The sequence below is a fragment of the Tropicimonas sediminicola genome (genome assembly GCF_900188335.1).
GTDB classification, from domain to species: Bacteria; Pseudomonadota; Alphaproteobacteria; order Rhodobacterales; family Rhodobacteraceae; genus Tropicimonas; species Tropicimonas sediminicola.
In genome coordinates this window covers 449,607-535,975 of the sequence record NZ_FZOY01000003.1, presented here as the reverse complement: position 1 = coordinate 535,975, position 86,369 = coordinate 449,607, and the positions used below count along the sequence as shown (strand labels likewise).

The 86,369-nt window shown below is 67.6% G+C and carries 81 protein-coding genes (1 of these 81 only partly in view); 34 read left to right on the top strand and 47 right to left on the bottom strand.

Translation table 11 applies throughout. The features are described from left to right. The coding region (locus CHB86_RS10990; RefSeq protein ID WP_141134874.1) for a hypothetical protein at positions 1-94 on the bottom strand (94 nt) is incomplete at its 3' end. A 610-nt stretch (positions 95-704) separates the two neighbouring features. Next, positions 705-1,370 carry a helix-turn-helix transcriptional regulator gene (locus CHB86_RS10985; RefSeq protein WP_141134872.1) on the bottom strand — a complete coding sequence of 222 codons (666 nt, stop codon included), beginning with the start codon at positions 1,368-1,370 and terminating at the stop codon, positions 705-707. Positions 1,371-1,670: 300 nt separating this feature from the next. On the opposite strand from CHB86_RS10985, the gene CHB86_RS10980 reads away from it, so the two are divergent. The 8 genes from CHB86_RS10980 to CHB86_RS10945 all read left to right on the top strand — a co-directional run bounded on the left by CHB86_RS10980 (position 1,671) and on the right by CHB86_RS10945 (position 8,357). After that, a complete protein-coding gene (locus CHB86_RS10980) occupies positions 1,671-1,928 on the top strand; it encodes a hypothetical protein (RefSeq protein ID WP_141134871.1) in 258 nt (85 codons plus the stop codon). A 172-nt stretch (positions 1,929-2,100) separates the two neighbouring features. After that, positions 2,101-3,285 (top strand): M24 family metallopeptidase, encoded by a 1,185-nt coding sequence (locus CHB86_RS10975; protein ID WP_176442841.1) that lies wholly within the window; start codon positions 2,101-2,103, stop codon positions 3,283-3,285. Then, entirely contained in the window at positions 3,282-4,445 is a 1,164-nt protein-coding gene (argE, locus tag CHB86_RS10970) for an acetylornithine deacetylase (protein ID WP_089233071.1), read from the top strand. Before CHB86_RS10975 ends, argE begins: the two co-directional genes overlap by 4 nt. 107 nt (positions 4,446-4,552) lie before the next feature. Beyond that, positions 4,553-5,791: an AGE family epimerase/isomerase gene (locus CHB86_RS10965; RefSeq protein ID WP_089233070.1), complete on the top strand. Its 1,239-nt coding sequence runs from the start codon at positions 4,553-4,555 to the stop codon at positions 5,789-5,791. Positions 5,792-6,032: 241 nt separating this feature from the next. Beyond that, positions 6,033-6,467: a DUF2852 domain-containing protein gene (locus tag CHB86_RS10960; RefSeq protein ID WP_089233069.1), complete on the top strand. Its 435-nt coding sequence runs from the start codon at positions 6,033-6,035 to the stop codon at positions 6,465-6,467. Between the two features lie 129 nt (positions 6,468-6,596). Further along, complete coding sequence (locus CHB86_RS10955; RefSeq protein ID WP_089233068.1) at positions 6,597-7,040, top strand: RDD family protein; 444 nt, start codon at positions 6,597-6,599, stop codon at positions 7,038-7,040. An 83-nt stretch (positions 7,041-7,123) separates the two neighbouring features. Next, positions 7,124-7,969, top strand: a complete 846-nt coding sequence (locus tag CHB86_RS10950) for an arginyltransferase (protein ID WP_089233067.1) — start codon at positions 7,124-7,126, stop codon at positions 7,967-7,969. 1 nt (position 7,970) lies between these two features. Next, entirely contained in the window at positions 7,971-8,357 is a 387-nt protein-coding gene (locus tag CHB86_RS10945; RefSeq protein WP_089233066.1) for a VOC family protein, read from the top strand. Between the two features lie 63 nt (positions 8,358-8,420). Here the strand turns inward: CHB86_RS10945 and CHB86_RS10940 are convergent, their stop codons facing one another. From CHB86_RS10940 to CHB86_RS10930, 3 genes are all read right to left on the bottom strand, one after another. Beyond that, positions 8,421-10,775 carry a TRAP transporter large permease gene (locus CHB86_RS10940; RefSeq protein WP_089233065.1) on the bottom strand — a complete coding sequence of 785 codons (2,355 nt, stop codon included), beginning with the start codon at positions 10,773-10,775 and terminating at the stop codon, positions 8,421-8,423. Positions 10,776-10,787: 12 nt separating this feature from the next. Then, positions 10,788-11,702, bottom strand: coding sequence for a TRAP transporter small permease subunit (locus tag CHB86_RS10935; protein WP_089233064.1), 915 nt, complete (start codon positions 11,700-11,702; stop codon positions 10,788-10,790). Between the two features lie 112 nt (positions 11,703-11,814). Continuing rightward, positions 11,815-12,897 (bottom strand): TRAP transporter substrate-binding protein, encoded by a 1,083-nt coding sequence (locus CHB86_RS10930; RefSeq protein WP_089233063.1) that lies wholly within the window; start codon positions 12,895-12,897, stop codon positions 11,815-11,817. Positions 12,898-13,337: 440 nt separating this feature from the next. Between CHB86_RS10930 and CHB86_RS10925 the strand changes: the two genes are divergently transcribed. The 6 genes from CHB86_RS10925 to ilvN all read left to right on the top strand — a co-directional run bounded on the left by CHB86_RS10925 (position 13,338) and on the right by ilvN (position 20,588). Continuing rightward, on the top strand, positions 13,338-14,726 hold the full coding sequence (locus tag CHB86_RS10925) for a cache domain-containing protein (protein WP_245837891.1): 1,389 nt from the start codon (positions 13,338-13,340) through the stop codon (positions 14,724-14,726). Continuing rightward, positions 14,723-15,364 (top strand): response regulator transcription factor, encoded by a 642-nt coding sequence (locus CHB86_RS10920; RefSeq protein WP_089233061.1) that lies wholly within the window; start codon positions 14,723-14,725, stop codon positions 15,362-15,364. The genes CHB86_RS10925 and CHB86_RS10920 overlap by 4 nt, the downstream gene beginning before the upstream one ends. A 170-nt stretch (positions 15,365-15,534) precedes the next feature. Further along, the gene (locus CHB86_RS10915; RefSeq protein ID WP_089233060.1) at positions 15,535-16,539 is read left to right on the top strand and encodes a calcium-binding protein; all 1,005 of its coding nucleotides are present in this window, start codon (positions 15,535-15,537) and stop codon (positions 16,537-16,539) included. Positions 16,540-16,856: 317 nt separating this feature from the next. Next, positions 16,857-18,611, top strand: a complete 1,755-nt coding sequence (locus CHB86_RS10910) for an acetolactate synthase 3 large subunit (RefSeq protein ID WP_089233059.1) — start codon at positions 16,857-16,859, stop codon at positions 18,609-18,611. 19 nt (positions 18,612-18,630) lie between these two features. Then, positions 18,631-19,875, top strand: a complete 1,245-nt coding sequence (locus CHB86_RS10905; RefSeq protein ID WP_089233058.1) for a glycosyltransferase family 87 protein — start codon at positions 18,631-18,633, stop codon at positions 19,873-19,875. A gap of 149 nt (positions 19,876-20,024) precedes the next feature. Continuing rightward, positions 20,025-20,588: an acetolactate synthase small subunit gene (gene ilvN / locus CHB86_RS10900; protein ID WP_089233057.1), complete on the top strand. Its 564-nt coding sequence runs from the start codon at positions 20,025-20,027 to the stop codon at positions 20,586-20,588. A gap of 52 nt (positions 20,589-20,640) precedes the next feature. Here ilvN and CHB86_RS10895 read toward each other — a convergent pair whose 3' ends face one another. From CHB86_RS10895 to yajC, 11 genes are all read right to left on the bottom strand, one after another. Further along, positions 20,641-21,666 (bottom strand): CAP domain-containing protein, encoded by a 1,026-nt coding sequence (locus CHB86_RS10895; protein WP_089233056.1) that lies wholly within the window; start codon positions 21,664-21,666, stop codon positions 20,641-20,643. Between the two features lie 118 nt (positions 21,667-21,784). Beyond that, a complete protein-coding gene (locus tag CHB86_RS10890; protein ID WP_089233055.1) occupies positions 21,785-23,974 on the bottom strand; it encodes a calcium-binding protein in 2,190 nt (729 codons plus the stop codon). A 147-nt stretch (positions 23,975-24,121) separates the two neighbouring features. Further along, positions 24,122-24,667 (bottom strand): DsbE family thiol:disulfide interchange protein, encoded by a 546-nt coding sequence (locus CHB86_RS10885; RefSeq protein WP_089233054.1) that lies wholly within the window; start codon positions 24,665-24,667, stop codon positions 24,122-24,124. Next, on the bottom strand, positions 24,660-24,863 hold the full coding sequence (gene ccmD, locus CHB86_RS10880; protein ID WP_089233053.1) for a heme exporter protein CcmD: 204 nt from the start codon (positions 24,861-24,863) through the stop codon (positions 24,660-24,662). The genes CHB86_RS10885 and ccmD overlap by 8 nt, the downstream gene beginning before the upstream one ends. Then, positions 24,860-25,588: a heme ABC transporter permease gene (locus CHB86_RS10875; protein WP_089233052.1), complete on the bottom strand. Its 729-nt coding sequence runs from the start codon at positions 25,586-25,588 to the stop codon at positions 24,860-24,862. The genes ccmD and CHB86_RS10875 overlap by 4 nt, the downstream gene beginning before the upstream one ends. Before the next feature lie 56 nt (positions 25,589-25,644). Next, complete coding sequence (ccmB, locus tag CHB86_RS10870; RefSeq protein WP_089233051.1) at positions 25,645-26,310, bottom strand: heme exporter protein CcmB; 666 nt, start codon at positions 26,308-26,310, stop codon at positions 25,645-25,647. Further along, complete coding sequence (ccmA, locus tag CHB86_RS10865; protein WP_089233050.1) at positions 26,307-26,927, bottom strand: heme ABC exporter ATP-binding protein CcmA; 621 nt, start codon at positions 26,925-26,927, stop codon at positions 26,307-26,309. Before ccmA ends, ccmB begins: the two co-directional genes overlap by 4 nt. 143 nt (positions 26,928-27,070) lie before the next feature. Further along, a complete protein-coding gene (locus CHB86_RS10860; RefSeq protein WP_089233049.1) occupies positions 27,071-27,424 on the bottom strand; it encodes an Mth938-like domain-containing protein in 354 nt (117 codons plus the stop codon). A gap of 34 nt (positions 27,425-27,458) precedes the next feature. After that, on the bottom strand, positions 27,459-28,427 hold the full coding sequence (gene secF, locus CHB86_RS10855; protein ID WP_089233048.1) for a protein translocase subunit SecF: 969 nt from the start codon (positions 28,425-28,427) through the stop codon (positions 27,459-27,461). 1 nt (position 28,428) lies between these two features. Further along, positions 28,429-30,090, bottom strand: a complete 1,662-nt coding sequence (secD, locus tag CHB86_RS10850) for a protein translocase subunit SecD (protein WP_089233047.1) — start codon at positions 30,088-30,090, stop codon at positions 28,429-28,431. A 28-nt stretch (positions 30,091-30,118) separates the two neighbouring features. After that, positions 30,119-30,448: a preprotein translocase subunit YajC gene (gene yajC / locus CHB86_RS10845; RefSeq protein WP_089233046.1), complete on the bottom strand. Its 330-nt coding sequence runs from the start codon at positions 30,446-30,448 to the stop codon at positions 30,119-30,121. 216 nt (positions 30,449-30,664) lie between these two features. Between yajC and CHB86_RS10840 the strand changes: the two genes are divergently transcribed. The 5 genes from CHB86_RS10840 (at position 30,665) to CHB86_RS10820 (ending at position 35,374) form a co-directional block, all read left to right on the top strand. Next, positions 30,665-31,441, top strand: a complete 777-nt coding sequence (locus CHB86_RS10840; protein ID WP_176442840.1) for a trypsin-like serine peptidase — start codon at positions 30,665-30,667, stop codon at positions 31,439-31,441. 92 nt (positions 31,442-31,533) lie between these two features. Then, positions 31,534-32,226 (top strand): DUF6639 family protein, encoded by a 693-nt coding sequence (locus CHB86_RS10835; protein WP_217898294.1) that lies wholly within the window; start codon positions 31,534-31,536, stop codon positions 32,224-32,226. Positions 32,227-32,329: 103 nt separating this feature from the next. Beyond that, positions 32,330-33,622, top strand: a complete 1,293-nt coding sequence (serS, locus tag CHB86_RS10830) for a serine--tRNA ligase (RefSeq protein ID WP_089233043.1) — start codon at positions 32,330-32,332, stop codon at positions 33,620-33,622. Positions 33,623-33,707: 85 nt separating this feature from the next. Continuing rightward, the gene (locus CHB86_RS10825) at positions 33,708-34,598 is read left to right on the top strand and encodes a sulfotransferase (RefSeq protein ID WP_089233042.1); all 891 of its coding nucleotides are present in this window, start codon (positions 33,708-33,710) and stop codon (positions 34,596-34,598) included. 38 nt (positions 34,599-34,636) lie between these two features. After that, positions 34,637-35,374 (top strand): hypothetical protein, encoded by a 738-nt coding sequence (locus tag CHB86_RS10820; RefSeq protein ID WP_245837889.1) that lies wholly within the window; start codon positions 34,637-34,639, stop codon positions 35,372-35,374. 6 nt (positions 35,375-35,380) lie between these two features. On the opposite strand, the gene der is transcribed toward CHB86_RS10820, so the two are convergent. From der to CHB86_RS10805, 3 genes are all read right to left on the bottom strand, one after another. Then, a complete protein-coding gene (gene der, locus CHB86_RS10815) occupies positions 35,381-36,847 on the bottom strand; it encodes a ribosome biogenesis GTPase Der (RefSeq protein ID WP_089233041.1) in 1,467 nt (488 codons plus the stop codon). Positions 36,848-36,905: 58 nt separating this feature from the next. Beyond that, on the bottom strand, positions 36,906-38,258 hold the full coding sequence (locus CHB86_RS10810) for a PQQ-like beta-propeller repeat protein (protein WP_245837887.1): 1,353 nt from the start codon (positions 38,256-38,258) through the stop codon (positions 36,906-36,908). A gap of 81 nt (positions 38,259-38,339) precedes the next feature. Continuing rightward, the gene (locus tag CHB86_RS10805; RefSeq protein WP_089233040.1) at positions 38,340-38,999 is read right to left on the bottom strand and encodes a hypothetical protein; all 660 of its coding nucleotides are present in this window, start codon (positions 38,997-38,999) and stop codon (positions 38,340-38,342) included. A 290-nt stretch (positions 39,000-39,289) separates the two neighbouring features. Here CHB86_RS10805 and CHB86_RS10800 point away from each other — a divergent pair, with 290 nt between their 5' ends. Continuing rightward, positions 39,290-40,552 carry an efflux RND transporter periplasmic adaptor subunit gene (locus tag CHB86_RS10800; protein ID WP_089233039.1) on the top strand — a complete coding sequence of 421 codons (1,263 nt, stop codon included), beginning with the start codon at positions 39,290-39,292 and terminating at the stop codon, positions 40,550-40,552. A 37-nt stretch (positions 40,553-40,589) separates the two neighbouring features. Continuing rightward, positions 40,590-44,369, top strand: a complete 3,780-nt coding sequence (locus CHB86_RS10795) for an efflux RND transporter permease subunit (protein WP_089233038.1) — start codon at positions 40,590-40,592, stop codon at positions 44,367-44,369. Positions 44,370-44,663: 294 nt separating this feature from the next. Here the strand turns inward: CHB86_RS10795 and CHB86_RS10790 are convergent, their stop codons facing one another. After that, entirely contained in the window at positions 44,664-46,481 is a 1,818-nt protein-coding gene (locus CHB86_RS10790; protein WP_089233037.1) for an ABCB family ABC transporter ATP-binding protein/permease, read from the bottom strand. 206 nt (positions 46,482-46,687) lie between these two features. Between CHB86_RS10790 and CHB86_RS10785 the strand changes: the two genes are divergently transcribed. From CHB86_RS10785 to CHB86_RS10765, 5 genes are all read left to right on the top strand, one after another. Then, a complete protein-coding gene (locus tag CHB86_RS10785; protein WP_089233036.1) occupies positions 46,688-47,764 on the top strand; it encodes an ABC transporter ATP-binding protein in 1,077 nt (358 codons plus the stop codon). Between the two features lie 338 nt (positions 47,765-48,102). Then, positions 48,103-48,327 carry a twin-arginine translocase TatA/TatE family subunit gene (locus CHB86_RS10780; RefSeq protein WP_089233035.1) on the top strand — a complete coding sequence of 75 codons (225 nt, stop codon included), beginning with the start codon at positions 48,103-48,105 and terminating at the stop codon, positions 48,325-48,327. Positions 48,328-48,371: 44 nt separating this feature from the next. Beyond that, positions 48,372-48,872, top strand: coding sequence for a Sec-independent protein translocase protein TatB (gene tatB / locus CHB86_RS10775; RefSeq protein WP_089233034.1), 501 nt, complete (start codon positions 48,372-48,374; stop codon positions 48,870-48,872). Between the two features lie 10 nt (positions 48,873-48,882). Then, positions 48,883-49,782, top strand: a complete 900-nt coding sequence (gene tatC, locus CHB86_RS10770) for a twin-arginine translocase subunit TatC (protein ID WP_089233033.1) — start codon at positions 48,883-48,885, stop codon at positions 49,780-49,782. Continuing rightward, positions 49,782-50,633, top strand: coding sequence for an ATP-binding protein (locus CHB86_RS10765; RefSeq protein ID WP_089233032.1), 852 nt, complete (start codon positions 49,782-49,784; stop codon positions 50,631-50,633). The genes tatC and CHB86_RS10765 overlap by 1 nt, the downstream gene beginning before the upstream one ends. A gap of 100 nt (positions 50,634-50,733) precedes the next feature. Here CHB86_RS10765 and CHB86_RS10760 read toward each other — a convergent pair whose 3' ends face one another. From CHB86_RS10760 to CHB86_RS10740, 5 genes are all read right to left on the bottom strand, one after another. Then, the gene (locus tag CHB86_RS10760; RefSeq protein WP_089233031.1) at positions 50,734-51,915 is read right to left on the bottom strand and encodes a peptidoglycan DD-metalloendopeptidase family protein; all 1,182 of its coding nucleotides are present in this window, start codon (positions 51,913-51,915) and stop codon (positions 50,734-50,736) included. A gap of 98 nt (positions 51,916-52,013) precedes the next feature. Then, positions 52,014-52,655, bottom strand: coding sequence for a protein-L-isoaspartate(D-aspartate) O-methyltransferase (locus CHB86_RS10755; protein ID WP_089233030.1), 642 nt, complete (start codon positions 52,653-52,655; stop codon positions 52,014-52,016). Next, on the bottom strand, positions 52,652-53,440 hold the full coding sequence (gene surE, locus CHB86_RS10750) for a 5'/3'-nucleotidase SurE (RefSeq protein ID WP_089233029.1): 789 nt from the start codon (positions 53,438-53,440) through the stop codon (positions 52,652-52,654). Before surE ends, CHB86_RS10755 begins: the two co-directional genes overlap by 4 nt. Before the next feature lie 319 nt (positions 53,441-53,759). Continuing rightward, positions 53,760-54,419 (bottom strand): SDR family NAD(P)-dependent oxidoreductase, encoded by a 660-nt coding sequence (locus tag CHB86_RS10745; protein ID WP_089233106.1) that lies wholly within the window; start codon positions 54,417-54,419, stop codon positions 53,760-53,762. 47 nt (positions 54,420-54,466) lie between these two features. Then, the gene (locus CHB86_RS10740) at positions 54,467-54,718 is read right to left on the bottom strand and encodes a hypothetical protein (protein WP_089233028.1); all 252 of its coding nucleotides are present in this window, start codon (positions 54,716-54,718) and stop codon (positions 54,467-54,469) included. 370 nt (positions 54,719-55,088) lie between these two features. On the opposite strand from CHB86_RS10740, the gene CHB86_RS10735 reads away from it, so the two are divergent. After that, positions 55,089-56,912: an SLC13 family permease gene (locus tag CHB86_RS10735; RefSeq protein WP_089233027.1), complete on the top strand. Its 1,824-nt coding sequence runs from the start codon at positions 55,089-55,091 to the stop codon at positions 56,910-56,912. A 101-nt stretch (positions 56,913-57,013) separates the two neighbouring features. Here CHB86_RS10735 and CHB86_RS10730 read toward each other — a convergent pair whose 3' ends face one another. The 6 genes from CHB86_RS10730 to CHB86_RS10705 all read right to left on the bottom strand — a co-directional run bounded on the left by CHB86_RS10730 (position 57,014) and on the right by CHB86_RS10705 (position 63,033). After that, the gene (locus CHB86_RS10730) at positions 57,014-57,661 is read right to left on the bottom strand and encodes a DUF1236 domain-containing protein (RefSeq protein ID WP_089233026.1); all 648 of its coding nucleotides are present in this window, start codon (positions 57,659-57,661) and stop codon (positions 57,014-57,016) included. Between the two features lie 358 nt (positions 57,662-58,019). Continuing rightward, positions 58,020-59,507 (bottom strand): amidophosphoribosyltransferase, encoded by a 1,488-nt coding sequence (gene purF, locus CHB86_RS10725; RefSeq protein WP_089233025.1) that lies wholly within the window; start codon positions 59,505-59,507, stop codon positions 58,020-58,022. 192 nt (positions 59,508-59,699) lie between these two features. Then, the gene (locus tag CHB86_RS10720) at positions 59,700-60,302 is read right to left on the bottom strand and encodes a CvpA family protein (RefSeq protein WP_089233024.1); all 603 of its coding nucleotides are present in this window, start codon (positions 60,300-60,302) and stop codon (positions 59,700-59,702) included. A gap of 43 nt (positions 60,303-60,345) precedes the next feature. After that, positions 60,346-61,710: a DNA repair protein RadA gene (radA, locus tag CHB86_RS10715; protein ID WP_089233023.1), complete on the bottom strand. Its 1,365-nt coding sequence runs from the start codon at positions 61,708-61,710 to the stop codon at positions 60,346-60,348. Positions 61,711-61,724: 14 nt separating this feature from the next. Continuing rightward, entirely contained in the window at positions 61,725-62,180 is a 456-nt protein-coding gene (locus tag CHB86_RS10710; RefSeq protein ID WP_089233022.1) for a paraquat-inducible protein A, read from the bottom strand. Between the two features lie 73 nt (positions 62,181-62,253). After that, a complete protein-coding gene (locus tag CHB86_RS10705) occupies positions 62,254-63,033 on the bottom strand; it encodes an SDR family oxidoreductase (protein WP_089233021.1) in 780 nt (259 codons plus the stop codon). A gap of 186 nt (positions 63,034-63,219) precedes the next feature. Between CHB86_RS10705 and CHB86_RS10700 the strand changes: the two genes are divergently transcribed. Beyond that, positions 63,220-64,254 carry a Hint domain-containing protein gene (locus CHB86_RS10700; protein ID WP_089233020.1) on the top strand — a complete coding sequence of 345 codons (1,035 nt, stop codon included), beginning with the start codon at positions 63,220-63,222 and terminating at the stop codon, positions 64,252-64,254. A 46-nt stretch (positions 64,255-64,300) separates the two neighbouring features. On the opposite strand, the gene CHB86_RS10695 is transcribed toward CHB86_RS10700, so the two are convergent. The 5 genes from CHB86_RS10695 to CHB86_RS10680 form a co-directional block, all read right to left on the bottom strand. Next, positions 64,301-64,930, bottom strand: a complete 630-nt coding sequence (locus CHB86_RS10695) for a ParA family protein (RefSeq protein WP_089233019.1) — start codon at positions 64,928-64,930, stop codon at positions 64,301-64,303. A gap of 460 nt (positions 64,931-65,390) precedes the next feature. After that, positions 65,391-65,552, bottom strand: coding sequence for a hypothetical protein (locus CHB86_RS24615; protein ID WP_176442839.1), 162 nt, complete (start codon positions 65,550-65,552; stop codon positions 65,391-65,393). Between the two features lie 278 nt (positions 65,553-65,830). Continuing rightward, the gene (locus tag CHB86_RS10690) at positions 65,831-67,318 is read right to left on the bottom strand and encodes an LVIVD repeat-containing protein (protein ID WP_089233018.1); all 1,488 of its coding nucleotides are present in this window, start codon (positions 67,316-67,318) and stop codon (positions 65,831-65,833) included. 168 nt (positions 67,319-67,486) lie between these two features. Continuing rightward, positions 67,487-68,371 (bottom strand): DMT family transporter, encoded by an 885-nt coding sequence (locus CHB86_RS10685; RefSeq protein ID WP_089233017.1) that lies wholly within the window; start codon positions 68,369-68,371, stop codon positions 67,487-67,489. A 104-nt stretch (positions 68,372-68,475) separates the two neighbouring features. Further along, positions 68,476-68,796 carry a DMT family transporter gene (locus CHB86_RS10680; protein WP_089233016.1) on the bottom strand — a complete coding sequence of 107 codons (321 nt, stop codon included), beginning with the start codon at positions 68,794-68,796 and terminating at the stop codon, positions 68,476-68,478. Between the two features lie 193 nt (positions 68,797-68,989). On the opposite strand from CHB86_RS10680, the gene CHB86_RS10675 reads away from it, so the two are divergent. The 6 genes from CHB86_RS10675 (at position 68,990) to selD (ending at position 75,473) form a co-directional block, all read left to right on the top strand. Beyond that, positions 68,990-70,597 (top strand): peptide chain release factor 3, encoded by a 1,608-nt coding sequence (locus CHB86_RS10675; RefSeq protein WP_089233015.1) that lies wholly within the window; start codon positions 68,990-68,992, stop codon positions 70,595-70,597. Between the two features lie 53 nt (positions 70,598-70,650). Continuing rightward, the gene (locus CHB86_RS10670; RefSeq protein WP_089233014.1) at positions 70,651-71,079 is read left to right on the top strand and encodes a GFA family protein; all 429 of its coding nucleotides are present in this window, start codon (positions 70,651-70,653) and stop codon (positions 71,077-71,079) included. 39 nt (positions 71,080-71,118) lie between these two features. After that, the gene (locus CHB86_RS10665; RefSeq protein ID WP_089233013.1) at positions 71,119-71,739 is read left to right on the top strand and encodes a hypothetical protein; all 621 of its coding nucleotides are present in this window, start codon (positions 71,119-71,121) and stop codon (positions 71,737-71,739) included. 81 nt (positions 71,740-71,820) lie between these two features. Further along, positions 71,821-72,438, top strand: a complete 618-nt coding sequence (locus CHB86_RS10660) for an exopolysaccharide biosynthesis protein (RefSeq protein WP_089233012.1) — start codon at positions 71,821-71,823, stop codon at positions 72,436-72,438. A 215-nt stretch (positions 72,439-72,653) separates the two neighbouring features. Then, a complete protein-coding gene (locus CHB86_RS10655) occupies positions 72,654-74,105 on the top strand; it encodes a DEAD/DEAH box helicase (protein WP_089233011.1) in 1,452 nt (483 codons plus the stop codon). A 309-nt stretch (positions 74,106-74,414) separates the two neighbouring features. Next, entirely contained in the window at positions 74,415-75,473 is a 1,059-nt protein-coding gene (gene selD / locus CHB86_RS10650; RefSeq protein ID WP_176442842.1) for a selenide, water dikinase SelD, read from the top strand. 76 nt (positions 75,474-75,549) lie between these two features. Here selD and CHB86_RS10645 read toward each other — a convergent pair whose 3' ends face one another. The 11 genes from CHB86_RS10645 to nuoI all read right to left on the bottom strand — a co-directional run. Then, the gene (locus CHB86_RS10645) at positions 75,550-76,053 is read right to left on the bottom strand and encodes a hypothetical protein (protein ID WP_089233009.1); all 504 of its coding nucleotides are present in this window, start codon (positions 76,051-76,053) and stop codon (positions 75,550-75,552) included. Positions 76,054-76,153: 100 nt separating this feature from the next. Next, on the bottom strand, positions 76,154-77,824 hold the full coding sequence (locus tag CHB86_RS10640; RefSeq protein ID WP_089233008.1) for a ribonuclease J: 1,671 nt from the start codon (positions 77,822-77,824) through the stop codon (positions 76,154-76,156). Beyond that, on the bottom strand, positions 77,814-78,599 hold the full coding sequence (locus CHB86_RS10635; RefSeq protein WP_089233007.1) for a type III pantothenate kinase: 786 nt from the start codon (positions 78,597-78,599) through the stop codon (positions 77,814-77,816). Before CHB86_RS10635 ends, CHB86_RS10640 begins: the two co-directional genes overlap by 11 nt. Positions 78,600-78,644: 45 nt before the next feature. Beyond that, the gene (locus CHB86_RS10630) at positions 78,645-79,403 is read right to left on the bottom strand and encodes a biotin--[acetyl-CoA-carboxylase] ligase (RefSeq protein ID WP_281251216.1); all 759 of its coding nucleotides are present in this window, start codon (positions 79,401-79,403) and stop codon (positions 78,645-78,647) included. Next, entirely contained in the window at positions 79,390-80,835 is a 1,446-nt protein-coding gene (nuoN, locus tag CHB86_RS10625; RefSeq protein WP_089233006.1) for an NADH-quinone oxidoreductase subunit NuoN, read from the bottom strand. The genes CHB86_RS10630 and nuoN overlap by 14 nt, the downstream gene beginning before the upstream one ends. A 1-nt stretch (position 80,836) precedes the next feature. Beyond that, a complete protein-coding gene (locus CHB86_RS10620; protein WP_089233005.1) occupies positions 80,837-82,387 on the bottom strand; it encodes an NADH-quinone oxidoreductase subunit M in 1,551 nt (516 codons plus the stop codon). Positions 82,388-82,391: 4 nt separating this feature from the next. Continuing rightward, complete coding sequence (nuoL, locus tag CHB86_RS10615; RefSeq protein ID WP_089233004.1) at positions 82,392-84,545, bottom strand: NADH-quinone oxidoreductase subunit L; 2,154 nt, start codon at positions 84,543-84,545, stop codon at positions 82,392-82,394. A 6-nt stretch (positions 84,546-84,551) separates the two neighbouring features. Continuing rightward, a complete protein-coding gene (nuoK, locus tag CHB86_RS10610) occupies positions 84,552-84,857 on the bottom strand; it encodes an NADH-quinone oxidoreductase subunit NuoK (protein WP_089233003.1) in 306 nt (101 codons plus the stop codon). 111 nt (positions 84,858-84,968) lie between these two features. Next, the gene (locus CHB86_RS10605; RefSeq protein ID WP_089233002.1) at positions 84,969-85,592 is read right to left on the bottom strand and encodes an NADH-quinone oxidoreductase subunit J; all 624 of its coding nucleotides are present in this window, start codon (positions 85,590-85,592) and stop codon (positions 84,969-84,971) included. Between the two features lie 4 nt (positions 85,593-85,596). After that, positions 85,597-85,998 (bottom strand): carboxymuconolactone decarboxylase family protein, encoded by a 402-nt coding sequence (locus tag CHB86_RS10600; protein WP_089233001.1) that lies wholly within the window; start codon positions 85,996-85,998, stop codon positions 85,597-85,599. Continuing rightward, on the bottom strand, positions 85,995-86,369 hold the 3' portion of the coding sequence (nuoI, locus tag CHB86_RS10595) for an NADH-quinone oxidoreductase subunit NuoI (RefSeq protein ID WP_089233000.1). 120 nt of this gene lie beyond the right edge of the window; 375 of the gene's 495 nt are visible here — the last part of the coding sequence; its start codon lies beyond the right edge, outside the window — the gene reads right to left on this strand; its stop codon occupies positions 85,995-85,997. Before nuoI ends, CHB86_RS10600 begins: the two co-directional genes overlap by 4 nt.

Here is an 86,369-nt window from a genome sequence, read left to right as displayed (position 1 = left end):
CATCAACCGCAACAACCTCGTGACCGTCCTTCGCAAGACAGGCCGCCGAAACAACCCCGACATACCCAATCCCGAAAATGCTTATCCGTGCCATCTCAAAAGTCCCGATTTCCCGATCCATTGCGCCGCGCCCGCCGGGAACGACCTCGCGCAAAACCTGCGGATATCCGAAGGTTTGAAACAGTCAGAAAAAAAGGAGCCTATCGGGCGTTGATGCACAGGAGAGGAAATGCCGGCGTTTCCCGTTTCATGCAGCGATGTCGTGGTTTCAGGAAGGATCCGCGATCTCACTTGATGAAAGGCGCTGAAGTCGCCCCGAAGGGACCGCCGCTTTAGTCACTGATTTTTAGTATAATTGTTGAAGAACCAGCAGAGTTCCAGCCAGTCACTCCACTTGTGGCGCGGCATGTTCCGGCCCCATGGCAGAACCCGCGGACGTTCATTGCCACATTGCCATCAATGCATTTCAGGAATGCCGTTTCCAAAAGATCGACACGGATTGTGGCATTTCCGCCTCACCACCCGGATTTCCAGGCGTTTCATTTTCAGACGAAAGGATCGAAAGCCATTCGGAAACTCAAAAGACACCCGCAAAGATACGCCCAATTAAATCAGGATGGGCAATCCATGCTGGTGTGGTGTTCTTGAGCAAACACAGGGGCATGACGCCCTTGCGAACAAAGATCGTTCTTTCTGAACGAGCGTCAGATCAGGCCGTTCGCAAGGGCATATTGCACGATCTCGGAGCGGTTGGAGAGGCCGAGTTTACGGGCCGCGCGAGACTTGTAGGTATTGATCGTGCGTTCGCTCAGCCCGAGTTCTTCCGAGATCTGTTTCAAGCCGCGCCCGCGCGCGAAGGCCAACAGGACTGCGCTTTCCCGCGGGCTGAGGCGGTCGTCCATGACCGGGTAGTCCGATTGCGGACGCGCCTCCGGCTGGTCGAGCGTGTCGGCGACGGACAGGCTGAAATAGGTTGCGCCACGGCTGGCGCTGAGGGTCGCGAGGACCAGTTGCTCCGGGTCGTCGGACTTGCAGACGCAGCAGATCCGGCCAAGCTCGATCGCGGACTGGATGTCGCGATGGGAGAAGGCGTCGGAATAGACGACGAAGGCGGCGTCCTCGTGGGCGCTGCGCACCAGGGAAACATAGGCGGCCAGATCGTCTCCGGTCTGGCTCGGGTCGAAGATCACCACATCGCAGGTCGCCAGCTCCGGCGCGCAGGCCCGGCTGTCCCCGCCTACCGGCAGGACGCGCCCCTCGACGACGCCGCTGTCGGCGAGGATCGCCGAAACGCCCCGAGCGAGGATCGGATTGCTCTCGGCGATCCCGGCAACCAGGCTGTGGGGGGTGATGTTCGTGAAAAAGGACATTCGGAAACCTGCCTTCAGCTGCGGTCGCATTCAGATTTCTCAAGACATGGTGAACAAATCCTAAATAACTGTCACCAAGAACAGGTTTTCCGCATCGCCGGCGCATCGAATGCGCGGAATGACGGCATTTTTCGTTCCGGTTCTCGCATCTTTGCGGCAGAAAGCTTGCGTCTCCGGTGCAACCGAGGCCGCTCCGCGGGGTCTAATCGCCACGAATGGGTCACCGTTTAAACATGCCTTTACCCGGCCTGTCGCATAACGCTTCCGGGACGAGTGTGTGGGACACGAGGGATGTGGAATATGAGTGTGACATCGCATTTGGCGGATGAACTGCTTGCGCTTGCGAAGCGTGCCAACGCGCAGGGGCTGACGGAATCCTCGCGCCAGATCACGCTGGCGGCGGGCCTCGTACTGGCGGAGGCCGGAGACCAGTCCGCCACCTTGCCGCAGGAGCAGGATTCCATCGGGCCGGCAACGCCGCGCCACGGAAACGTGGTGCCCTTCCCCCATTCGACCATCGCGTCCGGCGCGCCGCTGCCACGGCATACCAAGCTCTGAACGGAACGGCTTTCCGACGCCACAAGGCACGGAGAGCATTGACACTTCCCTGCCCGACCGCGCAGCCTGCCGCAGTGGCCGCACTCTCCACGTGCGGCCGCGCCACACGCGTCAGGACAGCCCGATGGCGACAGGAGCCACAGGCCCGCGCAACGCTCCGGGAGACAGGATCATGGAACCGTCGCTTCCCCCGTTCAGCCGCGTCGAATACGATCGGCGCCTTGCCCTTGTGCGTGCCGCGATGGCGGCGGCGGGGCTCGACATCCTGTTCGTCGAGGACCCCTCGAACATGGCATGGCTGACCGGCTACGATGGCTGGTCCTTCTACGTGCATCAGGGCGTGCTGGTGTTCCACGACCGCGATCCGCTCTGGTGGGGCCGCAGGATGGATCACGCAGGCGCGCGGCGGACCGTCTGGATGGGCGCCGAGTGCCTGCACGGATACGACGACAGTTTCGTGCAATCCACCGAGCGTCACCCGATGCAGGACCTGGCAACGCTGATCGCCGAGTGCGGGCACGGCGCGGCACGAATCGGGGTGGAGATGGAGAACTATTACTTCACCGCCCGGGCCTTTCTGACCTTGCAGGCGGCCCTGCCCGACGCCGATTTGGTGGACGCCACTGCCTTGGTGAACTGGCAGCGCACGGTGAAGTCCGAGGCCGAGATCGCCTTCATGCGCAAGGCCGCCCGTATCGTGGAAAGGACGGTCGACGGGGTGGCCGAGCGCATCGAACCGGGAATGCGCAAGAATGACCTCGTGGCGGAGATCTATCGCGACCTGATTACCGGCACCGGCGAAGACTGGGGCGACTACCCCGCCATCGTGCCGATGCTGCCGAGCGGGGCCGACGCAGCCGCCGCGCATCTGACCTGGAACGGGGCGCCCTTCCGAAAGGGCGAAGCGACCTTCTTCGAACTGGCCGGCTGCTATCGCCGCTACCATGTCCCGTTCTGCCGCACGGTCTTTCTCGGAGAGCCCCATGCGCAGATCCGGCGGGCCGAGGCGGCGCTGGTCGAGGGGCTCGAGGCCGGACTCGAGGCCGCCCGCGCCGGCAACCGCGCCGCCGATATCGCGAATGCCCTCGCCGCCCCGCTGGAACGCGCCGGGATCGAGCGCGGGGCGCGTTGCGGCTATCCGATCGGCCTCTCCTACCCGCCCGACTGGGGAGAACGGACGATCTCGCTGAGGCCGGAGGACGAGACGATCCTGGAGCCGGGGATGACGTTCCACTTCATGCCCGGCCTCTGGATGGAGGATTGGGGGCTGGAAATCACCGAGAGCATCCTGATCCGCCCCGATGGCCCGGCGGAGTGCTTCTGCGACCGCCCCCGCGCGCTGATCGTGAAGTCATGACCCTGCCGCTCACGGAGGCCGCCATCGGCATTCTCGCCGATCTTGTCGCCTATCCCACCGTCTCGACCGATCCCAACCTCGCGATGATCGCCGACCTGGCGACGCGGCTGGAGGATGCCGGCGCGCGGGTCGAGATACTGGGCGACGAGACCGGGACCAAGGCCAATCTCTTTGCCACGCTCGGCCCGGACGGTCCGGACGGCATCGTTCTTTCCGGGCATACCGACGTCGTGCCGGCGGACCCGGCGGAATGGACAACGGACCCGTTCTGCCTGCACGACAACGCCGGCCGTCTGTACGCCCGCGGCACCTGCGACATGAAAGGCTTCATCGCCGCCACAATTGCCGCCCTGCCCGCCTTCACCGCGGCCCCCCTGCGGCGCCCGCTCCACTTCGCCTTCACCCATGACGAGGAAACCGGCTGCATCGGCGCGCGCCACCTGGTGTCCGACCTTGAACGCCGGAACATCTGTCCCGGCATCGCCATCATCGGCGAGCCGACGGAGATGCGCATCGTCGAGGGTCACAAGGGCTGCCACGAATACACCACACGGTTCACCGGTGCGGAGGGGCATGGCTCGGAGCCCGACAAGGGTGTCAACGCCGCCGAATACGCGGCGCGCTTCGTCGCGAGACTTCTGGAGATCAAGGCGGCACTGAAGGCGCGCGGCCCCGTGGGCAACCGGTTCGACCCGCCGTGGAGCACGCTCAACGTCGGGCGGATTTCCGGCGGCTCGGCCCGGAACGTCATCGCGGGCGCGGCCGAGGTCGAATGGGAGACGCGGCCCGTGACCGCCGAGGACGGCGACTTCGTGACCCGCGAGATGCGCGCCTTCTGCGAGGAGGTCCTGCTGCCGGAAATGCGCCGTGTTGCGCCAACGGCGGAGATCCGTACCGAGGTGATCGGCGAGATCGCCGGGCTGATGCCAATGGACGACAATGCGGCGCGTGATCTCGTGGCCGCGCTGACCGGCGATCCGACCGCGCATCTCGTGGCCTTTGGCACCGAGGCCGGCCTGTTCCAGGCGCTCGGCATGTCGGTCGTGGTCTGCGGGCCCGGCTCCATCGCGCAGGCGCACAAGCCGGACGAGTACCTGGAGACCGCACAGCTCGACGCCTGCATGCGGATGCTGGCGGGGCTGGCGGCCCGTCTGCGCTAGGGCTCCCGATCAATCCGAACACGCCCTTGCCCCGAAGCCGATTGCGCTTGCCGAACTGCCTCTGCCGGGCAATCAATGGCGCCGCAGAGCAAAGGAGGACTCACCCCATGTCGACCCATACGCCCATCGGCACCCCGGACGTGGAGACAACCTGGCTCTCCGATCCGATCCACCGCGCCTTTCTGCTGCAGGACGCGCAGCGGCAGCTCGATTTCTTCCGCCCGAGCCTGCGCGCCGATGGTGCCTTCGACGTGCTCGACTGGGAGGGCCAGCCGATCGCCGGCGCGGCGCAGGAGCTGCACAGCACCACGCGCATGGTGCATTCCTACGTGCTGGGCAAGGCGCTCGGTCGCGCGGATGCCGATGCGATGATCGACGCCGGCATGGCCTTTCTGTGGAACAGGCACCGCGACGCCGAACACGGCGGCTATCTCTGGGCCGTCGACGACGCCGGCATCAAGGACGGCACCAAGCTCGCCTACGGGCAGGTCTTCGTACTGCTCGCGGCATCCAGCGCCAAGCTGGCCGGCCACCCCGACGCCGACCGCCTGCTTGCCGATGTCTCCGAGGTGATCGACCGCCACTACTGGGACGAGGCACCCGGCCTGCTGCGCGACGAATACACCCGCGACTGGCAGCCGTTCTCGACCTATCGCGGCATGAACGCCAACATGCACGGGGTGGAGGCGCACCTGGCGGCCTTCGAGGCAACCGGCGAGCGGCTCTATCTTGACCGGGCCGGGCGGATCCTCGACTTCTTCATCACGCGGATGGCCGCCGGAAACGGCTGGCGCGTTCCCGAGCATTACACAGATGCCTGGGAGGTCGATCCGGACTATGCCGGCAACCCGATGTTCCGCCCCGCCGGTACCACGCCCGGCCATTCGCTGGAACTCGGCCGCCTGACGCTGCAGCACTGGGATCTCGCCGGCCGCCCGGACGACGGCGCGCCCGAACGCGCGCGTCACCTCGTCGAGCGTGCACTGGCCGATGCCTGGACGCCCGAGGGCGGTATCGTCTATACGCTCGACCACGGCGGCGCGGTGGCGATCCCGGACCGCTACTGGTGGCCGGTGTCCGAGGCGATCGGCGCGATCGCGGCGCTTATCAAGGCGCAGCCCGCCCCCGGCGACGAGGCCTGGTATCGCCGCCTCTGGACCTTTGCCGACGCCGCCTTCATCGACCACGCACGCGGCGGCTGGTTCCCCGAGATCGACCCCGCGGGCAAGCCGACGGGCCGCCAGTTCCAGGGCAAGCCCGACATCTACCACTCGCTCCAGGCGGCGCTCTACCCGTCGCTGACCGGCCTGTCTCGCCACGTCGAGGAACTCGCCCAGCAACGCTAACGCGGCCTGAAATTGCCGTTCCGGCCGAGAAAATCGCCCGTCAGCCGACCGCTGGCGGGCGATTTTCTTCGCGCGACCAATACGCATTTATGAATTATTTGAATAGCTTGGGTCAAAATCCGGCCCGCCCGCCGCAAAAAATGTAAAAACTCTTCACATCAACTATTGAACCGGGCCGCGACTCCTCCCATCTTCGTTAATGTGAAAGGTATTCACATCATTTCGAAACGAGGAGCAAGACATGACCACCGCACAAGCCGCCAACCCGTCCTGGTTCGCCCGGACCGAGGCCTGGCTCGACGACCGCGGCAAGGGTGCATGGATCGCAGTCATGGTTCTGGGATTCATTTTCTTCTGGCCCGTCGGCCTCGCCCTTCTCGCCTACATGATCTGGAGCAAACGCATGTTCAGCAAAGGCTGCCGCCATTCGCGGCGCGCGCAATACCACGGCTTTCGGGCCGCCATGAAACCCAGCGGCAACACCGCCTTCGACGCCTACAAGGCCGATACGCTGCGCCGGCTGGAAGAGGAACAGGATGCGTTCGAGGCTTTCCTGCAGCGGCTCCGCGAAGCCAAGGACAAGCAGGAATTCGACGCCTTCATGGAAGACCGTTCCCGCGCCGCCAAGGCGACCAACGGCGACGAGAGCCTGCCGGAAAACGCCACCCCGGCGTGATCCGCCTCCGGTGCCCCGCTTCCCCCAAGGGCGGGGCACCGACAGACCAGCAGCGTGCGGCAGCGATGCCGCGCGCCGCACGTTTCGGAAGCCGTTGAATTTTACGGAGACAGAGTGCACATGAGCCTTATGACCGAACCCTCCTGGGGCCTGCCGGACCCCGAGTACAACGCAGAACTTTACGCCGATGTACCGGTCAAACGGGCCATCGCATGGATCGTCGACGCCCTGGTGATCTTCGGGATCACGCTGCTGGTCCTGCCCTTCACCGCCTTTACGGCGCTCTTCTTCTACCCGCTGCTCTGGCTGTTCGTGAGCTTCCTCTACCGGACGTTCACCATTGCCAACGGCTCGGCCACGCTCGGAATGCGGCTGATGTCGATCGAACTGCGCACTTTCCGCGGCGAACGGTTCAGCTTTCCCGATGCGGCAATGCACACGCTGATGCACATGGTTTGCTTCTCGTTTCTGCTGCCGCAGATCGCCTCCGCGATCCTCATGCTGACCACGGCCCGCGGCCAGGGATTGCCCGATCTCGCACTCGGGTCGACGGCGCTTAACCGAACCCGCTGAAGACACAGAACAAACGGGGGTTGGCGAGTTGGCCAACCCCTGCTACCGTTTTGCCAAGTTTTCAGGAATTCACGTCAGCCGGCATGCGCCACACACTTCCAATTGCTCCGCAGTTCTATGTAACTGCCCCGCAGCCATGCCCGTACCTGAAAGGTCGCATGGAACGGAAGCTGTTCACCGCGCTCCAGGGCGAACATGCCGAACAGCTCAATGACGCCTTGTCCAAGCAGGGCTTCCGCCGCTCGCAGAACGTGCTCTATCGCCCGTCCTGCGCCGATTGCAACGCCTGCCTTTCCGCCCGGATCAGGGTCGCCGATTTCCAGCCCAGCCGCAGCCAGCGCCGCGCCATGCGCAAGAACAGCTCGCTGGAGCGCAACGCCACCTCGCCCTGGGCGACGGAGGCGCAGTACGCCCTGTTCCGCCGCTACCTCGACAGCCGTCACGCCGATGGCGGCATGGCCGACATGGACATCTTCGAATTCGCCGCGATGGTGGAGGAGACGCCCGTGCGGTCGCGGCTCGTGGAATATCGCGAGCCCGGGCTCGACGTGCCGCAAAATCCCGAGGCCGGGGACCTGGCGGCGGTCTGCCTGACCGACGTGCTCGATGACGGGCTGAGCATGGTCTACAGCTTCTACGAGCCCGACCTCGCCCAACGTTCGCTCGGCACCTACCTGATCCTCGATCACATCGAGATCGCCCGCTCCGCCGGCCTGCCCTATGTCTACCTAGGCTACTGGGTGCCCGGCAGTCCCAAGATGGGCTACAAGGCCGGGTTCGATGCGCTGGAGATCTACAAGAACGGCGCCTGGCAGCCCATCGGCGACCCGGAGGAGCACAGCTCCGAGACCCATCCCCTCTCCGTCGATCCGATCGCCGAACAGGTGGCGCGGATCCACCTTCCAGACACCCGCCCGACCCGCGGCTGAGATGCAGTTCGTCTCGGCCGTCTCGCTCGTCGTCCCGGATTACGACGCGGCCATCGCCTTCTACTGCGGTGCGCTAGGCTGGGACCTGCTGGAAGACATCCCCCAGGGCCGCAAGCGTTGGGTCACCGTGGCGCCGCCGGGCGGCCAGTGCCGGCTGGTGCTCGCCCGGGCGGACGGCCCGGAACAGGAGGCCGCCATCGGCAACCAGACCGGCGGGCGCGTTGGGTTCTTCCTCACCACCGACGATTTCGCGCGGGACCATGCCGCGATGCTGGCCGCCGGTGTGACCTTCCGGGAGCCTCCGCGCCACGAGCCCTATGGCAGTGTCGCCGTCTGGGAAGACCCGTTCGGCAACGCCTGGGACCTGATCGAGCCCCGGACCACCTGACCCCTGCCCCGAAACGGCAGCGGGGCCCGAAGGCCCCGCATTTCCGCGCGATCCCCTGTCCCGCTACTGCGGGATCAGGTCCGGCACGATGGTGACGATGGACGGCACCAGCCAGAGCAGCCCGAGCGCCGCGACCTGGATCAGCACGAAGGGCAGCACGCCGCGATAGATGTGGCCCGTCGTGACCTCCTTGGGCGCCACGCCGCGCAGGTAGAACAGCGCGAAGCCGAACGGCGGCGTGAGGAACGAGGTCTGCAGGTTCACCGCGATCATGATCGTCACCCATTTCGGGTCCATCGTACCGCCATAGATCACCGGCCCGACGATCGGGATGACGATGTAGATGATCTCCAGGAAATCGAGCACGAAGCCGAGAATGAAGAGCACCAGCATCACGATCAGGAAGACGGTGATCTCGCTGTCGTACGACCGCAGGAACTGCTGGATGTAATGCTCGCCACCGAAGGAGATCACCACGAGGTTCAGCAGCTGCGAGCCGATCAGGATGGTGAAGACCATCGAGGTGACCTTGGCGGTCTCGCGCACCACCGGCCGCAGCACGCCCTTGGCGAAGAGCACCCAGCACGCGTAGAGGATGCCGAACATCGCGAAGAGATAGGCGCCTTGGGCGACGATGAAAGCGATCCAGTTTTCCGCGGAGACGGAGTCCTGGTTCACCCGCAGGTCGAAGTTCACGCCGACGAGGATCATCACGATGATCGCGAAGGTGGACCAGATGATCACCCCGCCCTTGCCGTCCTCCTCCGCCAGCCGCCGATAGGCGGCCAGCATCAGGGCACCACCGGCGCCGAGCGCCGCGGCGGGCGTCGGATTGGTGATGCCGCCGAGGATCGAGCCGAGCACGGCGACGATCAGCACCAGCGGCGGGAAGACGACGCGCAGCAGCTCGCTCTGCCCGAGATAGCCCGCCGCCGTCCGGCAGCCGTAAAGCACCATCGCGAGCGGGATCGCCAGCAGCAGCACCGTCTGGCCCGGCGTCGTCAACGGCCCGATGAAGGCCGCGTCCACCGCCAGCGCCAGCAGGATACCCGCCCCGCCGATCATCAGGTCGCGCGGGTTGCCCGAGGGCGAGACCCCGCGCGCCGTGGTCAGCACCAGCGCGAGCAGCAGGAAGCCGGTCACGATGGAGCTCGACAGGATCGGGGCATTGGCGATCTTCTCGGCGCGGAGCGTCTGGATCTCCTCCTCCGAGAGCTTGACGCTCTCCTGCACCCCGCCGGCAGCGTCGATCTCCGCCTGCTGGGCGACGGCGGCATCCCAGGCTTCCTGCCCATGCAGGTCGATCATCGCCGCCTGGCACTGCTCGCTCACCCCGGTGCGCAGGCTCGCCGTCTGACCGGCATCGGAGAAGCTGTCGACGGTGACGTCCTGCGAGCCGATCACGTTCATCGAGGACAGCAGGAGCGTGCCGCCGATCAGCGCGGCCGGAATGAAGAGGAACCAAGTCAGCGCCTCGCTGCGGGCCACCGGCTCGCCACTGCCCGGTTCCATCGCCACCGGGGGCGCCTTTTCCGGGTTCAGCAGCGCATAGGCCAGCGCATAGGCGGCGTAGAGGACGGCGAGCAGGATGCCGGGCAGCAGCGCCGCCTGGAACAGCGTGCCGACCGAGACGACCGCCGGTTCGCCCAGGTATGTCAGCGCATCCGAACAGCCCACGAGCTGCGCGCGCTCTTCCTGCGCGGCCGAATAGAGGTCGCCCGCGAGCGTTCCCAGCAGCACGATCACGATGGAGGGCGGAATGATCTGCCCCAGGGTTCCGGAGGCCGCGATCACGCCCGTCGCCAGTTCCGGCGCGTAGTTGTTGCGCAGCATGGTCGGCAGGGCGAGCAGGCCCATCGTCACCACGGTCGCGCCGACGATGCCGGTGGAGGCGGCGAGGAAGGCGCCCACGACGACGATGGAGACCGCGAGACCGCCCGGAAGCGGGCCGAAGACGCGCGCCATCGTGGTCAGCAGGTCGTTGGCGATCTTGGAGCGCTCCAGCGTGATGCCCATCATCACGAACATCAGCACCGCCAGCAGCGTCTCGATCGACTGGCCGGCGAGCACGCGCTCGTTCATCCGGTTGACGATGAAGCTGAGGTTGCGGTCCATCGCCTGTTCCCAGCCACCGGGGAACACGGCCTCGGCCACGCGCGGCAGGTCCGGATAGCGGAAGATCGAGACCGCATCCGGCGGCACCCCCTCCCGCAACAGGGCGTTGTAGGCGTCCGAGCCGGTATCGATCGCCTGGTGGATCAGCAGCCCCGCCGAATCCAGCGCCGCGATGATGCCGAAGGAGATCAGCGCCGCGCCGCCGATGGCGAAGGCGACCGGGAAGCCGGAAAGAATTGCGCCGAACAGGCACAGGAACACGATGATCAGGCCGATTTCGACCCCGTCCAGACCGAGAAACATCTGACCAGCCTCTTAGTGAATTTCCGCGACACGCTCGGCGTCCGCGTCGCCCAGCTTGTCCTTGTCGAGATACTTGCCTTCGCTCGCCTCGCCCTCGATCAGTTCGAGATAGGAGCGGTAGAAGAAGGCGATGGCCTGCAGGAACACCATCCCGGCGAAGGCGACGAGCAGCAGCTTGAACAGGAAGTAGGCGTTGAACCCGTTCGGCGAGAAGCCGATCGTCTCCACGTTCCACTTCACGATCCGCGCCTTGCGCACCATCAGGTCGAGCTGGTCGGAGGCCGAGATCTTGGGGGTGATCAGATGCCGCCACATGAAGAACCAGCCGTACATCCAGATCACCACGGCCATCGGCATCATGAAGATCAGGCTGCCGGCCATGTCGATCATCTTGCGGGTGCGGTGGCGGACCACCGAATAGACCAGGTCGACCCGCACGTGGCCGCCCTGCACGAAGGTGTAGGTGGCGCAGAGAGCGACGATCGCGGCGTTGTAGAGCTTGAGTTCCTCAGACCACCAGGAGACGTCGAATGTCGCCGTCATGCCGAAGCCGAGCGAGATCTGGCTGGCGGCGAAGATGCGCTGCATGAAGACGATGACGATCTGCTGCAGCACCATCAGCAGCCCGGCCCATGCGATGACGCGCCCGACCGTGTTGGCAAAGGTCTCGAGCCCGATCACCACGCCCCACATCACCCGGTTCCAGACCATCCCCACCGCGGTCAGCACCAGGAAGGCGGTGAAGACGACGAAGAAGAACTCGACCGACCCGCCGTAATAGGCGAAGCGCATGATCGCTTCCTTGTCCGACCAGTCGAGCCAGAGGCCCGGATGGGCGATGGCGTAGAAGAAGTTGTAGAAGGATTCGATGATGTTGGCGGCAAGCCAACCGAGGGCGGTGCCGCCCCATGCCTCGACCAGTCCCATGTGGCCCGTCCCCCGAAGGTCGTGTACGTGTCACCCTGGCGCGCCGAGGCGCGCCACGGATGGCGAACGGGCAGGCCCCGAAGGCCTGCCCGCCGTGTCGAGAATGTCCCGATCAGCCGAGGACGCGGTCCCGCTGGGCACGGTAGGTGCCCTCGGAAGCCTCGATCCAGCCGGAGGAGGAACGCATCGACGCAAAGGCGCTGTCGTAGATCTTGTCGTAGAGATCGCCGTCGCGGTTGCCTTCGAGCGTTTCCTTGGCGGCGTTGCCCATCGCGTCCCAGACGGAATCGGGGAAGCTCAGGACCTTCACACCGGCCGACTGCAGGCGCTGCAGGGCGGCGCCGTTGTTGGCCAGGAACTGTGCGAGGTTCCACTGGTGGGTTTCGGCACAGGCGATCTCGATGATCTTCTGCTGCGCGGGGGTGAGGCTGTTGAACACCTCGAGGTTGGTCGCGACCGACAGGCCCGCACCCGGCTCGTGGAAGCCGGCGGTGTAGTAGAACTTGGTGATCTCCTGGAAGCCGGCCTTCTCGTCCGCCCAGGGACCGATCCACTCGGTGCCGTCGATGGCGCCGGAGGCCAGGGCCTGATACACCTCGGAGCCCGGCAGGTTCTGCACGGACGCGCCGAGCTTGCCGAGCGCTTCGCCGCCGAGACCCGGCATGCGGAACTTGAGACCGTTGAAGTCTTCCGGCCCGTTGATCTCCTTGCGGTACCAGCCGCCGGCCTGCGCGCCGGTGTTGCCGGCGAGGAACGACTTGATGCCGAACAGCTCGCCCAGCTCATGGTGCAGCTCCATGCCGCCATCCATGTAGTACCAGTTGGCCAGCTCCTGCGCGGTCATGCCGAAGGGCACCGCGGTGAAGAAGGCAAAGGCCGGGTGCTGACCGACGAAGTAGTAGTCGGCGCCGTGGTACATGTCGGCCTGACCAGCGGTCACGGCGTCAAAGACCTCGAAGGCGCCCACGAGCTCGCCCGCAGCCTTGACCTCGACGGTCAGCTGGCCGTCGGTCATGGCGGTCACGCTGTCGGCCACGCGCTGCGCCGCGTCGAAGACGCCGGCAAGGCCGCGGCCCCAGGTGGTCACCATGGTCAGCGTGCGCTTGCCCTGGGCATAAGCCGGCGCGGCCAGTGCGGTCGCGGCAGCGGCCGAACCGCCCAGTGCCGACGTCTTCAGAAATGAACGACGATCCATTCAGAGTCCTCCCAATCGTCTTGGATGCCCACCCTTCGGTGGGCGGATCGTTTTCGAGTGCTGGGCACACTACTCACAAGCTGGCCGTGGTCAAATACCGACAAATACGTATGACGCAGGGGAAACCGCCCTGATGTCGCCGGCAAATCACGTAGATGGGGGACAAACAGCCCACCCGGACGCCCCGTCCGCCCCCCCGAAAGCCCCCGGTTCGAATCGACGGCAAAGACAGCCGCCGCCGATTCGCGCCGTTTGCCGAATCGCCCCCGCCGCCTTGCATCGCTCCCCTGAAGGGGCGTAGATTCGCAGCCGGACAGCCGCTTTCGATGCAACCGGCAGGTTCAGGGAGGACGTGCCTGGCAGAGGCTCATCGCACACCGCGCGCCGCCCCACGTCGGGGCCGCCTGAGTTACGCCCAGAAGCTCTCGCTTCTGGCGACGGTGCCGCTCGTCCTCGCCGTGGCGGCGATCTCGGTGCTGGTGGCGGTGCAGGCGCGCAGCCTCGCCGATCGGGAGATCGCCGAACTGGAACGGCAGATGATTGCCGCCAAGCGCGACGAGCTGGAGAATTACATCTCCCTCGCCCGCACCGCGATCCTCGAGGATTACGGCCGCGCCCTGCCCGATGACGAGGACGCGAAGCGCCGGGTCATGCAGACCCTCGCCGCCATGATCTATGGCCAGGACGGCTATTTCTTCGTCTACGATTACGACGGCACCAACCTCGTCGCCCCCCGCCAGACCGACCTGATCAACCGCAACTGGATCGATCTTGTCGACGCCGAGGGCACGCCGATCGTCAGCGAGCTGATCCGGATCGCCCGGAGCGGCACGGGCTATCACAGCTTCCTGTGGCGCAAACCCTCGACCGGCGAGACGGCGCGGATGGTGGCCTATGTGATCGGGCTGCAGGACTGGCAATGGGCGATCGGGACCGGCATCTTCATCGACGACGTGCTGGACACGGTCGCGGCCGCCCGCGCCGAGACGGAGACGCGCGTGCAGCGGACGTTCCTCTGGATCGCCGCGATTACCCTCAGCGCCCTGCTTCTCGTCTTCCTCTCGGGACTCATCCTCAACATCCGCGAGCGCCGGCTGGCCGATGCCAAGCTCAAGGCCCTTACCCAACGGATCTTCGACACGCAGGAGGAGGAGCGCGGCCGGGTCGCGCGCGAGCTGCACGACTCGATCAGCCAGATCCTCGTCGGCGTGCGTTATGCGCTGGAACTGGCCCGCCGCAGGATGCGTGCAGGCGACACGCGCGCGGAGGCGAACCTCGATGCCGGGATCGATGCGCTCGGCGGCGCGATCCAGGAGGTCCGCCGCATCAGCCGCGACCTGCGTCCCGGCGTGCTCGACGACCTTGGCCTCGGCCCGGCACTTCAGTCCCTGATGGAAGAATTCGGCGCAAGGACCGGAATCGAAACGGATTTCGAAACGGTCGTGTTCCGCAACCGGCTTGACCAGGAGGCCAAGATCGCGCTCTACCGGATCGCGCAGGAGGCCCTCACCAACATCGAGCGTCACGCCGGCGCCAGCCGCGTCAGCCTGCGGGTCTTCGGCCACAAGGCCGGCGCAACCCTGCGGATCGAGGACGACGGGCGCGGCATGGCGGCGTCCGAAGAGACCGACAGCGCCCGGGCCCAGGGGCTCGGCCTGCGCAACATGCAGGAGCGGGTGGAGCGCCTCGACGGCACGCTGCGCATCCTCAGTTCACGCACCGGCACGGTGATCGAGGCGCAGGTGCCGCTCAGCCACATGCTGCCCCCGGAATCCGGCTCCGGCAACGCGCCGCGAAACGGCGAGACGAGAGAAAGGAAACGCGCATGACCCCGACCCGTGTGCTGATCGTCGACGACCACCCGATGGTGGCCGAAGGGATCGAGGCGATCCTGGAGACCTACCCCGACATCGAGGTTGTCGGCACCCTGTCGAACGGCCGCGAGGCAGTGGACCAGGTTGCCGCGCTCAAGCCCGACGTGGTGCTGATGGACCTCAACATGCCCGGCGTGAACGGGCTCTCGGCGACCGAGATGCTGATGGAGGACCACCCCGACCTGCGGGTGCTGATCCTGTCGATGCACGACAGCCCCGAGTACATCTCGACCGCCCTCAGCCACGGCGCCAAGGGCTACGTTCTCAAGGACGTGCCGACCGACGCCATCAAGGACGCGATCGACCGGGTGATGGCGGGCGAGCAATATCTCTGCACCGGCGCCACCACGGCGCTCCGCCCGAGCGACGGCACCGGGCGCGAGCCGCTGACCAGCAGGGAACAGACGATCCTGCTGCAGCTGGCGCAGGGCAAGTCCAACAAGGAGGTGGCGAACGCGCTGGATATCTCGGTCCGCACGGTCGAGACGCACCGCAAGAACATCAAGCGCAAGCTCGGCATCTCCTCGACCGCCGGGCTGACCCGCTACGCCATGGAACACGGGGTCCTTCAGGGCACCGGCGTCGGGCTCTGAGAACCGCAGCAACCCGTGCACCGCCCTGGTCTGTGACCTGCGGTGCACGCCCGGCCAGCCGGAAGAGGGCCGGTGCGAAACATTTGTTGCCAAACGGCTTTCGGGCCTTCTACTGCTTTCCGAGGCGGCGCTGCCGCCCATACTATTGTTAACGTTAAGAAAGCATAAGAATGCCTGTTTCCGTCTTTACCAAGGCCGCGGCCGTTCCGTCCTACAACGCCAGCGTCCTCTACCAGTTCACCAACGCGCGGATCTTTTTCGAACAGGAAAGCTGGGACGCCGCCCTGCCGAAAACCAAGCGGGCCGATGTCATCCGACTGAAGGACGACTTCACCGATTACACGGGCTTCCAGATGAAGGTCGTGGTGTCGTTCGACGGCAATTTCCGGAAGGTCGGCGGCGCCTGGACCGGCGAGATCACCGGCGTCACCTTCAAGGCCGACGGGGTGACCCAGGCCAAGATCGACATCAACTCGGGCGTCGACCTGGCCCGGATCCTCAACGTCGGCAGCTCGACGCTGGTTTGGAACGAACTCACCAGCACCGGCCTGCGCGGCAAGTTGAGCACCGGCACCGATCACATGAACGGCTCGGTGGGCGACGACAACCTCAACGGGCGCGGCGGCGCGGACTTCCTGAACGGCGGTCTCGGCGACGACAAGCTGATCGGCGGCGGCGGCAGTGACTGGCTTGACGGCCACAGCGGCGACGACACCCTGATCGGCGGCAACGGAAACGACTACCTCGACGGCCGCGACGGTACCGACATCGCCAGCGGCGGCAAGGGAAAGGACACGTTCTTCTCCGACTTCAACGGCGACAACGTCTGGACCGGCGGCGGCGGGGCCGACAGGTTTCAGGCGGGCGGCATCCCCGGCGAGATCTACGGCTGGACCAAGGTCACCGACTTCAAGGCCCGCCAGGGCGACAAGCTCGACCTGACCAACGATTCCGCGCTGCTCTTCGAACCGATCGACGAAATCCGCTTCATCGGCAAGAAGGGCTTCAGCGGCGAGGAAGGCGTCTACGAGATCCAGTTGCGGAACGGCTTTGTCCGGATCGACCAGGACGGCGACGGCACCGCCGACTCCGGCATCGAGCTCGAGGATTTCGGCAACCAGCGCGTGAGCAACACCAGCTGGATCCTGCTTCCGGACACGCTCGACTTCGCATGACGCCCGCAGGGCGCCCTGCCCCGCAGGTTCCGGCCGGCGAACACCATCGCCGGCCGCAATCGCCTCCCGCGAAAGAAAATTCCAAACCGCGCCCGCGCTGCGTCATTTTATCCGCAAAAGCCGTTGACGCTCCCGGCGGACACGCCTAAGGTCCCGCGCACGACAGCAAGGGAACCCCGAGAATGGCGATCATTCTTGTACTCGTAGAGGAAAGGCGCATGGGCCGGTAACGGTTGACCATAACGGTTCCCCATGCGCCCTCGTCCACGACGGGGGTTTTTTATTGCCGCAACGCCAGACGTAGATGGAGAAGCAAGATGGCGCAGCAGATGACCGGAGCAAGAATGGTGGTCCAGGCCCTGAAGGATCAGGGTGTGGACGTCGTGTTCGGCTACCCCGGCGGCGCCGTCCTTCCGATCTATGACGAGATTTTCCAGGACCAGGGCATCAAGCACATCCTGGTGCGCCACGAGCAGGGCGCGGCCCATGCCGCCGAAGGCTACGCCCGGTCCACCGGCAAGCCCGGCGTCGTCCTGGTCACCTCCGGTCCCGGCGCGACCAATGCCGTCACCGGCATCACCGACGCGCTGATGGATTCGATCCCGATGGTCGTCCTGTCGGGCCAGGTTCCGACCTTCATGATCGGCTCCGACGCCTTCCAGGAGGCCGACACCGTCGGCATCACCCGCCCCTGCACCAAGCACAACTGGCTGGTGAAGGAGACCGACGACCTGGCCGAGACGATCCACGAGGGTTTCCACGTCGCCACCACCGGCCGCCCCGGCCCGGTGCTGATCGACATCCCCAAGGACGTCCAGTTCGCCACCGGCACCTATGTCGGCCCGCGCGAGGCCAAGGGCGGGCACTACCACCCGAAGGTCAAGGGCGACATCGAGATGATCACCGAGCTGGTCGCCGCGATGGAGACCGCGGAGCGGCCGGTGTTCTACACTGGCGGCGGCGTCATCAACTCGGGCAATGTCGCGAGCCAGCTCCTGCGGGAGTTCGTCGAGGCGACGGGCTTCCCGATCACCTCGACGCTGATGGGTCTCGGCGCCTATCCGGCCAGCGGCAAGCACTGGCTGGGCATGCTGGGGATGCATGGTCTCTACGAGGCCAACCTGGCGATGCACGGCTGCGACCTGCTGATCAACATCGGCGCCCGTTTCGACGACCGCATCACCGGCCGTATCGCGGATTTCAGCCCGCATTCGATCAAGGCGCATATCGATATCGACCCGAGCTCGATCAACAAGGTGATCCGGACCGAGCTGCCGATCATCGGCGACGTCGCCCACGTTCTGGAAGACGCGCTGCGGATCTGGAAGGCACGCGGGCGCAAGGTGAACAAGGAAGGCCTGGCGAAATGGTGGGCGCAGATCGAGGAGTGGAAGGCCGTTCGCTGCCTGACCTACAAGAACTCGGACACGATCATCAAACCGCAATACGCGCTGGAACGGCTGGAAGCGCTGACCCGCGGCTATGACCGCTACATCGCGACCGACGTGGGCCAGCACCAGATGTGGGCGGCACAGTTCCTGACCTTCGACGCGCCGAACCGCTGGATGACCTCCGGCGGGCTGGGCACCATGGGCTACGGCCTGCCGGCTTCGATCGGCGCGCAGGTGGCGCATCCCGACAGCCTGGTCATCAACGTCGCGGGAGATGCCTCCTTCCTGATGAACGTCCAGGAGATGGGCACCGCGCGGCAATACGACCTGCCGGTCAAGCAGTTCATCCTCAACAACGAGCGCCTGGGCATGGTCCGCCAGTGGCAGGAGCTGCTGCACGGCGAGCGCTACTCCCACAGCTGGTCCGAGGCCCTGCCCGATTTCGTGAAGCTGGCCGAGGCCTTCGGCGCCAAGGGCTTCATGGTGTCGGACCCCAAGGATCTGGACGACGCGATCATGGAGATGATCAAGCACGACGGCCCGGTGATCTTCGATTGCCTCGTCGAGAAGCACGAGAACTGCTTCCCGATGATCCCGTCGGGCGAGCCGCACAACAACATGCTGCTCGGCGAAGCGTCGACCAAGGACGCGATCGGCACCTCGGGCGCGGTCCTGGTCTGATCCGAGGCCCGCTCCGATCATGTCCGTCGAACGGGAACAGCCCGGGGACGCAGGCGACCTTCGCCTGCGCCCTTTCGGGACCGACACCGGCCGGTTGGCCGCGAAGATCGCGCTGGTCTTCCTGATCAGCAACCTGGTGGCCACCTTTGCCAAGGCGATCCTCGCGCCCGAGTTCGCCGGCCCGGTTCCCGTGGCGATCGACTTCCATGTCTACTGGGAGGCCGCGCGCCAGGCCGTTCAGGGCATGCCGCTGGACGCCTTCGCGCCCGTGGCCGTGCCGGGGTCGGAGGCAACCGGCCCGGACGGCGCGCCGTCCTATCTGTTCTGGGTCTATCCGCCGATCTTCCTGCTGCTGCTGACGCCGCTCGGGGCCCTGCCCTTCGTGCCGGCCTGGGCGCTGTTCGACGCGATGTCGCTCGCGGCCGTCGCGCTCGCGCTGCGCCCCTTCACCCGCACCGAACCGGCGGCCTGGCGCTTCATGATCGCGGCGCCGGCATTGCTTCCGGCGCTCTGGGTCGGGCAGAACTCGCTGCTGTTCCTGGCCGGGCTGGTCGGTGCGCTCGCCTGCATCCGGGACGGGCGCATGGTGGCTGCCGGAATCCTGATCGGTCTGCTGACCTTCAAGCCGCAGCTCGGCATCCTGATCCCCGTGGCGCTGCTCGCCGCCGGGCTCTGGCGCACGATCCTGGCGGCCTGCGTTTCCGCCGTGGCGGTTGCGCTGCTGCCGACGCTCGTCTTCGGTTTCGGCTACTGGCCGGCGCTGTCCGACACCCTCAGGGAATTCGGATCGGTGCTGCACGCCGGCGCGGCGCAGGAGCCCCTGATCTGCACCACCTTCGGCGTGCTGTCGCAGCTCGGCGTCAACCCGGATGCCGCGATGGCCGCGCAATGGGGCGTCGTGGCCCTCGCCGCCTGGGCGGTCTGGCGCTGCTGGCGCAGCCCGACCGCGAGTTTCGACCTCAAGGCGGCGACGCTCGCGGCCGCCATTCCCGCCGCCTCGCCCCACCTCTGGCATTACGACACCGCCTTTCTTGCCGCCACGGGCCTGTTCCTGCTGCGCGCCGGGGTGCTCGAGTTCCGCCCGGCCGGCCTCACGGTCTTCGGCCTGTGCTGGCTCGGCGCCGGCCCCGCGCTGCTCGTTGTGAACCTGCTCGGCGGCGTCGAACTGCCGGTCGGCTTCCTTCTGGCGCCGCTGGTCCTGACCGCGCTCGGACTGTGCATCGCCGCCGTGCCCCGGCGCGATGCACAGGCCCGGAAGGCCTGACCCATGACAGCCACTCACGCATATCCCCGGCAGATCGCGCTCCGTGCGCCCGCCATGCCATGCGTCGGTATCGACCTTTCCTGCCACGACCTCGCGGTGTATGCACGTCGCTGCACGCGCGAGCTGGCGCAATAGACGAGGAACACCAGATGTCCGCACTCAAGATCGAACAGGGTTCGTCGAAGCATTCCGCCTACGACCTGCGCAACCCCAATGCCGAGGTCATCGAGACGCATACGCTGGCGGTGGTCGTCGACAACGAGGCCGGGGTGCTGGCCCGCGTGATCGGCCTGTTCTCCGGACGCGGCTACAACATCGAGAGCCTGACCGTGGCCGAGGTCGACCACACCGGGCACCGCTCCCGGATCACCGTCGTGACCACCGGCACGCCGGAGGTGATCGAGCAGATCAAGGCCCAGCTTGGCCGGCTGGTTCCCGTGCACAAGGTGCAGGACCTGACCACCGAGGGCCCCTCGGTCGAGCGCGAACTGGCGCTGCTGAAGGTTGCGGGCACCGGCGACAAGCGGGTCGAGGCGCTGCGACTGGCCGACATCTTTCGCGCAAACGCAGTGGATTCCACGCTCGAGAGCTTCGTCTTCTCGATCGCCGGTTCGACGGAAAAGATCGACGCCTTCGCCGAGCTCATGCGCCCGCTCGGCCTCATCGAGATCGCCCGCACCGGCGTCGCCGCCCTGACCCGCGGCGCGGACTGACGCGCGAGGCGCAACCTGGGCCAGCGCCGGGACACCGGCGCCGCCCGCAGCGTCAGACGATGTTCAGATCGTCCCTCAGCAGGGACGCATCATCGATCCCCTCGACGATGAGCACCTCGTCGCCGAAGTCGAAGACCACGTTGCCTTTCTGGACGTCGGCAAACTTGCGGATCACCTCTGCCGCACTGAGCGTGCCCGACCAGAGCGCATCGTCCAGCCGGACAAGGTCCAGATCGTCCTGGAAATCCGTGATCCTGTCGGTGCCGTATCCGTCCCCGAACACGAAGCGGTCCGCGCCGCTGCCGCCGGTCAGGCTGTCATTGGCGAGCCCGCCATCGAGCAGATCCTTCTGGTTGCCGCCAAGCAGCTTGTCCTTCCCGTTGTTGCCGCGCAGGATATCTCCGCCGACCCCGCCCTTCAGGATGTCGTTGCCCTTGCCGCCCTTGAGCAGATCCTGCCCTTTCTGTCCCAGAAGCTCATCAGCGCCGCCGCCGCCCTTGAGTGTATCCGCGCCGCCCCGGCCTTTCAGGATATCCGCGCCGGCCCCGCCCGAGAGCGTGTCGGCTGCGCTCGTTCCGTCAAGCACGAGATTGCCGGACAGGGAAGCGGACGCGCTGCCCGTGTCGAGCGCCACCGTCGCCGCGGTCGAAGCGAAGGTCTGGGTGACCATGACCGCATCCCAGCCCTTGTAATCTCCGGTTTCCACTCCGATGCCGACGTAGTCGAACCCCTTCCCCAGGATGTTGGCCCGGTGGCCGTCGCTGTCCATCAGGGCGTTGAACAGGTTCTCGACATCGTCGGAGATGCCGGAGGCGCCGCGTTCGCTCTGCCAGGCGACGTTCTCGCCCCAGCTCCAGCTGCCGCTGAACTCGAAGCCCGCGGCCTTCATGCGATCGCCGGGAGACGACCCGTCCACGCCGGTGTGCGAGAAGGTGTCCGTCTTCAGCATCCAGTCGCTGTGATCCTCGGCGGCCGCGTTGAGATCGAGTTCAAGTTGCAGCGGATGCAGTCCGACCTCGGCTCGGGCCTTGTTGATCAGTTCGAGCATCTGGCGCTCAACGGTGCTTGCGGTCGACATGCGTTCTTTCTTTCCGGGCCATTGACGGGTCCGATATGGACCTCAAAACTTGGCCGAAAGCGTGTCGCAAAGAAGGCCCTGCCGGCAACCGCCCGGGGCCCGGGTCGGCATCTATCCGCTAGAGCAGCACGTCCGAGGCCTGCAGATCGTCCAGGGTGCAGCCCATCAGGTCCAGCTTGTCGGTCGAGGTCACGAATATCCGCAGGCGGTCCGCCAACTCGACAGCAGCGTCCTGCACGGCGGCGAATTTGGAGAACCCGGCATTGCCGAGATCGAGCAGATCCTCGCCCGGTGTGAAGTCGTGGATGACGTCCTTGCCGTAGCCCTTGGAGAACACGAAGGTGTCGCTGTAGGTGCCGCCGGTCAACTGGTCGTTGCCCTTGCCGCCATCGAGCAGGTCGTTGCTGCCGTCCCCCTGCAGGATGTCCGCCCCGTAGCCGCCCAGCAGGGTGTCGCGCCCCCATCCGCCGATCAGCACGTCGTTCGAGCCGCCGCCGTCCAGCTGATCATGCCCGCTGCCGCCGTCGAGCGTGTCCTTGCCGGCGCCGCCCGTGACCACGTCATCGCCAGTTCCGGCGATCAGCGTGTCCCAGCCATCGCCGCCCTCGATCCAGTCATTGCCGTTGCCGCCTTCGATGTAATCCCCGCCGGTTCCACCGATCAGGGTCTCGGCCCCGTTGCCCCCGATCAGCGTGTCGTCGCCACTGCCGCCGAGGGCCTGATCATCGCCGCCGTTGGTCTCGATCCGGTCGTCGCCCGCGCCGCCGCGAAATTCCTCGTAATCGGCGGTGCCGATCAGCAGGTCGTCGAACTGGGAACCGATGGCTCCCTCGATGGAGGTGATCACGTCGCGGCTCGATCCGCCGGTCTCCTGCGTCGAGGTGCCGGCGCCGATGGTCAGCGTCACCGGCCCGGAGGCGTCGGAATAGTCGAGGATGTCGAAGCCGCCTGCCCCGTCGACAACGTCCTCGCCCAGGCCGGGACGGAACTGGTTCGCCGCATCGTCGCCGGTGAGGTCGTCGGCAAAGGGCGTCCCCTCCACGCCCTCGATCCCTGCGAGCTGGTCTCCGGTCGCGTGACCGCCGGAGGCAAGTCCGGCCGCGAGGTCGATCACGACCGCGTCGTTGGAGCCGGCATAGCTCGCCAGGTCGATCCCCGCGCCGCCGTCGATCGCGTCCGCGCCGTCGCCGCCGATGAGGATATCGTCGCCCGCATCGCCGAACAGGGTATCGTCGCCCACCCCGCCGGAGAGCCTGTCCTTGCCGGCACCGCCCGTGACAAGGTCCGCACCGGCCTCGCCCAGAAGCCAGTCGTCGCCATCGCCGCCCTCGAGCAGGTCGTTCCCGGCCCCGCCGACGAGGTGGTCGGCGCCGACGCCGCCGATCAGGGTGTCATTGCCATCTCCGCCGAGCAGGACGTCATCGCCGGCGCCGCCATCGACCATGTCGTTGCCCGCGCCGGCCAGAACGGTGTCATTGCCGTCGCCGGCCCAGACGGTATCCGCGCCGCCTTCGGCAAGGACCATGTCGTCGCCCTCGAGCGCGTAGAACGTCTCGTCCAGCGAGCTGCCGCCGAGCAGATCGTCGAATTCGTTGCCGTAATGGGTGTCGGGGCGGCTCACACCCGTTCCGTAGTTGAGGATTTGCGCGAGCGTCTCGTCGGGGATCCCCTCCAGCATGCTGCCGGGCAACGGGCCGCCCAGCACCGCGAGCATCGCCTGTGCATCGGACAGATCGTAGCTCTGGACGCCGAAATAGAGGATCGAGGCGCTCTCCCCCGGAGCCAGGGTCACCGTGTATTCGAAGATCACGTCGTCGTTGCTGATCAGCGTGTAATCCGCCGGGCGCGACCCGTCGCCAAAGGCGATGCCGACCATCGGGTCGCCCTGCGCATTGCCGTCGTCGGTGAGGATGCTGCGATCGTCACTGTCGAAAGCCAGGTCGCCCGAGGACGTGGCGAGGATCTCCGTCGCGTAGTTGGAGCCCAGGTCCGTCCGCACCGAGAAGGTGACGGTCTGCGTTGCGGCGCCGATGTTGGTCGCGGTGTCGACGAACCGCGCCCAGCCGCCGGTGGTCGGCACATAGAGGCTGCGCTCGAAGGTGATCTCCGCGCCCGCCTCGTTCGATACCCCCGAGATCGTGAGTTGCCGCCCGGACATCGAGCTCGTCACGTCGCTGACATAGGGCATGTGGAACAGGTCGAACCCGGCGTCGAAGGCGTCGCTGGTTCCGTCGCCGATCCGCCCGTCGTTCCACATGTCCCAGGTGAAACCGGTGCCGTCGATCAGCGTCTGAGGAAAACTCGTCATGACCCGTTCCCGCCACGGAAGCGCAACGGACGGGATCCTCCCCGCACGGCCGCTGCTGCCCGTGGTCTCTTTCGGGACTGGATAGGGTCAAGAGGTTACGACGTGGTTAACGCGGCCGGGAAATCGGTTAACGCGAGGCGTGCCGCCTCAGTTGGTCAGCGCCTCGGCCTCGGCGATCGCCGGCAGGATCTTGTCCCGCATGATCGCGGTGGTGATCGGCCCGGCGAAACGCAGCACGACCGTGCCATCGCCCGCAACCACGAAGGTCTCGGGCACGCCGTAGACGCCCCATTCGATCGCGTTGCGCCCGTTTCTGTCGGCTCCCGACAGGGTGTAGGGGTCGCCGAGGCCCGCAAGGAAATTCAGCGCGTTCGCGCTCTCGTCCTTGTAGTTGATCCCGTGCACCGGGATGCCGTCCTCGGCCATCGCCATGAGTTGCGGATGCTCCACCCGGCAGGGCGCGCACCAGCTTGCCCAGAAGTTCACCAGCTTGACCCCGTCGGACCGCACCGCCGCATCGGTCAGGAGCGGCCGGTCGCCCAGAGGCGTCAGCTCGACCACCGGCGCCGGCTTGCCGGTGAGTTCGCTCGGCAGCGAATCCGGGTTCTCCCGCATCATCCCGGCATAGAACAGCCCGGCCACCGCCAGGAAAATCGCCGGCGGCAGGATCATCAGCGGCGACACCTTAGCCATGAGATGCGGTCTCCTTTCTGGCAGTATCGGCAGGGGGCGCGCGGCGCGCGGCCTGCGCCTCCTCGATGTCGCGCAGCCGGGTGCGCGTGCGAACCGACTGGCGTATCGACACCACGACCAGCACCACGACGAGCCCGAGGGTGACGGCATAGGCCGAGAGCACCTCGACCGCGTATTTCCCGAGATCCGGCATCATGCCATCCGCTCCCGCGCGATCAGCGCCTTGAGCCGGCGGTCCCGGACTTCGGTACGTGTCCGCAGCAGCACCAGCGTGATGAAGAGCCCGACGAAACCGGCGATACAGATCAGCAGCGGCCAGTAGAAGACGTCAGAGACGTTCTCCTCCTTGTCGAGCGACAGCGACGCCCCCTGGTGCAGGCCCTGGTTCCAGAACACCAGCGCGTAGCGGCTCAGCACCGCAAAGACGGAGCCCACGATGCAGAGCACCGAGGTCAGTTCCGCCGCCGTGTCGGGGTTCTCCACCGCCGCCCAGAGCGCCATGTAGCCGAGGTAGAACAGGAACAGGATCAAAAACGAGGTCAGCCGCGGATCCCACGCCCACCAGGTGCCCCACATCGGCTGGCCCCAGATCGCGCCGGTCAGCAGCGCGATCACCGTCATCGTCGCCCCGATCGGCGCCGCGGCCTTGGCGGCCAGGGCGCTGACATGGTGGCGGCGGATCAGCCAGACCAGCGAGGTGATCAGCATCATCAGCCAGCAGTTGATGGCGATCATCGCCGAGGGCACGTGGATATAGATGATCTTCACCGTCGAGCCCTGGCGGTAATCGTCGGGGGTGAAGAAGAAGCCCCAGACCAGCCCGACCACCATCGCAACCGCCGTCCCCACCGCTGCAATGGGCAGAACCGCCCCGGAGAGGGCCATGAATTTTCGCGGATTGGCGTATTCCCAGAGTGACATGCGCGCGAACCTAGTCCTTCGTTCCAGTTGGCTCAAGCAAGCCTAGCGGTTGTAGCTCAACGGAGGTTGATGCGGATTGCCGCAGCCGAGGCAAAGGGCAGCAGCGCGAGCGTTCCGAGCGTGATCCCGGCCAGCAGGGCCAGCGGCGTGGAGAATTCCGAGATCGGCATGCCCTCGGAGGCCCGCCGCGCCACTTCGGCGCCGAAGATCAGCGTCGGGACGTAGAGCGGCAGCACGATCAGCGACAGCAACAGCCCGCCGCGCTTCAGGCCCACCGTCAGCGCCGCGCCGAATGTCCCCACCACGGAGAGCGCCGGCGTGCCGATCGCCAGCGACAGCGTCAGCCACAGGTAGCCCGGCTCCGGCAGGTTCAGCAGCACGCCCAGCACCGGGGCGACCAGCGTCAGCGGCAGGCCCGTCGTCAGCCAGTGGGCGAGCGCCTTGATGCCGGCCACCGCCTCCAGCGGAATGGGCGCCGTGGCCAGCAACTCGAGCGCCCCGTCCTCGTAATCGAGCGCCAGGATGCGGTCGAGCGAGAGCAGGCAGGACAGCAGCGCCCCGAGCCACAGGATCCCCGCCGCGATGATCGAGAGCGTGCCGGCGTTGGGGCCCACCGCAAAGGGCGTCAGTGTCACCACGATCAGGAAGAAGGCCAGCGCCAGCCCGAAGCCGCCCCCGGCCCGAACCGCCAGCGCGAGATCCCGTTTCAGCAGCGCGATCACAGGAAGGCCTCGTGGAAATCGTGGTCATGTTCGGGCGGCGCAGCCTTGAAGGGGCCGAGTTCCAGCACCTCGGCACCGTCGAGCCCGAGGTCGATATGGGTGGCGATCACCGCGCTGCCGCCCGCCTCGAGATGCCGCCGCACTGCCGCGGCGAAGAGCCCGACGCTGGCAAGGTCGAGCGAGACGGTCGGCTCGTCGAGCAGCCATACCGGTCGTCCCGTCACCGCCATCCGCGCCAGCCCCAGGCGCCGCTTCTGCCCGGCCGACAGGCTGCCCGCGGGCCGCGCCTCAAGCGCCTCGAGGTTGAAATCCGCAAGCGCCGCGGCGATCGACTGCACCCCGTGCAGACCGGCCCAGAACGCAAGGTTCTCCGACACGCTCAGCGTCGCCTTGATCCCGTCGGCATGGCTTGCATAGGCCATCACCTCCGGCCCGGGCGCGACCCGCCCGCCATCGGCGGGCTGCAGGCCGGCAAGCGTCCGCAGGAGCGTCGTCTTGCCGATCCCGTTCGGCCCGCGCAGCACCAGCGCCCGCCCGGCCTCCAGCCGGAACCCGACGCCTTCCAGCACCCGCATGCCGCCACGGACGACGGCAAGATCCTCGACGATCACTTCCATGGCACGCGCTTACCCCAAGCCCCTCCGGGACAAAAGCGTCCCCCCATCAACTGTTCGAAAGTATCCTCGCGCGACGCGGGAATTGACACCGCGCCCCATCGTCGCCCCCGCCCCCGACGGGCCCCTGTGACAGGCCAGAGGCGTCAGAGCGCCAGCACTGCCGCCGCCACCCGACGCCCTTCGGATACCAGCACGTTGTAGGTCCGGCAGGCCGTGGCGGTAGCCATCAGCTCGACGCCGATCCCGGCCTCTTCCAGCGCGCGCCGGAACGCGCCCGGAATCGCCGCCATCTCGGCCCCGGTCCCGACAATCACGAAATCGATCTCTCCCGCCAGCGCCAGCACCGCCTCGGCATCGCCATAGCCGCCCCAGCCGCGCAGGCTCCGGGCCGTCACCAGCAGATCGCCCTGCCGCACCTCGCCGCCGATCCGGAAGAAGCCGGGACCGTAGCCCTCGAACGGGACGGCATCGGGAAACTCGACTTCGATGAACTCCATGGCCCGGCCCTCCTCCGCGGCGCGTCCGGTCGCCTCAGGCGTCGATATTGGCGAACTGGGTGCCACCGCCCTGGCTCGGCTTCGACCAGTCACGCTTCACGCCCAGCCACAGCAGGACCGGCGAAGCGACGAAGACGGTGGAATAGGTGCCGACGATGATGCCCCAGATCATCGCGAAGACGAACCCGCGGATGACGTCGCCGCCGAGAATGTAGAGCGCGACCAGCGCGATCAGCGTCGTCAGCGAGGTCATCACCGTCCGGCTCAGGGTCTCGTTGATCGAGAGGTTCAGCACCTCCTGCAGGCTCAGCTTCTTGAACCGGCGCAGGTTCTCCCGCACCCGGTCGAAGATCACCACGGTATCGTTGAGCGAATAGCCCACAATGGTCAGCAGCGCGGCGATGATCGTCAGGTCGAAGCGGATCTGCAGCAGGCAGAAGACGCCGATGGTCACCACCACGTCATGCACCAGCGCCACCACGGCACCGACCGAGAACTGCCATTCGAACCGGAGCCAGATGTAGAACAGCACCGCCACGATGGCGAGCAGCACCGCCTGGATGGCCGTCCAGACCAGTTCGCCCGAGACCTTGGGTCCGACGCTTTCGACCGACGGGAAGGTGATTTCCGGGTCGATCGCCTGCAGGGCCTCCTCCAGCGCCTGGATGAGCTCGGGCGAGACCGCCTCCTCGTCCGCCTGCTGCTGGATGCGGATCTGAGCGACGTGCTTGTCCTCGTCGAAGCTGCTGTCGAACACCTCGGTGATCGTCACGTCGCCAAGGTCGAGCGGCGCGATGGCCTCGCGGTAGCTGCCGACATCGACGGCCGAGGTGCTCTCGGCGCGGATCGTCGTGCCGCCCAGGAAGTCGATGCCGAAGTTCAGGCCGACCGTGAAGAACAGCACCACGGAGGCCAGCATGGCGAGCGCCGAGGCACCGAAGGTGATCTGCCAGCCCCGGAAGAAGTTCCAGTTGGTCTCGGCGGGTACGAGTTTCAGACGCATCTCAGACCTCGATGGTTTTGGGCCGGCGGCGATCGAACCAGACCGCGATCAGCAGGCGCGTCACGAAGATCGCGCAGAAGACCGAGGTCATGATCCCGAGACCGAGCGTGACGGCAAAGCCGCGGACCGGGCCGGAGCCGAGCGCGAACAGGATCACCGCGGTGAGGAAGGTGGTGATGTTGGCATCGATGATCGCCGACAGGGCCTTTTCGTAGCCCAGCTCGATCGCGCGGGCCGGGCCGCGGGCCGTCTTGAGCTCTTCGCGGATCCGTTCGAACACCAGCACGTTGGCGTCGACCGCCATGCCGACGGTCAGCACGATGCCGGCAATGCCGGGCAGCGTGAGCGTGGCGCCGATGATCGACAGCAGCCCGAAGATCAGGCCGACGTTGACGATGAGCGCGATGTTGGCGAAGAGCCCGAACAGCCCGTAGCTCATCCACATGAAGGCGAGCACGGCGACAAAGGCCACGATGGTCGCGATGCGGCCGGCCTCGATGCTGTCGGCGCCCAGTTCGGGGCCGATGGTCCGTTCCTGCAGGAAGGTCATTTCCGCCGGAAGGGCGCCGGCGCGCAGCAGGACGGCGAGCTCGTTGGACTGCTCGATGGAGAACTGCCCGGTGATGATGCCCGAGCCGCCGGGGATGTGGTCCTGGATGACCGGGGCCGAGATCACCTCGTTGTCGAGCACGATGGCGAAGGGCGAGCCGACGTTGTCGCGGGTGTAATCGCCGAACTTGCGCGCGCCGCTCGGGTTGAACTGGAAGCTCACCGCCGGGCGGCCGTTCTGGTCGAAGCTCGGCTGCGCGTTGGTCAGCTCCTCGCCCGTCACCACGGCGGTCTGTTCGATGATGTAATAGACACCCTCGTCGTCCATCGACGGCAACAGCAGGTTGCGGGCGCCGGGGTTGGCGTCGGGGTCCGTGGTGCGGTTGACGACTGGGTTGAAGGTCAGCTTGGCGGTGGTGCCGATCAGGCTCTTGAGCTCGTCGGCAGAGCCGATGCCCGGCACCTGGATGACGATCCGGGTATCGCCCTGGCGCTGGATCGATGGCTCCCGCGTGCCGACCTCGTCGACACGGCGGCGCACGATCTCCACGCTGTGCTGCAGGGTGCGGTCGTCGGTGGCACGCTTCTCGGCCTCGGACAGCTGCAGGGTCAGCACGTCGCCGCTGCCGCTGACCTCGATGTCCTGCGCGCCGGCGCCGGTCAGGGTCAGGATCGGCCGCGACAGCCCGCGCACCACTTCCAGCGCCCGTGCCATCCCGTCGGGATTGCCGATGCGGACCTGCAATTCCCCGACGGGAGCGTCGATCCGGCGGATCGCGCCGACCGTGTCGCGCTCGTCCCGCAGCGCGTCCCGCACCTCCGGCCAGTAATTGTCCATGCGGTCGGCATAGACATCGGCCACCTGGACATCCGCCAGCAGGTAGGCACCGCCGCGCAGGTCGAGACCGAGATTGACGAGGCTCGACGGCAGCCAGCTCGGCCAGCCGGCCACGTCGGCCGCCAGTTCCGGCGTCTCGCCGCTCGTCTCGATGGTCTTCAGCGCGTCGTTGTGCCGTTCGACCCGCGGGTAGAACAGGTTCGGCATCGCCATGAGGAGAATCACGGCGGTCACGCCGGTGATCAGCAGGCGTTTCCAGAGGGGAAATTGCAGCATGGGAGAGGGTGCCTTCCGCGCGGGACGGTCAGCTTTCGCCAGCCGGTTCGGTCTTGCTCAGGACCTGCGAGACGGTGGCGCGCACGATGCGAACCTTCACGCCCTCGGAGATCTCGACCTCGAGTTCGTTGTCGTCCTTGACCTTGGAAACCTTGGCGATGATGCCGCCCTGGGTGACGACCTGGTCGCCCCGGCGCAGTTCGGACACCATCTTCTGGTGCTCTTTCATCTTCTTCTGCTGCGGGCGGATCAGCAGCAGATACATGATCGCGAAGATCAGGATCAGCGGCAGGAACTGCATGATGGCGCCGCCACCGGCGCCTCCGGCGGCCTGGGCGTAGGCGGGCGTTGCGAACATGAGCGTTACCTTTCGTCTTTTATTGCGGCAGGCGCGGGCTTCCGCGATTTGGCGCGCACCCTATGGGGCGCACATGACAAGTGCAAGATGCCCCGGCACGCCCGGCCCGGCGATCGGCAAGGACCGGTCGGGCCCCATGCGTCCCTCGCGGCACTGGACAGACCGGCCCCGCGCGATAGGCTGATGCCGTCAACCCGGAGCCCGCAGGAGCGGCGGATGCGCATCACTTTCCCGTTTCCAGCAGCCGCGCGGCGCGCCGCCCTGGCGCTGCTGCTGGCGCTGGCGCCGCTGCCGGGCGCGTCCGACCCCGACAACGGAGGCCGCGAGCCGGTGCTGCTGCCGGAGGCGGATCAGCCGGCCTGGAACGCCATCGGCCGGGTCAACGTGGCCGGGCTGCGCCGCAGGGGCATGTGCACCGGCACGCTGATCGCACCCGACCTCGTTCTGACCGCGGCGCATTGCCTCTACGGCGCCGATGGCCGCCCTGCCCGGCCCGAGGATGTCCATTTCGTCGCCGGCTGGCGGCAGGGGGATTTCAAGGCGCACCGGATCGGCGACCAGGTCCGTATCGACCCCGATTTCGTCAATGACGAGTCGCCCGTCCCCGAACGGATCGCCTACGACACCGGAATCCTTGTCCTGAGCGAGCCGATCGACGCCGAGGAGATCGCCGCCCTGCCCCCCGCGGTAATGCCGGAGACGCAGGTACCGCTGGCGCTCATCGGCTACCGGCAGGACCGGCCGCATGCGCTGTCGCTCCAGCCGCATTGCGAGATCACCCACCGCAGCGCGGTGGCGGCGGTCGGCGGCGGCTTCGTCGGGCTCGACTGCCCGGTGATCAGCGGCGCGTCGGGCGCGCCGGTGCTGTGGCAATCTCCGGCGGGCTGGCGGGTCGTCGCCGTGGTCTCGGCCTCCGTCAGCGGCAGCGGCGGCGTCCGGACCCTCGCCCCCCTCGCGGATGCGGCCCGGCGCAGTGTCGGTCTGTCGAACTGACGGGCCGGAGGCGCTGACGCGGCCGATGGGACGGAACGCCACATGCCGCAGTCCCCGCCAACGGATCGCCCCGGTTCGTGCTATAATGGGCCATGACCCGAAGCATCGTCAGACCACGCCGGGGGGCCGTGTCTGTCGCAGCGATCGCTCTGGCTCTCGCCCTGCCTGCACATGCCGAACCGGCGCCATGTCCGGACCCGCTGCTGCGCATCGACGCGCCGCCGGGCAGTGACATTTCCCGGCTCTGCGAAGTCGCGACCGCCGCCCGCGATGATGCCCGTGTCTGCGGCATCGATCAGCGCAAACCGTTGGACATCGTGCTCAAGGATGAAGTGGATTTCGCAGCCGGGCACGCGCTCGCCGCGTTCGACTGCCGCAACAATTCCATCAATATCCTGCCACCGGAACTGATGGCCGCGAGCATTTCGGAGAATGATGGCTATGCCGGCCTCTCTACCGAGCGCCTGTTCCGCTCGGTCCTGACCCACGAAATGGCCCACGCCCTACTGCACCAGACGCTGGACGGTTGCCCGGTGGCGAGTGTCGACCACGAATACGTGGCCAATGCGCTGGAGCTTGCCGCGATGCCCCCGCTGGACAGGGAGCGCCTGCTCGAGGCGGTCGACCTGCACTGGGAGGTGACGCCGGAGATGATCAGCCTCTCGGTCTACATGCTCGCCCCGCGCCGTTTCGCCGTGACCGCCTGGCTGCATTACGAAAGCCACGGGTGCGAAGCCATCGAAGGCATCCTCGACGGCTCCTACAGCTTCCGCGCGCCCCGCTGACCGCTCCCTCCCCGTCCCGTTCGGGCCCCTTCCCCCTTTCCCTTCGCGCCGCTTTGCGGCATGACGCGGCTGCACCTGATACGAAGGGCCAAGGAGAAACCCGATGCACGACATTCGCTTCATCCGCGAACACCCCGAAACCTTCGACGCCGGACTGGCGCGTCTGGGCGTTTCGGCGATGTCGTCGGAGATCCTGGCCGTCGATGCCGCGCGCCGCGAGAAGATCGCCGCCGCCGAGGCCGCGCTGGCCGAACGCAACGCCGCCTCCAAGCAGGTGGGCGCGGCCAAGGCCAAGGGCGACGAGGCGGAGTTCGAACGGCTCCGCGCGCTGGTGGCCGAGAAGAAGGACGAGATCGCACGGCTCGAGGAAGAGGCCAAGACCGAGGACGCGCGCCTGCGCGACCTGCTGGTCAGCCTGCCCAACCTGCCGCTCGACGAGGTGCCGACCGGCGCGGACGAGAACGACAACGTCGAGATCCGCCGCTGGGGCGAGCCGCGCCCCTTCGATTTCGAACCCAAGGAGCATTACCAGCTCGCCGCCGTGCAGGACGGCATGGATTTCGAGACCGCGGCCAAGCTCGCCGGCTCCCGTTTCGTGCTGATGTCGGGCGCGGTCGCCCGCGTGCACCGTGCGCTGGCGCAGTTCATGCTCGACACCCACACCACCGAGAACGGGCTGACGGAAGTCAACGGCCCGGTCATGGTGCGCGAGGAGATGATGTTCGGCACCGGACAGCTCCCGAAGTTCGGCGACGACAGCTACCTGCTGCGCGAGGGCTGGTGGCTGATCCCGACCTCCGAGGTCACGCTCACCAACATCGTCAACGACGTGATCGTCGAGGAAGGCTACCTGCCCCGTCGCTACGTCGCCCATTCGCTCTGCTTCCGCTCGGAGGCCGGCAGCGCGGGCAAGGACACCTCGGGCATGCTGCGCCAGCACCAGTTCGAGAAGGTCGAGATGGTCTCCATCACCCATCCCGAGAAGAGCCTCGAAGAGCACGAGCGCATGACCCGCTGCGCCGAGGGCATCCTCGAGGCGCTCGGCCTGCCGTACCGCACCATCGTGCTCTGCACCGGCGACATGGGCTTCGGCTCGCGCAAGACCCACGACATCGAGGTCTGGCTGCCCGGGCAGAACACCTACCGCGAGATCTCCTCGGTCTCGGTCTGCGGCGACTTCCAGGCCCGGCGCATGAACGCCCGGTTCCGCCCCGAGGGCGGCGGCAAGCCGGAATTCGTGCACACGCTGAACGGCTCCGGCCTCGCCGTCGGCCGCTGCCTGATCGCGGTGCTGGAGAACGGCCAGCAGGAAGACGGCTCGGTGCTGCTGCCGCAGGCGCTGCACCAGTGGCTCGGCGGCAAGACCCGGATCACCGCCGAAGGCGTGCTGGCCTGACACAGACGACGCGCGGCCGCCCTCCCCGGGCGGCCGCCGCGCGCTCCCCCGGGGGCGTCCACCAATCGCAGCAGAGGGCTCCGGCATGGCCACCAATGATCCCGTCTTCATCCTCGGCGTCGGCGCGCAGAAATCCGGCACCACCTGGCTCTATTCGTACCTGCGCAAGCATCCCGACTGCGCGATGAGCGCCGAGAAGGAACTCGGCTTCTTCAACGTCCACTTCACCGAAGCCGATTTCCCCAAGGCCCGCGAAGTGCGGCTGCAACGGCTGGTCAACTCCGCCACCCGGCAGATCCGGAACATCCAGCAGGGCAAGCCCAAGGCCGAGTCCAAGGCGCTGGTGGCGCTGATGGATTCGATCGCGATGCAGTTCGAGCCCCGGCGCTACATGCGCCACTTCAAGCAGATGCGCGCCGATCATCCCAACGCGCGGCTCTTTGGCGACATCACGCCCGAATATGCCGGGCTCTCGGCAGACAACTTCCGCACGATCCGCGAGTGGATCACCGGCGCCGGGTTCCGCCCCCGCGTCGTCTACCTGATGCGCGACCCGGTCGAGCGCTGCTATTCCGCCCTGCGCATGGCCGACCGCAACCGCAAGGACGACGGCGGCGCGATCCACCGCCCGGCCCGCGAGCGGCTGGCGACCGAGGCGGTAAGCCACTGGTGCGAGGTCCGCACCCGTTACGAACGCACCATCCCCGCGCTCGAAGCCGCCTTTGGCCCGGACGAGCTCTACCTCGGGATCTACGAGGATTTCTTCCGCACCGAGGTCACGCAGGAGCTCTGCGGCTTCCTTGACATTCCCTATGTCGCTCCCAACTTCGAGCACATGGCCAACAGTTCTCCGCGTGACAGCGAGCCGGCGGCCGAGGACGTGGCAACGGTCCGCGCCTTCTACAGCGACACCTACGACTTCTGCCGGGAGCGTTTCGGCGCGGAACGGATCGACAGGCTCTGGACCGCCGCCTGATCGCCCGCTGCCCGGCGCAAGACCAGCGAGGCAGTGACATGAGCGACCCCCTTCAGGACCCGTCGGGCGACAGCCCCGGGAAGATGAAAGCGATCCTGCTGGTGACGGCGGCCGCCGCCTTTGCCGCGGCGCCCGCCTTCGTTCCCTTCAACGGCTTCGATCCCACCCTTTTCCCGATCCCGCAGGTCGACGCACCGGCGCAGCCGGCCGGCTATGCCTTCGCGATCTGGGGCGTGATCTATCTCTGGCTGGTGATCCACGCGGTCTACGGCCTGGTGGCGCGCGCCGATGATCCGGCCTGGGACGCGCCGCGCTGGCCCCTGATGGTCGCGCTGGTGCCCGGCACGCCCTGGCTCTCGGTGGCGAGCTTCAGCCCGATCTGGGCGACTATCCTGATCTTCGTGATGCTCGGCGGCGCCCTCGCGGCGATGCTGTCAGCCCCGCGCGCACAGGATCCGTGGCTCCTTGGCGCGCCCATCGAGCTCTTCGCGGGCTGGCTGACCGCGGCCTCCTGCGTCTCGCTGGCGCTGCTCGGCGCGGGCTACGGGATCGTCTTCGGCCAGACGATCTGGGCGGTCATCGCGCTGGCGCTGGCCACCGGCATCGCGCTCTGGGTCCAGCAGCGCCGCCCGGGCAGCTGGTTCCATGCCCTTGGCGTGATCTGGGCGCTGATCGCGGTCGCCGTATCGAACTTCGGCGGCCAGTGGCTGCTGGCGCTGCTCGCGCTCGCCGCCGCGGGCCTCATCGCCGCCCGGACCCTCCGCGCGGTGCGCTGAGCAGGTTCAGCCGAGCGGCTTCTTCCCTAGGTGCTTGCGCAGGCGCGAAGGCGTGGACTTCTTGCGATCCTTGTAGGGGTTCTTGTCGGACTGGCTGCGGAAGGTCAGCCGGATCGGCGTGCCAGGCATGTCAAAATCCTCCCGCAAGCCATTGACAAGATAGCGCTTGTAGCTGTCCGGCAGCTTCTCCGGGAAGGACGCCATCACCACGAACGCCGGCGGCCGGGTCTTGACTTGGGTCATGTAGCGCAGCTTGATCCGCTTGCCCTGCGGCGCCGGTGGCGGGTGCGCCTCCATCATGCCCGCGAGCCAGAGGTTCAGCTTGGCCGTCGTCACCCGGCGGTTCCAGGTGTCATGCGCCCGGACGATCGCCTCGTGCAGCCGGTCGAGGCCCCGGCCCGTCTTGGCCGAAACGGTGATCAGCGGCGCGCCCTTGAGCTGCGGCAGCAGCCGCTCGAAGGCCTCCTTGAGACCGGCCAGCTTGGCTTGCTTCTCGTCCTCCAGGTCCCACTTGTTGACCGCGACCACCACCGCGCGCCCTTCGCGCTCCGCGAGGTCGGCAATCCGCAGGTCCTGCTGCTCGAAGGGGATCTCCACGTCGAGCAGGACAACCACGACCTCGGCGAACTTCACCGCGCGCAGACCGTCGGAGACGGAAAGCTTCTCCAGCTTCTCCTGCACCTTGGCCTTCTTGCGCATCCCGGCGGTATCGAAGATCCGCATCGGCGTGCCGTTCCAGTTGATCGGCAGCGAAATCGCATCGCGGGTGATACCTGCCTCGGGGCCGGTCAAAAGGCGATCTTCGCCCAATATCTTGTTGATAAGGGTCGATTTTCCCGCATTTGGGCGGCCGACGACGGCGACCTGCAACGGCTTGGCTGCGGTGATGCGCGCAGCGGCGTCCTCGCCCTCGAACTCATCGCCCTCGGGCAGCTCCACGTCCACCTCCGGCGCCTCCGCCGCCGCGCGCTCCTCGAAGGCGTCGGCGAGCGGCATCAGCGCCGCGTGCAGGTCGCCCATCCCCTCGCCATGCTCGGCCGAGATCCGGATCGGATCGCCCAGGCCCAGCCCGTAGGCCTCGTAGACACCGGCGTCGCTGGCATTGCTCTCGGCCTTGTTCGCCGCGAGCAGCACATGCGCAGACTTGCGGCGCAGGATGTCGGCAAAGACCTCGTCGGCGGGCGTCACCCCCTCGCGGGCGTCGAGGATGAAGAGGCACACATCGGCCATCTCCACCGCCCGCTCGGTCAGGCGGCGCATCCGGCCCTGCAGGCTCTCGTCGGTGGCCTCCTCCAGACCGGCGGTGTCGATCACGGTGAAACGCAGATCCCCCAGCCGCGCCTCGCCTTCGCGCAGGTCGCGGGTCACGCCCGGCTGATCGTCGACCAGCGCAAGACGCTTGCCGACAAGGCGGTTGAACAGGGTCGATTTTCCGACGTTCGGGCGGCCCACAAGGGCCAGGGTGAAACTCATTGCATGCTCGCGGGTCAGGGGACTCGGGTCAGACCGATCCCTTTACACGAGCCTGCCCTCAACGGAAAGCGAGGAGTTGCCCCTTGGTGTTGACCACGTAGAGCGTCCGGTTGACCACGACCGGATTGGTCGTCGCGCCATCGGGGATCGGCACGGCCGAGATCAGCGCGCCGGAGCGCGGGTCGAAGCTGCGCAGGTTGCCGTCGTCGGAGGCCACGATCAGCCGCCCGCCGGCCAGAACCGGCCCGTAATGCGCATAGACCGCCTGGAAGCGCCTCGGCTTCTCGGCCTTGAAGCCGGGAAGGTCTGTGGCCCAGATCAGCTCGCCCGTGCCGGCGTCCAGCCGCACGAGCTGCTGGATGTCGGTCACCGCGAAAACCGATCCGCCCTCGACCGCGACCGGGCTCATCGCGCCCTCGGTCGCCGTCCAGATCCGGTCGCCGCTGTTGATGTCGATCGCCGCGATCCGGCCCGAGGGCGAGCCAGCGTAGAGCGTGTTGCCGACCACGACGGGATCGGAGGAGATGTCGCTGACGCCCGCATAGGCCCGTCCGCGGCGCTGGCCCGCCAGGGTGGAGCTCCAGACCCGGATGCCGCCCTGCCGCAGCGCCGCCACCAGTTCGGCCGAACCGAAGGGGAAGACGGCGAGACGGCTGGTCACCGCGGGCCCTGCCCCGTTGACGGTGACCGAATTGGTCGGCGCGACCGGCAATTCCCACAGGAGCCGCCCGTTCGAGGCACGCACGGCGAAGGCGCGGTTGTCGCGGCTGCTGACGTAGACCAGATCGCCCTGCACGGTCGGCGCACCGGAAACCGGGGCATCGAAGCCTTGCGTCCAGATCACCTGCCCCGTCGCGGGGTCGAGCGCGAACATCTGGCCGAAGCCGGTGGTGACGTAGAGCCGTCCGCCGGAAATCGCCAGGCCGCCGCCGGAGGCCTCCCCGGTCCGCTCGCGCGACGGCGTCAGGTTGCGCGACCACAGCGTCCCGCCGCCGGTCGAGAGCGCCGTCACGGTGCTTTCGGAATCCATCGCGAAGATGCGGCCGTCGGCAACGACCGGATCCGCGGTGATCTTGGCCTTGCGGCTTTCACCGGCGCCGATGTCGGCCGACCAGACCTGGGTCAGGTTGGTGCCGAGCGCGGGGTGGCTGAGCCGGTGCGTGGGCGAGCCGCCGCGATGGGTCCAGGCGGCATGGTTAACCTGGCCGGGCATGGAGAAGGGCACGTCGCGCCGGGTCGCAGAGGCGGGCGTGACGCCCTGGATGGCGGGAGCGCCCTCCGCGCCCACGATCGCCATCGCCTCCGGCGAACGGATCTCGAGCCGCTCGCCCGGGAGCGGCGTTTCACGCTCGCAGCCCGCAAGAGCCATGGCCAGGGCGACAAACCCGATCGTCGATGCCAGTGCCTTCACCGCTCATTCCCTCGTTCTTCGCCCGTCGCAGACCGTGCCGCCGGGCCGGAGCCCGACCGGACAGCCCGTGCCGCCGGCCGTTCAGCCATTCGCGTCGCCGGGCTCCTCGCCGAGCGTCACGATCAATTGATTGACCCGCTGGAAAAGGCTCTGGGTCAGCCCGGGTTCCTCGAGCAGGGCGCGGGCCGCCGCAAGCGCGGCCTCGGTGTCTCCCGCCGCCGCGAGGTCGAGCGCCTTCTGTTCCATCGCGAGGTTGCGATAGGGCGCGCCCGGCTGGGCCAGGCGGTCCAGCACCTGCGCGCGCTCGGTCTCGTCAAAGGCCGCATCCCCGAGCAGCAGCATCTTGTAGGCCGCCAGATCGCCATAGACTGCCGGCAGCGCCGGATCTGCCGCGACCGGGCGCAGAACCTCCGCCGCCGCCTCGGGATCTTCCTGACCGAGAAGCTCGGCCGCTGTCAGAAGGTCGACCAGCGCCTTGAGGTCGCCCTCCGCCTGCACGGTCTCGAGCCCGGCGATACGATCCGCCGCCTCGGGCTTCTGCAACTCGGTCATCAGCGTGTCTCCGAGCGCCTGCGCCTGCGACGCCTTGGAGGCCTTGCTGTATTCGTTCCAGGCCGCGCCGCCGACGATCACCACCACGAGCAGCACGCCGATCCAGCCGTAGCGCCGGAGCGTTCGGTACAGCTTGTCCCGGCGCACCGCCTCGTTGACTTCGTCGATGAAACTGTCTGCCTGGCTCATGCGATACCGTCCTGTTGCGGCGTCGGAATGTCGGTCCGACGGCGCTCTGTGAAACGCCCCCTCATACCCCGAAGCCCGCGCGGATGCCAAGCCCCACGGCAACGGGCGACAGGTGCGGTGCTATGATAACGCGCAAATGGCGGATATGATGACCTGAACGACCGGGTTTTACGGAGCGTCACTCTTGTCGCATCCGGGGCGCTCGGTCTTGAGACTTGCCTTCGGAGCCCCTAGGGCACATCTGAGACCAGAGTTTCGTATATTGCTCGAATAGGAAAAGGCGCGCTCCGATGAGGTGGTTTTCTGTCCTTGTCGCCGCCCTGGTAGCGGCGATCATCTATTTCCTGGTGATGGAACGCGAGTCGGTCCTCCGCTTTGCCGGTATCGACCAGCCGGAGACCGCCACCAGCACCGACGAGGCGCCGCAGCCCGAAGCCGAGCCGGAACCGGCCGAGGCAAACACGCGCGTCTCCGTTGTCGCCATGGCCTCCACCGCCCGCGTGATCGACAATGCAGTCGCCCTGCGCGGGCGCACCGAGGCCGCGCGGCAGGTCGAAGTGCGGGCCGAAACCACCGGGCAGATCGTCTCCGATCCGCTCCGCAAGGGCACCTTCGTCACCGCGGGGCAGCTTCTCTGCCAGATCGACCCCGGCACCCGCGAGGCGCAACTCTCCGAAGCGCGGGCGCGGCTCGCCTCCGCACGCGCCGGCGTGCCCGTCGCCGAGGCCCGCCTGGTCGAGGCGCAGGCACTGCTCGAAGAGGCCGAGATCAACGACCGCGCCGCCAGCCGGCTGATCGAGGGTGGTTTTGCCTCCGAAACCCGCGTCGCCTCGACCAAGGCAGCGGTGTCTTCGGCCCGGGCGGCGCTGGAATTCGCCAATTCGGGGCTGGATTCTGCAACGTCGACGGTCGAGGCCGCGGCCGCCGCGGTGGCGCTGGCCGAGAAAGAGATCGACCGGCTGACCATCGAGGCGCCCTTCGACGGCCTGCTGGAAACCGACACCGCGGAACTGGGCGCGTTGATGCAGGCCGGCTCCTCCTGCGCCACGGTGATCCAGCTCGACCCGATCAAGCTGGTGGGCTTCGTCGCCGAAACCCAGGTCGACAAGATCGCCGTCGGCTCCCCCGCCTCCGCCCGGCTTGTGTCGGGCGCCGAGGTCTCGGGCGAAGTGACCTTCCTGTCGCGCTCCGCCGACAGCCAGACCCGCACCTTCCGGGTCGAGGTTCAGGTTCCCAACCCCAACCTGTCGATCCGCGACGGCCAGACCGCCGACATCGCCATCGCCGCCGCCGGCGAGACCGCGCACCTCGTGCCCGGCTCCGCCCTGACGCTGGACGATTCCGGCGCGCTCGGGCTGCGAACGGTGGCGCAGGCCGAAGACGGCAGCGGCCCGGTCGCGGCCTTTGTGCCGGTCGATTTCCTCCGCGACACGACCGAGGGCATCTGGGTCACCGGCCTCGAGACCAATGTCGACATCATCGTCGTGGGACAGGAATACGTGACCGACGGCGTGCCGATCGACGTGACCTATCGCGAAGACGTCCTGCAATGACCCCTCGCGGATCGGCACAAAGGGAGATCCCGAAGACATGACCGGCATCGTCGATTGGGCCTCGCATCACACCCGCATGATCATCGGGATCATCCTGCTCTCCATCGTGGCGGGGGCGATGACCTACATCAACCTGCCCAAGGAGGGTGAGCCGGACATCGAGATCCCGGCCGTGTTCATCTCGGTCCCCTTCCCCGGCATCTCGGCAGAGGACGCCGAAAAGCTGCTGGTCAAGCCGATGGAGACCGAGATGTCGGATCTCGACGGGCTCGACCGGATGTCCGGCACCGCCGTCGAGGGCTATGCCAACCTCGTGCTGGAGTTCGAATTCGGCTGGGACAAGTCCGCCACCCTCGCCGACGTCCGCGCGGCCATGAACAAGGCCGAGGCGAACTTTCCAGAGGGCGCCGAGAACTACACGGTCGACGAGTTCAACTTCTCCGAGTTCCCGATCATCATCGTGAACCTCTCCGGCCCGCTGCCGGAACGGACCCTGCTGCGCATCGCCAACGACCTGCAGGACAGGCTCGAGCGGCTCGAGCCGGTGCTGGAGGCCGCGCTGACCGGCCACCGCGACGAGATGGTCGAGGTCACCATCGACCCGCTGAAGCTCGAGGCCTACAACGTCACCGCCGGCGAACTGATCAACGCCGTGGTCAACAACAACCAGCTCATCGCCGCCGGCGAGGTCGAGACTGAGGGCAGCGCCTTCTCGGTCAAGATCCCCTCCTCCTTCGAGACCACCGCCGACATCTACGGCATCCCGGTCAAGGTGAACGGCGATTCGGTCATCACGCTGGGCGATCTGGCGACGATCTCGCTCACCTTCGAGGATCGTACCGGCACCGCCCGGTTCGACGGCGAGAAGACGGTCGCGCTGCAGGTGGTCAAGCGCAAGGGCTACAACGTGATCGACATGGCTGCCCTGGTGCGCCAGACGATCCAGGAGGAAAAGGCCAAGTGGCCGCCCGAGCTGCAGGAGGCGATCGTCGTCGGCGCCTCGAACGACCAGTCGGTGCAGGTGGAATCCATGGTCAGCCAGCTCGAGGGCTCGGTGCTGACCGCCATCGGCCTCGTGATGATCGTGGTGCTGGCCGCGCTCGGGCCGCGGCCGTCGCTGCTGGTGGGCTTCGCGATCCCGACCTCCTTCCTGCTCTGCTTCGGCTTCCTCGCGCTGATGGACGTGGCGATCTCCAACATGGTGATGTTCGGCCTGATCCTCGCCGTTGGGATGCTGGTCGACGGCGCCATCGTGGTCGTGGAATACGCCGACAAGCGCATCCAGCAGGGCACAGGTCCGATGCACGCCTATGTCGAGGCGTCCAAGCGGATGTTCTGGCCGATCGTCAGCTCCACCGCCACCACGCTCTGTGCCTTCCTGCCGATGCTGTTCTGGCCGGGGGTCTCGGGCGAATTCATGAAGATGCTGCCGATCACGCTGATCTTCGTGCTCTCGGCCTCGCTGATCGTGGCGCTGGTGTTCCTTCCGGTGATCGGCGGCGTCTCGGGCCGGCTCGCCCGCAGCTTCCACCGCATCGCCGAGGCGCTGCGCCGCTGGCCGTGGATCGTCCGCGCGGCCTTGATCCTGCCCTCGATGTACCTGCTGTTCCTCGGCGCGATGCAGGTTCTGAACCCGGGCTACATCCTGCCCTCGCCCGAAGACGGCGGCTCGGTCGGCACGCCCGGGCACATCCTCGGCGCCGTGCTTCTGGTCCTCGGCGCCTTCGCCACCTCGATCACGATGGACGCCGCCAAGGTGCAGTGGCGCCGACAGCGGGTCCGCGCCGGCTACCAGCGCACCGCCTTCGGCTGGGTGATCCGGCTGCTCACCGGCAACCCGATCATGCCCCTCGTGGTGATCGCCGGCGTCGTCTTCTTCGTGTGGTCGACCTTCCAGTACTTCGGCGCCAACAACAACGGCGTCGAGTTCTTCGTGGAATCGGAGCCCGAGCAGGCCATCGTATATGTCCGCGCCCGCGGCAACCTCAGCCTTGAGGACAAGGACGCGCTGGTCCACGAGGTCGAGCAGATCGTGCGCCAGGAACCCGGCGTCGACAGCGCCTTCGCCTTTGCCGGCGAGGGCGGGCTCAATGCCAACACCGGCGGCGCCAGCAGCCCGCGCGACACCATCGGCCAGATCCAGATCGAGCTGATCCGCTGGGAGGACCGGCGCGACCAGCCGGAGCTCGACGGCGACCTGGTGCTCGAACGGATCCAGTCCAAGCTGGAACAGATCCCCGGCATCTACACCGAGACGCTCAACCTCGCGATGGGCCCCGGCTCCGGCAAGCCGGTCCACCTGCGGCTGACCGGCGACGACTGGTCGAGCCTGCGCGAGGCGGTCGAGATCACCCGCGCCCGTTTCGAGGCGATGCCGGGCCTGATCGACATCGACGACACGCTCCCCCTGCCCGGCATCGACTGGCAGATCGACGTCGACGTCGAGAAGGCCGGCCGCTACGGCGCCGACGTTGCCACCGTGGGCGCGATGGTGCAGCTCGTCACCCGCGGCATCCTGCTCGACACGATGCGGGTCGACACCTCCGACGAGGAGATCGACATCCGCGTCCGCCTGCCCGAGCAGGACCGGCTGCTGTCGACCCTCGATTCTCTCAAGGTCCGGACGATCGACGGGCTGGTGCCGCTGTCGAACTTCATCACCCGCAAGCCGGTGCCCAAGCTCTCCCGCATCGACCGGGTCGACGGGCAGCGCTATTACGACCTGCGCGCCGACGTGACGCCGGGCCTTGTGAAGCTGGTCAACGGCGATGGCGAGACGGTCGACGTGGTCCCCTCCGAAGCCACCACCACCCGCCCGTCGATCCGCGAACAGATCGCGCGCGACGGGCTCTCGGTGGTGCCGATCAACGCCACCGAACGGATCGGCGAGATCACCCGCTGGCTACAGGAGGAAGCCCCTCTGCCGGAAGACATCGGCTGGCAATGGACCGGCGACGAAGAGGAGCAGCAGGAAAGCCAGTCCTTCCTCATGTCGGCCTTTGCCGGCGCGCTCGGGCTGATGTTCGTGATCCTGCTCACCCAGTTCAACAGCCTCTACAACGCCGTGCTCGTACTGCTCGCCGTGGTGCTCTCCACCACAGGCGTTCTGATCGGCATGCTGGTGATGGGTCAGCCCTTCTCGATCATCATGACCGGCACCGGGATCGTCGCGCTGGCCGGGATCGTGGTGAACAACAACATCGTGCTGATCGACACCTACCAGGAGTTCAGCCAGTACATGCCGCGGCTCGAGGCCATCGCGCGCACCGCCGAACAGCGGCTGCGCCCGGTGCTGCTGACCACGATCACCACCATGGCCGGCCTGGCGCCGATGATGTTCGGCCTGTCGCTGGACTTCTTCAACGGCGGCTACTCGATCGACAGCCCGACCGCGCTCTGGTGGAAACAGCTCGCCACCGCCGTCGTCTTCGGCCTCGGCATCGCGACCGTCCTGACGCTGGTCTTCACCCCCGCCATGCTCGCCGCCCGGGTGTGGTTCTGGAAAGGCGCCTATGGCGGGCTGCACCTCGTCGGCGCGGTGGCCGGCGGCCGCAGGAGCCGCGCGGCACAGGACTGGACCCTGACACGCGACGCCAGCCGTGTCTCCGCTCCCGAGATCGTCTGGACCCCGGACCTGGTGCTCGCCGGCGCCAACCCGCAGCAACTGGCCCCGCCGCACGCTGAGGCCGAGAACGCGGACGACATCTCGCCGGAGGACGAAGCCTCGAGCGCCGAAGCCCCGGACCAGACCGCGGACGAGGACGCTGCCGCCCAGCCGGACTCCCCGGACAACGCCCCGCCGCGCGCGGCCGAATAGGCCGCGCAGGAAGCGCAAGGGAAGGCGAAGGGTGTTCGGCAACTGGGCGGTGCGCGAGACCGCTCCGGTCTCCGTGCCTATCGGCCAGGCGTGCCGGGACCTGGCGCTACATAGCGACCGTCCGGCGATAGCGCTGACAACCTGCTGCGGCGGAGGCGGCCTCCCCCAACCGCCAGTTTCGCGATGCCGGTCTGGTTTCGATGCCTTTCCGACAAACCGGCACTCCGCGTCTGCTGCGGTCCCGCCCGGCACCTCTCTGCCGCCGGCATCGTACCGCCCGGCAGCACCAGGCAATCACGCGGCGTCGGCGCCCTCGTCCTCCGCCCGCTGGGTCGCCCAGAGCCCGGCATAGCGGCCGTGCTGCGCCAGCAGGTCCGCGTGGCTGCCTCGCTCGACCACCTCGCCCGCCTCCAGCACCACGATCTCGTCGGCCTCAACGATGGTCGAGAGCCGGTGCGCGATCATGATCACCGTCCGCCCCTGCCCCATCCGCGCCAGCGAGGCCTGGATGCCCTGCTCGGTGCGGGTATCGAGCGCCGAGGTCGCCTCGTCCAGCAGCAGGATCTGCGGGTTCTTGAGGATCGTCCGGGCGATCCCCACCCGCTGCTTTTCGCCGCCCGAGAGCTTCAGGCCGCGCTCGCCGACAAGGGTGTCGTAGCCTTTGGGCAGCGTCATCACAAAGTCATGGATCTCCGCCGCCCGCGCGGCCTCTTCCACCTCTTCGCGGCTGGCCTCCGGGCGGCCGTAGGCGATGTTGTAATAGATCGTGTCGTTGAACAGCACCGTGTCCTGCGGCACCACGCCGATCGCGCAATGCAGGGAATGCTGGGTCACCTCGCGCACGTCCTGCCCGTCGATCCTGAGCGCGCCGCCGTCGACATCGTAGAACCGGAAGAGCAGCCGCCCGATCGTGGACTTTCCCGACCCGGTCGGCCCGACGATCGCCAGAGACCGCCCCGCCGGCACGGTCACCGAGATCCCCTTCAGGATCGGCCGCTCCGGCTCGTAGGAGAAATGCACGTCGTCGAACACCACCTCGCCGCCGGTGATCTCGATGTCCGGCGCCCCCGGCCTGTCGACCACCTCCGCGGGCTGCTCCAGCAGGTCGAACATCTGCCCCATGTCCACAAGGCTCTGACGGATCTCGCGATAGACCGTGCCAAGGAAGTTCAACGGCATGATGATCTGGATCATGTAGGCGTTGACCATCACGAAATCGCCGACGGTGAACGCGCCCGAGGCGACGCCGCGCGCTGCCATCACCATCACGACGACCAGCCCGCCATTGATGATGATCCCCTGCCCGAGGTTGATCAGCGCCAGCGAATAGGCCGTCTTGAGCGCCGCCGTCTCGTAGCCCGCCATCGCCTCGTCGTAGCGCTCCGCCTCGCGGCGGTCGGCGCCGAAGTATTTCACCGTCTCGAAGTTCAGCAGCGAATCGATGGCCCGCTGGTTGGCCTCGTTGTCCTGCTCGTTCATCTCGCGCCGGATCCGCACCCGCCACTCGGTGATGGCGAAGGTGAACCAGACGTAGAGAACGATGGTCACCACCAGCACGGCCAGGAAGCGCCAGTCGAAGAGCGTCACCAGGACGCCGCAGACCAGGATCAGCTCCAGCAGAAGCGGCCCGATGGAGAACAGCAGGAACCGCAGCAGGAAGGAGACGCCCTTCACCCCGCGCTCCATGATCCGGCTCAGCGCCCCGGTCTTGCGGCTGATGTGATAGCGCAGGCTGAGTGCGTGGATATGCCGGAAGGTGCGCAGGGCCAGCTTGCGCAGCGCGCCCTGGCTCACCCGGGCAAAGACCACATCGCGCAGCTGCTGAAGCGCGATGTTCATCAGCCGCGCCATGCCGTAGGCGACGGTCAGCCCCACCGCGCCCAGCGTCAGCATCGTCACCCCGTCGGGCGTGTCGCCAGCCAGCGCATCGACCGCGCCCTTGTAGAACAGCGGCGTCGTCACAGCGACCAGCTTTGCCAGCAGGAGGATCACCAGCGCGGTCACCACGCGGACCTTCACCCCGGCCTCGCCCTCGGGCCAGAGGTAGGGCGCAACGTCGCGCAGCACCTTCAAGCCGCGCTGCCGTTCCTGGCGCTCGATCTGCTCGTCCATGGGTCGCCCTTTGCTGCCTGCCCCGCAACCTAGGCCGCTGCAGAGCCAAAGACCAGCCGCCTCCCGGCTCGGGCCCGCCCCCGTCCTGGCGCATTTCTCCCGCTCCAGAGGGGCGCCGGCGCGCCCTTGTGCCACCCTTGCCCCCCTTGGCGCACGCTGCTAGGGCTGCTGGAAACCCGACCGAAACAATCGAGCAAACGCCCGACGTGCCCACGCCTCCCCGCCTCGAAGTCCAGGATCTCGCCCGCACCTTCGAAGGGCGCGAGGTGGTTGCCGGCGTCTCGCTGACCGTGGCGCCGGGTCAGGTCACCTGCCTGCTCGGCCCCTCGGGCTGCGGCAAGTCGACCACCCTGCGGATCGTGGCGGGCGTCGACCGCCAGAGCGGCGGGCGGGTGCTGGTCGACGGCACCTGCGTGTCGGACGACGCCATGCACCTGCCGCCCGAACAGCGCGGCATCGGGCTGATGTTCCAGGACTTCGCCCTGTTCCCCCACCTCAGCGTCGGCGACAACGTGGCCTTCGGGCTCGACGGCGGGCTCAGGCGGCACCGGGAGCGGGTTGCGGAACTGCTGGAGCGGGTCGACCTCGGCGGTTTCATCGATGCCTTCCCGCACCAGCTCTCGGGCGGCGAACAGCAGCGGGTCGCGTTGGTCCGTGCGCTGGCGCCGCGCCCCGCGATCATGCTGATGGACGAGCCCTTTTCCGGCCTCGACAACCGCCTGCGCGACGACATCCGCGACCGCACCCTCGCCTTGCTGAAGGAAGAGAACACGGCCGTTCTGCTGGTCACCCACGAGCCGGACGAGGCCATGCGCATGGCCGACGAGATCGCCCTGATGCGCGCCGGCCGGATCGTGCAGCGCGGCGCGCCCTACCATGTCTACAACAACCCGAAGGATCGCGCCGCCGCAGCCTTCTTCAGCGATATCAACATCGTGCACGGGGAAGTTCACGGCGCGCTCACCGACACCCCGTTCGGCCAGTTCCTGACGCCGGGCATGAAGGACGGCACCCGGGTCGAGATCGTCATCCGTCCGCAGCACCTCCGGATCGACTTCGACCGGCAAGGCCGCGGGCCGAACCCCACCGCCAGCGACGGGGTGGCGGCGCGCGGGGTCGTCGAACGGGCGCGCTTCATGGGCCGCGAGAGCCTCGTCGAGTTCCGCATGGACCACGACGCCACGATCCTGAAGGCCACGGTCCCGGCGGTCTTTCTGCCCAAGCCCGGCACGCCCCTGTGGCTGACCCTGCGCCGGGACCGCTGCTTCGTCTTCCCCGCCTGAACCGACCGGCCGCCGTGGGCTCCCGCCCATCGTCCCGGCATCAAAGATGCCGCGCCGCCGGTTGGGCCGGGCCGCGCGCAGGGCGCGCGGAGCGATCTTTCGGAGAAAGATCGTGCCTGCGGCGCGGATATTTCGAGACAGAAGAAGCGGTTAGGGCCGATCCCGCGGCACGCGCGGCGCCGCAACACCGTTGCGGCAGTGCCCCTCCCTCGGCAAGGAAAATTCTACGAAGGGCGTCGTTTGGGGCTTTGATCTGACCGCCGAACCCCATAAATAAGATCGGACTTCAACAAGCAAGGGTCCGGCAAGGTTCGATCGGGCTCGCAAGGGAGAAACAGATGGGTATCGGAAATATCGGCGTTCCCGGCCTGATCCTGATCGCGGTCGTGGTGCTCGTTCTGTTCGGCCGCGGCAAGGTCTCGTCGCTGATGGGCGAGGTCGGCAAGGGCATCACTGCCTTCAAGAAGGGCGTGGCCGAAGGCAAGGAAGAGATCGAGGACAAATCCTCGGAGAGCGCGCGCGACGTGACCCCCGAAGAGACCACCGACAAGGACAAGGTCTGACATCTCCCCCCGGGGCGGATGTACCGATGCAGGGCTGAGACGCGATGCTGGACCTTGGATGGAGCGAATTGCTGGTGATCGGCGTTGTGGCGCTGATCGTCGTGGGTCCGAAAGACCTGCCGGTGATGTTCCGCACTCTCGGCAAGTTCACCGCACGGCTGCGCGCCATGGCGCGGGACTTCACCCGCGCGATGGAAGACGCCGCCGACCAGGCGGGGGTGAAGGACGTCGCGAAGGATCTTCGCAACGTGACCAACCCCAAGGCGATGGGCGTCGATGCGCTGAAGAAGGCCACGAACTTCGACGATTTCGACCCGTTCGGCGAGGATGACGAGGTAGCCGACGAGGCGTCGGCTACCCCGGCGGCCCGCGGCCCGCAGACCGCGAAGATGACCGAGGAGCGCGCCGAGGCCGCCCGCAAGATCCGCGAAAGCGCCGCCGCGCGGGCCACCGCGCGCATGGAAGCGGAGGCAGCCGCCAAGGCGGCGGCGTCCGAGGAGACGGCGGCCCCGGCAGAGCCCCCCGCCGATACCAACAAGGCATGAGCGACCCTACATGAGCGACCGCCCCGACGACGAGATCGAAGACAGCTCCGCGCCGCTGATCGAACACCTGGCCGAGCTGCGCACCCGGCTGATCCGCTCTGTCGTCGCCTTCTTCATCGCGATGGTGGCCTGCTTCTTCGTGGCAGAGCCGATGCTCAACTTCCTCGTGGAACCGATCGCGGACATCCTGCGCGCCCGCGGAGAGAACCCGCAGCTGATCTTCACCGCGCCGCAGGAGAAGTTCTTCGTCCTGATCCGGATCTCGCTGATCTTCGGCCTGGCGCTCTCGTTCCCCTATATCGGCTACCAGATGTGGCGCTTCGTGGCCCCGGGCCTCTACCGCTCGGAAAAGAACGCCTTCCTGCCCTTCCTGGTCGCCTCGCCGCTGCTGTTCCTGGCCGGCGCCTCCTTCGCCCATTTCGTGGTGACGCCGCTGGCGATGAACTTCTTCATCGGTTTCTCCGATGCCATCCCCGCGCTCGCCGCCATGCTGACCGGCGAGAGCATCCCCGAGACGGTGGAAAACGAGGAGCTGCGCACGATCTTCCTCGGCTCGGTCCGGGAAAGCCTCGACCTGACGCTCAAGTTCATCCTCGCCTTCGGCATCTGCTTCCAGCTTCCGGTGCTGCTGACGCTGATGGGCAAGGCGGGGCTGGTCTCGGTCGAGGGCCTGCGGAACGTGCGCAAATACGCCATCGTGGGCATCCTGACCCTGGCCGCGCTGGTCACGCCGCCCGATGTGATCACCCAGGTGATCCTGTTCGTCGTGGTCTACTCGCTCTACGAGGTCTCGATCCTTCTGGTCGCGCGGGTCGAGCGCAAGCGGAACGAAGAGCTGCGCAAGATGGGGCTGCTCGACGACGAGGAAGACACCGAGGCCGCGCCGGCGAGCAAGCCGGAGAAGGCCTGATGGATCTGAGCGTCGAGGAGCTGGACCGCATCGCGGCGGCGCTGGAGCGTATCGCCCCGGCCCCGGCCGCCGCGCCGGATTTCTCCTCCGCCGAAGCCTTCGTCTGGCACACGTCCCCAGACCACCTCGCACCCGTCGAGCGCGTGAACCGCGTGGATCTGGGCCTGCTGATCGGCATCGACCGCGCCCGCGACACGCTGCTGGAGAACACGCTCCAGTTCGCCCGCGGCCTGCCCGCCAACAACGCCCTTCTCTGGGGCGCTCGCGGCATGGGAAAATCGAGCCTGGTCAAGGCAGTGCACGCAGATGTTCGGGCGCAGGGCGAGGATATCAAGATCGTCGAACTGCAGCGCGAGGACCTGCCCTCCCTGACCCGTCTGCTGGCGATCCTGCGGACGGCGCGGCAGCACCGCTTCCTGCTCTTCTGCGACGACCTGAGCTTCAGCCACGACGACCAGCACTACAAGTCGCTCAAGGCGGTGCTCGACGGCGGCATCGAAGGGCGGCCGGAGAACGTTCTGTTCTATGCCACCTCCAACCGCCGCCACCTGATGCCACGGGACATGATCGAGAACGAGCGGTCCTCGGCGATCAACCCGTCCGAGGCGGTGGAGGAAAAGGTCTCGCTGAGCGACCGCTTCGGGCTCTGGCTCGGCTTCCACCCCTGCAGCCAGGACGAGTACCTGGCGATGATCGAGGGCTATTGCGCGGCCCATGGCGTCGACATCGACGCCGACACGCTGCGCGCCGAGGCGATCGAATGGCAGGCCACGCGCGGGGCCCGCTCGGGCCGGGTCGCCTGGCAATACTTTACCGATCTCGCAGGCCGGAGAGGCGTGCAGCTCGGCTGAACCGGTGCCAGCCCGACCGGGACGTTCAGGCTGCGCCGCTGTCTCGATAATCCGGAAAATCGAACGTTGGGCCGCCCGGCGTGGCGCCGGGCTGCGGCCGTCAGTTCAGGTAGGGCGTCGGGTCGACGGCCTCCACGCCTTCGCGCACCTCGAAGTGCAGGAACGGCGAGGAGGAGGCCCGCACCTTGGCGATGGCCTGGCCGCGGGAAACGCTGTCGCCCTTCTTGACCGCCAGGTTGTCGACATTGGCATAGACCGTCAGCAGCCCGCCGTCGTGGCGCAGCACGATGATCGGCACCTGGTCGGTGTCCTGGGTGATCGCCGCGACCACGCCCTTGTCGGCCGCCTTGACCGTCTCGCCCGAGGTGGCCGAGATGTCGAGACCGTCGTTCCGGCCCTTCTGGAAATCCCGGATGATGCTGCCCGAGACCGGCGCGGTCATCCGCGAGGCCGAGGCAGCGGTCGCTTCCTTGGCGAGGTTCGGCGAGGCCGGGGTGCCCGGCGCGGGCGTGTTGGGCTTGGCGGCGGCGGGCGGCGTCGTCTTTTCGTCGGGCAAGGGCGTGGCGGCGCTCGGCGGCGTCGGGGTCGGGCTGCCCTGCCCCGGCGCGGTCGTGGCGGTTGCCGGACGGGCGGCGGGCCGCTCCGTCACCACCGGGATCAGCAGGTACTGCCCGGTCCGGACCTCGAGATCCGCTCCCAGCCCGTTCCACTCCGCCAGCGACTTGGCCGACACGCCATAGAGGCGGGCGATGGAATAGGCGGTCTCGCCCGAGGCCACCTGGTGGCGCACCGGCTCCGCGCCGGTCTGCGGCGTCGGGGCGCTGGCGGCTGGCGTGACGGTCCCGCCGCCGGAGCGGTCGATGGCGCTGCCCGCGAGGGTCTCGATATCCACGGTATCGGCGGGCCGGATCGGCCCCGTCCCGACGGCCCCGGTCGCGGGCGACGGTTCGGCCACCCGGCGCGGCAGCGCGAGCACCTCGCCCTGGTTCAACGGCGCATTGACCGGAACCCCGTTGTAGCGCGCCAGTTCATCGGCGCTGACCGTGCCAAGCCGGGCGGCCACGTCGGCCACCGTGTCGCCGCGGCGGGCCACGACGACCTGGTAGCTCGGATAGGAAATGACGCCCCTGTCGTCCGGCGTCGGTCGCTGGGCGGTCTGGGCCATGACGGCATCTGAGGTGTCGAAGCCCCTGCCGATGTCCCGAAGGTCGAGATCCATGTTGGTGGTGGAACAGGCGCTCAAGGCCAGCGCACTGACACAGAGGCTCAGGATCGGCCGCATAGGCTTGCTCTCCTCGATCGCGGCGCCCTCTTTTCGGGGCGTCCGGGTCACTCCATTACGACATCGCGCCGACCGGCCGCCACGATGCCCTCGAAAACTCATTCCCGCCCCAGCCCTTCAAGAAGCGGCACGAAACGCACCGGGCAGAGCTCGTCATATTCATACCCGTCCTCCGTCCGGCGCACGCGAATGAGCGTCTGGACAGCGTCGGACTGGCCTACGGGCAATACCATGATACCGCCGATGCGCAACTGCGCCAAGAGCGGCCCGGGCGGATCCTCGGCGGCAGCGGTGACGATGATCTTGTCGAACGGCGCGTGGTCCGGCAAGCCGTGGCTGCCGTCGGCCAGGAAGGTGATGATATTGGTCAGGTCGAGGGTCTCGAACACGGCCTCGGCCTGGTCGATCAGCCGCTTGAAGCGCTCCACCGTGTAGACCCGTCGCGCCAGCAGCGACAGGATCGCGGCCTGGTAGCCCGAGCCGGTGCCCAGCTCCAGCACCTTGTCGCGCGGCGTCACCTCCAGCGCCTGGGTCATCAGGCCGACGATCGAGGGCTGGCTGATGGTCTGGCCGCAGGCGATCGGCAGCGGCGTGTCGTCATAGGCCCGGTCGGAAAAGAGCCCCTGCACGAAAAGACCGCGGTCGATCGTCTCCATCGCCGTCAGCACGCGCTTGTCGGTCACCCCCTTGGAGCGCAGGGCGAACAGCAGCCGCATCTTCTGTTCCGCGGTCCAGCTCATTCCAGCGCCGCCTTCAGGGCCTCGATCCGGTCATGCGCGGTCAGGTCGGCCCGCATCGGCGTGACGGCGATATAGCCGTCCAGATTGGCCTGCACGTCGGTGCCGGGGCCTGTCTCCACGTCCTGCGGACCTCCCCGCACCCAGAGGAACCGCCGCCCCGAGGGGGCCTTGGTCGGCTCGACGGTGAACCGCACGCCGGGCCGCATCCCCTGAATGGCGACCCGCCTGCCCCGGACCTCGGCGGCGGGCACGGCGGGGAAGTTGACGTTGTAGAAGGTGCGGTAGCCGCCGTTGCTGCCCCAGTCGCCGCGCTCGAGCAGGTCGCGCACCAGCGCCGCGCCATGCACCGCCGCCGCCTCGAACTGGTTCTCGAGGCCGACGTTGCCGGGGCCGTAGAATTGCGACAGGGCGATCGCCGGCAGCCCTTGCAGGGCAGCCTCCATGGCGCCGCCGATGGTGCCGGAATAGAGCGCATTCTCGCCCGCGTTGTTGCCGCGGTTGACGCCGGACAACACCACGTCGGGCGGCGCGTCCTTCATGACATCGTGCAGTCCCGCCATCACGCAGTCGGCCGGGCTGCCCTCGGCCGCGTAGCGCCGCTCGCCCATCTTGGCGATCATCGTCGGGTGGGTGTAGCTGATGCAATGGCCCACCCCGGATTGCTCGAAGGCGGGGGCCACGGTCCAGACTTCGCCCTGCGGGCCGGCCACCGCCTCGGCAATCGCCTCGAGCACGCTCAGGCCGGCGGCGTTGATCCCGTCGTCATTGGTGATGAGAATGCGCATGCCCGGCCCCTTGTCTTCCTGCCCTGCTTAGCCCCGCCCCGACGGGGGAGCAAGCACCCCGGCGGCTCCGACAGGGGATCGCGGCGCCGCAACCCCGGTCAGAGAGCCTCCCGACCGGCCATTCCGGGCCGACCGGCGGCCTTCGGACGGCGCGCGCGTGAGCGCGCGCCACGCCCAACCGGGCAAGGCGCGCCAGCGTCGCGCCCGGGCGGGAGCCCTCCCGCCCGCCGTCACCACATCAGGGATGTGTCTCCGCCGGTTGGGCTGGGCCGCGCGCAAGCGCGCGGCAGGCAGGCCCGGCGGCCAGCGCCCTTCGACCTCACTCCGCCCCGGTCTCGGCCAGCAGGCCCGCCAGCCGTGCCCCTTCGTCCAGCACGCCGGAAAGCTTGCTGCGGTCCTCGCCCGGGAAGAAGCGGCCGCGCAGTGCCGTCGGCACCGGTTGCGGCTGCAGGATCACCACCCGCGGCCCGGTCCGCTGCGTCTCCGCCTGCCAGGACCGCGCCAGCGCCATCTGCGCCGCCTTGGTGGCCCCGTAATTGCCGAAGAACGCCTGCCCGGCCCGGTCGTCGTCAAGGAACACCGCCCGCGCTCCGGGCCGCGCCATCAGCAGCGGCGAAACATATTCGATCAGCCGCCGCACCGCATCCACGTTGACCGCGAGCGAGGCGTCCCACCGCTTGGCGTCGATCATGTTCGTGGGCGTCAACGCGGCGGCATGGATCGCCGTATGCACCCACAGGTCGACCCCGCCCCAGCGGTCGTGGACCGAGCGGCAGAGGTGCTGCATCGCCCCGTCGTCGGTGATGTCGAGCGGCGCCAGCGTCGCCTCGCCGCCCCTGGCCTTGATGCGGTCGTCAAGCTCCTCCAGCCCGCCCACGGTGCGGGCGACGGCGAGGACATGATAGTCAGGCGCGAGCGCCTCGGCGATGGCGGCACCGAGGCCGCGGGAAGCGCCGGTCACGAGGGCAAGTCTTGTCATGCGCGCTGAGTGCACCTTTGCGGCCACCGAGGTCAAGCGGTTGCCTGTCAGCCCGACGGCATTTCCAGCTTCCGCGTTCCCGATCCCGACTGCAGGATCAGTTCCGAGGCGCCGATTCCGACGATGGTCGCACCGCCGATCCGCTGTCCCGGCTGCACCCGCACGATCCGGCCGGACGACTGGCGCAGCAGCGCACGGCGATCGGTTTCGGTGCCGAACACACCGATCAGGGCCAGCTGGTTGAGGCTGATCTCGTTCTTTCGGGTCGCCGCCGAGGCAACCAGCGCATTGTCAGACATCGGCATCTCCTTGCATCGCTTTCCCACGCGCTCACCCGACGGCGGATCATCCGGCCGCGCGGCAGAATCGGTGGCAATGCGAACGTGAATCACTGGGCCCGGTGGCGCCCTGCGGCGCCCGCCCCGGGCGAACGTCGGCGGGCTATCACCCCGGCGTGGAAGGGGGAAGTCACGCAAGCGTGTGATCGGCGCGCCTCGGCCGATTGCCGCGCACCGCGGCCGGGGGCGCGCGCGGCCGGCCCCGGACGGGCGCAATCGTCACGGCCCGAGCATCTGGCGCCGCCGCCTGCGAGGTGCTTAACTCCGCCTCAAGGCGTGGCCGGCAGGGGCGCGCCCGGGAACGGCACGACACGCCTCTGGGAGACGATCCATGCCCAACGACGCAAGCGGCGACGCAACCTTCGTGTTCTACCTGATCGGGCTGACCGCGATCCTGATGGCCTCGAGCAAGGTCCGCTACGACCTGATCGCGCTCTTCGTGCTGGTCACGCTCGCGCTCAGCGGCATCCTGACCCCGACCGAGGCGGTCTCGGGCTTCGGCGCCACGATCATCATCATGGTCGCGGGCCTCTTCGTGGTCGGCGAGATGCTCGACCGCACCGGCGTCGCCCGAACCGTGGGCGACATGATCCTCAAGCAGGGCAAGGGCGACGAGGTCCGCCTCATGATCCCGCTCTGCGTCGGCGCGGCGCTGCTCGGCTCGGTGATGTCCTCGACCGCCGTGGTGGCGATCTTCATCCCGATCGTGATGCGTATCGCCCGCGACACCGGGATCAACGCCGCCCGCCTGCTGATGCCGATGTCCTTCGGCGCCCTGCTCTCCGGCATGCTCACCCTGATCGGCACACCGGGCAACCTCGCCGTCTCCGACGCCCTGCGCGACGCCACCGGCCAGCCACTCGGCTTCTTCAGCTTCTCCGTGATCGGCCTGATCGTGCTCGCCGGAACGGTGCTCTTCTTCGCCTTCGTCGGCCGTCACCTCCTCGGGCCGCTAATGGCCGACGGCTCAGACCGCCCGCGCCGCGCCGACCGCTCCTTCGCCGAACTCTACCACATCCACGGGCTGGACCGGGTCGAGGTGCTGCGCGTCGAGCAGGCCTTCACCGGCTCCGCCGCCCGCGAGGTCGAACGCAACGCGCCCCGTATCCTCGCCCGCCGCCGCCGCGGCCCGCGCGGCAACCCGCACACGGCGCTCTACTCCCCCGGCATGGACTTCCAGCAGGGCGACCTGATCGTGGTCACCGGCTCCGACGCCCAGATCGCCGCCTTCTCCGGCCTGCCGGGGATCGAACCGGTGCAATCCTTCTTCAACGACATGAACACCTGGATCGACACGCTCGGCATCCTCGAGGTGATGGTCCATCCCGAAGCCAAGATCCGCGGCCGCAGCATCACCGAGCTGGAGTTCCGCTCCCGCTACGGGCTCGAGGTGATCAACGTGCTGCGCGGCACCAAGCCGCTCGAGGAGATGGAGACCACGCCGCTCAAGGCCGGCGACCGTCTTCTCGTCACCGGCAAATGGACCCGGCTGGACGCGATCAACAGCACCGGCCGCGATTTCGTGATCATCGAGGAACCGGCCGAACGGGCGCAATCCGTGCCCAATTCCAACAAGCTCTGGATCGCGCTGATCATCCTCTTCGCGATGATCGCGGTCTCGATCGGCGGCATGTCGATCACCATCGCGGTGATCCTCGCCGCCGTCGCCGCCGTGATGACCGGCACCATCTCGACCAACCAGGCCTACGGCTCGATCCGGCTCGAGACCCTGGTGCTGATCGCCGGGATGCTGCCGCTGGCGCAGGCGCTCGACAAGACCGGCGGCACCCAGATCATCGTCCAGAACCTGCTCTCCATGGCCGGGGAGGAAAGCCCCCGCGCGGTCATGTTCGCCCTGTTCTTCATGACCATGGCGCTGAGCTGGATCCTGTCGAACACCGCGACGCTGGTGCTGGTCGCCCCGATCGCGGTCAACGCGGCGCTGGAGATGGGCGTCTCGCCGATGCCCATGGCAATCGCGGTGCTGATCGCGGGCTCCGCGGGCTTCGCCTCGCCGGTCTCCAGCCCCGTCGTGACCCTGGTCGTCGGGCCCGGCAACTACACCTTCGTCGATTTCCTGAAATGCGGCCTGCCGCTCACCCTGCTGGTGATGGCGACGACGCTCTTCGTGATCCCGCTGGTGTTTCCCTTCTGACCCGTGCCGGCGGCTCGCCACTGGCAGGAACCGCCCCCGCCCGGATGGCGGGAGCGGCACATGGAATGGCCGTATCGGCGTGTGCTGCCTGAATGCAGGGCTTAGCGCACGATGTAGGTGATGCGGCGGTCCGACGGCTCCACCAGCACCGGCAGGCCATTCACGTTGGCGTAGCGCAGGTCGCTGTCCGGGATATCGACCAGCGCGACCTCACCGGGCAGGCCGGCACCCACCACGACCTCGCCATCCAGATAGACCGGCTCGACCGGGTGGTTGACCACATAGGTCTCGACATGGGCGCCCGGGTCGCTCGCGGCGCCGACGCCGGCCCCCGCGAGACCGCCCACCGCGGCCCCGACCGGCCCGCCGACCACGGCACCGACCATGGCCCCGACCGTGCCGGTGGCGATCGCCGTCTCGGCGGTCGTGTCCTCGACGCGGATCACCGGAACCGGCACGCTTTCGGGCACGGCGGTCAGCGCGGCGATCTCGTCACCGACATTGACCGAGAGATAGTCGCCATAGGCCCAGCCGGTCTTGCCGTCGAGCACGACCTCGCACCAGTTGGCTTCTTCCAGACAGCCGTTCACCGCCACGTTCTGCTGCGCGGGGATGACCGAAATCACCTCGGCCGCCGGCCCCGGCGCGGCGCGCAGATTGAGGTCCGTCGTGGCGGTCGCAGACGTCGCGGCCTGGGCGGCAGCGGTCGAAAGGGCAACGGCGGTCATGGATACCAGAAGGGTTTTCATGGGTCTTTCCTCTTTCATTCGAGCCCGTCGCCGCGGAAACGATCGCGTGCCGCCTCCGCGTCGGGCTTCGGGGAATGAACACCGCCGCCCGGCTCCAGTTCCCGCCCGGGCGAACCCGGCCCGGCGAAACTCGGCAAAGCCTCGCCTGCCGGTCGGCAGGTTCCCTCCGAACCCACGCTGAAAGAGATTTGTCACAGGAAAGCAACAGGCTGGAGCGACGCCCTGAAGCACGGCATGACGCACCCGCACTGGCGAGTCCGGCAGCCTCAAGGGCGCGCGAACCCGACGGTTCCAGCGCCGCTGTGTTCCGGGAAGGCATGGGCCAGCCGCTCCGCCGGGGCACCGCCCCGGCCGCGTTTCACTCGGCCGCGGTCTTGAGCTGGAAGCCCCGCTCCAGCATGTCCGACGGCGCCACCGGGTACTCGCCGGAGAAGCAGGCGTCGCAATAGCGCGGGCATTTCGGGTCGCGCCCGTTCGCCTCGCCCACCGCGCGGTAGAGACCGTCGAGCGAGATGAACTTCAGGCTGTCAACCGCCAGGTGGTCGCGCATCTCGTCCTCGGACATCGTCGCCGCCAGCAGCTTTTCCCGCTGCGGCGTGTCGACACCGTAGAAACAGGGCCAGGCGGTCGGCGGCGAGGCGATGCGGAAATGCACCTCGGCCGCACCGGCATCGAGGATCATCTCCTTGATCTTGCGGCTGGTGGTGCCGCGCACCACGCTGTCGTCCACGAGGATCACCCGCTTGCCGGCGATCAGCGCGCGGTTCACGTTGAGCTTGAGCCGCACGCCCATGTTCCGGATCTGCTCGGTGGGCTCGATGAAGGTCCGGCCCATGTACTGGTTGCGCACGATCCCCATCGCATAGGGAATGCCGCTTTCCTGGCTGAAACCGATCGCCGCCGGGGTGCCGCTGTCGGGCACCGGGCAGACCAGATCGGCCTCCACCGGCGCTTCACGGGCCAGCTCCACGCCGATCTGGCGGCGCGTCTCGTAGACCGACCGGCCGCCGAGCGTGGAATCGGGGCGCGAGAAATAGACATGTTCGAAGATGCAGAAGCGCGGCTCGCGGGCTTCGAAGGGGCGATGGCTCTTGACCCCGGCATCGGCCGAGATCACCACCATTTCGCCCGGCTCGATCTCGCGCACGAATTCGGCGCCGATGATGTCCAGCGCGCAGGTCTCGGACGACAGCACCCAGGCGCCGCCAAGCCGGCCCAGCACCAGCGGCCGCACACCCAGCGGATCGCGCACGCCGATCAGCTTGCTCCGGGTCATGGCGACGATGGAGAACGCCCCCTCGACCCGGCGAAGCGCGTCCTTCATCCGCTCGGGGATGTCGCGTTGCAGCGAGCGGGCCATCAGGTGGATGATGCATTCGCTGTCGCTGTTGGACTGGAAGATCGAGCCGCGCTCGATCAGCTCGCGGCGCAGCGCCTCGGCGTTGGTGATGTTGCCGTTATGGGCAATCGCCGCCCCGCCCATCGAGAACTCGCCGAAGAACGGCTGCACGTCGCGGATCTCGGTGCGGCCCTTGGAGCCGGCGGTGGAATAGCGCACATGCCCGATGCCGAGATCGCCCGGCAGCGTGTCCATCAGCGTGGCGGAGGTGAAGTTGTCCCGCACGTAGCCGAAGCGCCGGGCCGAGTGGAACCCCGTGCCATGGTTGTGGGTGACGATGCCCCCGGCCTCCTGCCCGCGGTGCTGCAACGCGTGCAGGCCGAGGGCGACAAAGTTGGCCGCATCCGCGGCGCCGATGACACCGAAGACGCCGCATTCCTCGCGGAGCTTGTCGTCGTCGAACGGGTGGGCATAAAACGGCTGGGACGTTTCAAGCGCGGCAGGCATATGGCAGAGGGCTCCGAATCCGGGCTGTGAGCGGCGAGGCCTGTTTACGGTGTTGCACCCCGGGTGTCATCCCTTTGTCACGATGACGCGCCCCCGAACGACCGCCGCGCCCCGCCCTGCCTCGCAAAGCCCCATCCCTGCACGAAAAAGGGCGCCCGGAGGCGCCCAATCCTGTCTCTCGCGGCTCTGCCTTCAGTTGGCGGGCGGCGTTTCGGGCGCGATCACGCCCGCGGCCTCGGGCCCGCAGGAGCTCTCGATCAGCGATTCGAACTTGTCGGTCAGCCAGGCCAGCGCGGTTTCCTGGTCGGCGATCTCGCCGCTCACCCGCTGCTGCATCGAGGCGAAGACCTGCGCCGAGCGGCTCTGGTCGACGACCTCGACCCCCTCCTGGCCCACGGCGAAATCGTAGACGACCAGCGCGATCACCACGAGCAGCATCCCGCGCAGCACGCCGAACAGGAAGCCGAGGCCCTGGTCGATGGCATTGAGCGCCGAGCGCTGCACGATCGAGGAAAACAGCGGCGTGAACAGCGCAAAGACCACGAGCGCCAGCGCGAAGACGCCGGCGAAGGCCGCGATGGTCGAGGCCGTGCAATTGTCGAGGAAGTCGCGCACCACGGGGATCTCGCTGACCAGCGGTTCCGCCTGCGGCGCAAAGATATAGGCCAGCACGGCTGCGGCCACCCAGCCGGCGATCGCCAGCGCCTCGCGCACGAAGCCGCGCGAATAGGCGAGGATCGCCGAGAACACGATGATGACCGCGACGCCCGCGTCGACGATGGTGAAGCCTTCCATTCGCTTGCCTTCCTGCCCCGGACCCTTGGTATCCTGGCGCCTCTTACCCTGCGCCGAACATCTCACCGACAAATGCGGTCAGGTCTGCGACCGACCGCACGGAAACGCCTTCAGGGGCCGATCCTGTCGACCTTTCCGGAAGCGCCGCTTGCGAGAAACCAAGTTTCTGCGCCTCTTTCAACCTGTTTTCTGTCTGGCTGACCGGCCTTAATGCGCCACTGAGACTTATTTCCCCAAAGACGACCATGTCGGAGGGCAAAGCAACATCTTCCCGCGCCGAAAGCAGGGCCGCCGCAACCGCCAGGTCCGCCGCCGGCTCGCTGACCCGCATTCCGCCGGCCACGTTCAGGTAGACGTCGAGCCCCGCAAACGGGATGCCGCAGCGCGATTCCAGCACCGCCAGGATCATCGCCAGCCGCCCGCTGTCCCAACCGACGACCGTGCGCCGGGCCTGCGAATGCGGGCTCGGGGCGACCAGCGCCTGGAACTCCACCAGCACCGGCCGGGTGCCCTCGATGCCTGCGAACACCACCGCGCCCGGCGCGCGGGATTCGCGATCCGACAGGAACAGCGCCGAGGGGTTGGTCACCTCGCGCAGCCCGCCGCCGGTCATCTCGAAGACGCCGATCTCGTCCGCCGGGCCGAAGCGGTTCTTCACAGCCCGCAGGATCCGGAACTGGTGGCCCCGCTCGCCCTCGAAGTAGAGCACCGTGTCGACCATGTGTTCCACCACCCGTGGCCCCGCGATCTGGCCCTCCTTGGTGACATGACCCACCAGGATCACCGCCGTGCCCCGCCGCTTGGCAAAGCTCACCAGCTCATGGGCGGCGGAACGGACCTGGCTCACCGAGCCGGGCGCGGCCTCCACGTTGTCGGCCCACATGGTCTGGATCGAATCGATGATGGCAAGGTCCGGCCGCTCTGCATCGAGCGTCGTCAGGATGTCCCGCAGGTTGGTTTCGGCGGCCAGCCGCACCGGCGCCTGCCCGAGCCCCAGCCGCTGCGCCCGCATCCGCACCTGGGCGCTCGCCTCCTCGCCCGAGACATAGACACAAGAGAGCCCGGCTTCGGCAAATTTCGCCGTTGCCTGCAACAACAGCGTCGACTTGCCGATCCCCGGATCGCCGCCGACCAGCAGCGCCGAGGCCGGCACCAGCCCGCCGCCCAGCACCCGGTCGAGCTCTTCCATGCCCGAGCCGGTGCGCGCCGGCGGCGCCTCCTCGGTCGCCAGGTCCATCAGCGCCACCGCCCGGCCCTTGCTCCCTCCCAGCGTCTTCTTCGCCGGCCCGGTGGCCAGCGGCGCCTCTTCCTGGATCGAGTTCCACGCGCCGCAGGCGTCGCAGCGGCCGGACCAGCGCGGGTGGGTGGCGCCGCATTCGGCGCAAACGAAGGTGGGGGATTTTGCCATGGCGCAGGGATGCCCTACTGCTCGGCCTTCGGCAAGCGGGCGCGACGCTCCGTCAGCGCGCCGATCACCAGCGAGGCGAGAATGCAGGCGGTGAAGAGATAGAGCCCCCAGGCCGTCTCCACCCGCCCGAGCCCCATGCCCTTGGCGATCACGATGTAGAGCGCGATCAGGAACACGTCGGCCATCGCCAGCCGCCCCAGCACCTCCAGCGCCGGCAACAGCCGCCGCCGCGCAATGCGGAAATGGATCAGCGCCAGCCCGATCGTCTTGAGATACGGGGCAAAGAGCGCAAACAGCGTGACCAGCAACGCCAGCGCCACGTCGCTCTGCCACAAGGCCTGCAGCCCCGAGATCACCGAGATCTCGCTCATCCCGAAAAGCGGCAGCAGCCCGGCCCGCATCAACGGCGCGAACCAGGCGACCGGATAGAGCAGGAGCAGCGAGAGGTTGGCGTATTTCAGCGCATTCATGGCTCGGGCCTTGCAAGGGCCCGGAGCGTGAAATACAGCCCCGAACCCGCTGTTATCTAACCTTTTCAGGGCATCACAGCGTGGAGTTGATCGCCCCGCCGTCGAGCAGGATGTTCTGCCCCACGATAAAGCCCGCCTGCTGCGAACACAGGAAGGCGCACATCGCGCCAAACTCCTCGGCGGTGCCGTAGCGGCGCGCCGGGATCGTCGCCTGGCGCTGTTCCCTCGCCTCGTCGAGGCTGATGCCAGTTTGCTGCGCGACCCCGGTGTCAAGGCTCACCGCGCGATCTGTGGCATGGATGCCGGGCAGCATGTTGTTGATGGTGACCCCGTGCTGGGCGACCTGCCGCGCCGTGCCTGCGACGAATCCCGTCAGACCGGCCCTCGCCGAGTTCGACAGGCCCAGCACCGGGATCGGCGCCTTGACGGAGCCGGAGGTGATGTTGACCACCCTGCCCCAGCCGGCCTCGATCATCCCCGGCAGCTGCGACTGCATCAGCGCGATCGGCGCCAGCATGTTTGCATCGAGCGCCTTGATGAAATCCTCGCGGTCCCAATCCGACCACATGCCCGGCGGCGGCCCGCCGGCATTGGTCACGAGGATGTCGACCTGTCCCGCCGCCTCCAGCACGGAGGCACGCCCGTCGGTCCGCGTCACATCCGCCGCGACGGCGGTCACCGACACGCCATGCGCCGCGCGGATCGCCTCCGCCGTCTCCTCCAGCGCCTCGGCGCCGCGTGCGTTCAGCACCAGGTCCACGCCCGCCGCCGCCAGCGCCTCGGCGCAGCCGCGCCCGAGTCCCTTCGACGATGCCGTCACCAGCGCTCTCTTCCCCGCGATCCCCAGATCCATGCCGCTCTCCCTTGAAGTCTGTCCTGCGCATGCGGCCGGCCACGCCGGCTCCGCTCGCCGAAACCTGCCCTGTGGCCGCCGTCGCCGCAAGCCCGCGCGCGCATCGAGTGCCGCGGCGGTCCGATTGACGCCCTGCTGCCCCGGCGGTATCGCAGGGAACGCCCCCTCACTCCGGACAGCGCGCCGATGACACCGAGCCTCGATCCCGATTATGCCTGCCACGTCCTTCCCGGCGCGGCCTTCCGGGTCATCGCCGGCGCCAACCTCGGCGATCCGCTGCTGGGGACCGAGGAGCTCTGCCCCGGCGACGTCTACCGCCTCGACACCGACGCGCAGGCCCTCCAGCTCGCCATCTCGGACAGGCAGAGCGCCGGCGGGCGGGTTCTTTCCCCCGACACCGAGGGCCAGCGTGTCGCCTCCGGCACCGAGGTCGCGCGGCCCGGCGCCGCGCTCCGGCTGGCGGCGCGGCTGACCTTTCTCGGCCGCGAAGGCCACAAGGTCGACCTGCTGCTGATCGAGCTGACCGACGGCGACGGCACCGAACGGGTCGCCCTGCCGCTCGATCCGGTGGAACCGGGCCAGGGCCACACGCTGATCGGCGTCGACACCGCCCCCGCCCCGGTGCGTCTCGCCGACATCACCGCTGTCGCCTTTGGCCAGGGCACGCGGATCACTCTCGCGGACGGCCGGCAGGCCGCAGTGGAAACGCTCCGCCCCGGCGATCGGCTGCTGACCCGCGATCACGGCCCCCAACCCCTGCGCAGCGTCCTGCGGCGCACCGTACGCACCGTCGGCCCGCATGCCCCGGTGGTGATCCCCGCCGGCACGCTCGGCAACGCGGGCGACCTGATCCTCGGCCAGCAGCAGCGGATCTTCGTCTACCAGCGCGGCGACGATCGGCTGACGGAAACGGCGGAAATGCTGGTCAAGGCGCATTACCTCGTCGATGACGAACGGATCTTCCTGCGGCCCGGCGGCTACGGGGATTTCTTCGCGCTGGTGCTGGACCGGCACGAGGTGATCTATGCCGAATGCATCCCGGTCGAGAGCCTCGAGATCAGCCACCGCACCCTCGCCGCCTTGCCCGAAGACATCGCGCGCGAGGTCGGCGACGAACTGCCGGGGCTCGACCACCGCCCCCATGTCGGCACCGAGGCCGACCGCCGCGCGGCGGAGCTGGCGCGCGAGAGACTGCTCCGCGAACGGCAAAACCGGCGCTAAACAGGATTAACTTCAATTGGTTACGGTGATTTTCTCGAGCGGCGCGTCAGCTTGTGGTGAGTGACCGGATCACCGGATCCCATTGCGCGCGCATCGGCCGGTAGGCTGCCTGCGGCTTGTCGAAGATCGACAGCCCCTCCTCGGCCAGATCTCCATAGGCCACCCGCTCCGAGATCCGCGCCAGGGGCTCCTGCCCGAGCTTCCTGAAGAACCGGTCGAGCTGATCGTTGGCGCGTCCGCGGCTCCGGACCCGGTTCGCCAGCAACTCGATCCGCACCTTGCCCTTGCGGACCCGCTTGATGTCCTGCAGGTCGCGCAGGAAGCGCTTTGTGCTGTCGGCGTCGAAGAACGAGGGCATCACCGGGCAGATCACCGCCTTGGCCTCCGCGACCAGTTGCTCGCTGCCCTCGTCGCGCAGCGCGCCCGGCGCGTCGATCACGACCCAGTCGAGCCCCTTCGGCGCCTCACCGAGAGCCCGCGACGAGGTCCAGTCGAGATGGGTGATCTCGGTCGCGTCCTTGGGCCGGCGCTTCAGCCAGCGCGTGGTGGATTTCTGCAGGTCGGCATCGGCCAGCGCCACCTTCCAGCCCCCGTCCGCCAGCGCGGTCGCGAGCGTGATCGCGGTGGTCGTCTTGCCGCATCCGCCCTTTCGGTTGGCGATCAGGATTGCCTTCAACTGCTCGTCCTCCGGTTCGGGGTGTCGTTCGTTTGCGGGAGTTCTCCCTGCTTCCTGCACGCGCCGACATCGGACCGGCCACACGGCAGCGCCGAGGGCTGCAGGGGCACGTTTATACGAATTGGCCGGGGGAACAACCGAAGGTCATGGCATTGGGGGGATTTGACCGGTTTCGGCGGTCGAAACGTCCGAAACTCCGGTCGTTTCGGCGCGATGTCCGGGTAAAACCGGCCGTGCCCCTGATCCGGGAGTGGATAGCTTGGGAAATGGTCTCACTTTCGGGCGTTTCGACCATCGAAAGCGACCGAAAGCTGCGGAAATCTCCGCTTCCCGCCCACAAGGCCATCGGCCGGGGACCGGAACGACAAAGGGCAGGCGCGGTTGCCTGCCCTTCAGGTGCGTGCGGTGGTCTTTCGTCCCTGCGGCGCGGGGATCGCGCCGGATACAGCGGGCATTCGGCTCACACGCCGTAGACGGCGTTGCGGGCGATCGTGCGGGCGTTGTCACGGTCGATGCAGAGGTCGCGGGCCATCGTGTTGGACATCGTGCGCAGCTCGCGGAGGGTGCGGGCGTAGCGGGCGCGTTTGCCGAGCATCGTGCGGGCATTCTGGAACAGGGTCATTGTTGTCTCCTTGCGTTCTGATCTGTGTTTCGTCGCTTTCGACACCCCCGATATGCGCCTCTTGTTAGCGCTAAACAACGGACAGTTCAGAGACCCCGTCATGCGGATTCTGCAAGAATTGCAAGGGGGGGAAGAGCCCTATGCGCAGGGTGCATGCAGGGCCCCGCGCGCTTAGCCGAAATCGTTGGAAGGGCGGCGCGCCGGGTGGCCGCATCCGCCCAAGCGAAAAGGGCCGCCCGGATCGGGCGGCCCTCCCGCGATGCGGTGCCGGATGGCAATCAGACGTAGATCCCCAGATCCGCGAGATCGAGCGCGATCACGTAGGAATGGGACGCGCCGCCGAAATCGAGGTCCTCGCCATCGCAGGCGCCCCAGGCGCTCGCCGTGACGAGTTCGAGTCCACCGTCTCCGTCAGGCTGCCAGGTCTCGGCTGTGGTATGGACCGCGACGGCGATGATGCCATCGTCATCCGTATCGGCCGCGGCCAGCTCGCTCATCGTGAAGTCGAACACCAGGTCGTCCGTGGCCTGCGCTTCCTCGAAGTCGAACTGGCCAACCTTCGGGTTGCCCTTCTTGTTGACCGGGAAGCCGCTGACGTCACCGGTCGCGGTGTCGATATTGCCGAGGTGCAGCTTGGCCTCCGCGATGGTCCAGCCGTCCTGCCCGGTGACCGCGATCCGCAGCCCGTCCGGCGTGTTGGAGAAGGTCACGTCGCCCGCGTCGCCGACGAAGTCCTTGTCCCGGAACAGGTCGCAGACCACGTCGTCGGCCACGTCGAACACCGCCAGCCCGCCCTGGTCACCCGTGTAGATGGCCGTGGTGTAGGCGAAGCCGTTCTCGACCTCCACGGAGCCGGCACGGCCCGGGAGGAAGGCTTCCGGGAAGCGGAAGCCCGCATCCACGTTCGGATCGATCAGCACGGCCGGATTCGCCGGATCGGTGATGTCATAGATGTAGAGACCGGTGTTCGACACCATGTAGAGCCGATCCCCCACCACATCGAGCCCCGGCGCGCCGAAGCCCGTGGGGCCGGCATCCGGAATGCTGTCGAAATCCGCCACCACCGGGGCGTAGGCATCGCTGACGTCGATGGTCAGCAGCCCGCCCACGAGGTTTTGCGGGCCATGCGACCCGCGGGCCCAGTAGACGTAATCACCCGCGACCTCGAACTCGCCCACCCAGGTACCGTAGCTCTCTTGCGGCGTGAACAGCGAGGAGAGGCGCACCGGGGCGTTCTCGTTGGAGATATCGACGATGTCGAAATACGGGCCACCGTTCGCGGTGCTCAGGTAGGCCAGGTCACCGACCACGTCGACGAAGCCGCCGTGCCGGGCGCCGCTGGCGTCGTAGATGCCGACAGGCGGGCTCGCGAATGTGCCGAGATCGTAGACCTGCATCTCGCGGCCAGGCGTGTAGGCATAGGCCACGAAGCCGTAGGCGTCGTCCTCGGTGTCGAAGCTCTCGACATAGGCCCCATCCCGGCGCGACGAAACGAAGGTGGGGTTGGTCGGGTCGGAGATGTCGAGCTTCACCAGTCCGTAGGCGTCGTACGACAGGTAGAGATAGTCACTTACCGCATCGATGTCCTTGATCTCGTTGGGGCCGAGCCGATAGCTGCCCACAACCACCGGGTTGGTCGGATCGCTCACATCGAAGACCTGAAGCGTGCCATCGAAGCCGCCGACGTAGGCGTAATCTCCCTTGAGTTCAATGTTGTTGGCGTAGCCCGGAGACGGGGTCCAGCCAATCAGTCCGAAGCTTGTCATGGTATCCCCTCCTGTTTTCGCTCCGTCGCTCCATGGCCGAATGGGCCGTAGATCGGGATCCGACGCCAGGAGGCCGGAACAGGGACAATATTACTGAAAACAGCCGATTGATGCGTTGATCGCAGTCAAATCAGGTGACGTTAGGGAAATTTTCCCGAAGCCCGGCATTCACTTCTTTCGGAGAGCCTCACGCCAGATGATCAGGATGCCCGCGGCCACGACCAGCGCAGCGCCGAGCAGCGTGAACAGCGTCGGAAGCTCGCCGAAGACGAAGAAGCCGATCAGCAGGGCGAGCAGCATGGAGGAATAGTCGAAGGGCGCGACCAGCGAGGCGTCGCCGAAACGGTAGGCCGAGGTCAGCATCCCCTGCCCGATCCCGCCCGCGATTCCGGCCATGATCAGCAGCGCCGCCTCGCGCGGTTCGGGCCAGACCCAGCCGAAGGGGATGGTCAGCAGCGACAGGAGCGTCGAGTAGACGGTGAAATAGAAGACGATGGTCGCCGGGCGCTCGGTCGACACGAGCTTTCGGATCAGGATCTGCGCCGTGGCAGCCAGAAAGGCCCCGCAGAGCGCGAGAATCGCGCCGAGCGTTTCGGCCTGCATCGCCGTCACGTCCGACAGCGCGGTCAGGCGCGGCGCAAGGATGATGAGCACCCCGACCATGCCGACCGCCACCGCCGCGATCCGGACCGGGCCGACCTTCTCGCCGAGGAACAGGATCGCGAGCGGCACCACGAAGAGCGGCGCGGAATAGTTGATCGCGGTGACCTCGGGCAGCGGCAGCAGACCGAGCGCCGCAAAACTCAGCCCCATGGCGGAGGTTCCGACCAGCCCGCGCAGCAGGTGGCCGAAGGGGTGACGCGTGCGGATGCCGTCGGCCAGCCGCCCCTCGGCCTGCAGCCAGATCAGGATGACCGGCAGGGCAAAGGCCGACCGGAAGAACACGGCCTGGCCGGGCGGCACGTGGTCCGAGGTCGCCTTGATGAAGCTCTGCATCGCGATGAAAACCGCGACGGAGCCGATCTTGAGAAGGATTGCGCGCGTGGGGTGCATGGGCGGCTGATGCGCTCGCCCAGAACGGATTGCAAGCCGTCCCGGGCGCGGCCGCACAAGTTTTCCCGAAAGTTCGGGGCGTTGCGGTGGGCTGGCGCGGGCGTTTACGTGGCCGCCGAGAGCTTGAGCAGGACGAGCCCGGAAAGGATCAGCGCGACGCCCGCGAGCCTGAGCGGCGTCAGCTGTTCGCCCAGCACGAGAATGCCGACGGCAAAGGCGCCGACGGCTCCGATCCCGGTCCAGATCGCGTAGGCGGTGCCGAGCGGCAGGCTGCGCATCGATGCCGAGAGCAGCCCGAAGCTGCCGATCATGAGGAGGATCGTGCCGGCTGTGGGCCAGAGCCGCGTGAAGCCGGCGGATTGCTTCATCAGGTAGGCCCAGCCGACCTCCAGAAGACCCGCGATGAACAGAAGGGACCAGGCCATGACGCCACTCTCCGTTGTCCAGACTGCCGGGCCGTCCCGGTGTTGATGCCCTGGAATGGGAGAGGTCGTGGCCTCTGGCACCATAGCTAGGAAGCCGCGGCCGCCCCGGCAACTCCCCGCCCCCGGATTTCTTGTCGCGGTGCGCCTCCGGGCGCGATTGCGCAAGGTCCCGGGCTCGCCTATATGCGCGGTCATGCTGGACACGCGCACAAACCGCCCCGAACTGCCGCCCGAGATTGCCCGCCGCCGGACATTCGCGATCATCTCGCACCCCGACGCCGGCAAGACCACGCTTACGGAGAAGTTCCTCCTGTATGGCGGCGCCATCCAGATGGCGGGACAGGTGCGCGCCAAGGGCGAGGCGCGGCGGACGCGGTCGGACTTCATGCAGATGGAGAAGGACCGCGGGATCTCGGTCAGCGCCTCGGCGATGTCCTTCGACTTCAAGAAATTCCGCTTCAACCTGGTGGACACGCCGGGCCACTCGGACTTCTCCGAGGACACCTATCGCACGCTGACGGCGGTGGACGCGGCGATCATGGTGATCGACGGCGCAAAGGGCGTGGAGAGCCAGACGCAGAAACTGTTCGAGGTTTGCCGGCTGCGGGACCTGCCGATCCTGACCTTCTGCAACAAGATGGACCGGGAGAGCCGCGACACCTTCGAGATCATCGACGAGATCCAGGAGATGCTGGCGATCGACGTGACGCCGGCTTCCTGGCCGATCGGCAAAGGGCAGGATTTCATCGGCTGCTACGACATCCTGCGCGACCGCCTGGAGCTGATGGACCGCGCGGACCGCAACAAGGTGGCCGAGAGCGTGGCCATCGAAGGGCTGGACGATCCGAAGCTGGCCGAGCTGGTGCCCGCGCATCTGCTCGACACCTTCCTCGAGGAGCTGGAGATGGCCCGCGAGCTGCTTCCCGCCCTCGATCCGCAATCGGTGCTCGAGGGGCACATGACGCCGATCTGGTTCGGCTCCGCGATCAACTCCTTCGGGGTGAAGGAGCTGATGGAGGGCATCGGCACCTACGGCCCGGAGCCGCAGGTACAACGCGCAGAGCCCCGCCAGATCGCGCCCGAGGAAACCAAGGTCGCGGGCTTCGTGTTCAAGGTGCAGGCCAACATGGACCCCAAGCACCGCGACCGCGTGGCCTTTGTCCGCATGGCATCGGGCCATTTCAAGCGCGGCATGAAGCTGACCCACGTCCGCACCAAGAAGCCGATGGCGGTGAGCAACCCGGTGCTGTTCCTCGCCTCCGACAGGGAACTGGCCGAGGAGGCCTGGGCCGGCGACATCATCGGCATTCCGAACCACGGCCAGCTCCGGATCGGCGACACGCTGACCGAGGGCGAGGCGCTCAAGGTCACGGGCATCCCGAGCTTTGCGCCGGAGCTGCTGCAGAGCTGCCGGGCGGGCGACCCGATGAAGGCCAAGCACCTCGACAAGGCGCTGATGCAGTTCGCCGAGGAAGGCGCCGCCAAGGTCTTCAAACCGTCGATCGGCTCGGGCTTCATCGTCGGCGTCGTCGGCGCGCTGCAGTTCGAGGTGCTGGCGAGCCGGATCGAGCTCGAATACGGCCTGCCGGTGCGCTTCGAGCCCTCGCAGTTCACCTCCGCCCGCTGGGTGACCGGCCCCAAGGACAAGGTCGACGCCTTCGCCAACGCGAACAAGGGCCACCTGGCCCATGACAACGACGGCGACCTCGTCTACCTGACCCGCCTGCAATGGGACATCGACCGGATCGAGCGCGACTACCCGGACGTGAAGCTCTCCGCGACCAAGGAGATGATGGTCTGAGAAACCGGCCCTTCGTGGTATGATGGGGTGGTCAACGCACCAGGGAGGGAGTGATGACCACCACACACAAGGGACAGTGTTTCTGCGGCGCCGTACAGATCGAGGTCAGCGGCGAGCCGGCGGGAATGGGGTATTGCCACTGCGAAAGTTGTCGGCACTGGTCGGCGGGGCCGGTCAATGCCTTTACGCTCTGGGACCCCGCCGCCGTGAAGATCGTCGCCGGAGAGGAACATCTGCGGCAGTACAACAAGACCGAGAATTCCGACCGGCGCTGGTGTGACAGGTGCGGCGGTCATGTGATGGCCGGCCATCCGGGTCTGAAGCTCACGGACGTCTATGCCGCGATGCTTCCGACGCTGGAATTCGTGCCCGGCATCCACGTGAACTATGCCGAGACGGTCCTGCCGATGAAGGATGGCCTGCCCAAGATGCGGGACTTCCCGGCGGAGTTCGGCGGCTCTGGCGAGACGGTTCCGGAATAGCCCGCCTTACCCATTTCCACACGGGATCCCCGTAGCACGATGCGCGAGCCGCGCCAGAACCGCGTCCTGCCGACCGGCGAGGTCGCCGCCATCCCGGAGCGCGGGTTGCTGATGGGCAACCGGGGTATCCTGCACGATGCGGAAGGGCGCCTGGGCGTCAGCCGCTGGAGGCACCCGCACTGGGTCTGCTGCGTCCTCTCGTTCAAGGGGCGAAGGCGCGAGGTGATGGCGCCGGGGCGCTATACCGAGCTGTTCTTTCTCGACGAGGCGGTGGCGCTGGCGGCGGGGCACCGGCCCTGCGCGGAATGCCGGCGGCCGGACCACGAGGCATTCCGCGACGCCTGGGAGCGGGCTTTCGGCAGCCGCCCGAGAGCGCCGGAGATCGACCGGGTGCTGCATGCCGAGCGGGCGACGCGCGACCGGCGGCAGATCCGGCACCGGGCGGACCCGGCCTCGCTGCCCGATGGCGCGATGGTGCTGGGGCCGGAAGGCGCGGCGCTCGTGCTGCAGGGCGCGCTCCTGCCGTTCTCGCCCCCGGGGTACGGACCGCGGCGCCCCATGCCGCGCGGCGCAGCGATCGAGGTGCTGACGCCGCGCGCCACCGTCGACGTCCTGCGGGCCGGATACAGGCCCCTGCTTCATCCCTCCGCGTCGGTCTGACCGTTCCCTCCCGGCCCGCGCCGCTGTAGCGTGGTACAGCCCACCTCCCCGCGTGAGCATTGCTGCGATGCCTCGAACGCCATGACCGAACCGACCGCGCCCGGACCGATGCCCGAGCCGCTGCCCCTGGAAGCGATGTTGCAGGACATCGCCGCCATGGCCGGTGGCCGCGAGGCGATCCTGTTCGGCGAGATGCTGGACGCGCTCGGCCGGCGCGGTTTCGGGCCGGTGCTCACCCTTGCCGCGGCGCTGACGCTGCTGCCGACGGGGATGGTGCCGCTGGTGCCGGCGGTCATGGGGGTGATCATGCTCACCACCTCGGCCGAGATGCTGCGCGGCCGGCGGGAGATCTGGATCCCGCCCTGGCTCTACCGCCGGCAGATCCCCGGCGCGACGCTGCACGCGGCAATCGACCGGGCAAGGCCGACCGCGGCGCGGCTGGACCGCCTGATCCGCCCGCACCTGACCTGGTTCGCCCGCTCCCGGCTGATCGCCTGGGCCATCGGCGCGGTGGTCGCAGTGACCAGCCTCGCGATCATCGCCATCGGTGCGATCCCCGGCCTGCCCTTCCTGCTGGCGATTCACCCTCTGCTGTTCGGCATCGGCCTGACCACCGGCGACGGGCGCTTCGTGCTGGCGGGATTCGCCATCTTCCTGCCCACCGCCTACGTGGCGCTGCGGCTGGCGGGGGCGCTGTGAGCGCGCTCCGGGCGGCCACGGCGGGCATGGGACGCGGCGGAACACCGCCACAGCCGCGCCCCGCAACCGCCTCGAATGCCGGTAAAGTTGACGATGCGGGGCGTCTGCGGTAGATGGACGCTGTCCGCGAGCCGCGCGGATCCGAGACGCCGGGGCGTGAGATCGTACGTCCCAATCATTAGCCGCCCACTCCGGGCTGCCAGAACTGGACGTATATGACTAAGTTTTCTGATCTCAGCCTTGATCCCAAGGTTCTCAAGGCCATCGAAGAAACCGGGTACGAAACCCCCACCCCGATTCAGGCGGGCGCGATTCCGCCGGCGCTGGAGGGCAAGGACGTGCTCGGCATCGCCCAGACGGGCACCGGCAAGACCGCCTCCTTCACGCTGCCGATGATCACGCTGCTGGGCCGCGGCCGGGCGCGGGCGCGGATGCCGCGCTCCCTGGTGCTTGCCCCGACGCGGGAACTGGCCGCGCAGGTCGCCGAGAACTTCGACGCCTATGCCAAGTACACCCGCCTCACCAAGGCGCTGCTGATCGGCGGCGTGTCCTTCGGCGAGCAGGACAAGCTGATCGACAAGGGCGTCGACGTGCTGATTGCCACCCCGGGCCGCCTGCTCGACCATTTCGAGCGCGGCAAGCTGCTGCTGACCGGCGTGCAGGTGATGGTGGTCGACGAGGCCGACCGGATGCTCGACATGGGCTTCATCCCCGACATCGAGCGCATCTTCCAGCTCACCCCCTTCACCCGGCAGACGCTGTTCTTCTCAGCCACCATGCCGCCGGAGATCGAGCGCCTGACCAGCACCTTCCTGCACGCCCCGGTGAAAATCGAGGTCGCCCGCCAGGCCACCACGTCCGAGACCATCACGCAGGGGGTGGTTCAGTTCAAACCCTCCCGGCGGGACCGCACGGCCAGCGAGAAGCGCGCCATGCTGCGCGCCCTGATCGAGAGTGAGGGCGAGAAGTTCCGCAACGCGATCATCTTCTGCAACCGCAAGGTCGACGTGGATATTGTTGCGAAGTCGCTGAAGAAATATGGCTACAACGCCGAGCCCATTCACGGCGATCTCGACCAGTCGCACCGAACGCGCACGCTCGACGGATTCCGCGACGGCTCGATCAAGCTGCTCGTGGCCTCCGACGTCGCCGCCCGCGGCCTCGACATCCCGAACGTGAGTCACGTCTTCAACTTCGACGTGCCGAATCACGCCGAGGACTATGTGCACCGGATCGGACGGACCGGCCGCGCCGGCCGCGAGGGCACGACCTTCATGATCGCCACGCCCGCCGACGACAAGTCGCTGGCGGCGATCGAGACCATGGTGAAGCAGGAGATCCCGCGGATCGAGGCGCCGGAACTGCCGGCCTCGGAGCGCCGCTCCTCCGGCAAGTCCGGCGAGGACGCCAGCGACTCGGGCTCCGGGCGCAGCAAGCGCAGCCGCTCCGTCTCGCGCCGCGGCGACAGCCGCCGCGCAGAGGCGACCACGGCGGAAGAGCCCCAGACAGAGGAAACCGCCTCCCCGGCCGAGGACAGCCAGCCGGAGCCCCGCTCGGGCTCCAGCCGCGGCGCGCGGTCCCGGCGTGGCGGCTCCCGCGAGGACAAGAACGGCGTGGTCGGCATGGGCGATCACGTGCCGGATTTCATCCTGCGCTCCTTCGCCTGACCTCAGCCCCCCGGCTGCCCCCTTGATCCCGAAAGCGGCCCGTCACACGACGGGCCCTTAGGCATGCCAGGCGCGCCCCCTCAGAAGCGCCGGCACGCGTCAGCGTGCCACGCCCAACGGGAGGAAGGCATCTGCGATGCCTGACGAGCGGCGGGAGCCCTGCGGCCCCGTCGCGCGTTGACAGCCCCTTCCCCCGGGGTCTAGGCCGTTGCCGCCCCGCACGCCTCCTGCGCGCCGGGCCCGCATCTCCCCCCGGCTGCCCTCACCTTCAACGGACAGCCCCAGCCACCAGAGGCTTCCCGCATGAATGTGATCGACACGCCCGCCGAACCCCGCCTGACCTCGCTCTCCCACGGCGGCGGCTGCGGCTGCAAGATCGCCCCCGCGGTGCTCTCGGAGATCCTGCGCGAGACCACCGCCATGACCCTGCCCGCCGAGATCCTCGTGGGCAACGAGACCGCCGACGACGCCGCCGTCTACCGGCTCAACGACGACCAGGCGCTGGTCGCCACGACCGATTTCTTCATGCCGATCGTCGACGACCCCTACGATTTCGGCCGCATCGCCGCCACCAACGCGATCAGCGACATCTACGCGATGGGCGCCCGGCCGATCATGGCACTGGCGCTGGTGGGCATGCCGATCAACGTGCTCTCGAAACAGACCATCGGCCGCATTCTCGAAGGCGGGGTGAGCGCGGCCCGGGCGGCCGGTATCCCGGTGGTCGGCGGCCACTCGATCGACTCGGTGGAGGCGATCTATGGCCTCGTGGCGCTCGGCCTCGTGCATCCGGACCTGGTCAAGAAGAACGCCGGCGCACGGGTCGGCGACCGGCTGGTGCTGGGCAAACCTCTCGGAGCCGGCGTCATGTCGGCCGCGCTCAAGGCCGGCGCGCTCGATGACGCGGGCTATGCACGGATGATCGCCACCACGACGCAGCTCAATACGCCCGGCCCGGAGCTGGCCGAGATCGACGGCGTCCACGCCCTGACCGACGTGACCGGCTTCGGCCTCGGCGGCCATCTGCTGGAGATGCTCCGCGGTGGCGATTGCGGGGCGCGGCTGGACTGGAGGGCCGTACCGATGATGCCTGGCGTGCCGGAGCTGGCAGCACAGGGCTTCATCACCGGGGCCTCGGGCCGGAACTGGGCGAGTTACGGCGCCGAGATCGCGCTCTCGGCGGAGCGGACGGAGCTGGACCGGGCGCTCCTGACCGACCCGCAGACCTCCGGCGGGCTGATGGTCTCCTGCGCGCCCGAGCGGGTCGAGACGGTGCTGGAGCTGTTCCGGCGCCACGGCTTCGCCTCCGCCGCCGTGATCGGCGAGGTCGGCCAAGCGGAGGGCCAGCACCGGGTCACCGTGATCTGAGACACGCCCTTCCCCGGACCGCGGGGATATCCATGAAAAGGTGACAGGGCGGCCCGCGCGCAGCGGCGCGCTCGCGTCAGCCGGTCGGGGGGGCCAGCGCGGTGTCGATGTCGGCGAGGGTCTTGCGCTCGGCCTCCGACACCTTCTCTCCGCCGAAGCCCAGGAAGCCGCCCTCCGAGGTCGCCTCGGCCACGTTGGCGGCGATGTCGCGCAGCCAGTCGCAGAAAGCCGGCGCCTCGGCGGGCGCGGTTTCGCGCAGGCTGGCCGCGGTCTCGGCAAGGCGGGCGATTGCGGCGGCGCAGGCTTCGGCCGGTTTGCGGCCCTTGGCGAGTTCCCGGGGGCCGGCCAGGGCGACGGAGCGGCCCTCGCTGGTCTCGTAGGCCGCGGCGACCTCCGCGATCAGCGAGCCCGCGGCGGCGGCCTCCGAGCCGGCCTTGAACGCATTTGCCATGGCGGCGCTTTCCTGCACCGCGCCGATCAACCCGTTCGGATCGGCCGCCGTGACCGCGAAGCCCGCCAGCATCGGCGCCTGCACGACCCCGGACCATTCCGCTTCCGCAAACAATTCCCTGTAAGACATGTGCCCCTCCCGGCTGAAACCCGCGGGCCGGCGTGGCGGCCCGCTGAGCGAGCCTAGCACGGCCGGGCGCTTCTTGCAGCCGGGAGGCCGCCTTCGCCGATCAGGCGAGGCGGGAGATCACCACCGTCACTTCCGGCTTCTTGCCGATCTCCTCGACCGCGACCTGCCGCACGGCGCGGCGCAGCGCGGCGTCGAGCTTGTCGTCGTCGGTCAGAACCTTGTCATCGGCGCGGGCCAGGAACTGGCCGGTCTCCGCCTCGATGATGTCGACCAGCGGCGCTTTCGACCGGCCGGTCTCGGCGAGGCCGCGGATCTCGGCCCAGGGCTCGCCCAGCGGTTCGTCCTCCTCGTCGAGGATCACGTTGAGCATAACATGGCCGTTGAGCGCCATGCGGATCCGGTCGCGGACCACGCCGTCCAGCGCACCCACCTTGAGCGTCCCGTCGAGATAGACGCGGCCGGTTTCCACGTGTTCGCAGACCTTGGGCGCCGCACCGGTCAGGTCGAGCATGGTGCCGTTGACCGCCACCACCGAGGCGATGCCGCGGGCCGCGCCGGCTTCGGCGTGGCGGCGCAGCATCCGGTGTTCGCCGTGCATCGGGATCAGCATCTGCGGCCGCATCAGCTCGTGCAGCGCCTCGAGGTCCGGGCGGTTGGCGTGGCCGGAGACGTGGTAGAGCGACGAGCTGTCGTCGACCACGTTCACGCCCTTCTCGGAAAAGGCGTTGACGATCCGCAGCACGCTGCGCTCGTTGCCGGGGATGGTCTTGGAGGAAAACAGGAAGGTGTCGCCCTCGGCCAGTTCCATGCCCAGGTACTTGCCGCGCGAGAGCTGCGCGGTGGCGGCGCGGCGTTCGCCCTGGCTGCCGGTCACGATCAGCATCAGGTTCTCGCGCGGGATGTCCTCCGCTTCCTCGTGGGAGATGACGGGCGGAAAATCGGTCAGCACGCCGGTTTCGACGGCGGCCTGCACCATGCGCAGCATCGCCCGCCCCATCAGGCAGACCGAGCGGCCGGCGTCGCGCCCGGCCTCGGCCAGCGTCTTCACCCGCGCCACGTTGGAAGCGAAGGTGGTGGCGACCACCATGCCGCTCGCACCGGCCACCAGCTCGCGGATATGCGGCCCGAGGGTCGCCTCGGAGCGGCCCGGGGTCTCGACATGGATATTGGTGCTGTCGCAGACCAGAGCCTTGACCCCGCCCCTTGCGATCTCGTGCCAGAGCTCGGCGCTGAACGGCTCCCCCACCACGGGGGCGCCGTCGAGCTTGAAGTCGCCCGTGTGAGCGACCCGGCCGGCCGGGGTATCGATCACGAGGCCCGAGCTTTCCGGAATCGAATGCGAGACCGGCACGAAGGAGACGGTGAACGGCCCCGCCTCGACCACGTCCGGATGGGCGCCGACGATATGGATGTGCTCGGGGTCCTGCCCGCGCTCCTCCATCTTGCGGGCGGCCAGGTGGCCGGTGAAGCGGCGGCAGTAGACCGGCACGCGCAGATCGTCCCAGAAATGGGCGAGCGCGCCGATATGGTCCTCGTGCCCGTGGGTGATGAAGATCGCCTCGAGCCGGTCGGCACGCTCGATCAGCCAGGACATGTCCGGAAAGATCAGGTCGATTCCCGGGGTGGTGTCCATGTCGGGGAAGGTCACGCCGAGGTCGACCAGGATCAGCCGCTCCTTGCCCGGCTTGCCGTAGCCGTAGACATAGGCGTTCATCCCCACTTCGCCCGCCCCGCCGAGGGGAAGGTAGATCAGCCGCTCGTTACCGCTCATTTTCTTTATATTCCTTGTTGTACCGATGGATGACCGTGAGGCCATGCATCGTCAAATCCTCTTCGATCACATCGAACAATACATCGCCCTGGCTGAACAGCGGCGCAAGCCCCCCGGTGCCGATGACCTTCATCGGGCGCTCGCGTTCGGCCAGGATTCGGTCGCAGATGCCGCGGACAAGGCCGACGTAGCCCCAGAAGATGCCCGATTGCATGCAGGCGACGGTGTTGGTGCCGATGACCTGCTGGGGCTTGGTGACATCGACATGCGGCAGGGCGGCGGCGGCGAGGTGCAGGGCCTCGAGCGAAAGGTTCACGCCCGGGGCGATCACGCCGCCGATATAGGCGCCATCCTGGGAGACCACGTCGAAGGTGGTGGCGGTGCCGAAATCCACCACGACGAGGTCGCCGCCGTGCCGGTCGAAGGCGCCGGCGGTGTTGACCAGCCGGTCGGGGCCGACCTGGGCCGAGCGATCGACGCGCGGCGGGTTGGGCAGCAGGCAGTCGGGCTTGCCGACCACGAGCGGGCGGCAGTTGAAATAGCGATCGGCCAGCACGCGCAGGTTGAACACCACACGCGGCACGGTCGAGGAGATGATCATCTCGTCGATCTCGATCGGCACGCCGTGGTGCTGCATCAGGGTCGAGAACCAGACGAAATACTGATCGGCGGTGCGCTGGTGCTCGGTCGCGGTGCGCAACGTGGTCAGGAATTTCGTTCCGTCCCAGACGGAGAAGACGGTGTTGGTGTTTCCGGTGTCGATGCAGAGAAGCATGGGCGGGTCTGCTCCGTTGGCTCGGGGCGGGGCCGTTTTCGGGGGTTAGAAGAAGATGTCGGCGGCGGGGATGGCGCGGCGGCCGGCGGGCGTGGCGAGGACGATGTTGCCGGTGGCGTCGACCGTCTCGAAGATGCCGGTGACGGTTTCGGTGCCGGTGCGGGCGGTGATCGTCTCGCCCAGCCGTGCGGCGCGGGCGAGCCAGGCCTCGCGGATCGGGGCGAAGCCGTAGGTGGTTAGGCGTGCCTCGTGGCGGGCGAAGGCGGGAGCGAGCGCGTCGAGGAACTCCTCGGGCGTGACCCGCGCGCCGGTCTCCTCCAGCAGCGAGACGGGGCGGAGCGCGCCCGGCTCGAGCTGCGCGGCCTCCGGCGCGGCGGAGAGGTTCACGCCGACGCCGACCGACAGGAAGCTGAGGTTGGGACCGTTGGAGGCGGATTCCAGCAGGATGCCCGCGACCTTGCCGCCGTTGAGCAGCACGTCGTTCGGCCATTTCAGGGCGAAGGGCTCGGCGCGGCCGGTAACGGCGACGAAGGCGTCGAAGAGCGCGAGCGCGGTGGTGAAGCTGCGCAGCGCGGCCTGCGAGGCGCCCTCGGCGGGGTGCATCACCAGGGTCGCGGCGAAATTCCCGGATGGGGCGACCCAGGCGCGGCCACGGCGGCCGCGTCCGGCTGTCTGCTCCAGCGCGAGGATCCAGGTCGGACCGGCCAGCGTCGGCGCGCGGCGCGCGGCCTCGGCCATGGTGCTGTCGACCTGCGGCAGCACCAGGCGGTCATAGCCCGCGGGCCAGGCCTCAGTTGACGACAAGGGAGGCCGCCGCGCTGGCCGCGAGGCCGTCGATCCCGAACAGGTTGATGACGCCCACCACCATGATCGCGGCCGATACCATCAGCACGACCCATTGCACCGGGCTCATCGAACCGTCGATCTGTTCGACCTCGTCGGACCCGAAGTACATGTAGTAGACGATCCGCAGGTAGTAAAAGGCGGAGATCACCGAGCCCACCGCGCCGAGCACCGCGACCCAGACCAGATCGGCGTCGAGCGCCGCGGTCAGCACCGCGAACTTGCCGAAGAAGCCGACGAGCGGCGGCACGCCGGCGAGGCTGAACAGCAGCACCAGCATGGCGAGCGCCTTGAGCGGCTCCTTGCGGCTCAGCATCGAGACACCGTCGATCCGGGTGACGTGCTGGCCCTCGCGCTCCATCGACAGGATGAAGGCGAAGGTGCCGATGTTCATGGTGACGTAGATCGCCATGTAGATCAGCATCGCCGAGACCCCGCGCTCGGTGCCGGCGGCGAGGCCGAGCAGCGCGAAGCCCATGTGCGAGATCGAGGAATAGGCCATCAGCCGCTTGATGTCGCGCTGGCCGATCCCGGCGATGGCGCCGAGGAAGATCGAGAGCACCGCGACGAGCGCCACGATCTGCTGCCAGTCGGCGACCGCATCGCCGAAGGCGTCGTGCATGGCGCGGGCGAACATCGCCATCGCCGCCATCTTGGGCGCGGAGGCGAAGAAGGCGGTGACCGGGGTCGGCGAGCCCTCGTAGACGTCGGGCGTCCACATGTGGAAGGGCACGGCGGAGACCTTGAAGGCGAAGCCCGAGATCATGAAGGTCAGGCCGAGCAGCAGGCCGATGCCCACGTGGCCGTCGGTCGCGGCGGCGAAGATGTCCTTGAAGACGGTCGAGCCGGCGTAGCCGTAGGTCAGCGAGGCGCCATAGAGCAGCAGGCCCGAGGAGAGCGCGCCGAGGGTGAAGTACTTCAGGCCGGCCTCGGTCGATTTCACGCTGTCGCGCCGGATCGCGGCGAGCACGTAGAGCGAGAGCGACTGCAGCTCGAGGCCCATGTAGAGCGCGATCAGGTCGCCGGCGGAGACCATGACCATCATGCCGACGGAAGCCAGCACGATCAGCACCGGGTATTCGAAATGCAGCGCGCCGCGGCGGGAGAAGAAGCCTTCGGACAGGATCAGCACGATCGCCGCCGCGAGCAGCAGCGTGACCTTGGCGAAGCGGGCGAAGGCGTCGTCGACGAACATGCCGCCGAATGCCACCCGGGTGCCGCCCCCGGAGAGCGAGATCCAGATCGCCACCGCCACCAGCACCGCCGCGGTGATCCAGGAGACCGTCGACGCGGACTCGTCCTTGCCCGTCCAGACCGCCCCGAGCAGCGCCAGCATCGCGAAGAGCGCGAGGACGATCTCGGGCAGGATGATTGCAAGATCGGTAGACGTCATCTCAGTGGTCTCCGGTCATGGCCAGCTCGGTGGCCGGCGCGTAGTCGTTGAGGGCGGTGTCGTACTGGCCGATCAGCGCCTCGACCGAGGGGCCGATGATGTCGGTCACGAGCGAGGGATAGACGCCCAGCAGAAGGGTCATGACCACGAGCGGCGCAAAGATCGCGCGCTCGCGCGGGGTCGTGTCGGAAATGGTCTTGAGGCTTTCCTTGATCAGGTCGCCCAGCATCACGCGGCGGTAGAGCCAGAGCGCGTAGGCGGCCGAGAAGATCACCCCGGAGGTGGCGACCAGCGCCACCCAGGTGTTGACCTGGAAGATCGCCATCAGGGTCAGGAATTCGCCGACGAAGCCAGAAGTGCCGGGAAGCCCGACGTTGGCCATGGTGAAGAGCATGAAGATCAGCGCGTAGACCGGCATCCGCACCGTCAGCCCGCCGTAGGCCGCGATGTCGCGGGTGTGCATCCGGTCGTAGACCACGCCGACGATGAGGAAGAGCGCGCCGGAGACGAAGCCGTGGCTAAGCATCTGGAAGATCGCGCCGTCGAGCCCCTGCTGGTTCACCGTGAAGATGCCCATGGTGACGTAGCCCATGTGGGCGACCGAGGAATAGGCGATGAGCTTCTTCATGTCCTCCTGCGCCAGCGCCACGAGCGAGGCGTAGACGATGGCGATGGCGGAGAGCCAGAAGACGAAGGTGGACATCACCTCCGACCCCACCGGGAACATCGGCAGGGAGAAGCGCAGGAAGCCGTAGCCGCCCATCTTCAGCAGGATCGCGGCCAGCACGACCGAGCCGGCGGTGGGCGCCTGGACGTGGGCATCGGGCAACCAGGTGTGCACCGGCCACATCGGCATCTTGACCGCGAAGGAGGCGAAGAAGGCCAGGAACAGCAGCGTCTGCACGCCGCCGACGATCTGGAAGCCGAGGACCGGGAAAGTCTCGGAGGCGAAGGTGTGCTGCATCAGCGTCGGGATGTCGGTGGTGCCGGCATCGACGTACATCGCGATCATCGCCACCAGCATCAGCAGCGAGCCGAGGAAGGTGTAGAGGAAGAACTTGAAGGCCGCGTAGATACGGTCCTTGCCGCCCCAGATGCCGATGATCAGGAACATCGGGATCAGGCCGCCTTCGAAGAACAGGTAGAACAGCACCAGGTCCAGCGCGGTGAAGACGCCGAGCATCAGCGTCTCGAGCAGCAGGAAGGCGATCATGTATTCCTTCACGCGCACCTTCACGTCCCAGCAGGAGGCGATGGTGATCGGCATGAGGAAGGTGGTGAGCATCACGAAGAGGATCGAGATGCCGTCGACGCCCATCTTGTACTTGAGCCCGAGCAGCCAGTCGCGGTCTTCCACGAACTGGAAGCCGGTATTCGACGGGTCGAAGCCGAAGAGCAGGAAGAGCGAGATGAACAGCGTCGCCGTGGTGGCGATCAGCGCCAGCCACTTGGCGTTGCGCTGCGCAGCCTCGTCCTCGCCCTTGAGGAACAGCGCAAGGATCAGCGCCGCGATCAGCGGCAGGAAGGTGATGATCGAGATCAGGTTCTGCATGGTCTCAGTTCCCCGCGATCGTCATCCAGGTGACGAGGATGACGATGCCCAGCACCATGGCGAAGGCGTAGTGGAAGAGGTATCCGCTCTGGGCGCGGCCCGCGAGGCGGGTGAAGAAGGGGATGATCCCCATCGCCAGCCCGTTGATGGCGCCGTCGATCGTGGCCCCGTCGCCCTTCTTCCAGAGCGTGCGGCCGAGGGCCCGCACCGGGTTCACGAAGATCGCGTCGTAGATCTCGTCGAAGTACCACTTGTTCAGCAGGAACTCGTAGAGCGGCTTCTGGTTCTCGGCCAGCTTGCCCGGCAGCTCCGGCTTGCGGATGTAGAACAGGTAGGCCAGCCCGAGCCCGAGCAGCATCGCCACGAAGGGCGAGACCTTGACCCAGACCGGCGCGGCATGGGCGTCGTCGAGCACGTGGTTGTCGGGCGCGAAGTAGAGCGCCCCCTGCCCCGGCGCACCGCCGAAGGCCGCGTGGTGCTCGCCCTCGGCGCCATGATCGTCGCCGCCTTCGGCCGCGTGGGCGGTCTCGGTGGCGTGGGCGGTCTCGGCGCTCTCGCCGTGCTCGGCATGGGTGTCTTCGGTGTGGCCCTCCATCGAGGCCTCGGCATGGACCTCGCCGGCGAGCGGGATGCCGTAGAACTTCGCCACCTTGTCGGTGTGCCCGAAGAAGGAATTGTAGAAGACCATCCCCGAGAAGATCGCGCCGACGGCCAGCACGACGAGCGGGACCAGCATGACCCGCGGGCTCTCGTGGGCGTGCTCATGGGTGTGCTTGTCGCCACGCGCCTCGCCGTGGAAGGTCAGGAACATCAGCCGCCAGGAGTAGAACGAGGTCATCAGCGCGGCCACGACCAGCGCCCAGAAGGCAAAGCCCGCCGCGGTGGTGCCGCCTGCCCAGGCGCTCTCGATGATCGCGTCCTTCGACAGGAAGCCCGCGAAACCGATGTGGGTCAGCGGAATGCCGACGCCGGTGATGGCCAGCGTGCCGATCATCATGATCCAGTAGGTGACAGGGAGCTTGTCCTTCAGGCCGCCGTAGCGGCGCATGTCCTGCTCGTGGTGCATCCCGTGGATCACCGAGCCCGCGCCGAGGAAGAGCATGGCCTTGAAGAAGGCGTGGGTCAGCAGGTGGAACATGGCGGCCGAGTACATGCCGACGCCGGCGGCGACGAACATGTAGCCGAGCTGCGAACAGGTCGAATAGGCGATGACACGCTTGATGTCGTTCTGCACGAGGCCCACGGTCGCCGCAAAGAAGGCGGTGATGGCGCCGATGTAGACGATCACGGTGGCCGCGCCCGGCGCGAACTCGATCAGCGGCGACATGCGGCAGACGAGGAACACGCCCGCCGTCACCATGGTGGCGGCGTGGATCAGCGCGGAAACGGGCGTCGGGCCCTCCATCGCGTCGGGCAGCCAGGTGTGCAGCAGGAACTGCGCCGACTTGCCCATGGCACCGACGAACAGCAGGAAAGCCAGCAGGTTGGCGGCGTTCCAGTCGGTCCAGAGGAACGTGATCGTGCTTTCGGCCAGGGTCGGGGCGGCGGCGAAGATGTCGTCGAGCGCCACGGAGTCGACCATGAAGAACAGGCCCGCGATGCCGAGGGCGAAGCCGAAGTCGCCGACGCGGTTGACGATGAAGGCCTTCATGGCCGCTTCGCCGGCGCTCTCCTTCTTGTAGTAGAAGCCGATGAGCAGGTAGGAGGCGAGGCCCACGCCCTCCCAGCCGAAGAACATCTGCACCAGGTTGTCCGCCGTCACCAGCGCGAGCATCGCGAAGGTGAAGAGCGACAGGTAGGCGAAGAAGCGCGCCCGGTAGGGCTCGTCCTCGGGGAAGGCATGGTCATGCGCCATGTAGCCGAAGCTGTAGAGGTGCACGAAGGCCGAGACCGTGGTCACCACGACGAGCATGATGGCGGTCAGGCGGTCGAGGCGGATCGACCAGTCGGCGACCAGGCTGCCGCTGTCGATCCAGCGCATGATGGTGATGTGCTCGGTCACGCCGTCATGGGTGAGGAACACGATCCAGCTCAGGAAGAACGACAGGAACAGCAGCGCCGTCGCCGTCACCTGCCCGGCCTTCTCGCCGATCACGCGCCAGAAGAAGCCGCAGATGATCGCGCCGATCAGCGGGGCGAAGAGGATGATGGTTGCCATGGTCCCTTACCCCTTCATCACGTTGACGTCTTCCACCGCGATGGTGCCGCGGTTGCGGAAGAAGCAGACGAGGATGGCGAGGCCGATGGCGGCCTCGGCGGCGGCGACGGTCAGCACGAAGAGCGTGAAGACCTGGCCCGTCAGGTCGCCCAGGAAGGCCGAGAAGGCGACGAGGTTGATGTTGACCGACAGCAGGACCAGCTCGATCGACATCAGGATAACGATGACGTTCTTGCGGTTCAGGAAGATGCCGAAAATGCCGATCACGAAAAGCGTCGCCGCGACGGCCAGGTAATGTTCCAGTTCGACCATGGTCGGTCCCTCGATCCTTGTCCTCTCCCCGAAGGGCGGTCTTTTTTCACGCCTCCGGGGAGGCGGTGCGTCGTCTTGCGGCCATGGCCGGGCGCGGGGCCCGGGCGCGGCCTATTCGGTCAGCCCCTGCCCCGGCTTGATGTCCTTGAGCTCCATCGACTTGGCCGGGTCGCGGTACATCTGGGCCAGCACGTCCTGGCGCTTGATGTCCTTGCGATGCCGCAGCGTGAGCACGATGGCGCCGATCATGGCGACCAGCAGGATCAGGCCCGCGAGCTGGAACAGGATGAAATACTTGTCGTAGAGCAGCAGGCCGATGGCGGCGGTGTTGTGCGCGCCGGAGCCCTCTGGCGTACCCACGGGGGTATCGTGCAGGGCCACGCCGCCGCCGAGCTCCCAGGTGCCGAAGGCCATGGCGAGCTGCATGATCAGCACCAGCGCGATCACCAGTGCCAGCGGCAGGTAACTCGCCATCTCCGCGCGCAGTTCGGCGAAATCGACGTCGAGCATCATCACCACGAAGAGGAACAGCACCGCGACCGCGCCGACGTAGACGATGATCAGCAGCATGGCGACGAATTCCGCGCCCAGCAGCACCATCAGACCCGCGCCCGACAGGAAGGACAGGATCAGCCAGAGCACCGAGTGCACCGGGCTTTTCGAGACCACGGTGAAGACGCCGCCGGTGAGCAGCGTGAGCGCGAAGAGGTAGAAAACGAATTGGACGACGGTCACTGTCTCAGCCTTCCCCTTGCTCGGCGATCACGCCCTGTGCGAGCTGCATCGCCTTTGTCATCGCGGGCACGCCCCCGAAGACGGACATCTGGCCGATCACCTCGGCAATTTCCTGCGGCGTGGCGCCGGCTTCCAGCGCGTGGCGCACAGTCATCTTGATCTGCTGGTCGACCTGCGCCCCCTGCGCGACCATCGCCCCGAGCGTGACGAAGAGCCGGGTCTTGGCATCCAGCCCGCCGGGGTTGAAGGTCTTGCCGAAGGTCATCTCCATGAATTCCTTCGGCATCGTGGGCATCATCCCGGCGAAATCGGGCACCTGGAACTGCTCCAGCGCCGGGTTCAGCGCTTTCGCCATCTCCTGGCTCTGCTCGATCATCGACTGGAAGAGCTTCGTGAAATCGTTCATCGGTAGGGCGCGTCCAGTTCGATGCTCCGGGCGATCTCCGCCTCCCAACGCTCGCCGTTATCGAGCAGCTTTTCCTTGTTGTAGAACAGCTCCTCGCGGGTTTCGGTGGCGAACTCGAAGTTCGGACCCTCGACGATGGCATCGACCGGGCAGGCCTCCTGGCAGAAGCCGCAGTAGATGCACTTGGTCATGTCGATGTCGTAGCGCGTGGTGCGCCGCGAACCGTCCTCGCGCGGCTCGGCGTCGATCACGATGGCCTGGGCCGGGCAGATCGCCTCGCAGAGCTTGCAGGCAATGCAGCGTTCCTCGCCGTTGGGATACCGGCGCAGCGCATGCTCGCCGCGAAAACGCGGAGAGAGCGGGCCCTTCTC

Bases quoted from the DNA above. Each gene is read 5' to 3' on its own strand.
- CHB86_RS10985 (WP_141134872.1), bottom strand. From the start codon at position 1,370: ATGTCCTTTTTCACGAACATCACCCCCCACAGCCTGGTTGCCGGGATC.
- CHB86_RS10980 (WP_141134871.1), top strand. From the start codon at position 1,671: ATGAGTGTGACATCGCATTTGGCGGATGAACTGCTTGCGCTTGCGAAG.
- CHB86_RS10975 (WP_176442841.1), top strand. From the start codon at position 2,101: ATGGAACCGTCGCTTCCCCCGTTCAGCCGCGTCGAATACGATCGGCGC.
- argE (WP_089233071.1), top strand. From the start codon at position 3,282: ATGACCCTGCCGCTCACGGAGGCCGCCATCGGCATTCTCGCCGATCTT.
- CHB86_RS10965 (WP_089233070.1), top strand. From the start codon at position 4,553: ATGTCGACCCATACGCCCATCGGCACCCCGGACGTGGAGACAACCTGG.
- CHB86_RS10960 (WP_089233069.1), top strand. From the start codon at position 6,033: ATGACCACCGCACAAGCCGCCAACCCGTCCTGGTTCGCCCGGACCGAG.
- CHB86_RS10955 (WP_089233068.1), top strand. From the start codon at position 6,597: ATGACCGAACCCTCCTGGGGCCTGCCGGACCCCGAGTACAACGCAGAA.
- CHB86_RS10950 (WP_089233067.1), top strand. From the start codon at position 7,124: ATGCGCCACACACTTCCAATTGCTCCGCAGTTCTATGTAACTGCCCCG.
- CHB86_RS10945 (WP_089233066.1), top strand. From the start codon at position 7,971: ATGCAGTTCGTCTCGGCCGTCTCGCTCGTCGTCCCGGATTACGACGCG.
- CHB86_RS10940 (WP_089233065.1), bottom strand. From the start codon at position 10,775: ATGTTTCTCGGTCTGGACGGGGTCGAAATCGGCCTGATCATCGTGTTC.
- CHB86_RS10935 (WP_089233064.1), bottom strand. From the start codon at position 11,702: ATGGGACTGGTCGAGGCATGGGGCGGCACCGCCCTCGGTTGGCTTGCC.
- CHB86_RS10930 (WP_089233063.1), bottom strand. From the start codon at position 12,897: ATGGATCGTCGTTCATTTCTGAAGACGTCGGCACTGGGCGGTTCGGCC.
- CHB86_RS10920 (WP_089233061.1), top strand. From the start codon at position 14,723: ATGACCCCGACCCGTGTGCTGATCGTCGACGACCACCCGATGGTGGCC.
- CHB86_RS10915 (WP_089233060.1), top strand. From the start codon at position 15,535: ATGCCTGTTTCCGTCTTTACCAAGGCCGCGGCCGTTCCGTCCTACAAC.
- CHB86_RS10910 (WP_089233059.1), top strand. From the start codon at position 16,857: ATGGCGCAGCAGATGACCGGAGCAAGAATGGTGGTCCAGGCCCTGAAG.
- CHB86_RS10905 (WP_089233058.1), top strand. From the start codon at position 18,631: ATGTCCGTCGAACGGGAACAGCCCGGGGACGCAGGCGACCTTCGCCTG.
- ilvN (WP_089233057.1), top strand. From the start codon at position 20,025: ATGTCCGCACTCAAGATCGAACAGGGTTCGTCGAAGCATTCCGCCTAC.
- CHB86_RS10895 (WP_089233056.1), bottom strand. From the start codon at position 21,666: ATGTCGACCGCAAGCACCGTTGAGCGCCAGATGCTCGAACTGATCAAC.
- CHB86_RS10890 (WP_089233055.1), bottom strand. From the start codon at position 23,974: ATGACGAGTTTTCCTCAGACGCTGATCGACGGCACCGGTTTCACCTGG.
- CHB86_RS10885 (WP_089233054.1), bottom strand. From the start codon at position 24,667: ATGGCTAAGGTGTCGCCGCTGATGATCCTGCCGCCGGCGATTTTCCTG.
- ccmD (WP_089233053.1), bottom strand. From the start codon at position 24,863: ATGATGCCGGATCTCGGGAAATACGCGGTCGAGGTGCTCTCGGCCTAT.
- CHB86_RS10875 (WP_089233052.1), bottom strand. From the start codon at position 25,588: ATGTCACTCTGGGAATACGCCAATCCGCGAAAATTCATGGCCCTCTCC.
- ccmA (WP_089233050.1), bottom strand. From the start codon at position 26,927: ATGGAAGTGATCGTCGAGGATCTTGCCGTCGTCCGTGGCGGCATGCGG.
- CHB86_RS10860 (WP_089233049.1), bottom strand. From the start codon at position 27,424: ATGGAGTTCATCGAAGTCGAGTTTCCCGATGCCGTCCCGTTCGAGGGC.
- secF (WP_089233048.1), bottom strand. From the start codon at position 28,427: ATGCGTCTGAAACTCGTACCCGCCGAGACCAACTGGAACTTCTTCCGG.
- secD (WP_089233047.1), bottom strand. From the start codon at position 30,090: ATGCTGCAATTTCCCCTCTGGAAACGCCTGCTGATCACCGGCGTGACC.
- yajC (WP_089233046.1), bottom strand. From the start codon at position 30,448: ATGTTCGCAACGCCCGCCTACGCCCAGGCCGCCGGAGGCGCCGGTGGC.
- CHB86_RS10840 (WP_176442840.1), top strand. From the start codon at position 30,665: ATGCGCATCACTTTCCCGTTTCCAGCAGCCGCGCGGCGCGCCGCCCTG.
- CHB86_RS10835 (WP_217898294.1), top strand. From the start codon at position 31,534: ATGACCCGAAGCATCGTCAGACCACGCCGGGGGGCCGTGTCTGTCGCA.
- serS (WP_089233043.1), top strand. From the start codon at position 32,330: ATGCACGACATTCGCTTCATCCGCGAACACCCCGAAACCTTCGACGCC.
- CHB86_RS10825 (WP_089233042.1), top strand. From the start codon at position 33,708: ATGGCCACCAATGATCCCGTCTTCATCCTCGGCGTCGGCGCGCAGAAA.
- CHB86_RS10820 (WP_245837889.1), top strand. From the start codon at position 34,637: ATGAGCGACCCCCTTCAGGACCCGTCGGGCGACAGCCCCGGGAAGATG.
- der (WP_089233041.1), bottom strand. From the start codon at position 36,847: ATGAGTTTCACCCTGGCCCTTGTGGGCCGCCCGAACGTCGGAAAATCG.
- CHB86_RS10805 (WP_089233040.1), bottom strand. From the start codon at position 38,999: ATGAGCCAGGCAGACAGTTTCATCGACGAAGTCAACGAGGCGGTGCGC.
- CHB86_RS10800 (WP_089233039.1), top strand. From the start codon at position 39,290: ATGAGGTGGTTTTCTGTCCTTGTCGCCGCCCTGGTAGCGGCGATCATC.
- CHB86_RS10795 (WP_089233038.1), top strand. From the start codon at position 40,590: ATGACCGGCATCGTCGATTGGGCCTCGCATCACACCCGCATGATCATC.
- CHB86_RS10790 (WP_089233037.1), bottom strand. From the start codon at position 46,481: ATGGACGAGCAGATCGAGCGCCAGGAACGGCAGCGCGGCTTGAAGGTG.
- CHB86_RS10780 (WP_089233035.1), top strand. From the start codon at position 48,103: ATGGGTATCGGAAATATCGGCGTTCCCGGCCTGATCCTGATCGCGGTC.
- tatB (WP_089233034.1), top strand. From the start codon at position 48,372: ATGCTGGACCTTGGATGGAGCGAATTGCTGGTGATCGGCGTTGTGGCG.
- tatC (WP_089233033.1), top strand. From the start codon at position 48,883: ATGAGCGACCGCCCCGACGACGAGATCGAAGACAGCTCCGCGCCGCTG.
- CHB86_RS10765 (WP_089233032.1), top strand. From the start codon at position 49,782: ATGGATCTGAGCGTCGAGGAGCTGGACCGCATCGCGGCGGCGCTGGAG.
- CHB86_RS10760 (WP_089233031.1), bottom strand. From the start codon at position 51,915: ATGCGGCCGATCCTGAGCCTCTGTGTCAGTGCGCTGGCCTTGAGCGCC.
- CHB86_RS10755 (WP_089233030.1), bottom strand. From the start codon at position 52,655: ATGAGCTGGACCGCGGAACAGAAGATGCGGCTGCTGTTCGCCCTGCGC.
- surE (WP_089233029.1), bottom strand. From the start codon at position 53,440: ATGCGCATTCTCATCACCAATGACGACGGGATCAACGCCGCCGGCCTG.
- CHB86_RS10745 (WP_089233106.1), bottom strand. From the start codon at position 54,419: ATGACAAGACTTGCCCTCGTGACCGGCGCTTCCCGCGGCCTCGGTGCC.
- CHB86_RS10740 (WP_089233028.1), bottom strand. From the start codon at position 54,718: ATGTCTGACAATGCGCTGGTTGCCTCGGCGGCGACCCGAAAGAACGAG.
- CHB86_RS10735 (WP_089233027.1), top strand. From the start codon at position 55,089: ATGCCCAACGACGCAAGCGGCGACGCAACCTTCGTGTTCTACCTGATC.
- CHB86_RS10730 (WP_089233026.1), bottom strand. From the start codon at position 57,661: ATGAAAACCCTTCTGGTATCCATGACCGCCGTTGCCCTTTCGACCGCT.
- purF (WP_089233025.1), bottom strand. From the start codon at position 59,507: ATGCCTGCCGCGCTTGAAACGTCCCAGCCGTTTTATGCCCACCCGTTC.
- CHB86_RS10720 (WP_089233024.1), bottom strand. From the start codon at position 60,302: ATGGAAGGCTTCACCATCGTCGACGCGGGCGTCGCGGTCATCATCGTG.
- radA (WP_089233023.1), bottom strand. From the start codon at position 61,710: ATGGCAAAATCCCCCACCTTCGTTTGCGCCGAATGCGGCGCCACCCAC.
- CHB86_RS10710 (WP_089233022.1), bottom strand. From the start codon at position 62,180: ATGAATGCGCTGAAATACGCCAACCTCTCGCTGCTCCTGCTCTATCCG.
- CHB86_RS10705 (WP_089233021.1), bottom strand. From the start codon at position 63,033: ATGGATCTGGGGATCGCGGGGAAGAGAGCGCTGGTGACGGCATCGTCG.
- CHB86_RS10700 (WP_089233020.1), top strand. From the start codon at position 63,220: ATGACACCGAGCCTCGATCCCGATTATGCCTGCCACGTCCTTCCCGGC.
- CHB86_RS24615 (WP_176442839.1), bottom strand. From the start codon at position 65,552: ATGACCCTGTTCCAGAATGCCCGCACGATGCTCGGCAAACGCGCCCGC.
- CHB86_RS10690 (WP_089233018.1), bottom strand. From the start codon at position 67,318: ATGACAAGCTTCGGACTGATTGGCTGGACCCCGTCTCCGGGCTACGCC.
- CHB86_RS10685 (WP_089233017.1), bottom strand. From the start codon at position 68,371: ATGCACCCCACGCGCGCAATCCTTCTCAAGATCGGCTCCGTCGCGGTT.
- CHB86_RS10680 (WP_089233016.1), bottom strand. From the start codon at position 68,796: ATGGCCTGGTCCCTTCTGTTCATCGCGGGTCTTCTGGAGGTCGGCTGG.
- CHB86_RS10675 (WP_089233015.1), top strand. From the start codon at position 68,990: ATGCTGGACACGCGCACAAACCGCCCCGAACTGCCGCCCGAGATTGCC.
- CHB86_RS10670 (WP_089233014.1), top strand. From the start codon at position 70,651: ATGACCACCACACACAAGGGACAGTGTTTCTGCGGCGCCGTACAGATC.
- CHB86_RS10665 (WP_089233013.1), top strand. From the start codon at position 71,119: ATGCGCGAGCCGCGCCAGAACCGCGTCCTGCCGACCGGCGAGGTCGCC.
- CHB86_RS10660 (WP_089233012.1), top strand. From the start codon at position 71,821: ATGACCGAACCGACCGCGCCCGGACCGATGCCCGAGCCGCTGCCCCTG.
- CHB86_RS10655 (WP_089233011.1), top strand. From the start codon at position 72,654: ATGACTAAGTTTTCTGATCTCAGCCTTGATCCCAAGGTTCTCAAGGCC.
- CHB86_RS10645 (WP_089233009.1), bottom strand. From the start codon at position 76,053: ATGTCTTACAGGGAATTGTTTGCGGAAGCGGAATGGTCCGGGGTCGTG.
- CHB86_RS10640 (WP_089233008.1), bottom strand. From the start codon at position 77,824: ATGAGCGGTAACGAGCGGCTGATCTACCTTCCCCTCGGCGGGGCGGGC.
- CHB86_RS10635 (WP_089233007.1), bottom strand. From the start codon at position 78,599: ATGCTTCTCTGCATCGACACCGGAAACACCAACACCGTCTTCTCCGTC.
- nuoN (WP_089233006.1), bottom strand. From the start codon at position 80,835: ATGACGTCTACCGATCTTGCAATCATCCTGCCCGAGATCGTCCTCGCG.
- CHB86_RS10620 (WP_089233005.1), bottom strand. From the start codon at position 82,387: ATGCAGAACCTGATCTCGATCATCACCTTCCTGCCGCTGATCGCGGCG.
- nuoL (WP_089233004.1), bottom strand. From the start codon at position 84,545: ATGGCAACCATCATCCTCTTCGCCCCGCTGATCGGCGCGATCATCTGC.
- nuoK (WP_089233003.1), bottom strand. From the start codon at position 84,857: ATGGTCGAACTGGAACATTACCTGGCCGTCGCGGCGACGCTTTTCGTG.
- CHB86_RS10600 (WP_089233001.1), bottom strand. From the start codon at position 85,998: ATGAACGATTTCACGAAGCTCTTCCAGTCGATGATCGAGCAGAGCCAG.